Raw genomic sequence first — 115,343 nt, 5'->3', positions numbered from 1 at the left:
TGATTCCCGTACTGACGGTAGTTGGCCTGCAAGTCGGCACCCTGCTGGCCGGTGCGGTCCTGACCGAAACCATCTTCTCCTGGCCGGGCATCGGCAAATGGCTGATCGAAGCCATTGGCGCCCGGGACTACCCCGTTGTGCAAAACGGCATCCTGTTAATCGCCTGCCTGGTGATTGTGGTCAACTTCGTAGTGGACATCCTCTACGGCTTTGCCAACCCACGCATCCGTCATCAGCGCTGAGGTCAATACCCATGAACACTCCAACATCCTCAGTAGCCACCGCCACCTCCGCCGTGGATCAAAGCCTGCTGTACCCGTCGCCATACAAAGAATTCTGGCAAGCGTTTTCCAGGAACAAGGGTGCTGTTGCCGGCCTGATGTTCATGCTGCTGGTGATTTTCTGCGCCATCTTCGCCCCGTGGGTTGCGCCCCATGACCCGAGCGAGCAGTACCGCGACTTCCTGCTCACCCCGCCAGCCTGGCTGGAAGGTGGGCAGATCCAGTTCCTGCTGGGTACCGATGAACTGGGTCGCGACCTGCTGTCGCGCCTGATCAACGGTTCGCGCCTGTCCTTGATGATCGGCTTGTCGTCGGTGGTCATGTCGCTGATCCCGGGGATCCTGTTGGGTCTGTTCGCCGGGTTCTTCCCGCGAATGATCGGCCCGACCATCATGCGTCTGATGGACATCATGCTGGCCCTGCCGTCTCTGCTGCTGGCCGTGGCGATCGTCGCCATCCTCGGCCCTGGCCTGATCAACACCGTGATCGCCATCGCCGTGGTGTCCCTGCCGTCCTACGTTCGCCTGACCCGCGCCGCGGTCATGGGCGAGCTGAACCGCGACTACGTGACCGCCGCGCGCCTGGCCGGTGCCGGTCTGCCACGCCTGATGTTCGTGACCGTGCTGCCTAACTGCATGGCACCACTGATCGTTCAGGCGACCCTGAGCTTCTCCTCGGCGATTCTCGATGCCGCGGCACTGGGCTTCCTCGGCCTTGGCGTACAACCGCCAACCCCTGAGTGGGGCACCATGCTGGCCTCGGCCCGCGACTACATCGAACGCGCCTGGTGGGTCGTCAGCCTGCCTGGTTTGACCATTTTGCTCAGCGTGCTGGCAATCAACTTGATGGGTGACGGCCTGCGCGATGCGCTGGACCCGAAACTCAAGAACGCCGCCTGAGGAGATTCCAATGTCACTGCTAGAAATCAAGAATCTCAACGTTCGCTTCGGCGACAAGAACGCTACGCCCGTGGTCGATGGCCTCGACCTGAAAGTCGACAAGGGCGAAGTGCTGGCCATCGTTGGCGAGTCGGGTTCGGGTAAATCCGTGACCATGATGGCGCTGATGGGCCTGATCGAGCATCCAGGCATCGTTACCGCCGACTCGCTCAGCTTCGACGGCAAGGACATGCTCAAGCTCAGCAACCGTCAGCGTCGACAGATCGTCGGCAAAGACCTGTCGATGGTCTTCCAGGACCCGATGACCGCGCTGAACCCGAGCTACACCGTCGGTTTCCAGATCGAAGAAGTGCTGCGCCTGCACCTGAAAATGACCGGCAAGCAAGCGCGCAAACGCGCCATTGAACTGCTGGAAAAAGTTGAAATCCCGGGCGCGGCCAGCCGTATGGACGCCTACCCGCATCAACTGTCCGGCGGCATGAGCCAGCGTGTCGCGATCGCCATGGCGATTGCCGGCGAACCGAAACTGCTGATCGCCGACGAACCGACCACTGCACTGGACGTGACGATTCAGGCACAGATCATGGATCTGCTGCTGGCGTTGCAGAAAGAGCAGAACATGGGCCTGGTGCTGATCACCCACGACCTCGCGGTCGTGGCCGAAACCGCCCAGCGCGTGTGCGTGATGTACGCCGGTCAAGCCGTCGAAGTCGGCCAGGTGCCACAACTGTTCGACATCCCGGCGCACCCATACAGCGAAGCACTGCTCAAGGCTATTCCGGAACACAGCCTGGGCGCATCGCGCCTGTCGACCCTGCCGGGCATCGTGCCGGGTCGCTACGACCGTCCGCAGGGTTGCCTGCTGTCGCCGCGCTGCCCCTACGTGCAGGACAACTGCCGCGTGCAGCGCCCAAACCTTGACCAGAAAAGCAACAGCCTCGCCCGCTGCTTCTACCCGCTGAACCAGGAGGTGGCGTAATGGCCGTCGTACTTACCGCCCGCGACCTGACCCGTCACTACGAAGTGTCCCGCGGCATGTTCAAGGGACACGCCACCGTCCGCGCCCTCAATGGGGTGTCGTTCGAGCTGGAAGCCGGCAAGACCCTCGCTGTTGTAGGTGAGTCGGGCTGCGGCAAGTCCACCCTGGCCCGTGCCCTGACCCTGATCGAGGAACCGTCCTCCGGCTCCCTGAAAATCGCCGGCCAGGAAGTCACCGGTGCCGACAAGGCCCAACGCAAGCAACTGCGCAAAGACGTGCAGATGGTGTTCCAAAGCCCGTACGCCTCGCTGAACCCACGGCAGAAAGTCGGTGATCAACTGGCAGAGCCCCTGCTGATCAACACCAGCCTGAGCGCCTCGGAACGTCGCGAGAAAGTCCAGGCAATGATGAAGCAGGTAGGTTTGCGCCCTGAGCACTATCAGCGTTATCCGCACATGTTCTCTGGTGGCCAGCGTCAGCGGATCGCCCTGGCCCGCGCGATGATGCTGCAACCGAAAGTGCTGGTCGCGGACGAACCGACCTCGGCGCTGGACGTGTCGATTCAGGCGCAGGTGCTGAACCTGTTCATGGACCTGCAGCAAGAGTTCAACACCGCCTACGTGTTCATCTCCCACAACCTGGCGGTGGTACAACACGTCGCCGATGACGTGATGGTGATGTACCTCGGCCGCCCGGTGGAAATGGGCCCGAAGAACGACATCTACGAGCGCCCCCTGCACCCGTACACCCAGGCATTGCTGTCGGCCACCCCGACCATTCACCCGGACCCCAACAAACCGAAAATCAAGATCGTCGGCGAGTTGCCCAACCCGTTGAACCCGCCGCCTGGCTGCGCTTTCCACAAGCGTTGCCCGTATGCCACCGAGCGCTGCAGCACTGAAGAGCCAGCCTTGCGCCTGCTCGACAACCGCCAGGTGGCTTGCCACTACGCCGAGCAATTCCTCGACGGCGCGGCATAAAAAATGGGAGCGAGCTTGCTCGCGAAGGCGTTCTGTCAGTCACCTTCTCCATCGACTGACACACCGCATTCGCGAGCAAGCCCGCTCCCACAGGATTTCTCCAGTTCAACAACCCCTTCTCCTTCGACTACGCACTAGTCGGGGGAATAGGGGTTTTCTTTTGCCTGCAATTTACGTCTGGCTGTCTCCCTCGTCCGAGTCATCGGAGTCTGGCTCATCGGTGGTCGGGTCATCATCGTTGTCGGCACCACCCTGCCCCTTGTCGCCCGGTTCCGATTCGGACTTGGCGATCATCAGATCACCGTGGGTCCCCTGCCCGCTCGACGCCTGGGTTTCGTGATCCTCACACTCGGCCCAGACCGCCGAACTGCCGAGGGCCAGCATCACCAAAACCTTCAACAGCAACACAACGCGTAGCAACCTGTTCATAGTCGAATCCATCCTTTCGTAGAGTGCCTGTCTGGCGCTGAGTGAAATCTAGTTCCGATCAGCAGGGTTCTCCAAATGGGACGCTAACGACCGGTCGGAAATGCCGTGCAAGGTGAGACTGGTTTTGAATAAAGGCTATAACCAGATCAGCTATGGTGCCGTTTCACTTGGCAAAGAGGAGCTAATGATTCACGTGCTTACAAACGTGTGGCCTGGTAGATCAACGGCATCGATAACAATGCCAATATCGCGCACGCGACCCAGACACTATGCCCTCCAAAGTGGCCGTACAGCTGGCCGTCCAGTGTCGGCGAAATAAGCACACTCGTACTCCAGCACATTGAAAAAGCTCCAAAATAAAGCCCGCTTCTACCCGCTTGTGCACGTTGCATAACCAAGACGTTCAACGTTGGCATAAACAGGATTTCGCCCAGCGTCCAGGTAACGGTCGACAGGCACGCATAAAGGGCACTGTTTCCCCATGGCAACATTCCAAGCCCACAAGCCAGCAATACGGCACCAGTCAACAGTTGCCGGCGCGCGCCCCATGCTTCGCTCAGATGGGATAACGGAATTTGCAGTAAAACCACGAGCATCGCATTGAGCGCAAATAGCCATCCGACGAACTCCGGCCCCAACTGATAGAAGTCGAGTAAATAGTTACTCAACATGCTGTAGACCGGTTCGAATGCAAGGCCGAGTAAAACAGAAGCTGCCAGTAACCAGAGAAAGGGCTTGTCTCGAAAAGGAACGCCTGGGCCCGAAGTGTTATCGGCAAATTCTTCCAACGTCAGCACATTTCGATGAGAAGTCGCCCGGACAAACCAGACCAAAGCCAGCAACGTCATGGCTGCACTTACAAAAAACACCCATCGAAAATCAGTCTGCGCCAAAAATCCCCCTACCACTCCTGCTACCGCCATACCAAGATTGCTGGCAACACGGCTTAAAGACTGAGCACGGGCACGCTGCGCAACATGGCAATACTCCATAATCAAACGCTGATGCAGCGTACGAATCGCACCATCGAGCGCACCGCTAAACAGCAGCAACCCAGCCAACAAAAGCACGTTGGTGACCAGACCCAATAAAACCAAGATCCATGCCGATAAAAAAAACAACAAGGCAGTAAGCCGCGCCGTGGAGAAATAATCACTCAGCAGTCCACCGCCCATAGACCCAATCAGCAACCCTGCTCCGTAACCCGATAACAACCAGCCAACGGTTTCAATCGGCAGCCCCAGCGCCTGACGCAGATACAACGCCATGAACAACTTGACCATGGCGCTCAACCGACTGATGAAAATCAATGCAGCAAGCACCCAGGCCATTGTGGAGAAGTAGCCATCCAGCCGAATCAGGTGGGTGAACAGGCTAGTCATGTCGTGGATGCCATGAGGATGTCTTCATCAGATCAGATCCGTTGTCCCGTACTCCCGCTCGTGGGAAGTCACGGTTTGCGATAGGTCCTCAAAACACTAAACATCGACGTTTTCGCTGTCGCGGACAAAAAGGCCAATATCAGATGAAACAGGATTGGGACCACAGGACCAGGGAAAAAGGTTTACAGAAACATCTTGCCCAACCTTCAGCTCAGCCCTGCCCTCTTTGACAGGATCTGTGAGTGCTCTTGGAGTTCGCAGCTTCCCAGCACCTGCTGCGCTAAGGTAACGCTGAACTTTTTAGACAAAGGCCAGCGCCATGGATCTGTCTCAAATACTTCTACAACTCGAACGGGAACGATCGGGTTCGCCAACAAAAAACCCCGCAGCTTTCGCAACGGGGTTTTTGGTGTTTCAACTCAACGCTTAGTGATGCTCACGCGTCGCACGGAATTTCACGTCCGGCCAGCGCTCTTCCATCAACGCCAGGTTGACCCGGGTCGGCGCGAGGTAGGTCAGGTGACCGCCGCCGTCCAGTGCCAGGTTTTCCACGGCCTTGTTGGAGAATTCCTCAAGCTTCTTCTTGTCGCTGCATTCGATCCAGCGCGCGGAATAGACGGTGATCGGCTCGTAGGAGCACTCGACCTTGTATTCCTCTTTCAGGCGGCTGGCGACCACGTCGAACTGCAGCACACCGACGGCGCCGAGGATGATGTCGTTGCTGCGTTCGGGGAAGAACACCTGGGTCGCGCCTTCTTCGGCCAGTTGTTGCAGGCCCTGGCGCAGTTGCTTGGATTTCAGCGGGTCCTTCAGGCGAACGCGGCGGAACAGTTCCGGGGCGAAGTGCGGGATGCCGGTGAAACCCAGGACTTCGCCTTCGCTGAAGGTGTCGCCGATCTGGATGGTGCCATGGTTGTGCAGGCCGATGATGTCGCCGGCAAACGCTTCTTCCAGTTGCTCACGCTCGGAGGAGAAGAAGGTCAGCGCATCGCCGATCCGCACGTCCTTGCCGGTGCGCACGTGGCGCATCTTCATGCCTTTTTCGTACTTGCCTGAGCAGATACGCATGAAGGCGATACGGTCGCGGTGCTTGGGGTCCATGTTCGCCTGGATCTTGAAGATGAAGCCCGAGAACTTCTCTTCCACCGGCTCCACGGTGCGCTCGTTGGCCACCCGCGCCAGCGGGCGTGGCGCCCAGTCGACCACGGCGTCGAGCACGTGATCGACACCGAAGTTACCCAGTGCGGTACCGAAGAACACCGGCGTCAGCTGGCCGTCGAGGAATTCCTGCTGGTTGAACTCGTGGCAGGCACCCTGCACCAGTTCCAGCTGCTCGATGAAACGCTCGTACTCGTCACCGAGGTGGGCGCGGGCTTCGTCGGAATCGAGCTTCTCGATGATCTTGGTTTCGGTGCGCTCGTGGCCGTGACCGGCGGTGTAGACAATGATGTAGTCGTCGGCGAGGTGGTAAACGCCCTTGAAGTCGCGGTAGCAACCGATCGGCCAGGTGATCGGCGCCGCCTTGATCTTCAGGACCGCTTCGATCTCATCGAGCAGTTCAATCGGGTCGCGAATGTCCCGGTCGAGTTTGTTGATGAAGCTGACGATCGGCGTGTCGCGCAGACGGCAGACGTCCATCAGGGCGATGGTCCGTGGCTCGACGCCCTTACCGCCGTCGAGAACCATCAAGGCCGAGTCCACTGCCGTCAGGGTGCGGTAGGTATCTTCGGAGAAGTCTTCGTGACCCGGGGTGTCGAGCAGGTTGATCATGTGCTCGCGATACGGGAACTGCATGACCGACGTGGTAATGGAAATACCCCGTTGCTTTTCCATTTCCATCCAGTCGGAGGTGGCATGGCGGTCGGATTTACGAGATTTCACCGTACCGGCAACCGCAATCGCCTTGCCCATCAGCAAGAGCTTCTCGGTGATGGTGGTCTTGCCGGCATCGGGGTGGGAAATGATGGCGAAAGTGCGGCGTTTCGCGACTTCGGCGGCCTGTTTGGTCATGGGAAATCGCCTGGCAGGTGATTCAAAAAAGGGCGCAGATTATAGCCCAAGTTGATTCAATAACCGAACCGTTGAGCACATGAGGGGTGGCCAAATGCTCCCTCAGATGGGAACCTTTTGAAGCACGGAGACGTCCACTCCCCCGTAACGACCACTCGTCGGGGGCCTGAAACACCCGCCATTCAGCCTGACGAGGCTGTGCTCATGGCTCGATTGCATGCTGTTTTAACGGCATTTGACGAGCTGCTTCTCGCGAACGTTTTTTCCGGCAGCCAGGCATGGCATGCCACACGGAACTGCGTTCGCCGACTGAAAAAAAGGAGTCCGCCTGTGGCTATTCGCTATGGCAAAGGGCTGATAGGAGGTGCGGTTGTCGTCGCCCTTCTGGCCCTGCTGGTCCACTGGATTGGCATCAACACGATCGAACATTACCGCGACGATTTGTTGTTTTACCTGCAAGCTCATCTGATTCTCGTCCTCGCTTCCATGCTGGCCGCCCTCGTTGTGGGCATCCCGGCCGGCATTTTCCTCAGCCGCCCGACCATGGTCGGACGCGCCGAACGCTTCATGCAGGTCTTCAACATCGGCAACACCGTGCCGCCTCTCGCCGTACTGGCCATCGCCCTGGGCATCCTCGGCATCGGCAGCGGTCCCGCGATCTTCGCCCTGTTCCTCGCCTCGTTGTTGCCGATTGTGCGTAACACCTATGAAGGCTTGAAAAACGTTCAGGGTTCACTCAAGGAAGCGGCCGTCGGCATCGGCATGACGCCGACACAAGTGCTGTGGCGGGTCGAACTGCCGAATGCCGTGCCGATCATTATCGGCGGCGTGCGCGTGGCATTGGCGATCAACGTCGGGACGGCGCCGCTGGCGTTCCTGATCGGCGCCAACAGCCTGGGCAGCCTGATTTTCCCCGGCATCGCCCTGAACAATCAGCCGCAATTGCTGCTGGGCGCGGCCTGCACCGCCCTGCTGGCGTTGCTGCTCGATGGCCTGGTGACACTCGCCAGCCGTCTCTGGCTCGAACGCGGTTTGCGCCCGTCTTAAGCCTCGGCAAAGGAATCATCATGAAGACATCAAGCTTTTTACTAGGCTGCGTCCTGCTGTTCGCAGGATTTGCCCAAGCCGCGGAAAAACCGGTTATCCGCATCGGCGCCCGGGTGTTCACCGAACAGACATTGCTGGCGGAAATCACCTCCCAGTACCTGCGCACCAAGGGTTATGAGGTACAAGTGACCGGCGGTCTGGGCAGCAATCTGGCCCGCAGCGCCCACGAAAGCGGGCAACTGGACATGCTTTGGGAATACACTGGCGTGTCGCTGGTGGCCTACAACCATGTCACTGAAAAACTCGACAGCCAACAGTCCTACGCCCGGGTGAAAGAACTCGACGGAAAAAAAGGCCTGGTCTGGCTGACTCCATCGAAATTCAGCAACACCTATGCCCTGGCCCTGCCCAAAAACGTCGCCGACCAGTACCCGCAGATCAACACCATCAGCGAGCTGAACAGCGTGCTGCGCAAGGAAGCCAGGACCAACAACCTGGTAGCACTCGACACCGAGTTCGCCAATCGCTCGGACGGGCTCGACGGTATGGTTCAGCTGTACGACATGAACCTGACCCGCAAGAACATCCGGCAGATGGACGCAGGCCTGGTCTACACCGCCCTGCGCAACGGCCAGGTGTTTGCCGGCCTGGTCTACACCACCGACGGTCGCTTGAACGCCTTCAAGCTCAAGCTCCTGGAAGACGACAAGCATTACTTCCCCGACTACACCGCCGCGCCCGTGGTTCGCCAGGCCTACCTCGATGCGCATCCGCAACTGGCCGAACAGCTCAAGCCACTGGCTGAACTGTTCGACGACAACACCATGCGCGAGCTCAACGCGCGGGTCGATGTCGATCACCAGAGTCCTTCAGCTGTTGCCGCCGATTTCCTGCGCCAACACCCATTGCTTTCTAATAATTGAGGCAGGAAGAGAAAAAGTCATGGAATTCTTCAACGCCTTTTCCCATCTCGACTGGCAGCAGGTGCTACAGCTGACCGGGCAACACATCACCCTGGTCGGCATTGCCGTGACCCTGGCGATTGTGGTCGGCGTGCCGCTGGGCGTGCTGATGACGCGCTTCCCCAGCCTCGCCGGACCGCTACAGGCCAGCGCCACGGTGCTACTGACCGTGCCATCGATCGCCCTGTTCGGCCTGCTGCTGCCGTTCTACTCGAAATTCGGCCAGGGCCTGGGGCCGATGCCGGCGATCACCGCGGTATTTCTCTACTCACTGTTGCCGATCATGCGTAACACCTACCTGGCCCTGACCAACGTCGAACCGGGCATCCGCGAAGCCGCGCGCGGCATCGGCATGACCTTCGGCCAGCGCCTGCGCATGGTCGAATTGCCCATCGCCGTGCCGGTGATCCTCGCCGGCGTGCGCACCGCCGTGGTCATGAACATTGGTGTCATGACCATTGCCGCGACCATCGGCGCCGGTGGCCTCGGTGTACTCATTCTCGCTTCCATCAGCCGCAGCGACATGTCGATGCTGATCGTCGGCGCCGTGCTGGTCAGCGTGCTGGCTATCTTCGCCGACCTGCTTCTGCAATGGCTGCAACGCTCGCTGACTCCAAAAGGACTGCTCAAATGATCGAACTTCAAAACCTCAGCAAGACCTTCCAAAGCAACGGCAAAGACGTGAAAGCCGTGGACTCGGTAAGCTTGACCGTCAATGAAGGCGAGATTTGCGTGTTCCTCGGGCCTTCGGGCTGCGGCAAAAGCACCACGCTGAAGATGATCAACCGCCTGATCAAACCGACCTCGGGCAAGATCCTGATCAATGGCGAAGACACCACCGGTCTCGACGCAGTGACCCTGCGCCGTAACATCGGTTATGTGATCCAGCAGATCGGTCTGTTCCCGAACATGACCATCGAAGAGAACATCGTGGTGGTGCCCAAACTGCTGGGGTGGGACAAGCAGAAATGCCACGACCGCGCCCGCGAGTTGATGAGCATGATCAAGCTCGAACCCAAGCAATACCTGCATCGCTACCCTCGGGAACTGTCCGGCGGCCAGCAACAGCGGATCGGCGTGATTCGCGCGCTGGCCGCAGATGCACCGCTGTTGCTGATGGACGAACCGTTCGGCGCGGTCGACCCGATCAACCGCGAGATGATCCAGAACGAGTTCTTCGAGATGCAGCGGGCGCTGAACAAGACCGTGATCATGGTCAGCCATGACATCGACGAAGCCATCAAGCTCGGCGACAAGATCGCGATTTTCCGCGCCGGCAAACTGCTGCAGATCGACCACCCGGATACCTTGCTGGCCCACCCGGCGGACGACTTTGTCAGCAACTTCGTCGGCCAGGACAGCACCCTCAAGCGCCTGCTGCTGGTCAAGGCCGAAGACGCGGCGGACAACGCGCCATCGGTCAGCCCGCAAACGCCGGTGGCCGAGGCGCTGGAATTGATGGATGAGCATGACCGTCGCTACGTGGTGGTCACCTGCGCCGAGAACAAGGCCCTGGGTTATGTACGACGTCGCGACCTGCATCGTCAGACTGGCACTTGCGGGCAGTACCTGCGTGAGTTCAACGCCACGGCGGCGTATGACGAGCATTTGCGCATCCTGTTGTCGCGGATGTATGAGTTCAACCGGTCGTGGCTGCCGGTGATGGATGCGGAGCGGGTGTTCCTTGGGGAAGTAACTCAGGAATCGATTGCCGAGTATCTGAGTTCCGGCAAGTCCCGAGGGGGCAAGACCAGTATTGTTTCGCCAGCAGAATCCGTGCTGGCCTGATTTCTGAGGCATGGATGACACCTGTGGCGAGGGGATTTATCCCCGTTGGGTTGCGAAGCAGCCCCAAAACCTGCGGCCACGGTGTGCCTGATACACCGCATGCATTGGTTTTGCGACTGCTGCGCAGCCGAACGGGGATAAATCCCCTCGCCACAACGGCACGCTGTTTCCCACCATCTGGGGAACATCACACCGTCACACAGGTCCGTTATCAGTAGCTGTAAGGGACCGCACGACGGATGCGTGCAAAAACGCGACATTTTTTGTTGATCTCAAGCCCCTCACGCCCTAAAGTTCGCGCCGAACGTCCATGCTGGAAACGATCCATCCGGCTCAAGTACTGACGACGAGACAGCAAGGCCAAGGGAAAGCAGCGCTTCCCATGGCCTTTTTGCTTTCGGCGACATGCCTTGGGAAGTAGGCGAACCAAAGTGGGGATACGGAGGACGTTCATTTGCACCCATTGATTAATTCAGTTTGCCAGTAGGAGTTCCCAGCATGTCGATCCAGGTCGAAGACTATTTCGCGCGCGAAACCTTTCAGAAAATGAAGGCGTTCGCCGACAAGCAAGAAACCCCGTTCGTGGTGATCGACACCGCGATGATCAGCCAGGCCTATGACGACCTGCGCGCCGGTTTCGAATTCGCCAAGGTCTACTACGCGGTCAAGGCCAACCCGGCTGTCGAGATCATCGACCTGCTCAAAGAGAAAGGCTCGAGCTTCGACATCGCCTCGATCTACGAGCTGGACAAAGTGCTGGACCGCGGCGTCAGCGCCGACCGGATCAGCTACGGCAACACCATCAAGAAATCCAAGGACATCCGCTACTTCTACGAGAAGGGCGTGCGCCTGTATGCCACCGACTCCGAAGCCGACCTGCGCAACATCGCCAAGGCCGCACCGGGCTCGAAAGTCTACGTACGCATCCTGACCGAAGGCTCGACCACCGCCGACTGGCCTCTGTCGCGCAAATTCGGCTGCCAGACCGACATGGCCATGGACTTGCTGATCCTCGCCCGTGACCTGGGCCTGGTGCCGTACGGCATCTCCTTCCACGTCGGCTCGCAGCAGCGCGACATCAGCGTCTGGGACGCCGCGATCGCCAAGGTCAAAGTGATCTTCGAACGCCTGAAGGAAGAAGACGGCATCGTGCTGAAACTGATCAACATGGGCGGTGGCTTCCCGGCCAACTACATCACCCGCACCAACAGCCTGGAAACCTACGCCGAAGAAATCATTCGCTTCCTCAAGGAAGACTTCGGTGACGACCTGCCGGAAATCATCCTGGAGCCGGGCCGTTCGCTGATCGCCAACGCCGGCATCCTGGTCAGCGAAGTGGTGCTGGTCGCCCGTAAATCCCGTACCGCCGTCGAGCGTTGGGTGTACACGGACGTGGGCAAGTTCTCCGGCCTGATCGAAACCATGGACGAAGCCATCAAGTTCCCGATCTGGACCGAAAAGAAAGGCGAAATGGAAGAAGTCGTCATCGCCGGCCCAACCTGTGACAGCGCCGACATCATGTACGAAAACTACAAGTACGGCCTGCCACTGAACCTGGCGATCGGTGACCGTTTGTACTGGCTGTCGACCGGTGCGTACACCACCAGCTACAGCGCGGTTGAGTTCAATGGCTTCCCGCCGTTGAAATCTTTCTACGTGTAAGCGCTATACGCTGAAAGTAAAAAGCCCATGACTCGTCATGGGCTTTTTTGTGCCTGGATAAAACGCATTCCCCTGTAGATACTCTGTTCACGGTCAAGCTTTCGCGAGATGTTTTTTGCTAAAAAGCTTGGCCGTATTAAATTCTTCTCCAGAGCGCATGCATGCCCATAACCCGGTTAGGTATTTGCGCATGACCGCGCCGATGGCCTGCATTTTCTTCTTGCCGCGCGCTACCAGTGCCTCGTAGAAGGCCTTCACATTCTCATCACAACGGATTGCCGTCATCGCCGGCATGAACATCGCTGCACGCAAGTAAGCATTACCGCACTTGGACATTCGTCCTGGCCGGTTCACGCTGGTGCCTGACTGGGTCAGTCTGACATCCAGGCCTGCATAGCGGCTTACCTGTGCCGATTTAAGCGTCACTGGAAGGGTCGTCAGCTCAGCCAGTGCGGCGATGGCCGAGGCCTCTCCAACGCCGGGCGCCGCCATCATGCAGCGAAATTGCAGGCTCAGATCAGGGCATTTGGCGATGGCGTCGCGCGCAGCCTGTTTTAATCGATCGATTCGAGCGTCCAACGCGCTTATCGCGTCTTTCTCATCCTCGATCAGCAGTGCGATGCTCGTTTCTGTCGCTTGTAGCGCATGCAGCTCGTTCTTGGCTCGCGTCCGATGGCCAATCAGTCGGTTGATGTGGCGACCAATCGCACGCAGCATCATCTGTTCCGCAGTGGGCGGGACCCACAGCCTAGGCCCCATACGCTCGCCGTATTCGGCCAGCAGTTGGGCATCGATCTGGTCAGTCTTGCTGTTTTGCAACATCAGCTTGGCAAAGTTGTGGAAGCTTTTGGGGTTGATCACCGAGACCGGCAAGCCGGCGGCGTGCAATTCCATCGCAAGATCCAGGTAGTAAATACCGGTAGCCTCCATGACAACGCTCAGCGGCTTGAGACGTAGCAGCTTTTCCACAGCGGCCTTGCGACCTTTGGGCGTGTGCAGAATGTCTCCATTGCCTGCTGCTTTGCCGTTCTGCCGCCATCCCATGGCTGAACTGCGAGCACTGATATCTATGCCGACATGCGCATTCATTGCTTTTCACTTCCTTGGCTTTAGGTAAGATTGCACCTGGTTCCCCCGACCTCGAACTTCATGCCACTGCAACCTTGTAATGCGAAGTCCGACTTGTCGGCTTCTCGATACTCTTCGTGGTGGGCAATGAGGCGGGGGGGCCTCTCTACAGACAAGGTCAGGAGCAAATCCTGCCTTCAGGAGCGATCGGCCTCCCCCAGAAACGTACTTGCTGTTGAATGAATCCTTGAGCGTAACCTCTCTCATGGAATCAAGGTCAACATACAAGGAGCGAGCATGCTCGCGAAAAACGTGAGAACGCCGCGGGGGACCAGATTTCCCGCGTTATCGTTCACGTCCATCGCGAGCATGCTCGCTCCTACAGGGGTTTGAGTTGCTGTTCGAGTTCAGCTTGGCGCTGAGCATAATCGGGTGCCAATGCACAAATCTTTGGATCTGTTGCGCTCAGCAGCGCTTTACTCGCCACCCGCAGGAAATTCAGGTTCCCGCCAGCCAGCGCCTTGCGCAGCCAGACCAACGCCTCATCAATATTTGCTTCACCAGCCAGCACCGCTGCATAACTGAACTGCCCGCGAAAGTCTCCGCCTACCGCCGAACGCCGATACCAGTCCCGGGCCGCTGTGGGATCTGCCGGGCACACGCGCCCCTCTTCCAGATAGCGTCCCAGCAGGTTCATCGATTTCGCATGGCCAAGCTCGGCGGCGCGGCGATACAGGTTCAGCGCCGACGACTGATCTTCGGCCACTCCGCGCCCAGTGGCCAGCAGGTTGGCGTAGTTGTACATCGCCCAATCCAGCCCCGCTCCTGCGGCGATTCGATAATGCCGAGCCGCCGCCGCTGCATCGGCCACACAACCCCAGCCATGTTCATGACAGCGCCCAAGCATGTTGCGCGCCATCAGGTGCCCTTGTCGGGAGGCGATGTCGAACCAGCGCAACGCCAGCGGTTGATCCTGGGCGATTCCACTTCCGTCCAGCAGGATCTGCCCGAGCAGCGCCTGGGCATCGACGAGCCCCTCACGGGACGCCGCGACAATCGCCTGGGCCGCACGGGCCGGGCTTTCGTCGAGCATGGATTTGAGACGGTCTCCATCGAGCACCTCTTGGCGGCGCAATTGAAAACTCATACCTCGACCCAGCGGCGCAACAGGTTGTGATAAGTCCCCGTCAGGCGGATCAGCGACGGGTGATCCGGCACGTCCTGGGTCAGTTGCCGGATCGCGCCGTCCATTTCAAACAACAGGGCCCGCTGGCTGTCTTCGCGCACCAGGCTCTGGGTCCAGAAAAACGAGGCGTAGCGCGTACCACGGGTGACGGCGTTGACCTTGTGCAGGCTGGTGCCGGGGTACAACACCATGTCGCCAGCCGGCAACTTCACGCGCTGAATGCCGTAGGTGTCCTGGATTTCCAGCTCGCCGCCGTCGTAGTCCTCGGGCTCGCTGAAGAACAGCGTGGCCGAGAGGTCGGTGCGAACCCGTTCGATACTGCCCTTGGGCTGACGCACGGCGTTGTCGATGTGGAAGTCGAAACTGCCGCCGGCCGTGTAACAGTTCAGCAACGGAGGAAACACCTTGTGCGGTAACGCCGCCGACATGAACTGCGGATTTTTCCACAGACGTTCCAGCATGGCCGCGCCGATCTCCTTGGCCAGCGGGTGACCTTCCGGCAACTGCAGGTTGTGCTTGGCCTTGGCCGACTGGTAACCGGCCGTGATCTTGCCATCGGCCCAATCGGCCTGTTGCAGAGCCTCGCGAATGCGCTGCACTTCTTCTTTTTCGAACAAGCCGGGAATGTGCAGCAGCATGGGGGCAAGCACCTGAAAGCAAAGGGGTGTCAATGGTATTGATTCTTATTGCCTGTGTAAAACCCGCTAGACGAACGAAACAGTAAAAACCGTAAGGTTAAATTGTAAAGATTGTAAATTCAGCGCGAATAGTAATATTTCGCAATTGATACAAATACGTGTTTACCCTATATTCCGCCGCCTCAAATCCTTGGGGAGGGGAATAAAAATGTCACGTCAACACCCACAACTACCGGTCAGTTCACCGCGTCTGCTCGCTTCCGCAATTGGCGTGGCCATCACTGCCGGCTCTGCGGGCCACATGGTTTTCGCCGCTGAAAAAACCGACGTGAAAGCGCCGAGCAACACGATTTCCCTGGGCGCTACCGCGATCACCGGCGAATCCCAGGACGAGACCTCCTACAACGTCGAAAAAGCCTCCTCGCCCAAGTACACCGCACCCCTGGTGGACACACCGCGCTCGATCACCGTCATCCCGCAACAAGTCCTCAAGGACACCGGTGCCCTGAACATGCAGGACGCGCTGCGTACCGTTCCGGGCATCACTTTCGGTGCCGGTGAAGGCGGCAACCCCCAGGGCGACCGTCCGTTCATTCGCGGTTTCGATGCCCAAGGCGACACCTACCTGGACGGCGTGCGCGATACCGGTTCGCAGAGCCGCGAAATCTTCGCCGTTGAATCGATCGAAGTCAGCAAGGGCCCCAACTCTGCCATTGGCGGTCGCGGCGCTGCCGGCGGCAGCATCAACCTGGTGAGCAAGAAAGCGCACCTGGGCGACTCGTTCGACGGTGGCTTTACCTGGGGTTCGGACCAGACCCAGCGTTACACCATGGACGGCAACTACCAGTTCTCCGACACCGCTGCCGGTCGTCTGAACCTGATGAGCCACGAAAGCAATGTCGCAGGCCGCGAAAGCGTCGATTACGATCGCTGGGGCGTCGCGCCATCGCTCGCCTTCGGCCTGGGCACCGACACCCGTGTCAACCTTGACTACTACCACCTGGAAAGCAACGACACGCCGGATTCGGGTATTCCCTACACCATTCCGGCCGGTGGCTCGACTGCCCGCACCAAGTCCAATCCGGACAAGCCCTACGCCGGCGGCGACAGCAGCAACTTCTACGGCTTGACCGATCGTGACTTCCGCAAGGGCCGTACCGACACCGCGACCATAGCCGTCGAGCACGACCTGAACGACGCGCTGACCGTCAAGAACACCCTGCGCCACGGTAGCAGCATGCAGGATTACATCCTGACCCAGCCGGACGACAGCAAGGGCAACGTCAACAATGGCAGCGTCTGGCGTCGGGCCAACACCCGTGTCAGCAACACCGATACGACGACCAACCAGACCGACCTGTTTGGTGATGTCTACATCGCAGGCTTCAAGAACAGCTTCGCGACCGGTGTCGAGTTGAGCCGCGAGGAAAGCAAAAAGTCCTCGTATACCGTCAACACCGATACCACGCCCCTGACTCCAATTACACCAACGACTCCATCAGGCACCAACTGCACCCAGGCGATGATCGGTGCTCCGAGCGGCTACAACTGCACCTCACTGTCGAACCCGAACCCGAACGATCCATGGAACGGTTCGATCACCCGCAACTACGCCGGCACCGACACCACGGGTAAAACCTACGCGCTTTACGTGTTCGACACCCTGACGTTGTCCGAACAGTGGCTGGTGAACATGGGCCTGCGCTACGACCACTTCGACACCGACTACAAAACCTACAACGCCGCCGGCACCACCACGTCCAAGGGCGATGATGTCAGCGAGTTCGTCACCGGCCAGTTCGGCGTGGTCTACAAGCCGGCGGAAAACGGCAGCATCTATGCGTCCTACGCAACGTCCGCGACACCTCCGGGCTCCACGCTTGGCGAAGGTCAGGACGGCAACCCGCTGGGCGGCACCCCGGATCGCAACGGCAACCTGCTGAGCAGCGACCTGGAGCCGGAAACCACCAAGAACTACGAAATCGGTACCAAGTGGGATCTGCTGGACGATCGTTTGTCCTTGACCGCGGATATCTTCCGCACCGAGAAAGACAACGCTCGTGTGCAGACCAACACCACTACGTACGAAAACGTCGGCAAAACCCGTGTTCAAGGTTTCGAGTTGTCGGCCACCGGTAAACTCACTGACAAATGGCAAGTCTTCGCCGGCTACGCCTACATGGACAGCGAGCAAATCGATGGTGGTGACATGCCGGCAAACAAAGCCAACGACGGCAACGAACTGCCAAACACCCCGAAAAACAGTGCCAGCCTGTGGACGACCTACCAGGTCACACCAAAGCTGACCATCGGCGGCGGTGCGTTCTATGTCGACGACGTGTTCGGCAGCGCGGCCAACACCACCATGGTCAACGACTATGTGCGTTACGACGCCATGGCCGCCTACAAGCTGACCAAGAACATCGACCTGCAGCTGAACGTGCAGAACCTGACCGACGTCACCTACTACGACAAGGCGTTCTCCACCCACTTCGCCAACCAGGCGGCGGGCCGGACTGCCTTGCTGAGCACCAACTTCCACTTCTGATAGGAATGTGAACACAACCTCTGTAGGAGCGAGCCGGCTCCGGGCGGCGTTCCGACGATGGTCTTCAACGATGACGCGGGTAACCTGACGCCCCGCGTCGATAGCGAGTTCATCGCGAGCATGCTCGCTCCTACAGGATGGCAGTGAAGCCAGCCCCGTTCATCCAGGTGAACGGGGCTTTTGTGTGTAAAGGAAATGTTTCTCGACAACCCACGGCATAATGCGCGCCGTGATGACTATTTCTAAACGAACAAGGCGAGCGACGTGTTGAAGAAAACCCTGTTCCAGTTGCACTGGTTTTTTGGCATCAGCGCCGGACTGGTCCTGGCCCTGATGGGCATCACCGGTGCGACGGTCTCGTTTCAGGATGAAATCCTGTACGCGCTGAACCCTTCCGTGTTGCAGGTCGAGAAACAAGTCGCCGGCGTGCTGCCACCCGCCGATCTGGTGGAGAAGATCGAAGCGACGACGCGCATGAAAGTCGCGATGCTCTCGGTCGGCATCGACAGCGACGTTGCCGCAAAAGTGTTCTTCACCCCGCCAGCGGGCGAGCGTCGCGGCCCCATGCGTTACGTCGACCCGTACACCGGCGAACTCCTGGGCGACGCCACCGGCCAAGGCTTCTTCGGCCTGATGCTGCAATTGCACCGCTTCCTCGCCATGGGCGATACCGGCCGGCAGATCACTGGCGCCTGCACCCTGATCCTGGTGTTCTTCTGCCTGTCCGGCCTGTACCTACGCTGGCCTCGCCAGTGGAAAAGCTGGCGCGCCTGGCTGACCCTCGACTGGAAGAAAAAAGGTCGCAGCTTCAATTGGGACCTGCACTCGATTGCCGGCACCTGGTGCCTGGTGTTTTACCTCCTGGCCGCGCTGACCGGCTTGTCCTGGTCCTACGAGTGGTACAACAAGGGCTTGACTCGCCTGCTCTCCGATTCGCCGCAGAACGAACGTGTACGCGGCGGACGAGGCCCTGCGCCAAGTGGCCCTGCTCCGACGGCCGATTACTCGGTGATGTGGAGCAGCATCTACAGCGCTGCCGGCCCCGACCTGAGCTTCTACAACACCCGCATGCCGCCCGTGGCCGGACAACCGGCAACCGTTTTCTACCTGTTGAAAAACTCGCCCCACGACCGCGCGCTGAACCAGATCACCCTCGACCCGGTGACCGGCGCGATCAAGCGGCATGACCGCTACAGCGACAAGAGCCTCAAGGCGCAGCTGCTGACCAGCATCTATGCGCTGCACGTGGGCAGCTACTTCGGCATCGTCGGGCGCATCATCTTGACGCTCACGGCCCTGAGCATGCCGCTGTTCTTCATCACCGGCTGGCTGCTGTACCTTGATCGTCGACGCAAGAAACGCCAGATCAAGGACGCCCGCAAAGGCCTGGCGCAACCCGGCAGCGACACCCCGGCCTGGCTCATCGGTTTCGCCAGCCAGAGTGGCTTTGCCGAGCAACTGGCCTGGCAGACCGCTGGCCAGTTGCAGGCGGCGGGCCTGCCGGTGAAGGTACAGCCGCTGGCGGATGTCAGCGAGCAAGACCTGCATGCTTCGAACAACGCGCTGTTTGTGGTCAGCACCTTCGGTGACGGCGAAGCGCCGGACAGCGCCCGGGGTTTCGAGCGCAAGGTGCTGGGCCGGGCGCTGAGCCTCGATAGCCTGAACTACGCCGTGCTGGGACTCGGCGACCGGCAGTATCAACACTTCTGCGGATTCGCCCAGCGCCTGCACAAGTGGCTGGGCGAGCACGGCGGCAAGACCTTGTTCGCACCGGTGGAAGTCGACAGCGGCGACCCCTATGCCTTGCGTCACTGGCAGCAGCAACTCGGCCTGGTGACCGGACAGGCGCCTGAGGGCACCTGGCAAGCACCGAGCTACGAAAACTGGACCCTGGTCCGTAGGGAATTGCTCAACCCCGACAGCAGCGGTTCACCGGTGTACTTGCTGGGCCTCAAGGCTCCAAGTACCAGCAGCTGGCTGGCCGGTGACCTGGTGGAGGTGTTGCCGCGCAATTGCCCTTGGGCCATCGAGCACTTCCTCGACGGTCTGGGGATCGACGGCCGGGCCACGATTGAACTCGATGGCTTGTCGCAATCGCTGGAGCAGGCCCTGGCCGGTCGCCAGCTGCCCGAGAACCGTACGCATCTGGTCGGCTTGCATGCCCAGGCGCTGGTGGCTGCGCTGGTGCCTTTGGCGATGCGCGAATACTCCATCGCCTCGATTGCCGCCGACGGCATCCTCGAATTGATCGTGCGCCAGGAACTGCATGCCGATGGCAGCCTTGGCGTCGGTTCCGGCTGGCTGACCGAACACGCCCCCGTGGGTGGCAGCATCAGCCTGCGCGTGCGGCGTAACAGCGGCTTCCACCTGCCCAATGAACCGGTGCCGATGATCCTGATCGGCAACGGCACCGGGCTGGCCGGTCTGCGCAGTTTGCTCAAAGCGCGAATTGCCGATGGGCAACAACGTCACTGGCTGTTGTTCGGCGAGCGCAATCGTGAGCATGACTACCTGTGTCGCGATGAGCTGCAAGAGTGGTTGATTGCTGGCGATCTTGAGCGCCTGGACCTCGCGTTTTCGCGGGACCAGGCCGAGAAGATCTACGTGCAGGATCGCCTGCGTGAATCGGCCGAAGAACTGAAAAAATGGCTGGCGGACGGTGCGGTGATTTACATCTGCGGCAGCTTGCAGGGCATGGCGTCCGGGGTCGATCGAGTGCTTATCGATGTGCTCGGTGCTGCCGAAGTGGAGCGCCTGATCGAACAGGGCCGCTACCGCCGCGACGTTTACTGACCCCCCGGCCTGATCGTTCCCACGCTCTGCGTGGGAATGCCTCAACGGACGCTCCGCGTTCGGCTTCGGAAGGGACGCGGAGCGTCCCGGGCTGCATTCCCACGCAGAGCGTGGGAACGATCAATGCGGAGCTAAACCGGCTGCAACGTTTGCTCAAACACAGACACCCCCTCCAGATCCCGCAACACCACACTCAACTCCCCGCTCTGCCCATCAATGTTCACCTCGCCAAAAAACTGAAATCCGGCAAACGGCGACATGTTTTGCGCAGGTGGCGCTTTCTCGAACACCACTTCAGGGCCGAAGGTCTTATCCAGCGTGTCCGGGCGGAAGCTCCCCGCATTCAGCGGCCCCGCGATAAACTCCCAGAACGGTTCAAAGTCCTGAAACGCCGCACGGTCCGGGTGATAGTGATGCGCCGCGCAATAGTGCACATCCGCCGTCAGCCAGACAAAATTGCGCACTTGCTGCGCCCGCAGAAAACCCAGTAACTCGGCAATTTCCAGCTCCCGCCCCTGAGCCGGTCCGGGGTCACCGTTGGCCACCGCTTCCCAGCGCATCACGCCGGGACTGACCTGGCCATCCGGTGCGCCAAGGCCAATCGACATGTCTGCGGCGATGACTTTCCATTGGGCTTTGGAAGCTTTCAACGAAGCCTTCAGCCAGTCCAGTTGTTCGCGTCCAAGAAACGGCTTGGCATCGCCAAGGTTGGCGTCATTGGGCCCGCGATAACTGCGCATGTCGAGCACGAACACATCGAGCAACGGCCCGTAATCGAGTTGACGATAAATCCGTTTGCCACCCTCGGCGGACTGCCAACGCATTGGCGCATATTCAAGCCATGCCTGACGTCCGCGACTCACCAGGCTGTGGATATCTTTATTGGTGTAGCGCCAACCCAGCGCTGTCCCCGGTGACCAGTTGTTCAGCACTTCGTGGTCATCCCATTGCCAGATCTGCGGAACTTCGGCGTTGAAGCGGCGGACGTTTTCGTCCATCAGGTTGTAGCGGTAATTGCCACGGTAATCGTCGAGGGTTTCGGCGACCTTGCTCTTCGCCTCGCTGGTGATGTTGCGCCACACCCGGCCGCCCTCGGTGGTGAGTTGCGCAGGTATGGGGCCGTCGGCGTAGATGGTGTCGCCGCTGTGGATAAAGAAGTCCGGCAGGCGCAGGCGCATGGCTTCGTAGATGCGCATGCCGCCGATGTCCGGGTTGATCCCGAAGCCTTGTCCGGCAGTGTCACCGCTCCAGACGAAACGAATATCGCGGCGGATCTGGGGAACGCTGCGCAGGTGGCCGAACCACGGCTCGCTGGTGACGCCGCTCTGGGCATCTTCAAACTGCACACGATAGAAAATCGCCTGATTGGCGGGTAGCCCGGTGAGTTCGACCCGCGCCGTAAAATCGGTGCGGGCATCGGCCAGGGCCGAGACGAATCGCCGGGGGTTGGGAAACAGGCTGCGGGTGTCCCATTCCACCACCATGCGTGCGGGGCGGTCGCTGCGGCTCCAGATGATCGCCCGGTCGCCCAGCAGGTCGCCGGACTGCACGCCGTCGGTGAGTCGTGGTCGATCCTTGACCGAAGCGATCACCGCCGGTGCCAGCCCAGGCAACAGCAGCCCGGCACCGACCACTTGCATCACACGACGCCGACCGAGATCGAATTCGCTCATGGTGTTCTCGACCTCTGTAGGAGCGAGCATGCTCCGGGCGGCGTTCCGACGAAAGATCCACAGGCGCCGCTGGGCATCTGGTTTAACGCGTTACCGTTCACGACCATCGCGAGCATGCTCGCTCCTACAGGGGCCGGTCAGGCGGTGACGGGGTCTACCGCCAACTCCACCACCTCCGGCCGCTTGACCAGCGCATACACCACCGCCGTCAACAAACTCCCCGCAACAATCGCCAGCAAATACAGCAACGCATGGTTGATCGCATTCGGAATCGCCAACACGAACAACCCACCATGGGGCGCCATCAACTTGCAGCCGAAGTACATCGATAACGCACCGGTCAGCGCACCGCCGGCAATGCTCGCCGGGATCACCCGCAGCGGGTCTTTCGCGGCAAACGGAATCGCGCCTTCGGAGATGAAGCACAGCCCCAGCACCAAAGCCGCTTTACCCGCCTCGCGTTCGGCCTGGGCGAACTTGCGCCGGGCGATGAACGTGGCGATCCCCAGGCCGATCGGCGGCACCATGCCGGCGGCCATGGTCGCCGCCATCGGTGCATAACTCTGCGACGCCAGCAGCCCGACCGAAAACGCATACGCGGCCTTGTTGATCGGTCCGCCAAGGTCAACGCACATCATGCCGCCCAGCAGCACGCCGAGCAGAATCGCGTTGGTGGTGCCCATGCTGTCGAGGAAATGCGTGAGCCCGGCGAGCATGCCCGCCACCGGCTTGCCGACCACGTAGATCATCACCAGGCCGGTGAACAGGCTCGCCAGCAACGGGATGATCAGGATCGGTTTCAGCGCCTCAAGACTCTGCGGCAACCGCGCATAACGATTGATCGCCTGCGCCGCGTAACCGGCGAGAAAACCGGCAATGATCCCGCCGATAAACCCGGCGCCCAGGGTGCTTGCCAGCAGGCCGCCGATCATCCCCGGCGCCAGGCCCGGACGGTCGGCAATCGAATAGGCGATGTAGCCTGCCAGCAGCGGCACCATGAGTTTGAACGCGGTGTCGCCGCCAATCTGCATCAGCGCCGCCGCCAGCGTCCCCTCTTCCTTGAAAGCGGTGATGCCGAACACGAACGACAAGGCGATCATCAAGCCGCCCGCCACCACCATCGGCAACATGTACGACACGCCGGTCAACAGGTGTTTGTAGACCCCGGTCTTTTCTTGTTTGGCCGGCCCCTTGGTACCGGTCGAGGCGGTTTCCTGCCGGCCTTCCGCCAGCGCTTTATTCAGCGTCGCCTCAGCCTGCTTGAGGGCAATGCCGGTGCCGCAACGGTAGATTTTCTTGCCAGCAAAACGCTCGGTGGCGACTTCGATGTCCGCCGCCAGCAGCACCACATCGGCGTCGGCAATCGCGTCGCTGCTCAGCGGATTGCGTGCGCCGACCGAGCCCTGGGTTTCCACCTGCAAGTCATAGCCCAAGCGCTTGGCCGCTTGCTGCAAGGCTTCGGCGGCCATGAAAGTGTGGGCGACACCGGTCGGACAGGCCGTCACGGCAACCAGTCGCGGCGCGTTTTTAACGACGGCAACCGGCTCGACCACGGCTTCGGGTGCGACATACACCCGGGCGTCTTCAGCACCGCGGCGCAACACCGCTTCGACATCTTGCAGCGCCTGGGCAGGGGTGCTCTGGAACAATCGTTTGCCGACGAAACGCGACATATCCACAGGCGCGCTGGTCACCAGCAACACCCACTCGGCGGCCTCAATCGTGGCTGCCGACAGTTGCCGTTCGGGATGCGCCGCATCGCTGATTTCGACGCTGGTGCTCCAGCCCTGACGCTGGGCCGCTGCATCGAGCAAACGGGCACACAGCACACTGGTGACCATGCCGTTCGGGCAGGCAGTAACAATGGCTAATTTCATGACCAACCCTCTTATTGTTCTGTCAGGGGGCGCACGCGCACACCCTGTTCGAGCTGCGCCAATTGCGCGGCATCGCTGATACCGAAACCAATCTGGGTGACCGCCATCGCGGCAATCGCCGTGGCGGTGCGCAAGGTTTGTTCAGGTGTATCGACACTGAGCAAGCCATGGAGCATGCCGGCCAACAACGAATCGCCTGCGCCCACAGTGCTGACGACGCTGACTTTTGGTGGCGTGGCGTGCAGCGCCGAACCGACGCTGAACCAGTTCACACCTTCGGCGCCATGGGATATCACCACATGTTCGATGCCTTGGGCGTGCAGACGGTTTGCGGCTTCCGCCTGGGCCATGACCGACACCACCTCGCCACCGAGCACTTCAGCCAGCTCCTCGGCATTGGGCTTGATCAACCATGGACCGGCCTTGAGCGCGGCACGTAATGCCTGCCCACTGGTGTCGAGGGCCACCTTCAAGCCCAGGCCTTTCAATCGCCCAATCAACGCCTGCAACCACTGCGGGCTGATGCCTTGGGGCAGGCTGCCGGCAACCACTACCGCATCATGCCCCGGCGCAATCCGATCGAGACGCTCGAGCAATGCCTGTTGCGCCGCCGCGCTGACCAGCGGTCCCGGGCCGTTGAGGTCGGTGATGCGCCCATCGCTTTCCGCCAGTTTGATATTGCTGCGTGTCTCGCCGGGAACACGGATAAAGGCATCGACAAAACCGCGTTTGGCGAACAGGGTTTCAAACGCCTGGAGGTTGTCTTCGCCGAGGAACCCGCTGACTGTCAGTTGATGCCCCAGGTCAGCCAGCACTTGCGCTACATTCACCCCTTTACCGGCGGCGTGGGTGTGCATGGCATCGCTGCGGTTGACCTGACCGGGTTCCAGGCGCGCAAGCTGGACGGTGAGGTCCAGCGCCGGGTTGAGGGTCAGGGTTAAAATCCTGGCCATTACAAAGCCTCCACTAATGCGCGCACTTCATTGGCGCTGCCCACGGCAAGTGCCTGTTGGGCAAGGGTTTGAGCCCGGGTCAGGCTGAGTTCGCGAACCCGCGCCTTGACCTCGGCAATGCTGCGCCCGCCGACACTGAGTTCATCCACGCCCAGGCCGACCAGCACCGGCACCGCCAGCGGATCGGCCGCCAGCTCGCCACACACGCCGACCCACTTGCCATGGGCATGGGCCGCGCGCACGGTGATATCGATCAGTTGCAGCACCGCCGGATGCAAGCCATCCGCCTGGGCCGACAGGGTTGGGTGACCACGGTCGATGGCCAGGGTGTATTGCGTCAGGTCATTGGTGCCGACGCTGAAAAAGTCGACTTCCCTGGCCAGCACCGGCGCCAGCAAGGCGGCTGATGGCACTTCGATCATGATCCCCAATTGCAGGTCCGTCACCGGAATTTCCAGGCGCAGGCGTTCGGTCATGTCCCGCGCCTGGCGCCACTCGTCGACGCTGCCGACCATCGGGAACATGATCCGCAGCGGGCGGTTGTCGGCGGCCCGCAGCAAGGCGCGCAACTGTGCTTCCATGATCTGCGGCCGTTGCAGGGTCAAGCGAATGCCGCGCACCCCGAGGAACGGGTTTTCTTCCTTGGCGATCGGCCAATACGGCAGCGGTTTATCGCCCCCGACATCGAGGGTGCGCACCACAAGCGGTCGACCGGCCAGGCCATCGAGAACGCGGCGGTATTCGGCTTCCTGAGTCGCCTCGTCCGGCGCTTGCGGGTGGGCCATGAAAATCAGCTCGGTGCGCAGCAGACCGATACCTTCGGCGCCCTGCTCTACCGCGCTGGTGACGCCGGCGCTTTCACCGATATTGGCGAACACTTCGACCGCGTGGCCGTCGGTGGTCAATGCCGGTTGATGGCGTTGTTCGGCGGCGGCCTTCAGGCGTTGCTCGCGGGTGTCGCGCTCTTGGATGGCTCGCTGCAAAGTCGCTACATCCGCATCCACATGCAAGCGACCGCGCTGGCCATCCAGCAACAACGGCGTGCCCGGTGCCAACAGCAGCACCGCAGGACCGGCGCCAACCAGCGCTGGAATCCCCAAGGCCCGCGCCACAATCGCGCTGTGGGCGGTGGCGCCACCCCGGGCGGTGAGAATGCCGGCGACACGGGTCGGATCAAGACGCGCCACGTCAGACGGACCGACTTCGTCCATCACCAGAATGTACGGCTGTTCAGGTTCACTCAAGGTTTCGACACCACTGAGTTGCGCCAGCACTCGACGGCCGATGTCGCGCAGATCGGCAGCGCGCTCGGCGAGCAAGGCATCCTGCAAGGATTCCTGTTGCCTGGCGGCGGCTTCGATCACGGACATCCACGCCGCTTCCGCGCTTTCGCCCTGCTTGAGACGGGTGTCGACCTCATCGGTCAATTCCGGATCGTCGAGCATTTCCTGGTGGGTGATGAAAATCTCGCGGATCGCCTTGGCCTTGCTGCGCTCGATCAAGCCGCCGATGTCCTGACGCACGTGCGCCAACGCTTGCTTGAGACGCTCACGCTCAATGGCGGCGGACTCTCCGCGCAGCGGGTAATCGATGGTTTGCAGCACCTGGATATGCGCCGGGCCGATGGCGATTCCCGGGGCGGCGGCGATGGCCTGCACCAGACTGCCGGGCGCCGGGGGGAGCAGCACTTGGGCCACCTCGACCATTTCTTCACGCGGCTGGCTCACCGGCGGCAACGGCTCGACTTCTTCACCGAGGCCTTCTTCGATGGCGGCCAACAGGGCGGGCAAGGCATCGGCAGCGATGCTCGGCTCGGCGATGATTTCCAGCACCTGACCGCGACGGGCGCCGAGGCTGAGCAGTTTGCTCAGACTTTTCACCGACACCGCGCTGTCCTGGCCATCGACGATGCGGATGCGAATCTCGCCTTCGAAACTTTTCGCCAGTTGCGCGAGGATCTTCGCCGGACGGGCGTGCAGGCCGTGGGCGTTGGCCAGCGCTATGCGTGCGCTTGGCCAGTCCGCCGGCAGTTCACCGCCGAGCACTTCAAGCACCGCACGGCAACTGGTGGCACGGCCCAACTCATGGCCGCGACCTTCAATCAGCAATGCACACAGGCGTTCGAGCAACGCTTGATGGGCCTCGCCAAGGCTGGCCAGACAAAACAAACCGCTCAGCGGTTGACCGAGGTAGCGCAGCGGTTTGTCCGGAGTGACAAACGCCAGGCCCGGACGCTTGACCGTTTGTTCACTGTGCAGCCACCACAGGCCATCGCCCAGCGGTAAGGCTTCGACTTGCTGCAACACGGCGGAGAAACCGTTGCTGACGCAGTCGGCCTGGCGCAGTAAACGCGCGCCGCGCCAAACCAGTTCTTCGAAATCTTCGGCGGCAACGCCCAGGCCGATCATCTGCGCATCCAGTGCCAGCTCTTGCGGCGCGCCTTGCAGCAGTTTCAGCAAGGCATCGGCGGTACTGGCGCGACGCAAGGCCTGGCCCAGATCGGTCTCGCCGAGGGCCCGGGTCAGCAGTTGCAGCAAGCGCAGGTGTTCGTCGGATTTGGCGGCAATCCCGATCGCCAGGTAGACGATCTGTTCGTCGCCCCAGTCCACACCGTCGGGGAATTGCATCAGGCGCACGCCGGTGGAAAACACCTGATCGCGGGTTTCGGGCGTACCGTGGGGGATGGCAATACCTTGACCGAGAAAGGTCGAGCCCTGGGCCTCACGCGCCTGCAAGCCGGCGAGGTAGCCCTCATCAACCAGGCCATCGGCAACCAGGTGTTGGGCCAGCAATTGCAACGCTGCGGACTTATCCACAGCCGACTGGCCCATGGATATCTGCTCTATGGTGAGCTCGAGCATGCTTTCTCCTGTTGGCACCCAGGGGCGCCAGGTATTGTTTTTGAATGATTCAGCTTAGGCCTTTGTCTTGAAACAATCTTCGGCGGTTTCGCGGCAGAACCGGCCAAAGCAGCCATTAACGTAGAAAATACGCTTGCTGAAACGTTTAATCTAGAGTGATTGGCACGTTACTCGATAATGTTGCATCGTTGAAGCCCAACTTGTCGGATGCGTTGTGACTAAGGTCATCTGCCTGAATCGGGTAGGATTGGTGAAAATGTCGAGGCAAGCTCGAAAAAACAAGGAATAGCGGGTTGAAACTCAGTGATATAGCCCAACTGGCCGGTGTGTCCGTCACCACCGCCAGTTACGTCATCAATGGCAAGGCCGAACAACAACGCATCAGCAGCGCCACCGTCGAGCGCGTGCGCGCGGTCGTCGAAGAACATGGTTTCACGCCTAATCCCCAGGCGGCCGGACTGCGCAGTCGCCACACCCGGACTCTGGGCTTCATTCTGCCGGACCTGGAAAACCCCAGTTATGCGCGGATCGCCAAGCTCCTGGAACAAGGCGCCCGGGCGCGTGGCTACCAGCTGTTGATTGCCAGCTCCGACGATGCACCTGACAGTGAACGGCAACTGCTTCAATTGTTCCGCGCCCGTCGCTGTGATGCCCTGATCGTCGCCAGTTGCCTGCCGCGCGGTGACGACAGCTACCGCCAGCTGCAAGCCAAAGGCATTCCGATCATCGCCATCGACCGGGTGATGGAACCTGAATATTTCTGCTCGGTGATCAGCGACGACCGAGAGGCCAGCCTGCACCTGACCCAAAGCCTGCTTGATCCGTTACCCAAACAGATCGCCTTGATCGGCGCCCGTCCCGAGTTGAGCATCAGCCAGGAACGGGCCGCCGGCTTCAAGGAGGCCCTGATCGGGTACACAGGCGAAATACTGATCGAACACGGTGATTCGTTCAGCCGTGAGTGTGGCAAGCAGTTGATGGAAGAATTGCTCCAGCGTGTAGGACATTTGCCCGAAGCCCTGGTGACGACCTCCTACGTACTGCTCCAGGGTGTGTTCGATGCGTTGCACGACTTCCCGCTGAAAGCCCGCCCGCTGCGCCTCGGCACATTTGGTGACACCCAGTTGCTGGATTTCCTGCCGCTGCCGGTGAACGCCATGGCACAGCAACACCAATTGATTGCCGACAAGGCACTCGAACTCGCTCTGGCGGCCATCGAGCAATCCGATTACCAACCCGGTGTGCAGGCCATCGCGCGGACGTTCAAACAACGTATTCGCCAGGACTGAGCCATGGACCTGATCGACACCCACACCCACCTGGACTTTCCCGACTTCGACGCGGATCGTCAGGCGCTGATGGCCCAAAGCCGTGCTCACGGCGTGCGGCAGATGGTGGTGCTGGGGGTTTATCAAAGTAATTGGCAGCGCGTCTGGGAACTGGTGCAAAGCGATCCCGACCTGCATGCGGCGTTCGGTTTACACCCGGTGTACCTGGAGGATCATCGCCCCGAGCATCTCACCGAACTGGGCGACTGGCTGACGCGATTGGTCGGCCATCGCCAGCTGTGTGCGGTGGGCGAAATCGGCCTGGACTACTTCATCGAAACCCTGGACCGTGAGCGCCAGCAAGCGTTGTTCGACGCGCAACTGCAACTGGCGGTGGATTTCAACTTGCCCGCGCTGATCCATGTGCGCCGCAGTCATGCGGCCGTGATTGCCACGCTTAAGCGTTTCAAGTGGAAACGCGCCGGGATCATCCATGCCTTCGCGGGCAGCCAGGAAGAAGCTCGCGAATACATCAAACTCGGTTTCAAGCTCGGTCTCGGTGGCGCGGCGACCTGGCCCCAGGCACTGCGCATGCACCGCGTGCTCGCCCGGTTGCCGCTGGAATCGGTCGTGCTGGAAACCGACTCGCCGGACATGGCGCCCGCGATGTTCCCAGGCCAGCGCAACAGCCCGGTGCACTTGCCGGCGATCTGCACGGCACTGGCGGCAATCATGTCGCTCGCACCCGAACAACTGGCCGCCGCCAGCAGCGCCAATGCCCGCGAATTGTTCAACTGGTAATCAGTCGACGTGTGCCTTGGCGGCCTCGAGAACACTCCGCTATCGCGAGCAAGCTTGCTTCCACAGGGGGCCGAGGTGCTTTTTTAGACCCGAAACGCGCTGATCAGCTGTTTGAGCTCCACCACCTGCGCCGACAGCGCGCGGCTGGCATCCTCCGTCTGATGCGCACCTTCGGCAGTGCGTTCTCCGGCCCGATTGATCTCGACAATGTTCTGGTCAATATCGTGGGCCACGGCGGTCTGCTGCTCCACAGCCGCGGCGATCTGCTGGTTCTGGTCGACGATCATGCCGACAGCCCCGAGGATATTTTCCAGGGCCTGCTGGACCTTTTCCGACTGCCCCACCGTCCCGCTGGCCATCTCATGGCTGACGCCCATCGCCTTGACCGCGGCCCCGACACCGCCGTGCAGCTTGGCGATCATCTGTTCGATCTCTTCGGTCGATTGCTGGGTGCGCTTGGCCAGCGTGCGGACTTCATCCGCCACCACCGCAAACCCGCGCCCCTGCTCACCTGCCCTGGCTGCCTCGATGGCGGCATTGAGTGCCAGCAAGTTGGTCTGTTCGGCAATGCTCTTGATCACTTCCAGCACACGGCTGATGGACTGGCTGTCGCTGGCCAGTTGGTTGATCACCTTCACCGATTGATCGATTTCGCTGGCCAGTGCAGCGATGCTGCCCTGCTGCGACTGCACCAGCCCACGACCGCTCACCGTTTCGTCATTGACACTGTGGGCGCTGCTGACTGCGGCGGCAGCGCTGCGCGCCACCTCCAGGGAGGTGGCCGACATCTGGTTCATCGCCGTGGCGACCTGCTCGATCTGCGAGCGCTGCCCGGCCACGGCCTGGTTGCTTTGCGCCGAGACACTTTCGACTTGCCCGGCCTGGCGCTCGACCTCGCCGACGGTCTGCCCGACACGCTCGATCAAGTCATGGATCTTTTTCACGGTGCCGTTGAACACCTCGCCCAACTCGCCCAACTCATCACGACTGTGGGCGTTGAAGGTGACCGTCATGTCACCGGCCGCCACTTTGTCCATGACCGCGCCAAGACGCTTGAGGGTGGTGCGGGTCGAGGCGTAGAAGGCGCCGTAAAGATAAAAGATCAGCACAAACACCACCGACAGCGCCACGGCCTGCAGAATCATGTGCGTGCGGTTCTGTTCCAGGCGCTGTTGCAACTGGGTGCCGAGAAAATTCAAGGTGGCTTCATTGAGTTGGTAGGTCTGGCCCATCAGCGCCGAGACCTGATCGTAAAAGGCCTGCCACGGTGCATCGAGCGTGTCGGCCATCACCACCTGCTCTTCGAACAGTTCGCTGGCCTTTTTCAACGAGGCCTTGCTGCTGTCAGCCTGGGCTGCCAGGGTTTCGCGTGCGGCGTTGCTGGAGCCCGTTGCGTCCTGCAGCTTCAGCCCATACTCGGCCTGTAGCTTTTCGATTTGCGCCAGCAATTCATCGAAACGCGTGCTCGACGACGAATTGAGAAACCCCTGGCCCAGGGAAGCGGAGCCCAATGCGCGGCCTTCGCCGAGCATCTGGGTAATGCGCGGAGTGACGTTGGTGACGAGTTCGCTCAGCTGACGCATGTCACTTTGGCTGTCGTGGCTCAGGCCGGCCTGACTGGCGATGATCTGGCCGAAGACCTGCGCGTTGCCGAGCAGCTTGCCAATCAGTGCGCTTTTGCTTTGCAGGGAAGTTTCCGTTTGCTGAGCTTTGAACGCGTTGATCATTTCATCGCGCTTGGCATCGAACAGCACGATCTGCTCCGGATCAGTGGCCATCGCAGTCAACCCCTGCAAGCGTGCCAGAACACCTTGTTCCAGCTTGCCGATCTGCGCCTCGACATTCCCCGCCTTGCCGGATTGGCCCAGGGCGACGTTGATCTGCACAAGATTGTTCAGGGTTTCCAGATCACGCCTTAAAGCGAGACTGCTGCCCAACAGATCCAGGCTCTGCAGTTCGACCCGGGTGCCCTGGAATTCGCGATAGGAATCACGCACCAGGTAGAAGTTGGTTACCAGCATCGGCACCAGGAACAGAACGCTGATCAAGCTGAACTTCATGCCAAAGCTCAGGCGGTTCATCAGCGCGACGGCGGGATAGAGCAAGCTCATCACTGGAAGTCTCCCTTGAATTTCTTATTTTTATTTGGCGAGCGCAGCGAGACAGCAGATAGCCAGTATTCGGCGCTATCTCTGTATAGCGTAAATCAAGGGAGTGCTTTGTAACTTAAGGTTAACGGAACGCACAATCCTGTGGGAGCGAGCCTGCTCGCGAAGGCGGCCTTACAGCCGACCATTCTCTTTCGGGTGTACATATCCATTCCTGCGGTAACGGCCACCTATGGTTTCGCCCTTACGGCGAGTCACTTGGAAAAGCCCCAAGTAACCAAGGGCTCTTGCCCCTGGCGTTCGGTGCCTCGCTAATGCTCGGCATGCCCTCGCTCCGGTCCTGCTCCGTGGGCCCGCCGCGATGGGCCATCCATGGCCCAGCGCGGCTAACCCGGCATCCATGCCGGGTTACCCACTGCGCAGAACCTCCACTCGGCCTCTCGATGGGACAAGAAAATCAAAAGCAAAAGCGAGGCGGCCTACCGGCCGGCCTGATCGGGAGCCGTATTCATTTCCCGTAGGAGCCAGGCTTGCCGGCGAAAGCGCTCGAAAGACCAGCGCTATATCAAGGACGCCTTCGCCGGCAAGCCTGGCTACGGCAGAACGGTCCACAACGCAAAACCCGCATACCAGAGCACTGCCGCCCGCAGCAGCAACTCCCAGATACGGTCGAGATTATGGATTCCTTCGGGCCCGGCCACCGGGGCTGGAATTTCGCCGGCCACCAGTCCGACCTTTTCGATCAATTGGGCGGCGCTGATGTTCCAGTTCAACAGTTCGTGCAACATCACTCGGCTGACCGCGACAAAGTTGCCGACCAGGGCGAGGCTCGCTGCCAACAGACGCACCGGCACCCAGTCGAATGCATGGCGCAGTTGCGCGGCGCGCTCGACTACGACCGGGTTTTGCCCGTGCTCTTCGGCCAGGGCCAGCAATCGATAACTCAGCGCGGCGACCGGTCCCAGCAGGAAGTACCAGAAAATGATCGCGAAAAAGCTCTGGTAGGCCTCCCACAGCAAATGCCCTTCGACCCGCTCCAGCAGTTGCTCGGCATTGTCGGCGCAGATGTCCAGATCACGCTTGGCTACATGAGCCGCCGCTTGCAGGTCTTCGCGGCGCCAGGCATCGCGGAAGGGTCCGAGACCGCCCAGCAGATCACCCCGCCCCAGGCTGTAGATCACCACCAGCAAATGCACCGGCAGCGCCAATAGACCGTAGGCTACAGGGTCGAGCACCACCAGCAGCAAGCCCAGCAGCGCCACCGGAAACAACACCAGCACAGCCAGGACCAGCCAGGGACGGTTCACAAGACGCGGGCTGAGTTCAAGCTTGTGCAGCTCACGAATCCAGCCAGCGTCGCGTTGAACCCGGTGGCGCAGGGCCGAAAATTTTTCGATCCACACCGCCAACAGCAACACCAGAAAACTCATTATCCTTCCTCTTGTGCCAAGGCCGCGCGATAGCGTGCCCAGTCGAACGCGGGCCCCGGATCGGTCTTGCGTCCGGGGGCGATATCGCTGTGCCCGCAGATGCGTTGCGTGGTGATTGCCGGAAACGCCGATTGCAACTGCCGGGTCAGGGTGGTCAACGCTCGATATTGCGCATCGTCGAATGGCAGATCATCCGTGCCTTCGAGCTCGATGCCTACGGAAAAATCGTTACAGGTTTCCCGCCCCTCAAAACTCGAAACACCGGCATGCCAGGCGCGCTCAATGCAAGAGACAAACTGAGTGACGGTGCCGTCACGCTCGATCAGAAAATGCGCAGACACCCGCAGGTCGGCAATCCCCTCAAAGTAGGGATGCTCCGTGACATCCAGGCGGTTCTGGAAAAACTCCTGCACCTTGCCAGTCTTGAACTGCGCTGGCGGCAGGCTGATGTTGTGGATCACCAGCAGGGAAATTTCGCCCTCGGGGCGCGCATTGAAGTTGGGCGAGGGGCATAAATGCACGCCCTTGCACCAACCGCTCGCGGGGTCCAGCTGCATACAGATTCCTTCAACGACGACTGTGTTGGCGCCCAGTATGCCGCGATAGCCCACCGGGAGCGATCACTTGACGCGATTGAGGCACTGCAGTTTGCCGATCATTGCCGCCAGGGCTCGGTCAAACAAGGCGCTATCGTCAGGTACGCGAGCAGTAATGGCCGGACCTTCCTCAGCCGTAGGTAGAATGAATGGCTCCAATACCTCGACCAGCGCCGTCGCACCGGCTGGCGAATGCAGCGGATGCATGAACAGTTGAACGTGCAAGCGCTCCAGCTCGCTGAAAAATGCGCTGATGGAAAACGGATCGAACGCTGAACTTCAACTTGCTGCGACGGCGTTCGTCACGGGTAAACGCAAGCAACTCAGCCAGCAGTTCGGAAAGTGTCGCAGGATCTTCGACAAACCCATGACGTCAAATACAAGGCGAATTATCTTGTAAAGGGAGCCCTCGCGCTATCCCGACGCGCGCTGCGCAGGAAAAGGAGGTGGCCTCTGGATGTCGATGGCGCACTCAATCGACCAAATGCAGGCTTCAGAACGCCGGGAACAGTCCTGACGCCTTGGGTTGCTCAGTACCATGGCCCTATAATCGGAGCACTTTGTTTGTGGAGTGCCTTATGCCGAATCTACGTCTCGCCGACTTGAACGCCGAAATCGAAGCCAACGTGCGCCGCGCGTTGCTCGAAGACATCGGCAGCGGCGATATCACCGCACAGCTGATCCCGGCCGAACGCCTGGCCAAAGCCACCATCATTACTCGAGACGCCGCCGTCATCAGCGGCACCGCCTGGGTGGACACCGTGTTTCGCCAGCTGGACCCACGGGTTGCGGTGCACTGGCAGGTTGCCGATGGTGAGCGGGTCAAACCCAATCAGGTATTGTTCCACCTCGAAGGACCGGCCCGCTCGCTGCTGACGGGTGAACGCAGCGCGCTGAACTTCCTGCAGATGCTCTCCGGCGTCGCCACTCGCGCGCAGCAGTTGGCAGACTTCGTTGCCAATACCCAAGTGAAACTGCTCGACACCCGCAAGACCCTGCCCGGGCTGCGCCTGGCGCAGAAGTACGCCGTGACCTGCGGCGGTTGCCACAATCACCGCATCGGCCTGTATGACGCCTTCCTGATCAAGGAAAACCATATCGCCGCCAGCGGAGGCATCCCGCAGGCCATCGCCGCCGCACACAAGATTGCTCCTGGCAAGCCGGTAGAGATCGAAGTGGAAAGCCTGGATGAACTCAAGGAAGCCCTGGCGGCCAGTGCCGACATCATCATGCTCGACGAACTGAGCCTGGATGACATGCGCGAAGCCGTGCGCTTAAACAACGGCAAGGCTAAGCTGGAGGCCAGCGGCGGGATCAACGAAAGCACGTTGCTGCCGATTGCCGAAACCGGGGTGGATTACATTTCGATTGGTGCGATGACCAAGGATGTGAAGGCGGTCGATCTGTCGATGCGACTCAGTCTCTGATTCGAAACTGTAGGAGCGAGCATGCTCGCGATGAACCCAAGAACGCCGCGGGGTGCCAGGCTTCCCGCGTAATCGTTGGCGTCCATCGCGAGCATGCTCGCTCCTACACGTGTGTCAGACCACCAGGTTGTTCATCTCGCAGTATTCTTCCCACTCGACGCCCAAGACCTCGGCCGCTTCCTTGTGCAGTTTCAGGCGTTCGGTCTCGTATTCTTCCGGGCTTGATGTGTACTTGAGCGTCAGTTCCCACGGCTGCAAGCCCTGGGCCTCGGCTTCATCCTCGAACGCCCACTGAATCTGGTCTTTCTGATCATCGGCTGGCAAGTCCTTGATCTCTTCCAGTAAATGGGGCACGTCCAGCACGTACTTCTTGAGGGCTTCTTCGTGTCTGGCTTCTTGAGTCAATTCTTTAACGGTCATGGCGTTCTCGTTGATCTGGGGAATGGAAGATGGATCTGGATCATCAAGGATCTCTCTGACGCAAAAAAACCAATTGAAGCCCGGCTTTTCTGGCCTTCAGAACCATTCGGGATCGTCTGAAAACAACGTGTCGCTGGTGCCCGAGACAGGAATCGAACCTGCGACCTTCGCGTTACGAGTGCGCTGCTCTACCAACTGAGCTACACGGGCGGTGGGCTAAACCTAGCACTGACCATAGAGTCAGGCAACTTCGAACCCTGTTAAAAATCAAAAGATCGCAGCCTGCGGCAGCTCCTACAGAAGGCTGCGATCTTTTGATCTTTCTGCACATAGCAAAACGCCCCGAACCAGTCGGGGCGTTTTGTTATTCAGCGGTCAGACGCGGGGGTGATTAAACGCCCGAGGCCTTGGCTGCTGCTACGTCCTTGATGGACAGCTTGATACGGCCGCGGTTGTCCACGTCCAGTACCAGTACTTCCACTTCCTGACCTTCTTTCAGGATGTCGGTCACTTTCTCAACGCGAGCGTCGCTCAACATGGAGATGTGAACCAGGCCGTCCTTGCCAGGCAGGATGTTGACGAATGCGCCGAAGTCGACGATGCGCTCAACCTTACCGACGTAGATCTTGCCGATTTCAGCTTCTGCGGTGATGCCCAGAACGCGCTGACGTGCAGCTTCAGCAGCTTCCTTGGTTTCGCCGAAGATCTTGATCGAGCCGTCGTCTTCGATGTCGATCGAAGCCTTGGTCTCTTCACAGATCGCACGAATGGTCGCGCCGCCTTTACCGATAACATCACGGATTTTGTCGGTGTCGATTTTCATCGCGATCATGGTCGGAGCATTTTCCGACAGTTCGGTGCGGGACTGACCAATGATCTGGTTCATCTGACCGAGGATGTTCAGGCGCGCTTCCAGGGCTTGGCCCAGAGCGATTTCCATGATCTCTTCGGTGATGCCTTTGATCTTGATGTCCATCTGCAGCGCGGTAACACCCTTGGCGGTACCGGCTACTTTGAAGTCCATGTCGCCCAGGTGGTCTTCGTCACCCAGGATGTCGGTCAGGATGGCGAATTTCTCGCCTTCTTTAACCAGACCCATGGCGATACCGGCAACCGGTGCCTTCATCGGCACACCAGCGTCCATCAGGGCCAGGGAAGCGCCGCAAACGGAAGCCATCGAGCTCGAACCGTTGGATTCGGTGATTTCCGATACCACACGGATGGTGTACGGGAACACGTCAGCGGCAGGCAGCATGGCTGCAATCGAACGACGGGCCAGACGGCCGTGACCGATTTCGCGACGACCAGCGCCACCCATGCGACCACACTCACCTACCGAGAACGGAGGGAAGTTGTAGTGCAGCATGAACGGGTCTTTTTTCTCGCCTTCCAGGGTATCCAGCAGTTGTGCGTCACGGGCGGTGCCCAGTGTTGCAACAACCAGCGCCTGGGTTTCGCCACGGGTGAACAGTGCCGAACCGTGGGTCTTTGGCAGAACACCGACTTCGATGTTCAGAGGACGTACGGTCTTGGTGTCGCGGCCGTCGATACGTGGCTTGCCGTTTACGATGTTTTCGCGAACGGTGCGGTATTCGATTTCGCCGAAAGCTGCTTTGACTTCGCTGGACGAAGGCTGGCCTTCTTCACCGGACAGCTTGGCAACAACCTGATCTTTCAGCTCACCCAGGCGAGCGTAACGGTCGGCCTTGATGGTGATGGTGTAAGCCTGGGAGATCGCGTCGCCGAATTCGGCACGGATTGCGCCGAGCAGTGCGGTAGCTTCTGGCTGTGGAGCCCAGGTCCAGGTTGGTTTGGCAGCTTCGGCAGCCAGTTCTTTAACGGCGTTGATCACAACCTGGAACTCGTCGTGAGCAAACAGTACGGCGCCCAGCATCTGGTCTTCGGTCAGCTCTTTGGCTTCCGATTCAACCATCAGCACGGCTTCCGAGGTACCAGCAACGACCATGTCCAGGCTCGAAGCTTTCTGTTGCTCGTAAGTCGGGTTCAGCAGGTAGCCGGTGCTTTCATGGAAAGCAACGCGGGCGGCGCCAATCGGGCCATCGAAAGGAATGCCGGAGATGGCCAGAGCAGCCGAGGTACCGATCATCGCAGCGATGTCCGGATCGGTCTTCTTGCTGGTGGAAACGACGGTGCAGACAACCTGCACTTCGTTCATGAAACCTTCTGGGAACAGCGGACGGATCGGACGGTCGATCAGTCGGGAAGTCAGGGTTTCTTTCTCGGAAGGACGGCCTTCGCGCTTGAAGAAACCGCCAGGGATCTTACCGGCAGCGTAAGTCTTTTCCTGGTAGTGAACAGACAGAGGGAAGAAACCCTTGCCTGGATCGGCTTGCTTGGCACCAACGACGGTCACCAATACGCTGACGTCGTCGTCAACGGTGACCAATACTGCGCCGGAGGCCTGACGGGCGATACGGCCAGTCTCGAGGGTAACGGTCGATTGACCGAACTGGAATTTTTTGATTACCGGGTTCACGGTGTCCTACCTTCTTTTGTGGCTCTTGGGGAAACTGGGTTCTTGCGAAATTCTTGGGCAACGCCGGGAATCGGCCCGACTCGATTGTCCAGGGTAAAGCTGATATCCAGATAAAACTTGAGGCTGGGAGCCTGCCATGCGCCGGCGGAAACCCGCTGACGCACGACAGACAACCAACCTCTAGCGCAATCGCTTATTAGCGACGCAGACCCAGGCGACCGATCAGAGCGCTGTAACGGCTCACGTCTTTGCCTTTCAGGTAGTCCAGCAGCTTACGACGCTGGTTAACCATGCGGATCAGACCACGACGGGAGTGGTGGTCTTTACCGTTGGCCTTGAAGTGACCTTGCAGTTTGTTGATGTTGGCGGTCAGCAGTGCAACTTGCACTTCTGGCGAACCAGTGTCACCAACAGCTTGCTGGTAGTCAGCTACGATTTGAGCTTTTTCTTGAACGTCGAGAGCCATGAGGCAATCCTTTTATCAGGAAACTGTTTCAAAAACAGTTTCAACAGGCCAGGGACAAATCCCTGTATCTAAAAATGAGTAGTGACCGTGCCTGCTAACAGCCACACTCGCCAGCCTGCTGTTACACAGACTGGTTCCGGTCATTCTGACCGAATCAGTCGACGCGGCGCGATACGCCCGTCTTCGCTCACTTCACCGATACCGATGAAGCGACCATTGTGATCCTGTACCCGTACCATGCCGAACTTCGGGGCATCCGGGGCGCGTACCGGTTGGCCGTTGAGCCAATAGAACGCGCTCGCTTCCGAGAACTGCAACAGTGGCCAATCCAGCAGGCCGCTGTCCGATGGCATCAGGAAGCGGTCGACCGCCTCGTTGCCGCCTTCGGCATGTACCGCTTCCAGCTCTTCGAGGGTAACGGTCTGCGCCAGGGTGAAAGGCCCGGCCTGGGTACGTCGCAGTTCTGCAACGTAAGCGCCACAACCGAGTTGCTCACCGATATCCTCCACCAGGGTGCGAATATAGGTGCCTTTGGTGCAATCCACCGCAAGCCGCGCAGTATCCCCTTCGAAGGCCAGCAATTCCAAGCGCGTAATAGTAACAGAACGCGGTTCGCGCTCCACTACTTCACCTGCACGGGCCAGCTTGTACAGGGGTTGCCCATCACGCTTGAGGGCCGAGTACATCGGCGGTATCTGACTGATTTGCCCACGAAATTGCGGCAACACAGCTTCGACATCGACGCGACCAACGGTCACCGGGCGCTCCTGCAAAACCTCACCCTCGGCATCCGCCGTGGTGGTGGTCTTGCCCAGCTGCGCCAGGGTTTCGTAACCCTTGTCGGAATCGAGCAGGTACTGCGAGAACTTGGTGGCCTCACCGAAGCACAGCGGCAACACGCCCGTGGCCAGCGGATCGAGACTACCGGTGTGCCCGGCCTTCTCGGCGTTGAGCAACCAGCGGACCTTCTGCAAGGCTGCGTTGGAGGTGAACCCCAGCGGTTTGTCGAGCAGGATGATGCCACTGACGTTACGACGGATACGTTTGACCTGAGCCACCGATTACTCCTTGGCGTCTTCGGGTTCAGCCGATACCGGGCGCTGACTGTCTTCAGCCACAGCGCGTTCGATCAGGGCCGACAGGTGCGCGCCACGCACGACGCTTTCGTCGTAGTGGAAGTGCAACTGCGGAACGCTGCGCAACTTCATCTCGCGAGCCAGCTGCATGCGCAGGAAACCGGCGGCGGAGTTGAGCACCTTGATGCTTTGCGCGATGTCTTCGTGGCTGTCCTGACCCATCACGGTGATGAAAATCTTGGCGTGACCGACGTCACGGCTGACTTCCACAGCGGTAATGGTGACCAGGCCGACACGCGGGTCTTTGACTTCACGACGGATCAGTTGGGCCAGCTCGCGCTGCATCTGATCGCCGATACGTTGGGTACGGCTATATTCTTTTGCCATGTCTTGTTACCTGTTACTGCCCCACGGTGAAACCCGTGAGGTCTGAAAGCGGCAAACGCCCGGCCTGACAAAAGCCAGACCGGGCGTTGCGTTTAGAGTCCGGGCGATGCGCCGCGCAATTGCATGCGGCTGGCCATCACGGCTCTTGAAGTGCGCGAGTTAGAGGCTGCGAGCAACCTGGACCTTCTCGAAGACTTCGATCTTGTCACCGACCTTGACGTCGTTGTAGCTCTTCACGCCGATACCGCATTCCATGCCGGCACGTACTTCGGAAGCGTCATCCTTGAAGCGGCGCAGGGATTCCAGCTCGCCTTCGAAGATAACGATGTCTTCACGCAGTACACGGATTGGACGGTTACGGTGAACAACACCTTCGATCACCATGCAACCGGCGATCGCGCCAAACTTCGGCGAACGGAACACGTCACGCACTTCGGCGATGCCCAGGATGTTCTCGCGAACGTCGCTGCCGAGCATACCGGTCAGGGCTTTCTTGACGTCTTCGATGATGTCGTAGATCACGTTGTAGTAACGCATATCCAGACCTTCCTGCTCGACGATCTTGCGAGCGCCGGCATCGGCACGCACGTTGAAGCCGAACAGTACAGCGTTGGAGGCCAGTGCCAGGTTGGCGTCGGATTCGGTGATACCACCGACACCGCCACCGACCACGCGCACTTGCACTTCGTCGTTGCCCAGGCCGTTCAAGGCACCGTTCAACGCTTCCAACGAACCACGGACGTCGGATTTGAGGACGATGTTGAGCGTCTTCTTCTCTTCCTGACCCATGTTTTCGAAGATGTTTTCCAGCTTGCCGGCGTGAGCGCGAGCCAGTTTGACTTCGCGGAACTTGCCTTGACGGAACAGAGCCACTTCACGGGCTTTCTTCTCGTCGGCAACCACGCTCATCTCGTCGCCAGCGTCCGGGGTACCGTCCAGGCCGAGAATCTCGACAGGGATGGCCGGACCGGCTTCCTTGATTGGCTTGCCGTTCTCGTCGAGCATGGCACGCACGCGGCCATAGTTCGAACCGACCAGGACCATGTCGCCCTGGCGCAGGGTACCGTCTTGAACCAGAACGGTAGCCACCGGGCCACGGCCCTTATCCAGGCGCGATTCAACCACGACACCACGGCCAGGAGCCGAAGGCGTAGCCGTCAGTTCCAGAACCTCGGCTTGCAGCAGAACGGCTTCGAGCAGTTCGTCGACGCCAGTACCCATCTTCGCCGAAACCGGTACGAACGGGGTGTCACCACCCCACTCTTCCGACGTCACGCCGTGTACCGACAATTCGCTACGGATGCGATCGAGATCGGCGCCCGGCTTGTCGATCTTGTTCACTGCCACGACCAGCGGAACACCCGCGGCCTTGGCATGCTGAACAGCTTCGATGGTCTGCGGCATCACGCCGTCGTCCGCTGCAACCACCAGGATCACGATGTCGGTCGCCTTGGCACCACGGGCACGCATTGCGGTAAACGCAGCGTGACCAGGGGTGTCGAGGAACGTCACCATGCCACGGTCGGTTTCAACGTGGTAGGCACCGATGTGCTGGGTGATACCACCGGCTTCGCCAGCAGCTACCTTGGCACGACGGATGTAGTCGAGCAGGGAAGTCTTACCGTGGTCAACGTGGCCCATTACGGTCACAACCGGCGCACGGGAAACAGCCTCGCCTTCAAACTTCAGGGACTCGGCCAGGGAATCTTCCAGGGCGGTGTCGCTGACCAGGGTCACTTTGTGGCCCAGCTCTTCGGCAACCAGCTGGGCAGTTTCCTGGTCCAGTACCTGGTTGATGGTCGCTGGAGTACCCAGTTTGAACATGAACTTGATGATTTCAGCAGCCTTCACCGACATCTGTTGGGCGAGATCGCCAACAGTGATGGTTTCGCCGATCTTCACTTCGCGCACGACAGGGCCGGTTGGGCTCTGGAAACCGTGGGCGTTGCGCTTCTTCAGCTTGGCCTTGCCGCGACCACCACGACGGAAGCCATCGCTTTCTTCGTCGGTAGTACGCGGGGCAACACGTGGCGCCGGCGCCTTTTCCTTGACCGAAGCACGATGCGGAGCGTTTTTGCGCTCGCCATCGCCACCACCACCGCGACGATTGTTGTCGTCGGCACGTGGTTTGTCCGGACGACGCTGCTCGTCGCGCTTGCGGGTATCGGCTGCAGGTGCCGGAGCGGCTGCCACGACCGCCGCGCTTTCGCGCACAGGCTCGGCCACCGCAGCTGGCGCTGCAACAGGTTGGGCGGTCGGCGCAGCAGCAGGCTGGCGACGCGCTTCTTCTTCGGCGCGACGCTTGGCTTCTTCTTCAGCCTTCTGACGTGCAGCATTTTCTACTGCGCGACGTTCATCCAGTTCACGCTTGCGCTCGGCTTCGATTTCTTCCGGGCTGCGCTGTACGAAGACTTTCTTCTTGCGTACTTCAACGCTGATGCTTTTGCTGCCAGCAACACGCAGGGTGCTGGTGGTTTTACGCTGCAGCGTAATCTTGCGTGGTTCTTCCACTTTCGCCTTGTGGCTGCTTTTCAAGTGAGTCAGCAACGATTGCTTCTCACTGTCAGTCACACTTTCTTCGGCGGCGGTGTGCGGCAGACCTGCCTCACGCATCTGCTGCAACAGGCGCTCTACCGGTGTTTTGACCTCATCGGCCAGTTGTTTCACCGTGACTTGCGTCATGCACTTCTCTCCTCAGGCCGCGCCTAATTACTCGAACCAGTGGGCTCGGGCGGCCATGATCAACTTGCCGGCACGATCATCGTCAATGCCGTCGATGTCGAGCAGGTCGTCAATAGACTGCTCGGCCAGGTCTTCGCGGGTAATTACGCCGCGCACCGCCAGTTCCATCGCCAAATCCTTGTCCATACCCTCAAGCGAGAGCAGGTCTTCGGCCGGATGGGCGTCTGCCAGCTTTTCCTCAGTAGCGATGGCTTTGGTCAACAAACGATCCTTGGCACGAGCGCGAAGCTCGTTGACGGTTTCTTCGTCAAAGCCGTCGATGTTGAGCATTTCTTCCAACGGTACGTAGGCAATCTCTTCCAGGCTGGTGAAGCCTTCATCTACCAGCACCTGTGCCAGATCTTCGTCGACTTCCAGCTCGTCGATGAAGTTGCGCAGGATGTCGCCGGTTTCTGCTTGCTGCTTAGCCTGGATGTCCGATTCGGTCATCACGTTCAGGGTCCAGCCAGTCAACTGGCTAGCCAGACGCACGTTCTGACCACCGCGACCGATGGCCTGAGCCAGATTGTCTGCGCCAACGGCGATGTCCATTGCATGGGCATCTTCGTCAACGATAATTGCCGCCACTTCAGCCGGCGACATTGCATTGATTACGAACTGAGCCGGGTTATCGTCCCACAGGACAATGTCCACACGCTCACCGCCCAACTCGCCCGACACTGCCTGGACGCGCGAACCGCGCATTCCGATGCAAGCGCCCTGCGGGTCGATGCGTTTGTCCTTGGAGCGGACGGCGATCTTGGCGCGCGAACCCGGATCACGGGACGCAGCCATCACTTCGATCAGGCCTTCAGCAATTTCCGGCACTTCGATGCGGAACAACTCGATCAGCATTTCCGGCGCGGTACGCGACAGGATCAGCTGCGGGCCGCGGTTCTCGGTGCGGATTTCCTTGAGCAGCGCACGCAAGCGCACGCCGACCCGGAAAGTTTCGCGAGAAATGATGTCTTCACGGGCCAGCAACGCCTCGGCGTTGTTGCCCAGATCGACGATCACGTTGTCGCGGGTGACTTTTTTCACGGTGCCGGAGATGATTTCACCCAAGCGCTCGCGGTAAGCGTCAACAACCTGGGCGCGCTCGGCTTCGCGAACCTTCTGCACGATGACTTGCTTGGCAGTCTGTGCAGCGATACGACCGAATTCGATGGATTCGATCTTCTCTTCGACAACATCGCCAACCTTGGCACCAGGATGCGTTTCGGCAACCTTGCTCGGCCAGGTTTCGATGGCCGGATCGTCCAGGTCCGCTTCTTCGACCACCGTCCAGCGACGGAAAGTCTCGTAAGCACCGGTGTGGCGGTTGATTTCCACACGCAGATCGACTTCGTCCTCGAAACGCTTTTTGGTAGCCGTGGCCAGAGCGAGCTCCAGCGCTTCAAAAATTACGTTAGCCGGTACGCCCTTTTCATTGGATACCGACTCAACAACCAGCAGTACTTCTTTGCTCATCGTACGCCTCGCCTTTCGCAAGCCATTGGATCCGCGGGATCCGCAGTATCTGGCACGCCTCAGTCAAAACTGGGAATAATGTTGGCCTTGTCGATCATATCGATCGGCAACAGGAACTCATGGTCATCTACCTGCACCACGACGTCCTGCTCTTCTACACCGCGCAGAAGGCCCTGAAAGTTGCGTCGTCCTTCAAAAGGCGAGCGCAGCTTGATCTTCACTTGTTCACCGGCAAATTTTGCAAACTGCTCAAGAGTGAACAGCGGGCGTTCCATGCCTGGCGAGGAAACTTCGAGGGTGTATTCAACGGTGATTGGATCTTCAACATCCAGCACACCGCTGATCTGACGGCTGACGATGGCACAATCGTCCACCAGCACACCGCCCTCTTTATCGATATAAACGCGCAACATCGAGTGACGACCTTGAGCCGAAAACTCGATACCCCAGCATTCATAGCCTAGGGCCACGACCACCGGGGCCAGCAAGGCCTGCAACTCTTCTAGCTTGCTCGACACCTGAACCCCCTCGTGCATGTATGTGCATGCTGTGCAAAATAAAAAAATGGGCGAAACGCCCATCCTTGAAACGCCGTCGAACAGCGGCGTTGGAAGTGTCCAGCTAACAAAAAGCCCCTTAAAAGGGGCTCCTTAAACTGGTTGCGGGGGCCGGATTTGAACCGACGACCTTCGGGTTATGAGCCCGACGAGCTACCAGACTGCTCCACCCCGCGACAAAGCTGGGGCGGAAGTATACGACCGATCCCTGACAGGGTCAATGTAACCTTCCACCTGCAAGAAAGCCCGCAACAGCGGGCTTTCCTGACTAATTGGTACCGAGAAGGGGACTCGAACCCCTACACCCTATGGGCACAACCACCTCAAGGTTGCGTGTCTACCAATTCCACCACCTCGGCAATACTACGTTTGAAACCCTTCTTACTTCTGCTCTTGAGCTGGAGGCACGTCAGTCGCTGGAGTAGCCGACTTTTGCTCTTGAAGCACCGGGACATCATCAGAAGCCGGTTGTTGCTTTGGAACTTCCAACACTGCCGGGTTTGGCAAACCTACTTGAGTCAGCTGGTGAGCTTTCTCTTTAGCAAAGTAACCTAACCCTAAGCTGGTTATGAAGAAACCTGCGGCAAGTATAGCAGTAAACTTACTAAGAAAGGTAGAGGAACCTTGGCTTCCGAACACAGTATTTGAAGCACCTGCTCCGAAAGACGCGCCAGCGTCCGCACCTTTACCCTGCTGCAGCAAAACCAGAGCTACTACGCCCAATGCACCCAGCAGATGAAAAACGACTACGACTGTTTCCAGCATTTTTTCAGTTTCCCGCGGCGCGACAAATCGCACCGAACTCATCTGCATTCAGGGAAGCCCCACCAATGAGGCCCCCATCGATATCCGGCATGCCGAACAGTTCGACCGCATTGGCCGCCTTCACGCTGCCGCCGTATAGAAGCCGCACACCTTGCGCGACTTCAGAATTCTCTGCCGCCAACTGTGCGCGAATGGCTGCGTGCACATCCTGCGCCTGTTGCGGTGAAGCAGTCAGCCCGGTGCCAATGGCCCAGACCGGCTCGTAAGCGATTACTGCCTTAGCAAACACACCGACACCCAGCTCTTCGATGATGCTGCCCAGCTGATGCGAGACGACCTCAAGGGTCTTCCCGGCTTCACGCTGTTCAAGGGTCTCCCCTATGCACAACACCGGAACCAGGCCACTTGCCTGTGCCGCTGCAAACTTGCGAATCAGCACTTCGTCCTGCTCGCCCATTAACTGGCGGCGCTCGGAGTGCCCGACAAGCACCAGGGAACAACCTGCATCCACCAACTGACTTGGCGAGACCTCACCGGTCAGTGCACCTTGTCCGGATTCCACCGCAGAATTCTGCGCACCGATCGAAATCGACTTTCCTTTCAAGCCATCAACCACTTGGCTGATATGCAACAAAGGCGGGAATACCGCTACATCAACACCGCTCGGCAAGGCCAAGTCACGTAGGCCGTTGATCAGCTCAGCGACGCTGGCGCGGGTACCGTGCATCTTCCAGTTACCAGCTACCATAGGGCGACGCATGCTGTACCTCGTCGGTCAAAGTGGGCGCAGATGTTACCCAACACAATCAAGGCTGGCAAGCCGAATTCAGGCAGAAACTTCAGTAACCAGTTTTGCCAGCTCTTCGGCGTAGCCGCGAACCAGGGTTTCGTCTTCGCCTTCGACCATTACACGTACCAGCGGCTCTGTCCCGGACTTGCGCAACAGCACGCGCCCGCGACCCGCCATGGCCTGGGTGACACGCTCGCTGGCCTCCTTGACCGACGCATGCTCGAGCGGGTTTGCACCGCCACCGAAACGCACATTGATCAACACTTGAGGGCACTTGCGCAATGCCTGACGAGCCTCTGCCAGACCTTGCGAGCGAGTCTTCAGCGCCATCAGCACCTGCAGCGCGGCGATGATTGCGTCACCGGTCGTGGTGTGATGGAAGCACACGATATGCCCCGAGTTCTCGCCACCTATCAGCCAGTTGCGCTCCAGCAGATCAGCGATCACATAACGGTCACCGACGTTGGCGCGCACAAAGGGAATCGCCAGGTCCGCCAGGGCGAGCTCCAGCCCCAGGTTACTCATCAATGTACCGACCACACCGCCTTGCAGCTTGTCCTGCTCATGTAGATCGCGAGCAATGATGTACAGCAGCTCATCGCCATCGACGATGGCACCGGTGTGATCAACCATCAGTACCCGATCGCCGTCACCGTCGAACGCGATACCCAGGTCGGCATGCTCGGCCAACACGGCAGCCTGCAGCTGGCCCATATGGGTCGAACCGCAGTTATCGTTGATGTTCAGGCCATTGGGGTGCGCGGACAGGACCACGACATCGGCACCCAGCTCGCGGAATACGCTGGGCGCCACCTTGTATGTCGCACCATGGGCGCAGTCGATGACGATTTTCAGACCGGAAAAGCTGGTGCCGGTCGGCACGCTGCTCTTGCAGAATTCTATATAGCGACCAGAGGCGTCGTTGATTCGCGAGACCTTGCCGATCTTGCTCGACTCAACCACGGTCATCGGGGTGTCGAGCAGCTCTTCGATCATGTGCTCGATTTCATCGGGAAGCTTGGTACCCTTCCCGGAGAAAAACTTGATGCCATTGTCGTCATGGGGATTGTGCGAAGCACTGATCACGATGCCGGCTTCAGCATGAAAGGTACGCGTCAGGTAGGCGATGGCCGGCGTCGGCATCGGGCCCAGGAGCATCACGTCGGCACCAGCCGACGTCAGCCCGGCCTCGAGTGCCGATTCGAACATGTACCCGGAAATCCGCGTGTCCTTGCCGACCAACACCTTGCACGCGCCCATCTTGCGAAACGCCATGCCGGCAGCCCAGCCCAGCTTGAGCATGAAGTCAGGAGTGATCGGATACACGCCGACCCGACCGCGAATGCCGTCGGTGCCAAAATATTTTTTAGTCATAAGTACTCCATCATTCTTATTCGGCTGATTCCACTGCGGTGATCATTTTCACCACATCAACTGTTTCAGCTACGTCATGGACACGCAATATACGCGCGCCCTTGTGCGATGCCAGCGCCGCGAGGGCAAGACCCCCATACAGGCGCTCCCCGACGGGGCGATTCAACGCTTGGCCGATCATGCTCTTTCGCGACACCCCAACCAACAACGGGCGCCCCAAGGCATGCAAGGCTTCCATGTGCTTGAACAAGCTTAGATTGTGCTGCAGATTTTTTGCGAAGCCAAAACCCGGATCAAGAATGATCCGTTCAGCCGTAATCCCCACCATTGCGCATTGAGCCATGCGCTCGGCAAGAAACTCGCCCACCTCTTGGGTGACGTCCTGGTAGTGCGGGTTGTCCTGCATGTCACCCGGCTCACCGAGCATGTGCATCAGGCAAACGGGCAAGCCGGTAGCCGCCGCCGCATCCAGCGCACCCTCGCGGCGCAACGAACGCACGTCATTGATCAAGCCGGCGCCCAGTCGCGCGGTTTCGCGCATGACCGCGGGCGTGGAGGTATCAACCGAGATGATTACATCCAGCTCACGGTGAATACACTCGACGATCGGCGCCACGCGCTCGAGCTCTTCGAGTGGTGAAACCGCCCTGGCGCCCGGGCGAGTGGACTCGCCGCCGACATCGATCAATGTGGCGCCAGCCGCGACCATGGCTTCGGCATGTCGCAATGCCGCATCGAGCTGGCTGAATTTGCCACCATCGGAGAAAGAGTCGGGAGTGACATTGAGAATGCCCATGACATGCGTCTGGGCCAAATCAAGAACCCGGTTGCCGCAAGGCAACCGGGTCGAGGACTGAACAAAAGTCATTTCAAACCTTAAACGTCAGCAGCGGGACCGCCGATAGGTGTTTCCGGACGCTCACCCTGCACCGCCGGAGGCGTACCGGAGGTACCGGTACCACCAGACCAGTCGCGAGGTTCGCGAGGTGTACGTCCTGCCATGATGTCGTCGATCTGCTCGGCATCGATGGTTTCATACTTCATCAAGGCATCGGCCATGGCGTCGAGCTTGTCACGGTTGTCCGTGAGAATCTGCTTGGCGGTGCCGTAGCACTGGTCGATGATGCTGCGCACTTCGGAGTCGATCAGCTTGGCTGTCTCACCGGAGAAACTTGCACCCTGGCCACCGCCGCCGCGACCGAGGAACACTTCGCCTTCCTCTTCAGCGTACATCAGCGGACCGAGTTTTTCGGAAAGACCCCACTTGGTCACCATGTTCCGCGCAATCTGGCTGGCACGCATGATGTCGTTGGACGCACCAGTGGTCACGCCATCGAAGCCCAGGGTCATTTCTTCAGCGATACGGCCACCGTAGAGCGAGCAGATCTGGCTGATCAGCGCACGCTTGGACAGGCTGTAGCGATCCTCTTCCGGCAGGAACATGGTCACACCCAGCGCACGACCGCGCGGAATGATCGAGACCTTGTACACCGGATCATGCTCAGGCACGACGCGACCGACAATGGCGTGGCCAGCTTCGTGATAAGCGGTGTTCTGCTTTTCTTTCTCGGACATGACCATGGATTTGCGCTCGGCACCCATCATGATCTTGTCTTTGGCCAGTTCGAACTCTTTCATTTCGACGATGCGCTTGCCGGCACGGGCAGCGAACAACGACGCCTCGTTGACCAGGTTGGCCAGGTCTGCACCCGAGAAACCAGGAGTACCACGAGCGATCACCGCCGGAGCGACGTCGTCACCCATTGGCACTTTGCGCATGTGAACCTTGAGAATCTGTTCGCGACCACGGATATCCGGCAGACCGACCACAACCTGACGGTCGAAACGGCCCGGACGCAGCAGCGCAGGGTCCAGTACGTCAGGACGGTTGGTCGCAGCAATCACGATGATGCCGTCGTTCATTTCGAAGCCGTCCATCTCCACCAGCAACTGGTTGAGAGTCTGCTCGCGCTCATCGTGACCACCGCCCATGCCGGCACCACGGTGGCGACCGACGGCGTCGATTTCATCGATGAAGATGATGCACGGCGCGTGTTTCTTGGCCTGTTCGAACATATCGCGAACACGGCTGGCACCGACACCGACGAACATCTCGACGAAATCGGAACCGGAAATGGTAAAGAAAGGCACCTTGGCTTCGCCGGCAATCGCCTTGGCCAGCAAGGTCTTACCGGTACCCGGAGGACCCACCATCAATACGCCGCGAGGAATGCGGCCGCCCAGACGCTGGAACTTGCCCGGATCACGCAGGAACTCGACCAGCTCGCCGACTTCTTCCTTGGCTTCGTCGCAACCGGCAACGTCGCCCAGGGTGGTTTTCACCTGATCTTCGGAGAGCAGGCGCGCCTTGCTCTTGCCGAAGCTCATCGGCCCGCCCTTCCCACCGGCACCGCCCTGCATCTGCCGCATGAAGAACATGAACACGGCGATGATCACCAGGATCGGGAAGCTCGCGACCAGGAGTTGAGTCCAGATGCTTTGCTGCTCAGGCTGTTTGCCTTCGACCACGACGTGGTTGTCCACCAGGTCGCCGATCAGACCGTTGTCCTGGATTGCCGGACGAATGGTCTTGAAGCTGTCGCCATCGTTGCGCTTACCGGTAATCACATAACCATCCACGGCTACGCGCTCGACCTTGCCATCCTTGACCTGCTGGATGAAGTCGGAATAGTTGAGGGTCTGCGGCTCGTTAGGGCTGGAGAAGTTGTTCATCACTGTCACCAGGACAGCCGCGATGATCAACCACAGGATCAGATTCTTTGCCATATCGTTCAATTAACTACCCTCTGAAGCTAGCGCCGCTGATGGCGCGCGCTTCGCATGATATTCACCGGCCTAACTTACTACATTACCTACAACACTGGCAGGCGCCGTCTGTAACCCTTTGTGAAACACTTCCTACACAATATTCGCAATTTCTCACAGGGCGAAATACGAAATTCCTATTGCCCCGCAAAAAAAACTCGCTTTATTCACTCCGGCCGCGGTAGCCCCAAGCCAGCATGTATTGCTCGCGGGAACTGCCACGGGAAGAGTCCGGCTTGATCATCTGGACCTTGTCGAATTTCTGACGAGCGTCCTTCACGTAAGCATCAAACCCTTCACCCTGAAAAACCTTGATCACGAAATTACCACCCGGCTTGAGTATCCGAGCCGCCAGATCAAGAGCCAGCTCGCAAAGAAACATGGCTTTGGGCATATCTACGGCAGGCGTACCACTCATATTGGGGGCCATATCGGAAATCACAAGGTCCACCTGCGAATTACCCACGGCGTCCAGGATCCGAGCGAGCACTTCGTCCTGGGTGAAGTCACCCTGGATGAAAGTCACGTCCGGAATGCTGTCCATTTCCAGAATGTCCGAGGCGATCAGGCGCCCCTGACCACCGATCAGCCGACTAGTGACCTGCGACCAGCCACCGGGCGCCGCCCCCAGGTCGACAACGGTCATACCCGGACGGATCAGCTTGTATTTCTCCTGGACCTCCAGAAGCTTGTAACTCGCACGCGAGCGGTAGCCATCCTTCTGCGCCTGCTTCACATAGGGATCATTGACATGTCTTTTCAGCCAACCAAGGCTTGTCTTGGAACGCGCCATTGGGCACCTCGATGATAAGGGTCGTGATTAATTGGGCGGATCCACGAACCCTCGGGTAAAATGGCCGCCATTTTACAGAATCCAGACGAAAGGGTCAGATTATGCCGCTCACTCAAGAGCAGAAGAAACAGTACAAATCCATTGGCCACCATCTGAAACCAGTTTTGATTGTGGCTGACAACGGTTTGACTGAAGGTGTGTTAGCCGAACTTGAACGCGCATTGGCGGATCACGAGCTGATCAAGATCAAGCTCAATATCCTCGATCGCGAATCGCGCCTGGCGTCCATTGCAGAACTCTGCAAGGTCGGCAAAGCGGATCTGGTTCAAGTCATCGGCAAGATGGCACTGATTTACCGCAAGAACTTCAGCGTCAACAAGCAGCTGTCGAACGTCCATCGCTTCAAGTGATGACAAGGGTCAGGGGTGTGCTTCGCGCACCCTGCCACTCCACCCCGGCACCGGCTGCATGATCAGTACCAGCCCCGAGAAGCCCATAACCAGATAGCTGAACACCTGCCAGCGCTGCGCATCCGGCCAGCCAACACGCACAGCGACAAACATCGCACACGCGCACAACGCGATCAGCAGCACCTGCCCACGAAAATCCCGCCATAGACTGGCAAGGCCATTGGCCTGTACCAGCACCAAAGCCTGAAAAATCACGCACACGGCGGCAAACCCCACCACCATGGTCTCGAACATGCCGGCGATCTCATCGATCAGCAACGGTGCCAGGCCAATTCGGCCCAACACCGGCTGCAAACCGAGATGCACCAGCCACAGACCGCCGACCCACAACATCTGGGCCAGCTGCCAGAGCATGGCGCCCGCATTCAGCGGGTGCCTTGCTTCAGATGTGACGGACTTCAACAATCTCGTACTCGATAACGCCGCTTGGCGTTTTCACGGCGACCACATCACCCTCTTCCTTGCCGATCAAGGCACGGGCCAGGGGAGAGCCCACCGAAATCTTGCCGAGTTTGAAGTCAGCCTCGTCCTCACCCACGATGTGGTAAGTGACGCGCTCATCCGTCTCGACGTTGGCGATTTCAACGGTAGTACCGAAAATCACTTTACCGGTGTGAGGGATGGTCGTGACGTCGATGATGACCTGATTCTGAATCCGGCCTTCAATGTCCCGAATCCGCGCCTCGACCATACCCTGCTGCTCGCGAGCAGCGTGGTATTCGGCGTTTTCCTTCAAGTCACCCAACTCACGGGCCGTACCGATGTCCTGGCTGAGCTTCGGACGAACGACCTTGGTCAGGTGGGTGTGCTCTTCTTCCAGGGCGCGAGCGCCCTGAACGGTCATCGGGTACTTGGTTATGCTCATGCCTTCAATCCTGCGTGTAGATCCTGCAAGCGGCGTACGGTCTTCTCGGGACCGAACTTCAGCGCTTCGCAGATCGCTTCGCCAGCAGCAATGGTGGTGGTGCAGTAAATCTTGTGCTGCAGGGCGTTGCGACGAATGGAATAGGAGTCAGCGATCGACTGACGGCCTTCGGTGGTGTTGATGATCAGGGTGACTTCGTCATTCTTGATCATGTCGACTACGTGCGGACGCCCTTCGGTTACCTTGTTCACGCGGCGCACTTTCAGGCCTGCGGCTTCGATCAGCTTGGCAGTACCGGCAGTGGCAACCACTTCAAAGCCCAAGTTGATCAGATCACGGGCCACGCCCGCAACCAGTGGCTTGTCGTCATCACGCACACTGATGAACGCAGTACCGCCGGTCGGCAGCACTTCGCTGGCGCCCATCTGGGCCTTGGCAAATGCTTCACCGAAGGTGTCGCCCACGCCCATCACTTCACCGGTGGACTTCATCTCCGGGCCGAGAATCGGGTCAACGCCAGGGAATTTGGCGAACGGGAACACCGCCTCTTTCACGCTGTAGAAGTTCGGGATGATTTCCTTGGTGAAACCCAGTTCTTTCAGGGTTTTACCGGCCATCACGCGCGCAGCGATCATCGCCAGGGAAACACCGATGCACTTGGACACGAACGGTACGGTACGGGAAGCACGCGGGTTGACTTCGATGACGTAGATGTCTTCGCCTTGCAGCGCCAACTGTACGTTCATCAGGCCGACCACGCCCAGCTCCAGGGCCATTTTCTTGACCTGTTCGCGCATCTCGTCCTGGATGTGCGCCGGCAGCGAATACGGCGGCAGCGAGCATGCGGAGTCACCGGAGTGAACGCCGGCCTGCTCGATGTGCTGCATGATTGCGCCGATGACGACGTCTTTGCCGTCGCAGACCGCATCCACGTCCATTTCGATGGCGCAGTTGAGGAAGTGATCCAGCAGCACCGGGCTGTCGTTGGACACTTGAACCGCTTCACGCAGGTAGCGCTTGAGTTCTTCTTCTTCGTAGACGATTTCCATCGCACGACCGCCCAGTACATAGGACGGACGCACCACCAGCGGGTAACCGATCTTCGCGGCGGCACGAATCGCTTCGTCTTCGCTGCGCACGGTGGCGTTTGGCGGCTGACGCAGGTTCAGGCGCTGGACCATTTGCTGGAAACGCTCGCGGTCTTCGGCACGGTCGATGGCGTCAGGGCTGGTGCCGATGATCGGCACGCCAGCGGCTTCCAGGGCACGGGCCAGTTTCAGAGGAGTCTGGCCGCCGTACTGGACGATAACGCCTTTTGGCTTCTCGACGCGGACGATTTCCAGCACGTCTTCCAGGGTCACTGGTTCGAAGTACAGGCGATCGGAGGTGTCGTAGTCGGTCGATACGGTTTCCGGGTTGCAGTTGACCATGATGGTCTCGTAGCCGTCATCGCGCAGGGCCAGTGCCGCGTGTACGCAGCAGTAGTCGAACTCGATGCCCTGGCCGATACGGTTAGGACCGCCACCCAGGATCATGATCTTGTCGCGGCCCGACGGCGCGGCTTCGCACTCTTCCTCGTACGTCGAGTACAGGTACGCGGTGTCGGTGGCGAACTCGGCAGCGCAGGTGTCGACGCGCTTGTAGACCGGGAAGATGTCCAGCTTATGACGGTGGGCACGCAAGCTCTTCTCGGTCACACCCAGCAGCTTGGCCAGACGCATATCGGAGAAGCCTTTACGCTTGAGGCGGAACATCAGGTCGCGGTCGATGCTGGTCAGACCCAGGGTCTTGACCTTCTCTTCGTCCTTGATCAGATCTTCCATCTGCACCAGGAACCAAGGATCGATCATGGTCATGCCGAAGATGTCTTCAACGCTCATGCCGGCGCGCATTGCATCCGCCACGTACCAGATACGCTCGGCGCCCGGCACGGTCAGCTCGCGCTTGAGGACGCTCATGCTTTCCGGGTTGCTCAGGTCAACCTTCTCGTCCAGACCGCAAACGCCCACTTCCAGGCCACGCAGGGCTTTCTGCAGGGATTCCTGGAAGGTACGGCCGATGGCCATGACTTCACCGACCGACTTCATCTGAGTGGTCAGGCGCGCGTCAGCCTTGGCGAACTTTTCGAAGGCAAAGCGTGGCAGCTTGGTCACGACGTAGTCGATGGACGGTTCGAAGGACGCCGGAGTCTTGCCGCCGGTGATGTCGTTCGACAGTTCGTCCAGGGTGTAGCCCACAGCCAGCTTGGCCGCGACCTTGGCGATCGGGAAACCGGTGGCTTTCGAAGCCAGTGCCGAGGAGCGGGATACACGCGGGTTCATCTCGATCACGACCATGCGGCCAGTGTCCGGGCAGATGCCGAACTGAACGTTCGAACCGCCGGTTTCCACACCGATCTCACGCAATACCGCCAGGGAGGCGTTACGCAGGATCTGGTATTCCTTGTCGGTCAGGGTCTGTGCCGGCGCCACGGTGATCGAGTCACCGGTGTGCACGCCCATCGGGTCAAAGTTTTCGATGGAGCAGACGATGATGCAGTTGTCCTTTTTGTCACGGACAACTTCCATTTCATATTCTTTCCAGCCGATCAGCGATTCGTCGATCAGCAGCTCTTTGGTCGGCGACAGGTCCAGACCACGGGCGCAGATTTCTTCGAACTCTTCACGGTTGTACGCGATACCGCCACCGGTGCCACCCATGGTGAAGGACGGACGGATGATGCACGGGAAGCCCAGCTTCTCGAGGACCGCATTGGCCTCTTCCATGCTGTGGGCGATGCCGGAACGCGGGCACGCCAGGCCGATGGATTTCATCGCCTTGTCGAAACGCGAACGGTCTTCAGCCTTGTCGATGGTGTCGGCGTTGGCACCGATCATTTCTACACCGAACTTCTCCAGAACGCCTTCGCGCTCCAGGTCCAGGGCGCAGTTCAGGGCGGTCTGGCCACCCATGGTCGGCAGCAGCGCGTCCGGACGCTCTTTCTCGATGATCTTGGCAACGGTCTGCCACTTGATCGGCTCGATGTAGGTGGCGTCGGCCATGGACGGGTCGGTCATGATGGTGGCCGGGTTGGAGTTCACCAGGATGACGCGGTAGCCCTCTTCGCGCAGGGCTTTGCAGGCCTGGGCGCCGGAGTAGTCGAATTCGCAGGCCTGGCCGATCACGATCGGGCCAGCGCCGAGAATCAGGATGCTTTTAATGTCTGTACGTTTTGGCATGGGTTTGTCACTCAAATCCGCAGGTCAGTCGGCAAGCCGTCTTGTTCAATCTGTGAAGACTTGAGGGGGTCGCCGATATCGGGACCGCCCTCAAGCTTTGCAACATCAGGGCGAGCGATCAGCGTCGCTTGGCCATCTCGTTGATGAAGCGATCGAACAGTGGTGCTACGTCGTTCGGGCCAGGGCTGGCTTCAGGATGACCCTGGAAGCTGAAGGCGCTCTTGTCGGTACGCTCGATGCCCTGCAGGGTGCCGTCGAACAGAGATTTGTGAATCGCGCGGACGTTGGCTGGCAGGGTCGCTTCGTCTACTGCGAAACCGTGGTTCTGGCTGGTGATCATCACAACGCCAGAGTCCAGGTCCTGGACCGGGTGGTTGGCACCGTGGTGGCCGTGACCCATTTTCAGGGTCTTGGCGCCGGAGGCCAGGGCCAGCAGTTGGTGGCCAAGGCAGATACCGAACACCGGGATCTCGGTTTCCAGCACATCCTTGATCGCCTGGATCGCGTAGTCGCAAGGCTCCGGATCACCAGGACCGTTGGACAGGAACACGCCGTCCGGCTTCAGGGCCAGCGCATCGGCGGCAGGGGTTTGCGCAGGTACCACAGTCACACGGCAACCGCGCTCGACCAGCATGCGCAGGATGTTCACCTTGACGCCGTAGTCGTAGGCGACCACGTGGTACGGCAGCTCGGACGCATCGATGGTCGCGTGGCTGTCGGTTTTCAGATCCCAGACAGTCGAACGCCACTCGTACTTCTCTTTGGTGCTGACGACTTTTGCCAGGTCCATGCCTTTCAGGCCAGGGAAGCCCTGGGCAGCGGCGATGGCGGCTTCTTCGGAAATGTTGTCACCGGCCATGATGCAGCCGTTCTGTGCGCCTTTTTCACGCAGGATGCGCGTCAGGCGGCGGGTGTCGATACCGGCGATGGCCACAACGTTGTTGGCCTTCAGGTAGTCGGACAGGGACATCGTGTTACGCCAGTTGCTCGCCACCAGTGGCAGATCACGGATGACCAGGCCGGCAGACCAGACGCGATCGGACTCGGCGTCTTCCGGCGTGGTGCCGGTGTTGCCGATGTGCGGGTAAGTCAGGGTAACGATCTGTTGGGCGTAGGAAGGATCGGTAAGGATTTCCTGATAGCCGGTCATGGCGGTGTTGAACACCACCTCACCAACGGTTTGACCGTCGGCTCCAATGGCTTCGCCGCGAAAAATGCTGCCATCAGCAAGGGCGAGTATGGCTGGCTTAGTCAAGAAGACCTCCCGTAAATAAAGCCTGAAAGGGCGATCGCAGGTGTAAAAAAGCGGAGTGACGTATGGACACGTCACCCCGCTCATTCACTGAATTATTCTGCGCGCTTTTAGTGAACACACTAAAGCTGTAGCTTACAGAAAAAGGCATTTTTGGTCTACCGCCAATGAGCCTTAAAGGCTGGAGAATGCGACAGGACGTCGCTTGGCGGGGCAAACCGGGCTCAAACGCTGCGCGCGAGCCCGATTTCGGGTGCATCTTAACGCAGGTCGAGCACGTCTTGCATGTCATAAAGACCAGGCTCACGCCCGTCGAGCCACAAAGCAGCACGTACCGCGCCCTTGGCGAAGGTCATGCGACTGGATGCCTTGTGGGTGATCTCGACACGCTCACCGTCGGCGGCGAACAGCACGGTGTGATCACCGACGATGTCGCCAGCACGAACAGTGGCAAAACCGATGGTCTCGCGAGCGCGAGCACCGGTCTGGCCTTCACGCCCGTAAACCGCGACTTTTTTCAGGTCGCGACCCAGGGCATCGGCAATCACTTCACCCATGCGCACGGCCGTACCGGACGGCGCATCGACTTTATGCCGATGGTGGGCTTCGGTGATCTCGATATCGACATCGTCACCCAGCACGCGAGCGGCGGTGTCGAGCAGCTTCAGGCACAGGTTGACACCGACGCTGAAGTTGGCCGCAAAGACGATCGGGATATCCTTGCCCGCCTCTGCCAGCAACTGCTTCTCTTCAACGCTGAAGCCGGTGGTGCCGATGATCATCGCCTTGTTGTGCTTACGGCAGAAGGCGAGGTTCTTCAGGGTTACCGTCGGGTGGGTAAAGTCGATCAGCACGTCGAACTCATCGACCACACGATCCAGATCACCCGACAGCGGCACGCCGATGCGACCGATAGCCGCCAGCTCACCAGCGTCCGCGCCGACCAGCGTACTGTCAGGACGATCCACTGCCGCTGTCAGGCCGGCACCCGGTGCTTGCTGCACGGCTTCGATCAGGGTTTTGCCCATGCGCCCGGCGGCGCCCATCACAGCTATACGTCGCATGCCTGTCTCCTTACAAATCGCCGAAGAAGCGCTTCACGCCTTCGAACCAGCCTGTGGTTTTCGGGGAATGACTGTTGTCGTCCGCCAGGGAGTTGCGGAACTCTTCGAGCATTTCACGCTGACGACGGCTCAGATTGACCGGCGTCTCGACCGCCACACGGCACATCAAGTCACCCGCACCGCCGCCACGCACAGGCGCAACGCCCTTGCCACGCACGCGGAACTGCTTGCCGGTCTGAGTCCCTTCAGGGATTTTCAGCTTGACCCGACCATCGAGGGTCGGAATCTCCAGCTCGCCACCCAGCGCCGCATCGACGAAGCTGATTGGCACTTCACAGAACAGATGCTTGCCGTCACGCTGGAAGATCGAGTGCTCGCGCACGTTGATCACCACGTACAGATCGCCGGTCGGCCCGCCCTGGGCGCCCGCCTCACCCTCGCCCGACAGGCGAATGCGGTCACCGGTATCGACACCGGCCGGCACTTTGACCGACAGGGTCTTGTACTCTTCGATACGACCTTCGCCGTGGCAGGAATCACACGGATCGGAAATGATCTTGCCCTGGCCATGGCAACGCGGACAGGTTTGCTGCACCGAGAAGAAGCCTTGCTGCATGCGCACCTGGCCGATACCGCCACAGGTCGGGCAGGTAACCGGCGAAGAGCCTTTCTTGGCACCCGAGCCGTCGCACGGCTTGCAGTTGACCAATGTCGGAACGCGGATATTCACGGTCGTGCCGCGCACCGCTTCTTCCAGGTTCAGCTCCAGGGTGTAACGCAAGTCGCTGCCACGCTGGGCACCGCCACGGGAACCACCGCGACCGCCACCGAAGAAGTCACTGAAGACATCACCAAAGATGTCGGAGAAGTTCTGACCGCCGAAACCGGCACCGCCGCCACCCATGCTCGGGTCGACGCCGGCATGACCGTACTGGTCGTACGCCGCACGCTTGCTGGAATCGGACAGCACTTCGTAGGCCTCGTTGGCCTCCTTGAACATCTCTTCCGACGTTTTGTCATCGGGATTACGGTCCGGGTGGTGCTTCATCGCCAGGCGACGGTAGGCCTTTTTCAGGTCCGCCTCGCTTGAGCCTCGCTCAACACCCAATACTTCGTAATAGTCACGCTTTGCCATAGTCTCTGCACTCTTGAGGACGTTCGACGAACCTCTCCTGAGCCTCGTCAAACTCGTTGAGCCCCAATACAGGCCCGGACCCAACTCACGTCAATTCAACGATCCTGGTCTTTGTTTCGATGAGGCACTTTCGGCGCGAAAAGCAGGAGCATTCCCGGCCATGCCACCAACACGCGACCACTGTCGCATGCTGTAAAAATTCGCTTACTCCAGACACGCCAACGCGGGAGCAAGCTCCCGCGCGGCGACATCCTACCAGTCACCGCCGCAAGGCAGTCAACCGGCCGACCAACAACTTACTTGTGGTCTTTGACTTCTTCGAACTCAGCATCGACAACGTCGTCAGCCTTCTCAGCCGATTCGCCTTGCGGTGCAGCGCCTTCAGCAGGCTGGGCCTGTTCGGCGTACATCTTCTGCGCCACTGGAGCGGAGACCTTGGACAGCTCTTCAACCTTGGCTTCGATAGCGGCCTTGTCGTCGCCTTTGACAGCGGCTTCCAGGGCAACCACAGCAGCTTCGATCGCAGTCTTCTCTTCAGCGCTCACCTTGTCGCCAGCATCAGCGACCATTTTGCGCGTCGAGTGAACCAGTGCATCACCCTGGTTACGGGCAGCGGCCAGCTCTTCGAACTTGCGGTCTTCCTCGGCATTGGTTTCAGCATCGCGAATCATCTGCTGAATTTCTTCCTCGGACAGACCGGAGTTGGCCTTGATCACGATCGACTGAGTCTTGCCAGTCGCCTTGTCTTTAGCGCCCACGTGCAGGATGCCGTTGGCATCGATGTCGAAGGTCACTTCAATTTGCGGCACGCCGCGCGGTGCTGGTGGAATCTCGGCCAGGTCGAACTTGCCCAGGGACTTGTTCTGCGCCGCTTGCTTACGCTCACCTTGCAGCACGTGGATGGTCACGGCGCCCTGGTTGTCGTCGGCAGTCGAGAACACTTGCGATTTCTTGGTAGGAATCGTGGTGTTTTTCTCGATCAGCGCGGTCATCACGCCACCCATGGTTTCGATACCCAGGGTCAGCGGGCTGACGTCGAGCAGCAGAACGTCTTTCACGTCACCGGCCAATACGGCGCCCTGGATGGCAGCACCCATGGCAACGGCTTCGTCCGGGTTCACGTCTTTACGCGCTTCTTTACCGAAGAACTCGGTCACCAGCTTCTGAACCAGTGGCATACGGGTCTGACCGCCGACCAGGATCACGTCATTGATCGAGCCAACGTCGATACCGGAGTCTTTCAGAGCGATGCGGCAAGGTTCGATGGTGCGTTGAACCAGGTCTTCTACCAGCGCTTCGAGCTTGGCGCGGGAGATTTTCACGTTCAAGTGCTTGGGACCGGTGGCGTCTGCAGTGATGTACGGCAGATTCACGTCGGTCGACATGCTCGACGACAACTCGATCTTGGCTTTTTCAGCGGCTTCTTTCAGGCGCTGCATGGCCAGCGGATCACCTTTGAGGTTCATACCGCTTTCTTTCTTGAATTCGTCGACGAGGTAGTCGATCAGACGGATGTCAAAGTCTTCACCGCCCAGGAACGTGTCACCGTTGGTGGCCAACACTTCGAACTGGTGCTCACCGTCAACTTCAGCGATTTCGATCACGGAAACGTCGAAAGTACCGCCACCCAGGTCGTAAACGATCACGGTGTGATCGCCCTTGGCCTTGTCCATACCGTAAGCCAGTGCGGCTGCGGTTGGTTCGTTGATGATACGTTTTACGTCCAGGCCCGCGATGCGGCCGGCATCTTTGGTGGCTTGACGCTGGCTGTCGTTGAAGTAGGCCGGAACGGTGATTACCGCTTCGGTCACAGGCTCGCCGAGGTAGTCTTCGGCGGTCTTCTTCATTTTCTTCAGAATTTCAGCCGAGATTTGTGGCGGCGACATTTTCTGGCCGTTCACTTCAACCCAGGCGTCGTTGTTGTCAGCCTTGACGATCTTGTAAGGGACCATCTGGATGTCTTTCTGTACCACTTCTTCTTCGAAACGACGACCGATCAAACGCTTCACCGCATACAGGGTGTTGTGCGGATTGGTCACTGCCTGACGCTTGGCGGACTGGCCGACCAGAATCTCGCCATCGTTGGCGTAAGCGATGATCGACGGCGTGGTACGCGCGCCTTCGGCGTTTTCAATAACTTTTGCCTTGCCGTTTTCCAGCACGGAGACGCAGGAGTTGGTAGTCCCCAGGTCGATACCGATAATTTTGCCCATGTTCACTCTCCCGAAACTTTGGATTTGGTTGCCGCAGCAGTGGTGGCTAACTGCGGTAGCACTTAAACGCTTGACTTCTAAATGGGGGCCTTGCGGCTAATTTCAAGCCTGCTCATCAATAGAGGGCGAAACTGGCGCAGGAGCCTTGCTGACCACGACCATCGCCGGACGCAGCAGGCGGCCATTGAGCTGGTAGCCCTTCTGGAACACCTTGAGCACGCTGTTGGGCTCGACGTCGGCGCTTTCCTGCATGGCCATTGCCTGGTGAAGTACGGCATTGAACGGCTCGCCATGCGGGTCGATCGCTTCCAGCTGATAACGCTTCAGGGTGTCCTGGAACATTTTCAGGGTCAGCTCGATGCCTTCGCGCATCGGACGGATGCTTTCGTCGTCCGGATTGGAAAGCTCCAGGCCGCGCTCCAGGCTGTCGATGATTGGCAGCAGGTCGCTGGCGAATTTTTCCAGCGCGAATTTGTGAGCCTTTTCTACATCCTGCTCGGCGCGACGGCGGACGTTCTGCAGATCGGCGGCTACACGCAAAGCCTGATCCTGCGCGCCTGCCAGTTGCTCTTCGAGCACTTGTACACGAGCCGCCAGGTCATCACCCGAAGCCTGGGCAGCCTGGTCAGCGTCTAGATTTTGCGTATCCACTGTCTGTTCGTCAGCCATAGAATTCTCCTTTCAATATCGTCCGCGAGCCTGACTCGCGCTTCTGCCCAGCTATATGGGGCCGCAAAATCCAGCTTCAAGGGGGTGACCCAACATTAACCCTACAAAAAACAGCTGCATTGTCATTCCCCTCTCAACCAACCCCTCGGAACTATGGATTTCGTCGGATCAAGCAAATCGAGCTAACGAGGGGCATTGTCAGCCGCAAATAAAACACTGTATAAATAACCAGACATAAAGCCTGGGAGCGGCCTCTATGCTGGTGCACCTGTCCGTACATAACTACGCCATCGTTGAACATCTCGATCTTGAACTCGATCGAGGAATGAGCGTGATCACAGGGGAAACCGGCGCCGGCAAGTCGATCATGCTCGACGCCCTGGGCCTGACCCTCGGCGATCGAGCCGACAGCGGCGTGGTCCGCCCCGGCGCAGACAAGGCCGACATCCTGGCAACCTTTGACCTGGCCGACATTCCGGAAGCCAGTGCCTGGCTGGCCGAACGCGACCTCGAGAACGACGGCCCGTGCATCCTGCGCCGGGTCATCACCGCCGAAGGGCGCTCGCGCGGCTACATCAACGGCACGCCCTGCCCGCTGGGCGACCTCAAGGCGCTGGGTGAACTGTTGATCGACATCCACAGCCAGCACGAACACCAGTCCCTGCTCAAGACCGACACCCATCGCCGCCTGCTCGACGAATACGCCGGCGCCACGGACCTTGCCCGCCAGGTACAGCTTGCTGCCCAGCGCTGGCGCCAGACCCGCCAGGAACTGGAGCGCCTTTCCAACTCCGGCGACGAGCAACGCGCTCGCCATCAACTGCTCAGCTATCAACTCGAAGAGCTGGAAAACCTCGGCCTCGGCGACAACGAGCTGGAACAGCTGGAACAGGAACACAAGAACCTCACCAACGCCGAAACCCTGCTGGGCATCTGCCGACAAGTCGTCGAACAATGCAGCGAAAGCGATTCCGGCAACGTGCTCAACGCCCTGACCACCAGCCTCAATCGCCTGTCGAGCGTGAACAGCTCCATCGGCGCACTGGGCGAAGCCAGCAACCTGCTGACCAGCGCACAGATCCAGGTTGAAGAAGCCGTGGGCGAACTGAACCGCTTCCTCGACAACTTCGACGCTGACCCGGCGCGCCTCCAATACCTGGAAGAACGCCTTGATGCGATCTATACCCTGGCGCGCAAACACCGTATCCAGCCCACCGAAGTGGCCGAGATGCAACAGAAGCTGCTGGACGAAATCGAAACACTCAATGCCAACGACGAGTCCATCGAGCGCCTGGGCGACGAGCTGTCAGCCTATGCCCGCCATTATCGGGAGAAGGCCCGGGAACTGAGCGACTTGCGCCATCAGGCGGCAAGCAGTCTGGCCAGCGCCGTGGAACAGGAAATCCAGCGTTTGGGCATGCCGGGCGGTCGCTTCACCATCGAGCTGCGCCCCAACAGTGGCGACGAACTACTGCCCAACGGGCTCGAACAAGTAGAACTGCTAGTCAGTGCCAACCCCGGGCAGCCGTTAAAGGCACTGGCGAAAGTTGCATCGGGCGGCGAACTGTCGCGTATCAGCCTGGCGATCCAGGTGATCACCGCGCAAACTTCCCGCATCCCGACCCTGGTGTTCGACGAAGTGGACGTAGGGATCGGCGGACCGACCGCGGAAATCGTCGGTCAATTGCTGCGCAGGCTCGGTGAACGCGGGCAGGTCCTGACGGTAACGCACCTGCCACAGGTGGCCGCACAAGGGCATCAGCACCTGTTCGTGCACAAGGTACGCGGCGAAGATGCCACTCGCACTGCCGTCTCCAAATTGAGCAAGAACGATCGTGTAGAAGAAGTGGCGCGGATGCTGGGCGGGATAGATCTCACCAAGGAATCCCTGGCCCACGCGAAAAAAATGGTCGTTACCGCAAAAATCTAGCAACGATAGAAAGCACGAAGGCGACCCTAGGGTCGCCTTCGTTCGTTTCGCGAACCTGGGTTCGCGCGACATGCTTACTTTTTCTTGCGCACGTACAACACAAGATTGTGATCAACCATCTCGAAACCATACTTGTCGACGATGGCTTTCTGCAGGCGCTCGATTTCTTCGTCGAAGAATTCGATCACTTCGCTGGTTTCGACGTTGACCATATGGTCGTGATGCTTGCCGTCGTCCAGCTCGAAGACCGCATGGCCTCCGTCGAAGTTGTGCCGCACCACAAGTCCAGCTGCCTCGAACTGGGTCAGTACACGGTAAACCGTGGCCAGACCGACATCCTCGCCAGCCTCCATCAATGCCTTATAGACATCCTCGGCACTCATGTGGCGCTGCTCGGCGGAGTCGAGCATTTGCAGAATCTTGACCCGTGGCAGGGTCACTTTGAGGCCGGCTTTGCGTAGTTCGCTATTTTCAACCATGGTCAGCTTTCTCGCGATGCTGCTTCGCAGCTTCTCTTAATGCGGGTATGATCGGCGTTTACGTTGTCCCAGCCAAGATAGTGGAAGTCGCCCACCGATGCAAAACACCAAGCTCTTGCTAACCAGTTTCACCTTTGTGGGACTGCTCGCACTCGCCGGTTGTTCATTCCCCGGGGTTTACAAAATCGACATCCAGCAGGGCAATGTCGTCACGCAGGACATGATAGACCAGTTACGCCCGGGAATGACCCGAAAGCAAGTACGGTTTATCATGGGCAACCCTCTGTTGACTGACACGTTCCATGCCGATCGCTGGGATTATCTGTACAGCCTGCAACCGGGTGGCGGCGAACGCCAACAGGAACGCATTAGCGTTATCTTCAACCCAAATGACCAGCTTGTCAGCCTCTCTGGCGATTTCATGCCTGGCGTGAGCCGCGACGAAGCCATTCTGGGCAAAGACACTGGCACCACCGTCACTGCGCCGGCAGAAAACGTCGAGCAGCCGAAACCGGAAAAGCCGGTCAAGCCTGGCTCGTTGCTCGATCAGATCCAGAAGGAAGTGGACGGTGTCGAAACCGTGCCAGTCCCGACTCCAGAGCCTCTGGAAACCTCGCCGCAATAATTTGTGGCGAGGGGATTTATCCCCGTTGGGCCGCGAAGCGGCCCTCAGCGCCCCCTCAAGCAGATCGAGTGGTTCGGATTTACGACTGCTTCGCAGCCGAACGGGGCGGTGCGACGCTTCGCTAAATCCCCTCGCCACAGATTTCTTGCTTGCCTGAAAATTGTCTTAATGCCTGGCAGTTACCCGGCTCACTGATTTCGCGCTTTGGCCTCGGCAGCCTTTGCCGCACGCAGTCGACGCACTTCCTTCGGATCCGCCAGCAATGGCCGGTAAATCTCGATGCGATCCCCTGATTGAACTGGACGACTTTCGGGATCGACGATCACCTTGCCGAAAATCCCCACCGGACACTGCGACAGGTCCAGTTCCGGGAAAGCCTGACCCACACCGGACTTCTGCAACGCGGCGCGAACGGCGGTTCCCGCCGGCACCCTCACCGGCAGGAGCACCTGACGATCAACGGCGGCATAGACCACCTCGACCTCAATCAACGCCTCAACCATGTATTTGCTTGACGCGCTGGCAGAACGCGTCCATCAGCGTATTGGCCGCCTGATTGAACAACGGCCCCAGGGTCGCGCGAATGATCGGGCCGGCGTAATCGAACGACAGGTCCAGGCTGATCTTGCAGGCCTTCTCGCCCAACGGTTTGAACACCCACACGCCATGCAGCTGAGTGAACGGCCCCTCTTCGAGGTTCATCTCGATCGACTGGCCGGGCACCAGGGTGTTGCGCGTCACGAAATGCTGGCTGAGGCCAGCCTTGGCGACGCCAACGCTCGCGCGCATATGATCGGCAGAGCTTTCCAGGACTTCGGCCGATGAGCACCAAGGCAGGAATTCCGGATAACGCGCCACGTCGTTGACCAGGTCATACAGCGCTTGCGCGGGGTACGGCAGCAAGGCCGAACGTGAAATGTGTGTCGTCATGTCAGCGTCACTTCCAGAGCTGGGCGGCAAACACTACGAGAATGCCGATTGGCGCCACATAGCGCATCAAGAACAAGGACAGGGTGAACAACGCCGGGCTACGGATCGACAACTCGTCGCGCACCGCATCCCGACCCATCACCCAGCCTGCAAACACCACGAAACACAAACCACCGAGTGGCAACATGATTCGCGAGGTGAAGAAATCGATTACACCAAAGAAATCCAGACCGCCTGCGGCTCCCCACTGATAAAGGTGGAATAAACCGCCTTCGCTCACGAAAAACTTGGCCTCCTTCCAGATATTGAAGGAAAACACCGTACCGAGACCGACAAACCAGCATATGAATGCCAGCCAGAAAGTTACCCAGGCGCGGCTGACTTTTGTCCGCTCAACCAGGTACGCCACCATCGGTTCGAGCAGCGAAATGGCCGAACTCCAGGCTGCAATCGCGACCAACACGAAGAACACTACGCCCATCAACTGACCAAACGCTACGTTGCCAAAGGCAAATGGCAGGCTGACAAACATCAGGCCAGGGCCTTCGCTCGGGTTCAGCCCCCCGGCGAACACAATCGGAAACAATGCCAGACCAGCCACCAGGGACACAAAGGTATCCAGCAGCGCCACGCCGACGATGGTCCCGGAAATCGACGAATGCTTGGGCATGTAGGCGCCGTAGATCATGATCGAACCGACCCCGACGCTCAGGGAAAAGAACGCATGCCCCATGGCCGGCAACAAGCCGTCGAGGACTTTTTCCGGGTGGAAGTCGAACATGAAATGCACGCCCTCCAAGAAATGCCCGGTAGTCATGCTATAGCCCAGCAGCACAAGGATCATCACGAACAGCAACGGCATCATGATTCGCAGGCTGCGCTCAAGCCCCGCGACCACGCCCTTGGCGATCACCACGGCAGACAGCAGCATGAAAATCGTGTGCCAAAGTGTCAGGCGCCATGGATCGGCAATCACATTGCCAAAGTACGCACCCACCTGATCGGGCGTCGCCCCCTGGAAGTCGCCACGCCCCATGTCGATGATGTAGTCCAGCGACCAGCCGCCGACCACACTATAGAAAGACAGGATCAGCAGCGCCGTGATCATCCCGGCAAAGGCCCCCCAGGACCATTTGCCCGAATGCCCTGCTTCCAGCGCCAGCACCTTCAAGGCGTTGGCCGGACTCTGCCGCGCACGCCGGCCGATCAGGGTTTCCGCGAGCATGACCGGCACACCGATCAACGCGATACAGGCCAGGAACATCAGCACGAAGGCGCCGCCGCCGTAGACGCCAACCATGTAGGGGAATTTCCAGATACTACCCAGGCCCACGGCCGAACCGGTCGCGGCGAGTATGAAGACCCAGCGGCTAGCCCAACTGCCGTGGACAGAAACCTTGTCTGTCGACATCGTTATTACGACCAAGTGTTCAAAAAAGAGGCCGCATTGTCCGGGATTCAATCAACCTGCTCAAGCATGCAGCAACACCGTAGCCGACTTGCGTGCAACTCCCTATAATGCCGCCCCTATGGCTAAACAGAAGAAACACCCAACAGGGACCATCGCGCAAAATAAAAAGGCGCGACACGATTACTTCATCGAACATCGGTTCGAGGCTGGTCTGGTCCTGGCCGGCTGGGAAGTAAAAAGTCTGCGGGCGAGCAAGTTGCAACTGGTTGACAGTTACGTACTGCTCAAGGATGGCGAAGCCTGGCTGCTCGGCAGTCACATCACGCCCCTGATGACCGCCAGTACCCACGTCATCGCCGATCCGGTGCGCACGCGAAAATTGCTGCTCAACCGGCGGGAGCTGGAAAAGCTCGCCGCTGCCGTGCAGCAAAAAGGCTACGCCTGCGTGTGCCTGTCCTGGTACTGGAGCAAGCACATGGTCAAGTGCGAAATTGCTCTGGGCAAGGGCAAGAAGGAATACGACAAGCGTGATACCGAGCGCGAACGCGACGCCGGGCGCGAATTGCAGCGCGCGGTGCGCAACAAGGGCAAGGAAGATTAATTTCCTTTTCGCCTGAGATGATCGTTCCCACGCTCTGCGTGGGAACGATCATTTACTGACTATATCCCCTTGCGCCGCTCCGCCCGTGCCACGCGCTGCACTTCCTGACGCACCTCCTCCAGCACCTCCTGCACATACAGAATGTGTCGACTGGAGACTTCCCGCGCCTGTTCCGCCCGGCCTTCGATAATCGCCTGATACAACTCCCGGTGCTGCGTAATCAGCATGTCGCGGGTTTCGGTGCGCTGCTTGTACATGCCGCCGATGTTCGTGACCACGTTGCGCTTGAGCAGATCGAACAACCCACGAATGGTGTGCAGCAGCACCGCGTTATGACTGGCTTCGGCGATCGCCAGGTGAAAATTTGCATCCGCCGCGCCCTCTTCCGCCCGACTGACTTCATCGTGACGCGAATAGCAGTCCAGCAATTGATTGAACGCCGCGGTCAATCGCTCACGGTCAACGTCGGTGGCGCGTAACGCCGCGTAATAGGCGCAGGACGCTTCCAGCGTGTGGCGAAACTCCAGCAGATCGCGCTGGGCTTCGGGGTTGCTTTCCAGCAGATGCAACAGTGGGTCACTGAACGTCGTGCCCAGGGACTCCACCACGTAATTGCCGCCACCCTGACGACTGACCAGCAGGCCCTTGGCGGTCAACTTCTGAATAGCTTCGCGCAACGAAGGACGAGAAACGCCAAATTGCTCGGCCAACGCGCGTTCCGCCGGCAAGCGCTCACCGGCCTTCAGCGTGCCCTCAAGGATCATGCCCTCGAGCTGCTCGACAATATCGTCAGACAAACGGCGCTGCCGAATCTGATCAAACCCCATAACTCAATTTCTCCACCATCCCGACGGCGCGCCGGGGCTCTATTCTGGCCTATCCATGCGACGCAGGCACCTGCCACGCGACCATTACCCAAACTGGCCAGGTCCTCTGCAAAACCCTGCCTACGACAAAAGTTTTAGGGCGGCAAATTGACACACCGCCTACAACGCTTTTACCCTAGCCAACAGCGATTGTAAATTGGTATTACCAATTAACCAAGAACGCTGAACAGTGCATGACCAACAACAATTAGGGGCCACCCCATATGCAAACCTGGCAACAGCTCTACAGCCCGCTCGGCAGCCTCGGCCTGTCCGCACTCGCAGCCGTTATTCCCATCGTGTTTTTCTTCCTGGCCCTGGCCGTGTTCCGTCTCAAGGGACACGTGGCCGGCAGCATCACCCTGGCCTTGTCGATCCTGGTGGCAATCATTGCCTTCAAGATGCCGGTCGACATGGCGTTCGCCGCCGCTGGGTATGGCTTTGCCTATGGCCTGTGGCCGATCGCCTGGATAATCGTGGCGGCGGTATTCCTCTACAAACTCACGGTCAAGAGTGGCCAGTTCGAAGTGATCCGCAGCTCGGTGCTGTCAATCACCGACGACCAGCGCCTGCAAGTGCTGCTGATCGGTTTCTGCTTCGGCGCGTTCCTCGAAGGTGCGGCCGGTTTCGGCGCACCGGTGGCGATCACCGCCGCGCTGCTCGTAGGCCTGGGCTTCAACCCGCTGTACGCCGCGGGCCTGTGCCTGATCGCAAATACCGCGCCGGTAGCCTTCGGCGCCCTGGGTATTCCGATCATCGTCGCCGGGCAAGTGACCGGCATCGACGCCTTCAAGATCGGCGCCATGACCGGTCGCCAGTTGCCGCTGCTGTCGCTGTTCGTGCCATTCTGGCTGGTGTTCATGATGGATGGCCTGCGCGGCGTGCGGGAAACCTGGCCGGCAGCGCTGGTCGCGGGCCTGAGCTTCGCCGTGACCCAATACTTCACCTCCAACTTCATCGGCCCGGAACTGCCAGACATCACGTCGGCCCTGGCCAGTCTGATTTCCCTGACCATGTTCCTGAAGGTCTGGCAGCCAAAACGCGCCGCCGGCCAGCACATCGTCGGCGCCGTGTCGGCTTCCGTGGTCAGCGCCAGCGTCGGTGGTTTCGGCCAGAAGCGCACCACCTTCGCTTCGCCTTACAGCCTGGGTGAAATTTTCAAAGCCTGGTCGCCGTTCCTGATCCTGACAGTGCTGGTGACCATCTGGACGCTCAAACCGTTCAAGGCGATGTTTGCCGCTGGCGGCTCGATGTACAGCTTCGTGTTCAACTTCGCCATCCCGCACCTGGACCAGATGGTGATCAAGGTGGCACCGATCGTGGCCGCGCCGACTGCCCTCCCGGCCGTGTTCAAGCTTGACCCGATTTCCGCCACAGGCACCGCGATTTTCTTCTCGGCGCTGATCTCGATGCTGGTTCTGAAGATCAACCTCAAAACTGGCCTTACCACTTTGAAAGAGACCTTCTATGAACTGCGCTGGCCGATTCTGTCCATCGGCATGGTGTTGGCCTTCGCGTTCGTCACCAACTACTCGGGCATGTCGTCGACCATGGCCCTGGTCCTGGCCGGCACGGGTGCAGCCTTCCCGTTCTTCTCGCCGTTCCTCGGTTGGCTGGGCGTGTTCCTGACCGGCTCCGATACCTCGTCTAACGCGCTGTTCAGTTCGTTGCAGGCGACCACCGCCCACCAGATCGGCGTCAACGACACCTTGCTGGTGGCGGCGAACACCAGCGGCGGCGTGACCGGCAAGATGATCTCGCCACAATCGATCGCCGTGGCCTGCGCGGCGACTGGCCTGGTGGGCAAGGAATCGGATCTGTTCCGCTTCACCCTCAAGCACAGCCTGTTCTTCGCAACGATTGTCGGCCTGATCACTCTGGCCCAGGCTTACTGGTTCACAGGGATGCTTGTGCACTAAGCGCTACAAGCAGCTACATGAGTAAGTCCGAAAAAACCGACGCTGGGCCACGCCCCCGGCGTCAGCTATTCACTACCCGGTCTGTAAGGCTGCTGAAAGAATCTCTCTTTATATTCAGCGGCCTCAGCGGACGGATAACCCGCCGAGAGACACGCCTGATGAGCGAGCTTTTTTACAACGCTGTGCCGAATGCGACCCGTGTCGCCCCGCCACTGCCCGAGCCTCGGCAATACCCCAGCGAGAAACCGCAACGGGTATACCTGTTCGGGACCTGCGTAGTGGATCTGTTCTACCCGCAAGCCGGAATGGACGCGATCCACTTGCTGGAACGCGAAGGCATCCGTGTCGAGTACCCGCAAGGGCAAAGTTGCTGCGGTCAACCGGCCTACACCTCGGGCTACACCGAGCAGGCCAGGACCGTCGCGCGCTCGCAACTGGCGCTGTTCGCCGGGGATTATCCGGTGGTGGTGCCTTCGGGTTCCTGCGCGGGCATGTTGCGCGAACACTATGCCGACTTGTTCAAGGATGAGCCGGACACTTTGCAACAAGTCCAGGCACTGGCTGCCAGGACCTATGAGCTGGCCGAGTTTCTGTTGTTTGTCTGCAAAGTGCAGTTCAAGGACAGCGGCACGCCGGTGAAGGTAGCGTTGCACACGTCGTGTTCGGCACGCCGTGAAATGAACACCCACCTCCACGGCCGCGAATTGTTGTCGCAACTGAGCAACGTGGAACGGGTCGAGCACAGTCACGAAAGCGAATGCTGTGGCTTCGGGGGGACTTTCAGCGTCCGTATGCCGGACATTTCCGGCGCGATGGTGGCAGACAAGACCCGTTCGCTGAAGGAATCCGGCGCGCACCAGGTACTCAGTGCCGACTGCGGTTGCCTGATGAACATCAACGGCTCGCTGGAGAAACAGAAGGAAGCGTTGCGCGGTCAACACCTGGCCAGTTTCCTCTGGCAGCGTACCGGAGGTGCCCAATGAGTGCCGCCGAGATTATTCCTACGGTCGCCGTAGAAGAAGACTTCCGCACCCGGGCGCACGAGGCGCTGGGTGATGCGCAATTGCGAGGCAACTTCCGCAAGGCGATGGATTCACTGATGACCAAACGGGCCGCGGCTTTCAGCGATGCCCACGAAAGGGAACATCTACGAGCGCTGGGCAATGCTGTCCGCGCCCGTGCTTTATCGAAGTTGCCAGAGCTGCTCGAGCAACTTGAAAAGAACCTGACCCGCAACGGTGTGACAGTGCACTGGGCGGAAACGGTGGACGAAGCCAATGGCATCGTCCTCTCGATCATCCGCGCTCACGAGGGGCGGCAAGTGATCAAGGGCAAATCGATGGTCAGCGAAGAAATGGAGATGAACCACGTCCTCGCTGAACAGGGCATTGAATGCCTGGAATCGGACATGGGCGAGTACATCGTCCAGCTCGACCACGAGAAGCCTTCACACATAATCATGCCGGCAATCCACAAGAACGCCGGTCAGGTCGCGTCCTTGTTCCACGACAAACTTGGCGTGGAATACACCAAGGACGTTGACCAACTCATTCAGATCGGTCGCAGGGTCCTGCGGCAGAAATTCTTCGAAGCGGACATCGGCGTCTCCGGCGTCAACTTCGCCGTGGCCGAAACCGGCACCCTGCTGCTGGTGGAAAACGAAGGCAACGGCCGCATGACCACCACGGTGCCACCGGTGCACATCGCCGTCACCGGCATCGAAAAAGTCGTGGAGAACCTGCGCGACGTGGTGCCGCTACTGTCGTTGCTGACCCGTTCGGCCCTGGGCATCCCGATCACCACCTACGTCAACATGATCTCCGGCCCGCGCAAGGAGCATGAGCTCGACGGCCCCCGGGAAGTGCACCTGGTACTGCTCGACAATGGTCGCAGCCAGGCCTTTGCCGACAGCGAACTGCGCCAGACCCTGAACTGCATTCGCTGCGGCGCCTGCATGAACCATTGCCCGGTCTACACTCGAATCGGCGGTCATGCCTACGGCGAGGTCTACCCTGGCCCTATCGGAAAAATCATCACCCCGCACATGGTTGGCCTGGCGAAAGTCCCGGACCACCCGAGCGCCTCTTCGTTGTGCGGTGCCTGCGGTGAAGTGTGCCCGGTAAAAATCCCGATCCCTGCTTTGCTGCGCCGTTTGCGCGAAGAGAACGTCAAGGCGCCGGACAGCCCGGATCAAGTGATGCGCGGCCAGGGCAGCAAGTACTCGCGTAAGGAACGATTCATCTGGAACGCCTGGGCCAGACTCAACAGCTCACCGACGCTGTATCGCCTGTTCGGTTTGGCCGCTACTCGCCTGCGCGCCCTTACGCCGAGCAATGTCGGCCCATGGACACAAAACCGCAGCGCCCCGAAACCCGCCGCCCGTTCACTGCATGACATGGCTCGCGAGCATCTGGCCAAACAGGGAGATCGTTGATGAGTGCCAAGCAGAACATCCTCGCCAAGTTGCGCAAAAGTCTGACAGGTACCACCCCAGTGGCTGACAACTTCGACGTCGAGCTGGTGACAAAGCCCTACACCTACACGCCAGATCAACGCATCCCGCAACTGCGCAAGCTAATGGAAGCGGTGCATACGGAAATCCATCTGACATCGGGTGAACACTGGCCGGCCTTGCTGGCAACACTGCTGCACGATCGTCAACTGCCAAGCCTGTTGATCGCCCCTACTACGCCGCACGGGCGACGTGTCACCCAGCACTGGGCGAAAAATCCCGGCCTGCCGGCGCTCAAGGCCTACGACCGTCCGGTTGAACAATGGAAAGCGGAACTGTTCAACGACACCCCGGCGAGCCTGACCACCACCCTTGGCGCAATCGCCGCCACGGGCAGCCTGATTATCTGGCCGACGCGGGAAGAACCGCGCCTCATGAGCCTGGCGCCGCCGGTGCATTTCGCCTTGCTCAAGGCCAGTGAAATCCGCGATAACTTCTATCAGGTGCAACAGGAATTCGAATGGGCCCAGGGCATGCCGACCAATGCCTTGCTGGTTTCCGGTCCGTCGAAAACCGCTGACATCGAACAAGTCCTGGCCTACGGCGCCCACGGCCCGAAAGACCTGGTGGTGTTGATCCTGGAGGACCAATGAGTCTACCGGCCGCTTTCCTGCGCGATGCGCAGCAACTGATTCCCCGGAAACGGCGTTTCGACGATCCGCTGTCGACGCTGGCCTTCGGCACCGATGCCAGCTTCTATCGACTGATTCCGCAACTGGTGATTCGAGTCGAGTCCGAAGACGAAGTGGTGGCGCTGCTGAAACTGGCGCAGCGCGAGCAGGTTCCCGTGACCTTCCGCGCCGCTGGCACCAGCCTGTCCGGGCAAGCCATCAGCGATTCGGTGTTGATCGTGCTTGGGGATAACTGGAACGGTCGCGAGATCCGGGGCCAAGGCACACAAATCCGCCTGCAACCGGGGGTGATCGGGGCTCAAGCCAACGCCTGGCTGGCACCGTTCGGGCGCAAGATCGGCCCGGACCCTGCATCGATCAACGCCTGCAAAATCGGCGGCATCGTTGCCAACAATGCCAGCGGCATGTGCTGCGGCACAGCGCAAAACACCTATCACACCCTGGCGGGCATCCGTCTGGTACTGGCCGACGGCAGCCGTCTCGATACCGAAGATACTGCCAGTGTCGCGGCGTTTCGGGCCAGTCATGGCGACCTGCTGGAGCGTCTCGCGACCTTGGGCCGCGAGACCCGCGCCAATGCCGAACTGGCTGCGAAAATTCGCCACAAATATCGTCTGAAAAACACCACAGGCCTCTCACTCAACGCCCTGGTGGATTACGACGAGCCTGTGGATATCTTGAGCCACTTGCTGGTGGGTTCCGAAGGCACTCTCGGCTTCATCAGCGCGGTGACCTACGACACGGTGATCGATCACCCGAAAAAGGCCTCGGCGCTGATCGTATTCCCGGACGTGGAAACCTGCTGCAACGCCGTCACCGTGCTGAAAAGCCAACCGGTGTCGGCGGTAGAACTGCTGGACCGCCGCAGCCTGCGCTCGGTGCAGAACAAACCCGGCATGCCCGCTTTCGTACAACACCTGTCGAACAATGCCTGCGCCCTGCTGATCGAATCCCGCGCGGCATCTACCTCGTTGTTGCGAGAACAACTGGCGCAGATCATGGCGTCACTGTCCTCGTTCCCGGTAGAGAAACAAGTCGATTTCACCGAAGACCCGCTGGAAAACGCCCGACTCTGGGCGATCCGCAAGGATACCTTCCCCGCCGTCGGCGCGGTGCGTAAGACCGGGACCACGGTGATCATCGAGGACGTGACCTTCCCGGTGGAACAACTGGCCATCGGTGTGAACCGGCTGATCGAGCTGTTCGACAAACATCACTACGATGAAGCGATCCTTTTCGGACATGCACTGGAAGGCAATCTGCACTTCGTCTTCACCCAAGGCTTCAACAATCCGCAAGAAGTCGCACGCTACCAGGCATTCATGGACGACGTGGCGCAACTGGTGGCTGTCGAGTTCGGTGGTTCGCTCAAGGCCGAGCACGGCACCGGGCGCAACATGGCACCGTTCGTCGAACTGGAATGGGGCAGCGACGCCTACCAGTTGATGTGGCAGCTCAAGCGCCTGCTCGATCCCAACGGCATTCTCAATCCGGACGTAGTGCTCAGCGAAGACCCGCAGATCCACCTCAAGCATCTGAAACCGCTGCCGGCCGCCGACGAGATCGTCGACAAGTGCATCGAATGCGGCTTCTGCGAACCGGTCTGCCCTTCCAAAGGCCTGACCTTGAGCCCGCGTCAGCGCATCGTGATCTGGCGTGACATCCAGGCGAAGAAACGTGCCGGGGTCGATACCCGCGAACTTGAAGCGGCCTATGAATACCAGGGCATCGACACCTGTGCTGCCACCGGTCTTTGTGCGCAACGTTGCCCAGTGGGAATCAACACCGGCGAGCTGGTGAAAAAGCTTCGCGGCCTACACGCAACTCATACGAAAACGGCCAACTGGCTGGAAGGAAACTTCGCCACAGCGCTGCAAGGTGCACGTTTCACCCTGCACGTGGCCAATGGCGCGCGGATGCTCCTGGGCGCGCCACGCCTGGCAAAGTTGTCGGCGACGTTGACGCGCTTGTCCAAAGGTCAGGTCCCGCAATGGACCAACGCCATGCCCCAGCCGGAAAAAGCCATTCGCTTCAGCCCGTCGGTGACCGACGAACGCCCGCGTGTGGTGTATCTGGCAGCCTGCGTTTCACGGGCCATGGGGCCGGCGGCGGGGGACAAGGAGCAAATGTCACTGTACGACAAGACCCGCGGCCTGCTGGAAAAGGCCGGTTACCAAGTGGTGTTCCCGGACAACCTGGACAACCTATGCTGCGGCCAGCCGTTCGCCTCCAAGGGTTATGCCGAACAGGCCGAACACAAACGCCAGGAACTGATAGGCGCCCTGCTCCACGCCAGCCGTGGTGGGCTCGATCCCATTTACTGTGACACCAGCCCCTGCACACTGCGCCTGACCCAGGATCTGGGCGATGTGCGCCTGGACCTGTACGACCCGGTGCGTTTCATCCGTACGCACTTGATGGATCGACTGGAGTTCACGCCGCAGGAAGCGCCGATCGCGGTGCATGTCACCTGCAGCACCCAGCATCTGGGCGAAAGCCAGGCACTGATCGATCTGGCGCGCAAATGCAGCAAAAATGTGGTTATCCCCGAAGGCATTCACTGCTGCGGATTTGCTGGCGACAAGGGCTTCACCACCCCCGAGCTGAACGCACATTCGCTGCGCACCTTGAAGGATGCGGTGCAGTATTGCAGCGAAGGCATTTCCACCAGCCGCACCTGCGAAATCGGTCTCACCCAGCATGGCGGGATCGATTATCACGGACTGGTCTACCTGGTAGACCGCGTAACCCAAGCGCGCCCCGCCCTGTAGGAGCAAGCTTGCTCGCGATGGACGTCAACGATAACGCGTGCTTCCTGAATAAACGCGTTGCCCTCAGACCCATCGCGAGCAAGCTCGCTCCCACAAACATTTCTTTTTTGTCCCACGCAATTCACCCGCAAAAAAAACCGAATTCCTGCGCCCGGCTATAGTCATTTAGCTAGGCCCTGTGAAAGGGCTTATAACCACCTCGGCCAGCGGCCCCCTTTCACCGGCAGCACCGAGCCCTCATGCGCAAGGAGATACCCATGAAGCACTCTGCAATTGCTGGATTGTTCATTTCTGCTGCACTGTTGGCCTCGCCGGTGTTCGCGGCGGATAAAGATCTGTGTGATGGGAACATTCAAAAAATAAGCGACTTCGTGGATAGCGCGCCCTCCATACCCGAAGGTTCTCTGGACACCGTCAAAGATGGTCTTGCGAAAGCCAAAGCGGCCAAGGCAGCGGGCAACGACAAGGATTGCATCGAAATCTCCAACGGCATCATTACTAAAATGCAGATTCGAGACCCCGCCCGGAACTGATGCGAGACAGGGCCAACCTTCGGGTTGGCCTTCTGCGCCACGTTGGCGTACACTGTGCAGGCTTGTTGCTCAACGAGATTTTCGGGCAATGAGTTCGGGGCCGTTTAGGATTCGACGCCGGTTGCGAAACTTTAGGTGCATGCCGAGTTGGTAACAGAACTCGTAAATCCACTGTTGCAACTACTTATAGTTGCCAATGACGAAAACTACGGCCAGGAATTCGCTCTCGCTGCGTAAGCAGCCTTAGCCCTGAGCTTCTGGTACCTTCGGGTCCAGCAATCACCAGGGGATGTCTGTAAACCCGAAGTGATTGTCATATAGAACAGAATCGCCGTGCAGTACGTTGTGGACGAAGCGGCTAAAACTTACACAACTCGCCCAAAGCACCCTGCCCGTCGGGTCGCTGAGGGTTAACTTAATAGACACGGCTACGCATGTAGTACCGACAGCGGAGTACTGGCGGACGGGGGTTCAAATCCCCCCGGCTCCACCAAACACGAAGCAAAACAAAACCCGCCAAGTGCGGGTTTTGTTGCATCTGGGGCTTGGTGATCCAGGGCCCGCACGTACCCTGTGGGAGCGGGCTTGCCCGGGTAGAAACCGGGGGACATGCTTTTTCGCCCCCTTTCGCCCTTCAGTAGAACTCGTCCAGCAAACAGTAAAACGCTATACGTTGCTGATCTGGCTCCACACCATAGGCGCGAAAAAATGGGGCTACCCATGCCGATCCAAAATTGCGTTCGATGCTTCGGGCAGCCAGCGCAAGATCTTGATAGATGTCACTGATGCCTAGTCGGCCGCAGTCGATATAGCCGGTAAAGCTGCTTCCTTCGACCATGAAATTCGGCAGGCAGGCATCGCCGTGGGTGACCGCAAGATCATATGTTTGAGGGAGGGTCGACAGCATCTGTGTGAAAACATCCTCAGCGGTCCAACCCAGCCGCTCATCGTCAAAGTCTGCCTCGTCAACGAGCCCGGCACTCACTCGACTCCTGGCGGCTGCTATGCGCTGCTCCAAGGGGTGGTCAAAGGGACATGTCTCAATTGGCACCTGGTGCAGAGTACGTAGTGCCACCGCCAGGATGCTGATGATTTGGGGTGCAGACAAGTCGTTGGCACTGGCCAGATCCTGTCCGGGGACGGCACTCATGAGTAACCAATGGCGATTGTTTTCTGTCGTAGCATCAAGAACTGTTGGCCCAGGCAGGTCGAGCCGGTTCATCCAACGAAGACGCTCAATCTCTTCTGGCAACTCACTGTGTGCACCAATGGGCTCGGACTTCACAAACAGGTGTTCCCCGTTGATGCAGGGGATGCAACAAACCTCCGCCCCTGACTCTCCGATAGTTTTTCGTTCAATAGGCGCCCCACTGAATGTTTGGGACCATTGGGTCGGAATATACATATTGTCATTTACTCAAGTGTTGGCGGATTTACTGCCAGTCTGCGCGTAGGCCGCCTGGTCCAGGCTTAATCAGTCGATAGTGGCGTGCTGAGGATATGGCACAATTCTTCCTTCCTGACTCAATCGTTGAGGCCTCATGATCCGCGACTTTCGAAAGGTTGACCTGGAGCCCGTATTGGACATTTGGCTACGAGTGTCAATCCAGGCGCATCACTTCACAGCCCCCACATTCTGGGACGAGCACACTGGCCACCTTGAGAAGGTGATGCGTTGGGTCGCCTGATCTGACTACTCAAAAAAGCCGTAAAGCCCACTCTTCACGGCTTTTTTTGTCGCCCGCGTTTTGCCCCTCAACTCAAACGAAACTCGCTCAAGTCAATCGACACCATCACCCTCTCGCGCAAGGGCTGCCGATCCTCACCCCGCAGGTAGGCTCTGCGCCGGGAGGGAAAACGAAAGCCCTGGGCTTCAGCGTACTCGCCGACGTATTGGGCGGCTGCAAAGCCGCCGGCCACGTCGACATGATAGTCATGTCGCCGCAACAGTCCGTCGTCACCGAAGTAAAAGTCCTGGAACCGGCTGTGGCTGGCGATGTGTTCCGGGAACTCGACGCGCAGACCGCGCCAGGCCTCGGGGCCTTCCTGCCAAGGCGCGATTTCAGTGACGTTGAAACCCGCCATCGCCATGAAAAACGGTGTCGTCAGGTAGGTCCACATGGCGTACCCGCTGAAGTACGCACGGTGCAGCGGGTCCCAGGGTGTGTCCATGCCATGCCCGGCGAATGACGCTCGCGGGTTCGATCGCTCGCGCACGATTTCGCCATCGGTGGTTTCGATGGCGATGTAATCGGTCCGGAATGCCGTGCGCCAGTGTGGGTTGCCGAACGGCGTCACGCTGGCGCTTTGCTGGTGCAGGCTGACGGTCATCTCGCGGGGTATCGTGTCTTGCACCACGCCCTTCATTGCCCATAACTCCCCGCCCGTGACGATGGTGGCGTTGAGCGTGGCGAACGTGTTCCAGCGCTCCAGGCCGCCATGGGCGTCGAGTACTTTTTTCAGCAAATCGTTCATGGGTCTTGCCTCTTTCGATGCTGGCCAGAATCAAAAGAATAGGTCACTGGCAGATCGTGAGCAGTGCGAGCTGGCGAGCCGGATCTATGCTGTTGATTTCGCTTGAGGCTCAACCCTCCACTGAACAGATGCATTCAGGAAACAGAACATGAATATCCGGATTCTAGCCCTGCTGGTGGCGATGGTTTGCCTGCCGGCACACGCCGCCAGCGAAGTCGCCCCTCGGCGCAACGAGGTGGCGAACTACAGCCTCTCGTTGAACCTCGGCGCCTTCGATGCCGGCAATGGCAGCCGTTCTTTCGACCAGACGCTGGAACTGCAGGGCATTGTCTTTCATGTGACGGATGAGTCGGTCGATGGCAGCCGGGCAATGCGCATCGCTCCCCAAGGGCTGGAAATAGATAATTCAGCCATGACTCACCCGCTGGCTGGCGACATCGCCCGGGCGGAGGTCGGAGACCTTGATCGGGATGGCTCACCGGAGATTTACGTCTTCGTCAGGTCACCCGGGCGCGGATTGCCCGGCGAACTCGTCGCCTACGCCGCCAACCAAAAAAAATCCCTCAGTGCGATCTATCTGCCACCGGTCAGCGAAGACCCGAAGCTAGCCGAGGGGTATCGCGGCGAGGACGAGTTTGCCGTGGTGGAAAACACATTGGTGCAGCGGTTTGCGCTGTATGACAGTGCGGACGCCTCGGCGGGCCGGACCGGGAAAATGCGCGAGATTCAGTACCGGTTGATGCCTGGGGAAGCTGGGTGGATTTTGCGCAGACAGAAGGTGACGGAGTATTGAGCCATTTTCCGGTTTCGTCCCCCGGGCAACACATGAACGTTTCTTCACCCCGCGTTCAGGCAACAAGCTGTACATTTGCCTCGCTCATTCAAGAAACTACAGTTTGCCCGCCCTCCCGCGGGCTTTTTTTTGTCTTGCGAAATGTCCTACCCCAGAGCAAATCGCAGGGAAAAATCCCACAGGTCTTTCAGGTTGTCGGTCGGAAGGGGGCTTATTAATCTTTTGTTGTCACTGACCACTCAGTGATCGGGTGTGAGAACCCGGTAAATAATAGCCATGCACTGCCAGTATCCGCATAATTGCCGACAGCTTATCCGCTGCCTGTAAATGCGTAATGGCGGCTGTGTGCGGGCAGACTTTTGTCTGACCGGGTGGCTATGACCGGATTCTCACCTCGCACATAGCTGCCACCTCTTTGCTGTGTGAGAACGGCAAGTAATGGCACCCACGCAAGAGGTCAATCATCTTGGGTAAGTTAACCCCCGATCCCCCCTTCGAAACCACCAAACCCTATCGCCCCAGCCCCTTTTTCACGATCCTCCCCGACATCAAATCCGAAAGCCTCCTCGCCCACGCTTGCGAATCATTGGCTTCAGCCAGCGTCATGCTCAATGATTTCACGACTTACCTCACCGGCCCCCAGCGCAACACCGCGCTGGGGATTGCGCAGGTCGTCATGCTGGCGGAGCTGGCTGTGAACCGGGCGCTGGATATTGTCGATCCGCAGGAGTGAGTCGGGCGGGTTGAGCCACCAATGCCGGTTCCTCAGCCTTACGCAGGACCGGCATCTCCAACCGCGCTCGCCCGTAAAACGCCAGCGCCGTCAGCAAACACGCCAGCCACACGAAGATCCCGGCCCAGAAGGTGTGGGACATGTAGTGCCAGCCCTGCACCACCCGCGTCGTGCCATAGACGAACCCCAAGGCCAGCGAGCCATACATGAGCGCCTTGGCATGGCGCCAGCGGTAACGGCGTGCAACAAAGTACAACGCGAGCATGGTGAAACCACCGGAGGCATGCCCGCCCGGCCAGCAGCGACCGTCCCCCGCAACCTTGAGCAGATCGAAATTCTGGTACCACTCCTTGTGCTCGATTTTCCCGCCGTACTGGGTCGTCTCGATCGGGCAATACACACTGGTATGGCCCTTTAGGTAGTGAATGACGCCGGTGCTGATGGAGAACGCAAACACCACGTAGAGGAAATCCCGACGATGTTTGCTGGCAAAGCGCAGTACCGGCGCGACTTTGATCTTTTCCAGAAAGCCGATGATTTTCGCGTGTTTTTCCGCCTTCAAACGCGGCCAGAGAAACGACAGCAAGGCACCGATGATGGCGATCTCGCCGGTCCAGTTCGGGATGATCCGCGCCCATTTATGGGTGATTTTTTCGAACAGGTGCACATGGTCCAACGGGAACGTCTTCGTCACCGGGTCATAAAAAAGATCGTTGAAGGCGATGTCGATCCGGGTCAGGTCGAACATCAGGAACACCACGACCGCGCAGGCCAGTGGAATACCGAAGTTCAGCCAATAAAAACGCGAGCGAAAAGCCGTCAGCATCGTGCGTCCTGATTCAGAGAGTGAATTCATTGGGTGGTCACCGAGTGCCAGTCCGAGGCTTCGATGAAACCGAGTATGCGTGGCGCTTGCAGCGCTTGGGCGGTGACAAAAAGCGCGGCGCCGTAGCCAAGGGTCGAGGTTGGCAATTTGAGATCCTTTTGCAGTTGCGCCATGCATTCGCTGTGGGTCACCAGAATCAGGTTGCGCCCGGCAACCTTGTGCGCCAGGGCGTCGCGCAACATCGTGCCTTTACAGTTGATCAGCCAGTCGTCGCCGACGCCGACCTTGTTGAACATGTACCCGCTCGTCTGTGCCGTACGCAGCATCGGGCTGTTGTAGATGTCGGCCCGCCCCAGCCCCAGTTGCTCAAACTGCGCACCGACGGCCGCCGCAATGCTGCGCGAGCGATCAGTAATGCCATCGTTGCCACTCAGGCAGGGCGCAGTGGAGTGATCGCAACGCTCGACATGGCGCACCAGCACGATCATGTCGCCCTTGGCCCAACCCGCCAATAGCGCCCGCGCGCCCTCCACGTTGCCATGGGCCAGGTCCGGCACGGCGGCGGGCTTTAACAGCAATACCGTCAAGGGCAGTGCCAGCAGCGCCGAGCCCAGCACCACGAGCGCATTGCGATAACGGGCAAAACGGCTCAGGTCGATCGAGCGGTTTATTCCGAACAGACTCAGTCTCAGTTCCACATCAAGCCGCCTCGCCGGCATGCCGCCCTTCATTTGATGCCGCGAGGGTAATGTGGAGGGCGTCGGCAGCCAGTGAAACCGATGTGAAAAAAAGCTTAAGCCGGCGGCAAAAAGCTTGTTACAGAATCCGCCCGACAAAATCCTTTCAGCTCTCGCAATTGCTGCCGATACAGACCTGCTACCCACCTTGCTGGCGCCTAAGAACAACAATCTTCCAGCCAACCGACGATCAAGAAACACACGTTCCTGGAGGAATTTTGATGAATAGCTGGTTCGGCAACATCAGCGTGAACCTGAAACTGGGCCTGGGCTTCGGCCTGGTCCTGGCCCTGACCTGCGTCCTCGCCCTGACCGGCTGGACCAGCCTGGGCAGTTTGATTGACCGCAGCAACTGGATGAACGACATCACCCAGCTCAACGCCGGCCTGACCAAGCTGCGCGTGATGCGCCTGCAGTACATGCTGACCAACGGCGACGAAGCCACCGCGCAGAATGTACAGACCACGCTGCAGGCCTTTTCCGATCAGCAACAAGCATTGCTGGCGAAGTTCAAGAACCCGGAAAACCTCAAGCTGCTCAAAGAGCAAGGCACCGTCATCGACGCCTACAAGACGTCCCTGGCCAAGATGCGTGGCGCCTACCGCACCGGCAACAGCGCACGCGACGTCATGGGCGCCAACGCCGAAACGGCCAACACGCTGATCAACGATCTGAACAGCCGCGTGCAACAACTGCCACCGAGTGATCAGCGTTTCGAACAGTTCCAGGCCATCACCGCCGCCAAGCAAGCGTTCTTGCTGGCCCGCTACGAAGTGCGCGGCTACACCGCGACCACCAATGCCGAGACCGAGCAAAAAGCCGTCGCCCAACTGGACGCCGCCATTGCCAGCCTGAAACAGCTCGATGTGCATCTCACCGACATCCAGCCCGAGGCCCTGCGTCAACTGGAGACCGCGCTGAGCAACTACCGCAGCGCCTTGCAGGCTTACAAAGCCGCGAACAGCGATGCCGTGCAGGTGCGCAAGGAAATGACCGACCAGGGCGCGGCCATCGTGAGCCTGAGCGAGCAGCTGTATCAGATCCAGCTCGACCGTCGTGACGCTGAAATCGCCCAGGCGCGCACCCTGCAACTGATCAGCACCCTGCTGGCTTTGTTGGTGGGCATTATTGCCGCCGTCATCATTACCCGGCAGATCACAGGTCCCTTGCGCGAGACCCTGGCCGTGGTCGATCGCATCGCCAGCGGCGACCTGTCCCAGGACGTCAAGGTGACACGCCGCGATGAGCTGGGTGTGTTGCAACAAGGCATTGCGCGCATGGGCGTGACCCTGCGCGACCTAATCAGCGGTATCCGCGACGGCGTCACCCAGATCGCCAGCGCGGCCGAAGAACTATCGGCCGTGACCGAGCAGACCAGCGCCGGGGTCAACAGTCAGAAAGTCGAGACCGACCAGGTCGCCACCGCCATGCACGAGATGACCGCCACCGTGCAGGAAGTCGCGCGCAATGCCGAGCAGGCCTCCCAGGCCGCCGCCGCAGCGGATGGTGAAGCACGCGAAGGGGACAAAGTGGTCGGTGAAGCCATCACCCAGATCGAACGCCTGGCCAGCGAGGTGGCGCGCTCCACCGAAGCCATGGGCCTGCTGCAACAGGAAAGCGACAAGATCGGCAGCGTCATGGACGTGATCAAGGCCGTGGCCGAACAGACCAACCTGCTGGCGCTCAACGCCGCTATTGAAGCGGCACGCGCCGGTGAAGCCGGACGCGGTTTTGCCGTGGTGGCCGACGAAGTGCGGGGCCTGGCCCAACGCACGCAGAAATCCACCGAGGAAATCGAAGGCCTGGTGGCCGCCCTGCAGAACGGCACCCAGCAAGTGGCGTCCGTGATGAACAACAGCCGCACCCTGACCGACAGCAGCGTGGCCCTGACCCGCAAGGCCGGTGCCTCACTGGAAAACATCACCCGCACGGTGTCCAACATCCAGTCGATGAACCAGCAGATCGCGGCCGCTGCCGAGCAGCAAAGCGCGGTGGCCGAAGAGATCAGCCGCAGCATCATCAACGTACGCGACGTGTCGGAACAGACCGCTGCGGCCAGCGATGAGACGGCTGCGTCCAGCGTTGAACTGGCGCGGCTGGGGAATCAGTTGCAGATGATGGTGAGTCATTTCAGGGTGTAGATGGCACGCTGAAGCCCTTTTAAATGAAAGGCTTCAGCGATTTTTACACGACTAATTGCTGGCCTCCTCCAGTTTAACGACCACAAAATGTCCACACTCTTCAGCGATAAGGCTCAGCTTAACGACGGGGCAGGGGATGGAAAAACCTTGAAGAAATATTAGGGTAAAATGCCCACCTGTCTGGAGGATGCCGGGCATTTATGGACGCTTTGAATGCCGCCGATAAGAGAAAAGAAAAATCAACCTACGTGGGTTGAGCATGGATTGCCGGATCTACGTAGCCTTGAGCGTGAGTTGCGTTCGGCCGCGATTGAAGAAATTGATGCAGCAACTGATCATGAGTCCGCGATTGAGCTGGTGGCACAACACGTGGGATTCATCGATCCTGCCGTCATTTCAATTGATGTCGTTACCCCTCTGGGACTGGTGACAATCCATAGGGGCAGCATCTATCACATCGTAGAAAAACGTCCTGATGCACGTGAGCGCTACGTCAAGATTGCACTGGATACGCTGAGTGGACCGCTGGAAGTCTGGAAGGTCGCCTATGACGATGACTCATACCGCCTGGCCTACATCGGAGCGTATGAGGCCAAAAGACAGATGTTGGTGGTGGTTTCAATAAAGGACGGTCTGATGCTTTGGAACTTCATGCAAACCGATGCCAAGTCGCTGAACAAGCATCGTCACGGGGAGCTGCTGCATAAACGTTATGAGGCTTTCTGACAGCCAAAGAAAAAGGGCAGTTCTTTCGAACTGCCCTTAAAAGTATTGCTTGATATTCATATACACACCCTCAAGCAGGGGTGTGGAGGTCTCACCCTACGCTGATGTCCAGCCATCGACGGGGTTCCTACGCCAGTTTTTGCCGCTGGAGGCAACTGGTTTCGCGCTCACAGCCATTATTATCGACCTAACAAAAAAGAGCAACCGCCTAGCATTCATTAAGACAATGGGCCGGTTGCATCCATCGACCGCGCCCCCCATCTGAGCCCCAGCGCTCCCCCCACCCAGAAACTTCGCTGTGAATGAAAAATCCGTTCGCGAGCAGGCTCGCGATGGCGATCTAACTGGCAATGAAGGCACTCAGGTTTGCCACGGATTGATCACCTCCAGCCCGGAAAATTCGAAATCACGAACATTGCGGGTGACAATTGGTGCTCCGTGGATTCTGCAGACGGCGGCAATCTGCGCATCAGCCATCGACACAGCCCGCCCATTGGCTTCACATCCCGCCACCAGCGTCGCGTACTCAACTGCGGCATGCACATCAAAAGGCAATATCCTGGCGGCGAAGTCCTCTTCAAACATCGCCATCGCATGGGCTTCCAGCTTTTGTTTGCGCTTGCCGGATGGGAGACGGGCGATGCCATGGAGAATTTCCGCCACGGTAATGGCAGCAATTGCCAGCTCCATGGCAGGTTGTGCATCCACCCAAGCCAGAACCTGAGCGTCAGGTTCAACCCGCATAAACTCCGAAAGAACATTGGTATCGAGCACTATCATTCGGAGAAATCCACCGCGGATGCTTTCTCCTGCCGTGCAGGCAGATCAAGGTCAACTCCACCGCACGCACCAAACCTGTTGCGGATTCTACTGCCGAGCCCTCCCGCACGATCGACGGTAGCCAATGCTCTACCCAGGATAAGGCGAGCTTCCTCTTCCATGGAATGCCCGTTGTGAGCAGCCGCAATTCGTAACTGCTCCTTAATCTGATCGTCGAGATTTCTAATTGTGATACTGGCCATGACGCTACCTGCAATCAATGAAATCATTGATTGCAGGCTAGCACATCATCTCCAGTTAAAACTCACCTAGTTGCCGAACGGCCTCACACATTTGTAAACACCAACGTCACAGGAACCCTGTACGCAAATCCCCTTCCCGCGCCAGAAACCGCCCTTCTCTGCGCCCGCTCGCCTGGCCATCGATGCAATCAGGTAGGCGGATTTTCATCACGCCTGCGCAGGTGATCTCAGTCGTGATGCACCCGGGCACGCTTGAGCAGTTTCTTGCAGCGCTCGGACAGGCCCAGCACCCGCAAGTGCTTGCCGGCCTTGGTGTAGCGCTCGCGCAGGGTGTCCAGCGCGGCAATGGCCGAGTAGTCGACGAAGCTCAGGTGGTGACAATCGAGGGTCACTTGCGCAGGGTCGTTGGCCGGGTCGAACTGGTTGAGAAACGGTGTGGTCGAGGCAAAAAACAAGGTGCCATGCACGCGGTAGAGCTTGCTGCCGTCGTTTTCCAGGTGACTGTCGGCATACAACTGCCGAGCCTGCTGCCAAGCGAAGTTCAGCGCCGCAATGATGATGCCGCACAACACCGCAGTGGCCAGGTCGGTAAACACCGTAATCACCGTCACCGCGATTATCACCAGCACATCGTTCAGCGGAACTTTGTTGATCACCCGCAGCGAAGCCCAGGCGAAGGTCTGCTGCGAGACCACAAACATCACACCCACCAACGCCGCCAACGGAATACGTTCGATCAGCGGCGACAGGAACAGGATGAACAGCAGAATTGATACCCCAGCCACCACACCGGACAGCCGGCCGCGGCCCCCGGAGCTCAAGTTGATCACGGTCTGGCCGATCATCGCGCAACCGCCCATGCCGCCGAACAGACCGGATACCACATTGGCCGCGCCCAACGCCACGCACTCGCGATCGGGGTAGCCGCGGCTCTCGGTGAATTCGTCGGTGAGGTTCAGGGTCAGCAACGTCTCCAGCAGGCCGACCATCGCCATCAAGATCGCGTAAGGCGCAATGATGCGCAGGGTTTCCAGGCTCCAGGGAATGTCCGGCAAGGCAAACGTCGGCAAGCCGCCAGCGATATGCGCCATGTCGCCCAGGGTGCGGGTTGGCAGGCCAAGCAGAAAAACTGCCAGCCCCACCCCCAGAATCGCCACCAACGCTGGCGGCACCGCGCGGGTCAGACGCGGCAGCACATAGACAATGGCCATCGTCACCGCCACCAACCCGATCATGAAGTACAACGGCGTACCGCTCAGCCAGGTCTCACCACTCTTGAAATGCTCCAGTTGAGCCAGGGCAATGATGATCGCCAGGCCGTTGACGAACCCGAGCATCACCGGGTGTGGAACCATGCGCACCAGCTTGCCCAGCCGCAGCAGTCCGAACGCCGACATGATCAACCCGCCCAGCAGCACCGTCGCCAGCAAGTACTGCACACCGTGCTGCACCACCAGCGCGACGATCACCACCGCCATCGACCCGGCAGCACCGGACACCATGCCCGGCCGACCACCGAACAGCGCGGTCAGGGTGCAAATGATGAAAGCACCATACAACCCCATCAGCGGATTGAGATGAGCCACCAGCGCGAAGGCGATGCATTCGGGCAATAGGGCGAAAGACGTCGTGAGGCCAGCGAGGGCGTCGGCGCGCAGATGTTTTGGTTTCATGGGGGACCGCATGCAGGGAGTAGCAAGAAAGAGTGTGAGGATGTTACGTAATTGCGGGTGACCCGGCCAGCGAGTGGGTCATTGAAGCCATCGCTGCGCTATACTCGACGCTTGCTCTGCGAATGGGCCACGTCAATGACAACTGCACGCCGCAATGACAAAAAATTGAACGCCGAGACGGTGATTCGCACCATTGCCAGCTCTACCGCCATCGAAACGGGACAGAGTGTCGAAGTGATAGAACGCAAACTCAAAAGCAAAAACAGCAAGTTCCTGCATCTCAATCTTGCTCAATAGCGCCGCTAGACGAACCGATGTAGCTGATTGCTTATTCCGGCAGGGCTAACCGAACCCAATGCTTCATCGGCTCATAATTGCAATTGAGCCCTTGATTGATTGCCGCAAAGTAAGCGTCCTTGTTCTCCTCCCAAATGCTGTAATCCAGAGACATACGACCCGCCTGCACTGCCATCACATCTGCGAGCAATCGTGACAGACGCCCGTTACCTTCACGAAATGGGTGGATCAGGATGAACTCCACATGCGTCACCGCAATTGCCTCGATCAACGTTTCGTCAGTACTGCTGGTGCTGCAAGGCGTGAATTTGGCAAGACAGTCATTATCGAAGTCGCTGAGCAGCCGGGGAATTTGCGGCGCTGCCGCGAAGAAGAAACCGCCCTTGCCCATATTGACCGAGCGTCCCACCCACGGAGCTACTGCGGCTTCAGAAACGCCTTCGCGAGCAGGCTCGCTCCCACAGTTGACCGCACTGTCCAGACGTGCGCGGTCTAATGTGGGAGCGAGCCTGCTCGCGAAGGCAGCAACTCGGTGTACAGCGAACTCAAACCATCTCGTGACGAATCCACTCCAACACCGACGTACGCTTCGGCGCCCAGCCCAGCAATTCCCGCGCATGCTTGCCGCGAACCCGGCTGTTGGACCCCAGGCCATAGTTGGCCATTTCATAACCCCACTCGGCTTCGGCATCCTTCAGCGGCCAGTCTTGCGGCTTGCCCAGATTCAACGCCTCGGCGATCGCCGTGGTCATGTCGATGAACGACGCCTCACCGCTTTCGACGAAGTAGAACGTGCCCGGGATGTTCCTGGTCAGCGCCAGCAGATACAGCGACACCACGTCTTCGATGTGCACGTTGGACCAGATGTTCTGCCCGGTCCCGACATGACGGACCACGCCGCTTTTACGCGCCTGTTTCAGCAAGCGCGGTAACTGCACGCTGTCGCGATTGACGCCCAGGCTGTGGCCGTAGATCAGCGTGTTGCAGATCACTGCCGAGTTCACGCCATCCTTGGCAGCGGCGAGGATCAGGTTATCGATGGCCACGCGTGCGGCCTTGTCCACGGTGGGCTCCGGCAAATTATCCTCGACGTAGATAACGTCGCTGGACTGACCGCCCGATGCATCGCCGACGATGCTCGAACCGCTGGTGTGGAGGAATACTTTGTTGGAGCCGCGCAGGGCATCAAGCAGGGCTTGCACCGCACCGCGATGGTCACTGCTGGCGGCGTTGATCACGGCGTTGGCAGCCCGAGCCTGTTCGGCCAACAGCGCGCTGTCATCCAGCGTGCCGGTCACTGGAGTGATGCCCAGCGCTTTGAGCTCATCCGCTTGTTCGGCGTTGCGCACCAGACCGGTAACCTTGTGACCGGCCTTGATCAGACCGGTGGCGATGGAGCCGCCGATAAAACCGGCAGCACCGGTAACGAATACGTTCATGGAGAAACTCCCTGCGTTGATAAGTGATGCAACGAGTATCAAGCAGCGATCCCTGGCGAAAAATCCCCGCGGACCCAATTCACTCTTGCGCAGGAATCACGAATCAGCCGCTGAAATCCGTGGAAGCGTAAACCGCCAATTTGCCCTGGATGAAGTCGAGGAAGCACTGAATGCGCAAGGCCAGTTGCGAGTTGCGGTAGTACACCGCGTTGATCGGCTGGCGATAGCCGCTGTTAAACTCGGCCAGCAACACCTTCAACCGTCCGGCACGAATGTCCTCGATGGTCATGTAATGCGACAGGCTGGCGATGCCCTGGCCTTCCAGCGCCAGATGGCGGATGGTTTCACCGCTGGAAGCGCTGAGTGACGCCTGGATCGGCCAGCGATCGCCATGCACGTAGCGCAGCGGCCATTGGTTGAGGCCTTCGTTCTGGGTGAATCCCAGCAGGGTGTGTTCGGCCAGGTCGGCGACGGCTGTCGGCGTGCCGTGTTTTTCCAGGTACGCCGGGCTGGCGACGATGTGCAACGGACTGCAACCCAGGGAGCGGGCGTGCAGGGTCGAGTCGGCGAGTGTGCCGATGCGGATGGCAATGTCGGTGCTTTGCTCAAGCAGGTCGATGATCAGGTCGTTGCTGTTGAGTTCGAGTTGGATATCCGGATAAAGCCGGCGGAACTCATCGATGTAGGGCACGATGGCGTGCAGCATGAACGGCGACGCGGCGTTGATACGCAAACGCCCGGACGGCGTTTGCTGACGCGAAGACAAGCGCTCTTCGAGTTGATCCATCTGATCGAGAATCAGCTTGGCGTGCTCGAAGAAATACTTGCCCTCCTCGGTCAGGTCCATGCGCCGTGTGGTGCGGTTGATCAACGTGGTATCGAGCTTGGCCTCCAGCCGCGACAGCGTGCGGCTGACCGCCGACGGCGTCTGCCCGACCTGCTCGGCGGCCGCGGAAATCGACCCGCACTCGATCACGCAGACGAAAATCTGCAGTTCATCGGATCTGGCTTTCACGTGTGTTCCTTTATCGATAGCCCTGCGCAATTCAACCCTGATGAAGAGGACCAATGTGGCGAGGGGATTTAGCGAAACGTCGCACCGCCCCGTTGGCGCGCGAAGCGGACCCAAATCCGTTAAACGCGGTATTTCATATGAATTGCGGTTACCGAATTTACGACGGCTTCGCCGCCGAACGGGGATAAATCCCCTCGCCACAAAAGCTCCCGCCACATGTGCTGCTTTCGATAGTAGCCGAGCGTCAAGCTTTAAGGCCAAACACCTTATTCAGATGCTGCTCATAACGCGCCACATCGGCCTCGATGTTCGGGCGTTTCATCACGTCCACGCAGAGGAAGGTCGGCAAACCGGTCATGCCGAGGAATTCGTTGGCCTTGTGGAACGGGAAGTACACCGCGTCCACGCCTTTGGCTTCGAAGAAGTCGGTCGGGTCGTCGAAGGCTTGCTGCGGCGCGTTCCAGGTCAGCGACAGCATGTATTGCTTGCCCTGAATCAGGCCGCCACTGCCGTACTTCTGCGAGGCGTCGGAACGGGTGCGACCGTCGCTGGCGTAGAGGCTGCCGTGACCTTCGGTGAAGACTTCGTCAATGTACTTCTTCACGGTCCATGGCGCGCCCATCCACCAGCCGGGCATCTGATAGATGATCACGTCGGCCCAGAGGAATTTGGCGACCTCTTCAGCGACGTCGTAACCCTCGTCGATGAAGGTGGCTTTGACATCCACACCGCCGCGATCCAGCACGCTCAGCGCAGCTTCATGCAGGGTGGTGTTGTAGCGGCCATCGGAGTGGGCGAATTTTTTTCCGCCATTGAGCAACAGGACTTTTTTCATGAGAGGTCTCGGGAAGGGTCAGCAATTGGATGGCGGCAGACTAACGATCTGCCTCGCGCGGAGTAAGCGTCCGTTTCGCAAAATTCATTTGACCCACACGCACGAATCAACAGGCAATTGTTGCCTTAGACTGGCGCCGATTCTGACTTGAGGAGAGTTTTCTGATGAGTGAAATGCAAGGCTTCATTCTGCACGCAAAGACCCGCCCGGAAAAATCCGACGCCTTCGAAGCGTTTTTCAGCGGCTATGTAGAAGCGAGTCGCGCCGAACCCGGCTGCATCGAGTACCACATGCTGCGCGACAAGCAGGACCCGACCCTGTTTATCTTCTACGAGATCTGGCAGTCCCAGGAACACCTCGACGTGCACTCGAACCTGCCGCACATGAAGCAGTTCCTCGAACTGCGCGACGAGTACCTGGAGCGGGATTTCGAGATTCGCGCCATCGAAATGCTCAGCCTGTCGTCCGCTAGCCGCTGATCAACAAATGGCCGCCGAGCACCCCGAGGCCAATGAAGAATACGCGCTTGAACAACACGGCGCTGATCCGCTGGCGCAGCCACTGCCCCAGCCACATGCCGAGCACCGCCGGGATCAGCGCCAACAGCGACGCACTCAACTCGCCACCGCCGAGGGCGCCGCGCCATAGCAGTCCGCCAGCGAGGGCCAGGGTCGAGACGGTGAACGACAGGCCCAACGCCTGCACCAGTTCGTCCTTGCTCAAGCCCAGCGCCTGCATGTACGGCACTGCCGGAATCACGAATACGCCCGTGGCCGACGTAATGACGCCCGTCAGCACGCCGCACAGCGGACCTAGCCAGCGCTCATTGCGAGCGCCTACACGAGTCAAGGCGATTGGCCTCTTCGCGAGCAGGCTCGCTCCCACAGTCGATCGCATTTTTCCGATGACAACTCGGTCACCTGTGGGAGCGAGCTTGCTCGCGATAGCGTCCTTCCAGACACCAGATATCAAAAGGCTGACGATGCACTTCGACCTGACCGACCTGCACCTCTACCTGAACATCCTCGACACCGGCAACATCACCGCCGGCGCCGCGCGCAGCCATCTGTCCCTGGCCGCCGCGAGCGCACGAATTCGCGCGATGGAATCTTCACTCGGCACTGATTTCCTGGAGCGCGGCCGTCGCGGCGTAACCCCCACGCCTGCCGGCAAAGCCCTCGCACAACACGCCCGCGTCCTGCTGCAACAGTCCGAACGCATGCAACAGGACCTGGCCGAATATGCCAAAGGCGTCAAAGGCCAGGTGCGGTTGTTGTGCAACACCACGGCCATCACCGAATACCTGCCGGAGTTGCTCGCCGATTTCCTGCGCGAGCACCCCAACCTCGACATCGACCTGCAGGAATTGCCCAGCACGCGCATCACCCACGCCTTGCGCCAGGGTGCCGCCGACCTGGGCATCGTCTCCCACGCGGTGGACACCCACACCCTCGAAACCCTGCCCTTTCGCGACGACCCGCTGGTGCTGATCATGCCGCCCGGGCATCCCTTGGCCGGCGGCGAACCTCCGAGTTTCAGCGATACCTTGCATCACGACTACGTGGGCCTGTCCGCCAATAGCGCACTCGCGGTGTATCTTGAAGAACAGGCGTTGCACGCGGGTATCCGCATGCAGATCCGCATCCGCGCGGAAGGCTTCGACGGCGTGATTCGCATGGTTGCTCGCGGCGCCGGGCTAGCGGTTGTGCCCTTGGCGGCGATCCAGCGACGCGAACTGGATCAACCGCTCAAAAGCTTCGCCTTGAAGGAAGACTGGGCACAGCGAAAACTACTGCTGTGCGCACGATCATTCACTGGCCTGCCTGGTTATGCCAGAGCGTTGCTCGAGGCGTTGCGCCCTGCAAATCGGACCTGCAGTCCTTGAAACCACCGCTCAACCCAACGTGCCCCCTGTATTACGAAAAGTTCACTGAGAGTAATATCTGACCCTTCAAATCATGCCTGACAACAATGACTAGAAGGGAATGCGATGGCGGATGAAATCTTGCAACAGGGCACACTCAAGCGGGGGTTGAAAAATCGTCATATTCAACTGATCGCATTGGGTGGCGCCATTGGCACCGGGCTGTTCCTGGGCTCTGCCGGGGTGCTCAAATCCGCCGGGCCGTCGATGATCCTCGGCTATGCGATTGCCGGGTTTATCGCCTTCCTGATCATGCGCCAGCTGGGCGAGATGATTGTCGAAGAACCGGTGGCCGGCTCCTTCAGTCATTTTGCCCACAACTACTGGGGTAGCTTTGCCGGCTTCCTGTCCGGCTGGAACTACTGGGTGCTCTATGTGCTGGTGGGCATGGCCGAGCTGACGGCCGTCGGTAAATACATCCAGTTCTGGTGGCCCGAGGTGCCGACCTGGGTCAGCGCGGCGGTGTTCTTTGTGCTGGTCAACCTGATCAACACGCTGAACGTCAAAATCTTCGGCGAGATGGAGTTCTGGTTCGCGATCATCAAGGTCGTGGCCATCATCGGCATGATTGCCCTGGGCTGTTACATGCTGTTCAGCGGCACCGGCGGCCCTCAGGCATCGGTGAGCAACCTGTGGAGCCACGGCGGTTTCTTCCCCAACGGCTACAGCGGTTTGCTGATGGCGATGGCGTTCATCATGTTTTCCTTCGGCGGCCTGGAGCTGGTCGGCATCACCGCCGCTGAAGCCAGCGAACCGAGAAAGGTCATCCCCAAGGCGATCAATCAAGTGGTTTACCGCGTGTTGATCTTCTACGTCGGCGCTCTCACCGTGCTGCTGTCGTTGTATCCGTGGGATCAACTGCTGCAAACACTGGGTGCATCGGGCGACGCCTACAGTGGCAGTCCGTTTGTGCAGATCTTCGCGTTGATCGGCAGCGACACCGCCGCGCAAATCCTCAATTTCGTGGTGCTCACCGCCGCGCTGTCGGTCTACAACAGCGGCGTGTATTGCAACAGCCGCATGCTCTACGGCCTGGCCGAACAGGGTGATGCACCGAAGGCGCTGATGAAGCTGAACAAACAGGGCGTGCCGTTACGGGCGCTGGGCGTATCGGCGCTGATCACGATGTTATCCGTGCTGGTCAACTATGTCGCCCCGCATGAAGCGCTTGAGTTGCTGTTCGCCCTGGTGGTCGCTTCGCTGATGATCAACTGGGCACTGATCAGCCTGACGCACCTGAAGTTTCGCAAGGCCATGGGGCAACGCGGCATCGTGCCGAGCTTCAAGTCGTTCTGGTTTCCTTTCAGCAACTACCTGTGCCTGGCGTTCATGGCCGTGATCATCTACGTGATGTGGATGATTCCGGGGATCCGCGCATCGGTCTTCGCCATTCCGGTCTGGGTGCTGATCATCTACCTGTTCTATCGGATGCGTATGGCCAGGCATCGGGACTTGCCCGTGGCTCAATAACCACCAAAAAACGCCCCGGTATTCGATCCGGGGCGTGTTTTATTGGCTGGGCCAGGTGACCGAGCGTTTATGGACACCTCAATGTCGAGCTCAGACAACTGATCCCCGGGCAGGCCCTATAGGGTGCGACTTCAGCTCTCCCCCAACGCCGGAGTCATCATGACCGCACCGATTACCGTTCTTCGCGACACCCATCCGCTGCCCGTACTCGATGCCTGCAAATGGGAAAAACTCGAAGGCGACCCGCACACCGTCAACCTCAACGCCTACACCAGCGAAGATGGCAGCAAGATCATGGGCACCTGGATCTGCACGCCGGGCAAGTGGTACGTCGAATACGTGAAGTGGGAGTACTGCGATTTCCGCGAGGGCTACTGCATCATCACCCCTGAGGGAAAAGAGCCGATCCACCTGCGTGCCGGTGACATTTTTGTCATTGAGCCGGGGATGAAAGGCACCTGGGAAGTGGTGGAAACCGTGCGCAAGTATTTCGTGTTTGCCTGATGCAAAAAAACCGGGAGATCACCCGACGTGATCTCCCGGTCACATGCATTCCATGTGGGAGCGAGCCTGCTCGCGATAGCGGTGGATCAGTCACCATCAGTGTTGAATGTGCCGGCCCCATCGCGAGCAGGCTCGCTCCCACAGGTTTTTTGCCACAGTCTTGCTATTGCGGTTTGCGATAGCTGTTGATGATCGCCGAGAAGTCACTGCCGCCTTCCCCACGCAGGCTCATCGCCTGATACAACTGTTGCGCCACCGCGCCAAGCACCACCGGCTGGTGCGCCTGACGTGCCGCTTCCGTGGCCAGCCCCAGATCCTTGAGCATCAGTTCGGCGCCGAAACCACCGGTATAGCCGCGCGAGGCCGGTGCCGTTTCGACGATGCCTGGCCACGGGTTGTACATCTCCGAACTCCAGCAACGTCCGGTGGAGCTGTTGATGATGCCGGCCAATACGCCCGTGTCAATGCCCAACGCATCACCCAGCGCCATGGCTTCGCTGACGCCGACCATGGAAATACCCAGCAGCAGGTTGTTGCAGATCTTGGCGATCTGCCCTGTGCCGACTTCGCCGCAATGGACGATGTTGCGGCCCATTTGCGCCAGCACCGGTTGCAGGGTCGCGAACAGTTCCGGGGTCGCACCGACCATGAACGTCAGCGTCCCTGCCGCGGCGCCACCGGTGCCACCGGAGACCGGCGCATCGGCCATGACCACGCCCTGTTTGGCAGCGGCGGCGGCCACGTCACGGGCGGTCTGCGGATCGATGGTGCTGCAATCCACCGCTGGCACACCCTTGCCGATGCCGGCGAGCACACCGTCTTCGCCCAGCCATACGCTGCGTACATGCACGGCAGCGGGCAGCATGGTAATCACCAGTTCGGCGCCTTCTGCCGCCTCACGGGCAGAAGCGCTGATGCTGCCGCCCAGTTGCTCAAGCTCCGCCAGCACGGCTTTGTTCAGGTCGACCAGGCGCAGTGAATGACCAGCCTTGATCAGGTTGCGCGCCATCGGCGCGCCCATGTTGCCGAGACCGATAAAAGCGATGTTCATGTCCGGCTCCTTATCGCAAGTTGATGGTGGTGTTCACACCGTCGTTGACGCTGTCGTCATCGAACCAGCGACTGGTGACGGTCTTGGTCTGAGTGTAGAACTGCACCACTTGCTTGCCATATGGACCGAGGTCGCCGAGCTTGGAACCACGGGAGCCGGTGAAGCTGAAGAACGGGACCGGCACCGGAATCGGGATGTTGATACCGACCTGGCCGACGTCGATTTCGTTCTGGAACTTGCGCGCCGCCGCACCGCTCTGGGTGAACAGACCCGTGCCGTTGCCGAACGGGTTGGCGTTGACCAGGGCAATGGCCTCGTCGAGTGTATTCACTTCCAGCACGACCAGCACCGGACCGAAGATTTCCTGGGTGTAGATCTGCATGTCGGTGGTCACACCGGAGAACAGGGTCGGGCCGACAAAGTTGCCCTTCTCGTAACCCGGAACCGTGATTTCGCGACCGTCCAGCTCGAGTTTCGCGCCTTCCTTGATGCCGCTTTCGATCAGATCGAGAATTCGTGCCTTGGCCTTTTTCGAGATCACCGGCCCCACGTCGGTGCCCGCCTCGCTGCCGGCATTCACCTTGAGTTTCTGCGCCAGTGCCTTGAGGTCTGGCAGCCATTGCTTGGCCGCGCCGACCAGCACCACCACCGAAGTCGCCATGCAACGCTGGCCGGCCGCGCCGAAACCGGCGCCCACCAGCGCGTTCAGCGCTTGTTCGCGATTGGCATCCGGCAGGACCACGGCGTGGTTCTTCGCGCCCATCATCGATTGCACGCGTTTGCCGTGCTTGCCGGCCAGGTCATAGACGTGGGTGCCAACCGCGGTCGAACCGACGAAGGAAACGGCCTTGATGTCTTTGTGGGTGCAGAGCGCATCCACCACATCCTTGCCACCGTGCACGACGTTGAGCACGCCGGCCGGAACACCGGCCTCGATGGCCAGTTCCACCAGCAGCATGGTCGACATCGGGTCCTGTTCGGACGGCTTGAGCACGAAGGTGTTACCGCAGGCGATGGCCATCGGGAACATCCACAGCGGAATCATCGCCGGGAAGTTGAACGGCGTGATGCCAGCGCAAACGCCGATTGGCTGGCGCAGGGTGTAGGTATCGACACCGCCTGCGACGTTTTCAGCGAACTCGCCCATTTGCAGACTGCCGATGGAGCAAGCGTGCTCGACCACTTCCAGGCCACGGAAAATGTCGCCCTCAGCGTCGGCAATGGTTTTGCCTTGCTCTGCACTCAAGACAGCGGCGATGCGCTTGGAGTGTTCGCGAATCAACGCCTGGAGCTTGAGCATGATGCGCATCCGCGCGCCGATCGGCGTCAGCTTCCAGGTCTGGAAGGCGCGATGGGCAGCGCTGATGGCGGCGTCGACTTCTTCAGCGGTGGCAAACGGCACCTTGGCCAGCACCTGTTGGGTGGCCGGGTTGATGATGTCGTGCCATTCGGTGGTCTGGGATTCGACCCACTGGCCGTCGATCAACAGCTTGACCTTTTGCACGGTGGTTTCATTGGGCGTGAGCGATGCGTTCATGTCGGTCTCCTGGACGTTGTTGTTATCAGGGGAGCCAAGGCGAGAAAGTCGCCTTGAAATGAGGCGTGTGCCGCGAATTGGTGATCGGACTGTTTTTGGAGTATAGATGTGCAAACTTCTAATAAGAACGCACATAAAAGCCGGTCCAACATGCAAAAAAACATCACGTCTTTAGGTTCGCTGAACTGGGATGACCTCAAGTTTTTCCTTGAAGTGGCCCGCACCCGCAAGGCCAGCACCGCGGCCAAGCGCCTGGCGGTCGACTACACCACCGTGTCGCGGCGCATCAGTTCGCTGGAGGCTTCGCTGGGAACCTTGCTGTTCGAGAAATCCCGGACCAGCGGCTTTGTCCTGACTGCCGAAGGCCAGCGTTTGCTGGGCTACGCCGAGTCGATCGAAAGCACGCTGCACATGGCCTGCGAACAGGTATCGGGTTCCGGGGTGGCGTTGTCCGGCCACGTGCGCATGGGCTGCACCGAAGGTTTCGGGAGCTTTTTCATTACCCCGCAACTGAGCCATTTCGTCGTCGCCTACCCGGCGATCTCGGTGGACATCCTGCCGCTGCCGCACTTCATCAGCCTGTCCAAGCGCGAGGCCGACATAGTCATCGCCCTGGAACGCCCGGAACACGGGCCCTATGTATGCTGCAAACTGACCGACTACCGCCTGCAGCTGTATGCGACGCAGGAATACCTCGACAAACACCCGGCAATCCGCCGCCCCGCGGACTTGGGCAAGCATTCGTTCATCAGTTATGTCGATGACCTGGCGTTTAGCTCGGAACTGCTGTACCTGGCCAATGTGCTCCCCGGCGCCAGCGCCAATCTACGCAGTACCAGCGTAATCGCGCAGTTCGTGGCGGCGCAGCAAGGGCGATCACTGGCCATCCTGCCGTGCTTCCTCGCGGCCCAGGACCCACGGTTGCTGGCGGTGTTGCCGCAGGAAATCAACATCACTCGGCAATTCTGGATGTACTGCCGCGAAGACCTGCGCAAGCTCAAGCGGATTACCCTGTTGTGGGATTACATCCGCGCGGTGACCGAGCAGAACCAGGCGCTGTTGATGGGTGACAGTCGGCAGATGCTGTTTGCCGACTGAGGATCTTCAAGGAATCAGGTAGTCGCATCGTAACGAGGTGAGCAGGCCTTTCAAGCAGGCGCACACATCTGATAGTTCCGATAAAGCTGAATTTCGCTGCACCTGCTACTCTCATGAGGGAATCAAGTGCCAAGAAGATATATAGTTTGAATTGCTTTAAATTGAGCGGTTGGGTCAGGAACTAATCATTTTGAAAGGGGCGGCACCATGCATGGCGTAAAAAGATTCTATGCGCTAGATAGCTTTAGAGGGATTTGTGCGCTCTTCGTGGTTGTTTTTCATGCTCATATTTCAGGCACATTTACTGAGCTGGTTTTCTTTCGGCGGGCCGATATATTCGTTGAGTTTTTCTTTGTGCTGAGTGGATTCGTATTAGTTCACGCATATGGCAGAGAAAAAGACGTGAGCCTCAGGGATTTTTTTGTATCAAGAACATTTAGACTTGTTCCGCTTCACTGGTTTATGTTGCTTGCTTTTGTCGTGCTAGAGTTTGCAAAGATGCTTGCTCAACGAAATGGATTTGATTTTAGGTTTGAGCCATTTAGTAATGATTTTGACCCTTCAGGCATAATTCCGAATTTATTGTTGGTTCAGTCATGGACAAATTTCACGAATCCCGCCTCTTTTAATTATCCTTCGTGGAGCATCAGTATTGAATATTATATGTATTTGATGTTTATGGTTATTTTGATGTTGGGAGGCGGCGCGAGGGTTTTGGTTTGGGGGTTGATCTCATTTGTAGCATTTGTTTTTCTGTTCTTTGGTTTTAGCGTATTAACTGAAGCTTCGCTTCGAGGGCTATCTTGCTTTTTTGCAGGGGCGTTGTCGTATGCTCTATATTCTAAGGTAGTCAGCAGGATAATACTTGGCTTTAAAGCTTTTACGCTTTTGGAGATTTTGTTGCTGAGTCTTGTGTTTGCGATAGTTGTAGTTGATATTAAATATCGAAGAATTCTGTCGAGCATTTTATTTTGTTGTGTTGTGATTGTGTTTGCCTTTGAGCGTGGCGCAGTGTCGAAAGTTTTGCGGAATAGCTATTTTGTGTTAATTGGAAAGCTTTCTTACTCGATTTATCTGACGCATGCCATGGTGTTAATTTGTATGATTTATGTGTTTCTCGCAGCGCAAAAAACATTAGGGATAAGCCTTGTCCCCTTGGTTTATGGCAAGCCCTATATTGATACTGGCAACTACGCGCTAAATAATCTTGTGGCTGTTTGTATGTTGCTTGTAGTAGTTGCTGTTTCGGCTTTCACATACAAGCATGTAGAAGTTAAGGGGCAGTCGCTTGGAAGGCGTATCTTTACTGGGTATAAGGTGAAAAGCGTGGCGCCATCTTCCTAGTGGATCGTGTCTCAGGAAGTGGTGTAAGTCTAAAAATCGACACGCTGATGGGTGACAGTCGGCAGATGCTGTTTGCCGACTAAGGATCTTCAAGAACGTTTAGGTTGTAACAGGTTGGCTAGCCACTTTCTTGGACAATGTCTTACCAAAAGCAATCCACCATTTTTCATAATAGAAGGTCGATATATGGGCGGTTATGAAAATGGCGGCGAACAACAATGGACGCTTCAAATATTTTATGACGGTATCTCCACTACCCAGCCAGGTATGCGCTAACAGCGGATGAACAACGTAGAGTGCATAGGAGATGGTGGCGATATAAAACAAAATGCGATTGTTCAGAACCTGGGCAATGAGTGTCCGGCCATTGAGTAACGTGCTCCCCACCATTGCGGCAGCAATATAGGGGCGCAAGTAGTTCATGAAGCCACCGTCGGGATGACTGGACACGACAAACAGGGCGAATAAAGCTATTTGCACGACCAGCATTTGTGCCGGAGCTTTCACAAGAGTGCTACCCAGTCTTTTGTGATAGATCAGCGCAAGTATGCAGCCAGAAAGTATTTCATCAATTCGGTAATAGGTATTGATGACGACATGGGCATCATTCATGACTCGGTAGGTCGTGACGGCGATGGCGAGAAAAGGGATCAGCACTACCCACTTGTTCCTCATCAGCACTACCAGCAAAGCGATGGCAACATAAAACTGGACCTCCATGCACAAACTCCATAGATGGCCGTTTACATTGCCAAGCCACATGGGCGGCCAGTTGGCGACGAATAGAAAGTTTGCGATGTAGAAATCCGGAGTGCTGCTCATGACAGGTAAAGCAATTGCCATGTACAACCAGGCGAGAGGCACAATCCGAAAGAATCTGCGAATTAAAAAATCAATGACGCTGTCGTTTTTGAGCAGAAAACTTGTTATCAGGAAACCCGATAGCGTAAAAAATATAGCCATACCCATAACGCCGGCGGCGGAATTCAATTGCAAAAACTTTGGGCCAAGTGGTAGCAGATGACACGCCAGGACCAGCAAGATACTTATACCACGCCATCCATCAAGTACATTTAATCGAGAGCCTGCTACGGAACTATCACTCATATTGGCATTCGCTCTTTGGATATAAAAACCCAATAGTCGTAGCGGTGAAAATCTCATGAAGCCAGACCATTTAAGCCTGAAGTCTAGGCCACCTTTTGAACTTTACACTTCACGCCATGATAAAATTTTGTCGCGAGCAATTGGTTAAATAACTGTTTTTTTGACGTTGCTTTCATGGCGTCAAGTGAATCGCCCACTTTTTGGCGGATGCGCTGCGAGCGCTGTCAGTCGCCCCCCTCCTTGAGCTCCAGCATCAGCCCGCTCAAGCGCTTGACCCGACGCCGCACCGCCTCTTCGAAGACGCCTGCCCGAGGTTCGATCAAGGTGAACCAGTCCTTGGCCCGGGTGATGCCGGTGTAGATCAGCTCCTTGGTGAGCACCGGGTTCAGGGCATCGGGCAGGATCAAGGCGGTGTGGGCGAATTCCGAGCCTTGGGATTTGTGCACGGTCATGGCGTACACGGTTTCGACATCATTGAGGCGGCTGGGCAACACAAAACGCACACCGCCCTGTCCGTCGTTCCTTGGGAATGCTACGCGCAGCACCGGTTTCCCGGCCTCGGGCCCCTCGCGCTCGGGAAGTTTGAGGGCAATGCCGATGTCGCCATTCATCAAGCCCAGACCGTAATCGTTGCGGGTCATCAGCACCGGCCGTCCTTCGTACCATTGCTGGTCGCTGTCGATCAGTCGCGCCTTCAGCAAGGCGTCGGTCACCCGCTTGTTCAACCCTTCCACGCCCCACGGCCCTTTGCGCACGGCACACAACAACTGGAAGGCGTCGAACGCTTGCAGGACCTGCCGGGCCCAATCAGTCCAGCGCGCATCTTCCAGGGGGCAATCGAGCGGTGGACGCTGGTTGCGCAGCAGGCTCAAGTAATAGCGGTAACCTTGCGGCCCTTCACCATGACCTTCAAGCAACAGGCGCTCCAGCGCCCGATCCTGTTCATTTCTGAGGGACAGGGAAAACACATCGTCGTGGCTTCGCGCTGCCAACAACTTTCGGGCTTCTGCGGGCTGTTGCTGGTTCACCCAACGGGCCAATTGGCCAATGCCGCTGCCTTCGCCGAATCGCCGCGAGTGGCGCAACATTACCACTTGCTGGGCCAGCGGATGAGTACCTTGGGTATCTTCCTGCAACCCACGCTCCTGCAAACCAGGGACCTCCAGGCTTTCGCCACTGACGGTCATCAGCCACTGGCGAGTCTGCGGGCTATACCAACCCGCTTCGGCGTCGCGACACAGATCGCCCAGCACGGCACCGGCCTCCACCGACGCCAGCTGGTCCTTGTCACCCAGCAGCACCAGGCGGGCATGGGCCGGCAGCGCATCGAGCAGGTTGGCCATCATTTCCAGGTCGATCATCGACGCTTCGTCCACCACCAACACATCCAGCGGCAAGTGATTGCCAGCGTGGTGACGGAAATGTCGCGTGCCCGGGCGGCTGCCAAGCAGGCGGTGCACGGTGGTGACATCAGAGGGGATTTTCTCGCGAATGGCTTCAGTGACTTTCAGCGTTCGCACTTGCGCACTGATGGACTCGGTCAGCCGCGCCGCTGCTTTGCCGGTGGGCGCGGCAAGACGAATGCGCAGCGGCTTGCCCGCCTCTACCGCCGGGGCCTGGAGTAATGCGAGCAAGCGCACGACCGTGGTGGTCTTGCCGGTTCCCGGGCCGCCGGTGACGATACTGAAAGCGCTGCGAGTCGCCAGGGCGCAGGCCAGTTTCTGCCAGTCGATGACCTCACCGGGCCTGGCCGGACCAAACAGCCCCGTAAGGCGCTGCAACAAATCATCCGGTGCGCCTTCATGCGCCGCCAGGCGCTCACGCAACGCATTGTCGATACGTCGCTCGTAGGCCCAGTAGCGCCGCAGGTACAGGCGTTTGCCGGCCAACACCAAGGGCCGCTGCTGCACGCTGTCGCGCTCATCCGCGGCCAATGCAACCAGGCTGCTGGAGGCCAGCACCTTGCACCAATGGGCGCCATCCAGCGCTTCCAGCAGCTGCGAAGGCAGCAACATCGCGCCACTTTGCAGGTCGCCTTCCGGTGGCAGCGACAGGGCGAAGTCCGGCTCCTTGAGTGTCTCGAACAGATCCAGGCATACATGCCCGTGCCCCAACTGGTGACTGGTCAATGCCGCCGCCAGCAACACCAGCGGATCATCGTCCGGGGCCAGCTCGTGAAGAAAACCGACGAAGGCCTTGTCCAGTGCTCGCAACCAGCCGCGCTCGACCCAGCGCGAGAGCAGCAGCAACAAGTCGTCGGCACGATTCAAAGGGCTGAGTTGCGCCAGGCTGTCGGCGCTCAGTGGCGTCGACAGCACATCGGCGAAGGTACGGTTCATAGCAGTACTCCCTGTTCCCAGGCGGGTTCGACCCTGGGTTCCGGCTTGCCCTGGAACAGGCGGTCCAGTCGCTCGATCAGCGCCCGGGGTGGGCGGGCGAAATACACGCCCTGGCTTGGCGCACGCGTACCCCGCAGGAACAGGTACAGCGCACCTCCGACATGCCGGTCGTAATCGTAATCGGCAAGCCGGGCCTTGAGCTGGCGATGCAGGGCCAGCAGGTACAACACGTATTGCAGGTCGTACCGGTTGTCGAGGATCGACTGCTCCATGGCCTGCTCGGTATAGGCCGCGTCGTCGACCCCGAGCCAGTTGGATTTGTAGTCGGCGACGTAGTAACGGCCGTCATGCTCGAACGTCAGGTCGATGAAGCCCTTGAACATGCCATTGAGCAACACCGATTCGGCGGCCACCCGAGGCACACCGTTGTGGGTGTATTGGCACACCAGGGCATCGAGCTTGAGCACATCGACCTTGTGGCTGGCGAACCAGAACTCCATCTCGACCCGGTACTGGGTCAACTGCCCGAATATCACCGGCGCCTGGCCGCTGCCCAGCGGCACCGGCGACTTGAGCAGATGCTGCAGCCATTCACTCAGCGTGGTGATCCAGCCCTCCCAGCCACGGCGATTGCAGCGACGGGCAATCGCATCTTCCACGGCTTGCGCGGTGGCGGCAAAGCCTTCGTTGCCGGCCCATTCGAGCAAACCATGGAGAAAGGTGCCCGGGTTCGGGCCACGGGGGAATCGATGGATATCGGCACCGCCGGCCACCATCTCTCGGGGGGCATGCGGGTCGAGACGTTCGTCGTCGAAGAGTTTCTGCGCCTGCGGGCTTTCGGGCGCCTGATCACTGCCGATGCTCAGGCTGTCGCCAATGCGCAAGGCGCTATAGGAGGCAATCCACCAGTTTTCACTGGCCTTGCGTTGTACCGTCAACGGCGCCAGCAACGCGGCGGTGTTCTGCGGTGGATGGTAATGCTCCGAGGTGGCTTCAGGCATTTCGCCATAGCCCATCGCCGGACAGCCATGTTGCAGGTCTCGCAACCAGGCCTGCAAACCCGCAGATTCGTTCAAGCAAGCACCGCCGCCCAACAGATACCCCAGCGCCGACAGGTGCAGCACCGAGCTGTTGTTATTGCCGCGTTTGAGATCCGTCACGCCCAGCCAGCAGGCGTGTTGCGCCCGGGTCAAGGCCACATACAGCAGGCGCAGGTCTTCGGCCAGGCGCTCATCATCGGCCAGGGCAATCAGTTCGGCCGTGGGGTTCAAGCTCACCTGAGCCGTGCCCGCGGTGTCGTGGTAATGCAACGGTAGACGGCTGCCATCCACCGGTTTCGCCGAGCAAATGAACGGCAGGAAAACCAGCGGGTACTCAAGCCCCTTGGACTTGTGGATGGTCACGACCTTGACCAGTTGCTCATCGCTTTCCAGGCGCAGGATCTGCTCTTCACCCGCCTGGCCCGACAATGCCAGGTGCTCGGACAAATGCCGGATCAAGGCCTGCTCGCCGTCAAGTTCGGCGGCCGCCTGTTGCAGCAACTCGGACAGGTGCAACAGGTTGGTCAACACCCGCTCGCCATCGCTGCGCGCCATCAATGCCTGGGGCAGCTTGAAGTCATGCAGCAAGCGTCGCAGCATCGGCAACACACCCTGCTTGCGCCAAAGCTCGCGATAACGGCGGAACTGCATGACCCGCGCTTCCCAGGCCAGTTCGTCCTGGTTCAACTGCTCCAGCTCGGCCAATGACAGATTCAGCGTGATGCTGGCCAATGCAGCGCGCAGTGGCCGCTCGACGTCCGGCTCGGCGCAGGCCTTGAGCCAGGTCAGCACGTCGTGAGCTTCCTGCGCGGCGAATACCGAGTCCTTGTCTGACAGATAAACGCTGCGCACACCTCGGGCAGAAAGTTCGGTACGCACCGCCTGAGCTTCCTTGCCGTCCCGCACAAGGATGGCAATGTCCGCGGGCATCAGGCCTTTTAGCGCCTGGTCGTCACGCACGAACCCCGTAAGGCCTTGTTGTCCGCCGTTGAGCAAGGCGGTGATTTCACTGGCACAGGCGGCCGCCAGTTGCTGGCGATAGACCGCGCCGGACAACGGCTGCTCGGCCGACAGGTGCCAGATGTTCAACGCCGGTACAGCTTGACCATTGATGCGCAGGACTTCTTTGCGTCCCTGGGACTCGACAGGCAGGAACGGCACCGGGTTGTCGCCATTGTGTTCCCGGAACAGAAACGCCCCGCGCCCCGACTCGCGCGACTCGGCACAGTCAAATACATGGTTCACGGCACTGACCATGCCATGGCTCGAACGGAAGTTGGTGCCCAGGGTATGCAGGCGGCCAGTGGTCGCCTGACGGGCGCGCAGGTAGGTATAGATGTCGGCGCCGCGGAAGGCGTAGATCGCCTGCTTCGGGTCGCCGATCAGGAACAGCCCGCTGTCGGGGCTGTTGTCTTCAATGCGGTAGATACTCTCGAAGATCCGGTACTGCACCGGGTCGGTGTCCTGGAATTCGTCGATCAACGCCACTGGGAACTGTTCGCGGATCAAGGTCGCCAGGCGCTCGCCGCCATCGCTTTGCAGCGCCGCATCCAGGCGCAGCAACATGTCGTCGAAGCCCATTTCCGCGCGACGGCGCTTTTCCTCTTCAAAACGCGCACCCACCCAATGGGCAGCGTGTTGCAGCACGGCGGCATCGGGCGTCGGCAAGCCATCGAGACAGGCTTTGAGCCCGGGCATCGCGTCCAGGCCCGGATGATCCGGCACTGCGCCCTTTTTCCAGGCTTCCGCCATGCCGTCGGGGGTCAGGCGCGTGAAGCCGGTACCGATGTCCAGTTGTTCAAGGGACTCGTCTTCGGCCCAGGCTTTGATTTTCTCGAACCAGGGCTCGAAATACCGCGCCTGCATCTTGCGCCCGTCGACACTCTTGCTGGCGACACCTTCGTGACACAGGGCCAGCAACTCGTCGGCCCACTGGCGCCACGGCATTTTTAGCTCAAGCAAGGCCGCTCGCCGCGCCTGCAGACATTCTGTGATCAATTGCGCCGGCTCTTTACCGGCGAGGGTGTCGCGCTCGCTGGCGAACAGCCCGCGGATTCGCGGCAACAAGGCGGCCGGCCCGCCCCAATTGCCGCGCACCCAGTTCAACGCATCGCCCTGCATCGGATAACAGAACAACCGCCAATAATCGCGCAGGACTTCACCCAGCAGATCGCTGTGGTCGGTTTCCAGGGTCTGGGTAAACAGGCTGCCGCTGTCAAAGGCGTGCTCGCGCAACATGCGCTGACACCAACTGTGGATGGTCGACACAGCCGCCTCATCCATCCATTGCGCGGCGATGTCCAGGCGATTGGCGCACCCGGGCCACTGCTCGGGTGCGTACTGTTCCCGCAGCTGATTGATCAGCCCGTCGGGGGCCGGCGTTTCGTCGCGGAAAAACCGCGCGGCTTCTGCCAGGCGCGTACGAATGCGTTCGCGCAGCTCTTTGGTGGCGGCATCGGTAAAGGTCACCACGAGGATCTGTGGCGGCAGCAGTTCACGGCCGAAACCACTGGGCTCTCCACCTCTGAGCTCTCCGCCGTGGCCAAGGACCAGGCGCAGGTACAGTGCGGAAATGGTGAAGGTCTTGCCGGTTCCGGCACTGGCCTCGATCAGTTGACTGCCACGCAGCGGGAACGCCAGGGCCAAGGGTATCTGGGTGGTCATGGGCGGGCCTCCTCGCTGGACACTGAACGCCAAGGGGCCTCAAGCAGCGGTCGATACAGGGCGTTGCACCAATCGGCGAACGTCTCGTCAGCGACCAGGGCGTCGTAATCGGCGAACTGACGGGCGAGCGCCACGCTTTCGCGTCGCTCGCCGTCTGTGGTCAAACCGTCCCCCTCATAGGCCTTGCGGGCAGCGGCCTGGGCTTTGACCGGATCGGTTTGTCCAAGCCATGCAAAGGCGGTCTTGACCGCAATCGGCAACGGTTGGCGCATGCCGGATTGCCAGGCCAGCAACAGATCGCCCAGCGTTCGCAAGGCACTCTCCTGTGTAATCGTGTCGAGTAACAGGCTGTCGTCACTGGCGACCAAGGCCGTGGTCATCGCCATGCCGCTGGCGCACGCCACCAGATGGTTGACCCACGGCCGTGTCAGCCGATGCCATTTGCGCGACTTGATCGAACCGATGCTGTTGGGGATCGTCGTGACCGATAGCAAGCCACCGTCAGCACGTTGATGCAGGCCGCTGAGCCAGCCCTCGATACGTAGGCCATCCACTTGCAGATTGACTGGCAGGGCACTGGTCAGGGGTGTTGGCCATAAGGCCAGGAGCTGTTGATAACGCGCAAGCAGACCCGGCAAGGGTTCGATCAACTCGCGTTGCAGGCATTCGCCAAATCCCGCCATGGGCAGCAGCCCACTGTTTTGCAGGCGACTGGCGTGCACCTCCAGCACCCGGTCGGTGTTATCCAGGTCTGCCAGTGCCGCACCGAGCAAACTGTCGCTCAGGCTATAGCGTTGCAAGGCATCGAGGACAAACGGTTCTTCATCGGCCAAAGGCACTTCGGCAGCTTCAAAGAACACCTTCAATCGCTGACTGAAGAAATGTCGGACCGGGTTGCGCAGGAAATCCTGCAGCTGCCCGAGACTCAGCGGCTCCTCCTGGACGTGGGCATCCAGCATCTCGTGCCCAGGCGCTTGCCCGCTGGCTTGATGGAGCACCTGCCACTCTCTGGCATAGCTGAACAGGGCATCGCCCTGGTGGAAGTAACGGGCACTGAAGGGTTGCAGCGGATGCTCCTGGGTCATGGCCTCAAGCAAGTCCTCCTCGGCATCGGCCAATCGCCAACCGCTGGCCAGGTGGTCACGGAGCTGGCCGATCAGCACCGATGCCGGGCGCTCGCTGTTATCGCGAATGCTGCGACCGACCCAGCTGACGTAGAGTTGATCGCGCGCCGACAACAGCGCCTCCAGCAGCAAATAGCGGTCATCCTCACGCCGCGAGCGATCGCCGGGACGGTAGTCGCTGCCCATGAGATCAAAGTCCAGTGGCGGCTGTGCCCGCGGGTAGTCGCCATCGTTCATCCCCAGCAGGCACACCAGCTTGAACGGGATCGCACGCATGGGCATCAAGGTACAGAAGTTGACCGCTCCGGCCAGAAAACGCTGGGACAACCGCCCCTGATCGAGACCGGCCAGCCAGGCTTCACGGACGACGGTCAGCGGCAGCTCGTCGTGCAAGCCGACTGACTCACAGTTTTCCAGCCAGGTTTCGCGCAATGCTTCCAGTTGCGTCAGCAAATACTCGTCGTGCTCGTTACTGGCCTGGAAGAACAGTGACACCAATGCCTGCAAGCGCAGGCTCCATTGCTGGGGCGATGCCGGTTGAGAGAGCTCGTGGTGGGCAATTTCCAGTGCATCCAGCAGTGCAACCAGCGGGCCTATGAGCGCGGCATCCAGACCACCAATCTCGTCGTAGGGTTCGATGCCGCCACAGGCACCGGAACTGCCAACGGCATACCCGAGCAACATCCGCCGCAGACCAAAGCGCCAACTGTTTTGCTCCAGTGCCTCAGGCAGGCCCAGGCCTGCACGCTGCTCGGCGTTCATCCCCCAGCGGATGCCCGCCCCTTCGATCCAGCGGTGCAGAGTTGGCAGGTCACGCTCCTCTACGCCGAAGCGCTCCCGGAGCGCGGGGACGTCCAGCAGGTCGAGAATCTCGCTGACCGGGAAACGGCTGTCTGGCAGCTTGAGCAGATGCTCGACCGCGATCAGCAACGGATCACGGCCGCGCTGGCCCTGGTCTGCGAGGGTGAAGGGTATGAAGCGCGAATCGTGGCGCTCAAGCTGGCCGAACACCGCGCGAATGTGCGGGGCATAGGCATCGATGTCCGGGACCATGACAATCACATCCCGGGGACGCAATAGCGGATCGGCGCTGAAGCGCGCGAGCAACTGATCGTGCAGGATCTCTACTTCGCGCTGAGCGCTGTGGGCAATGTGGAAGCGGATCGACGAGTCTTTCTGCAGATCCACGGCCGGCCAGCATTCACGGGTTTCGCCCAGTGGACGCAACTCAAGGATGTCGTCTTGTAACTGGTTGAGCATGTGCAGCGGCTGGCTGTCACTGAACAGGTCGATGCGCCCGTCACGAAAGGCCGAGCGATAGCTATTGGGGTCGTCGTAGCTGTCGAGCAGGTTGATGTAGTCCCGTCCCTGCTTGCCCCATGCGGCCAGTAACGGATGGGCGTGTTGATGCAGGGTTTGCGGGTCGAGTACGCCCGGCATGCCGCTCTTGCGCGCCTGCCGTTTGTATTGATGCCGCAGCAGGTCTTTGTCGGCGACGATGTCCGCCCAATGGTGACGACAGGGGTTGTGCACGCACAGCAGAACCTGGCTGAATCGAGCCAGCCCGGCCAGGGCCTCCAGGGCTTGAGCGGGCAGGGAGGAAATGCCGAACACGATGACCCGTGACGGTAATCCCCTCGGAGCGACGTCGAGGCTGTTGATGCGTTCGACAAACCGCTGATGCACGCCGGCTCGGCTTTGCGCCATGCCTTCTTCACCGACATCCAGCAACAGTGCACGCCATAACTCCGCCTGCCAGGCATTGGCCGCGGTCAGCGGCTTGGCTTCTCCCCTGCCGTTACGTAACTGGTGACGACCTTGCGCCCAGTCTTCGAGCCAATCGGCGCGGTACACCTGGTACTGGTCGAACAGATCCGCCAGTCGCTCAGCCAATTGATAGCGCTTGCGCAAATCGGTGTCATGGGTGAGAAAACGATGTAGCGGCTCGAAGTGTGGCTGATTGATCAACTGCGGCAGCAGACGCATCAGGCGCCAAGTCAAGGGGGCTTTATCCAGCAGCGACTTGGCCGGGATTTCGTCGCGGCCCAGGACCATCCGGTAGAGCTGCCACATGAAACTGCCGGGCAACTGCACGTCGATGGCGGCGGCGATTCCGCAGCCGCCCATGTCGTCATCTTCAGCGTCTTCAGCCAGTGCCAGCTTCAGCCATTGGGCTATGCCGTTGCTCTGCACCAGGGCGATTTCATTTTCCAGGGGAGCCAGCGGGTAGCGCCGCATCCAGCTCACCACCAGGCTGCGTAACTCGTCCAGGCGATTGCCATGAACCACCATAAAACCAGCACTGAGGGACGTTGCGTCCGGCATAAAGGCTTCCTTGGAAAGCGCAAATCGAGGGACGACTTTAGCATTGAAGGCGATTGGCTTCATTTGTAGGAGCGAGCATGCTCCGGGCGGCGTTCCGACGATGAACCTGAGAACGCTGCGGGGTATCAGGTTTCCCGCGTCATCGTTGACGACCATCGCGAGCATGCTCGCTCCTACACAGGAAAAACGGGCCACAAAAACAAAACCCCTACCTGCATGCGCAGATAGGGGTTTTGGAATTTAATCTTGACGATGACCTACTCTCACATGGGGAAACCCCACACTACCATCGGCGATGCATCGTTTCACTGCTGAGTTCGGGATGGGATCAGGTGGTTCCAATGCTCTATGGTCGTCAAGAAATTCGGGTACTGAGCCGTCTTTCGACGATTCAGCAAATTGGGTATGTGATAGCTTCGGTGTTTTGTGAGCATCTCGAACTTTCGGTTCGTTTCGTCTTCACACACCGCAATCTGGTCTCTTTCGTCTTTTCAACGAGGAGCATCAAATTGCTTGGGTGTTATATGGTCAAGCCTCACGGGCAATTAGTATTGGTTAGCTCAACGCCTCACAGCGCTTACACACCCAACCTATCAACGTCGTAGTCTTCGACGGCCCTTCAGGGGACTCAAGGTCCCAGTGAGATCTCATCTTGAGGCTAGTTTCCCGCTTAGATGCTTTCAGCGGTTATCTATTCCGAACATAGCTACCCGGCAATGCCACTGGCGTGACAACCGGAACACCAGAGGTTCGTCCACTCCGGTCCTCTCGTACTAGGAGCAGCCCCTCTCAAATCTCAAACGTCCACGGCAGATAGGGACCGAACTGTCTCACGACGTTCTAAACCCAGCTCGCGTACCACTTTAAATGGCGAACAGCCATACCCTTGGGACCGGCTTCAGCCCCAGGATGTGATGAGCCGACATCGAGGTGCCAAACACCGCCGTCGATATGAACTCTTGGGCGGTATCAGCCTGTTATCCCCGGAGTACCTTTTATCCGTTGAGCGATGGCCCTTCCATACAGAACCACCGGATCACTAAGACCTACTTTCGTACCTGCTCGACGTGTCTGTCTCGCAGTCAAGCGCGCTTTTGCCTTTATACTCTACGACCGATTTCCGACCGGTCTGAGCGCACCTTCGTACTCCTCCGTTACTCTTTAGGAGGAGACCGCCCCAGTCAAACTACCCACCATACACTGTCCTCGATCCGGATAACGGACCTGAGTTAGAACCTCAAAGTTGCCAGGGTGGTATTTCAAGGTTGGCTCCACGCGAACTGGCGTCCACGCTTCAAAGCCTCCCACCTATCCTACACAAGCAAATTCAAAGTCCAGTGCAAAGCTATAGTAAAGGTTCACGGGGTCTTTCCGTCTAGCCGCGGATACACTGCATCTTCACAGCGATTTCAATTTCACTGAGTCTCGGGTGGAGACAGCGCCGCCATCGTTACGCCATTCGTGCAGGTCGGAACTTACCCGACAAGGAATTTCGCTACCTTAGGACCGTTATAGTTACGGCCGCCGTTTACCGGGGCTTCGATCAAGAGCTTCGCGTTAGCTAACCCCATCAATTAACCTTCCGGCACCGGGCAGGCGTCACACCCTATACGTCCACTTTCGTGTTTGCAGAGTGCTGTGTTTTTAATAAACAGTCGCAGCGGCCTGGTATCTTCGACCGGCGTGGGCTTACGCAGTAAATGCTTCACCCTCACCGGCGCACCTTCTCCCGAAGTTACGGTGCCATTTTGCCTAGTTCCTTCACCCGAGTTCTCTCAAGCGCCTTGGTATTCTCTACCCAACCACCTGTGTCGGTTTGGGGTACGGTTCCTGGTTACCTGAAGCTTAGAAGCTTTTCTTGGAAGCATGGCATCAACCACTTCGTGTTCCAAAGGAACACTCGTCATCAGCTCTCGGCCTTAGAATCCCGGATTTACCTAAGATTCCAGCCTACCACCTTAAACTTGGACAACCAACGCCAAGCTGGCCTAGCCTTCTCCGTCCCTCCATCGCAATAACCAGAAGTACAGGAATATTAACCTGTTTTCCATCGACTACGCTTTTCAGCCTCGCCTTAGGGACCGACTAACCCTGCGTCGATTAACGTTGCGCAGGAAACCTTGGTCTTTCGGCGTGGGTGTTTTTCACACCCATTGTCGTTACTCATGTCAGCATTCGCACTTCTGATACCTCCAGCAAGCTTCTCAACTCACCTTCACAGGCTTACAGAACGCTCCTCTACCGCATCACCTAAGTGATACCCGTAGCTTCGGTGTATGGTTTGAGCCCCGTTACATCTTCCGCGCAGGCCGACTCGACTAGTGAGCTATTACGCTTTCTTTAAAGGGTGGCTGCTTCTAAGCCAACCTCCTAGCTGTCTAAGCCTTCCCACATCGTTTCCCACTTAACCATAACTTTGGGACCTTAGCTGACGGTCTGGGTTGTTTCCCTTTTCACGACGGACGTTAGCACCCGCCGTGTGTCTCCCATGCTCGGCACTTGTAGGTATTCGGAGTTTGCATCGGTTTGGTAAGTCGGGATGACCCCCTAGCCGAAACAGTGCTCTACCCCCTACAGTGATACATGAGGCGCTACCTAAATAGCTTTCGAGGAGAACCAGCTATCTCCGAGCTTGATTAGCCTTTCACTCCGATCCACAGGTCATCCGCTAACTTTTCAACGGTAGTCGGTTCGGTCCTCCAGTTAGTGTTACCCAACCTTCAACCTGCCCATGGATAGATCGCCCGGTTTCGGGTCTATTCCCAGCGACTAGACGCCCTATTAAGACTCGCTTTCGCTACGCCTCCCCTATTCGGTTAAGCTCGCCACTGAAAATAAGTCGCTGACCCATTATACAAAAGGTACGCAGTCACCCAACAAAGTGGGCTCCCACTGCTTGTACGCATACGGTTTCAGGATCTATTTCACTCCCCTCTCCGGGGTTCTTTTCGCCTTTCCCTCACGGTACTAGTTCACTATCGGTCAGTCAGTAGTATTTAGCCTTGGAGGATGGTCCCCCCATATTCAGACAAAGTTTCTCGTGCTCCGTCCTACTCGATTTCATGACCAAGAGATTTTCGCGTACAGGGCTATCACCCACTATGGCCGCACTTTCCAGAGCGTTCCGCTAATCTCAAAGCCACTTAAGGGCTAGTCCCCGTTCGCTCGCCACTACTAAGGGAATCTCGGTTGATTTCTTTTCCTCAGGGTACTTAGATGTT

93 protein-coding genes, 3 tRNA genes, 2 rRNA genes, 1 other RNA gene and 2 pseudogenes (2 of these 101 cut by a window edge) are annotated in these 115,343 nt (G+C 59.1%); 37 read left to right on the top strand and 64 right to left on the bottom strand.

Annotated elements, in window-relative coordinates; genetic code table 11:
* The 4 genes in view from ACA058_RS03755 to ACA058_RS03740 are tightly spaced (at most 11 nt apart) and all read left to right on the top strand, a layout consistent with a single transcriptional unit that may run on beyond the window.
* Nucleotides 1-242, top strand: the final stretch of a protein-coding gene (locus ACA058_RS03755) for an ABC transporter permease subunit (protein ID WP_497637915.1). 769 nt of this gene lie to the left of the window's left edge; only the last 242 of its 1,011 coding nucleotides appear in the window; the start codon falls outside the window, past its left edge; it ends in the stop codon at nucleotides 240-242.
* 11 nt (nucleotides 243-253) lie between these two features.
* Entirely contained in the window at nucleotides 254-1,180 is a 927-nt protein-coding gene (locus ACA058_RS03750) for an ABC transporter permease subunit (protein WP_497637914.1), read from the top strand.
* 10 nt (nucleotides 1,181-1,190) lie between these two features.
* Nucleotides 1,191-2,159: an ABC transporter ATP-binding protein gene (locus tag ACA058_RS03745; protein WP_497637913.1), complete on the top strand. Its 969-nt coding sequence runs from the start codon at nucleotides 1,191-1,193 to the stop codon at nucleotides 2,157-2,159.
* Nucleotides 2,159-3,139: a peptide ABC transporter ATP-binding protein gene (locus ACA058_RS03740; RefSeq protein ID WP_497637912.1), complete on the top strand. Its 981-nt coding sequence runs from the start codon at nucleotides 2,159-2,161 to the stop codon at nucleotides 3,137-3,139. Before ACA058_RS03745 ends, ACA058_RS03740 begins: the two co-directional genes overlap by 1 nt.
* A gap of 171 nt (nucleotides 3,140-3,310) precedes the next feature.
* Here ACA058_RS03740 and ACA058_RS03735 read toward each other — a convergent pair whose 3' ends face one another.
* The 3 genes from ACA058_RS03735 to ACA058_RS03725 form a co-directional block, all read right to left on the bottom strand.
* Nucleotides 3,311-3,568, bottom strand: coding sequence for a hypothetical protein (locus ACA058_RS03735; RefSeq protein ID WP_497637911.1), 258 nt, complete (start codon nucleotides 3,566-3,568; stop codon nucleotides 3,311-3,313).
* Nucleotides 3,569-3,765: 197 nt separating this feature from the next.
* The gene (locus tag ACA058_RS03730; RefSeq protein WP_497637910.1) at nucleotides 3,766-4,950 is read right to left on the bottom strand and encodes an MFS transporter; all 1,185 of its coding nucleotides are present in this window, start codon (nucleotides 4,948-4,950) and stop codon (nucleotides 3,766-3,768) included.
* Between the two features lie 426 nt (nucleotides 4,951-5,376).
* Nucleotides 5,377-6,960: a peptide chain release factor 3 gene (locus ACA058_RS03725; RefSeq protein WP_060541686.1), complete on the bottom strand. Its 1,584-nt coding sequence runs from the start codon at nucleotides 6,958-6,960 to the stop codon at nucleotides 5,377-5,379.
* A 330-nt stretch (nucleotides 6,961-7,290) separates the two neighbouring features.
* Here ACA058_RS03725 and ACA058_RS03720 point away from each other — a divergent pair, with 330 nt between their 5' ends.
* The 5 genes from ACA058_RS03720 to ACA058_RS03700 all read left to right on the top strand — a co-directional run bounded on the left by ACA058_RS03720 (nucleotide 7,291) and on the right by ACA058_RS03700 (nucleotide 12,419).
* Nucleotides 7,291-8,007, top strand: coding sequence for an ABC transporter permease (locus tag ACA058_RS03720; protein WP_497637909.1), 717 nt, complete (start codon nucleotides 7,291-7,293; stop codon nucleotides 8,005-8,007).
* A gap of 20 nt (nucleotides 8,008-8,027) precedes the next feature.
* Nucleotides 8,028-8,930, top strand: coding sequence for a glycine betaine ABC transporter substrate-binding protein (locus ACA058_RS03715; protein ID WP_497637908.1), 903 nt, complete (start codon nucleotides 8,028-8,030; stop codon nucleotides 8,928-8,930).
* 19 nt (nucleotides 8,931-8,949) lie between these two features.
* On the top strand, nucleotides 8,950-9,603 hold the full coding sequence (locus ACA058_RS03710) for an ABC transporter permease (RefSeq protein ID WP_497637907.1): 654 nt from the start codon (nucleotides 8,950-8,952) through the stop codon (nucleotides 9,601-9,603).
* Entirely contained in the window at nucleotides 9,600-10,757 is a 1,158-nt protein-coding gene (locus ACA058_RS03705; protein ID WP_497637906.1) for an osmoprotectant ABC transporter ATP-binding protein OsmV, read from the top strand. Before ACA058_RS03710 ends, ACA058_RS03705 begins: the two co-directional genes overlap by 4 nt.
* Nucleotides 10,758-11,255: 498 nt before the next feature.
* A complete protein-coding gene (locus ACA058_RS03700; protein ID WP_497637905.1) occupies nucleotides 11,256-12,419 on the top strand; it encodes a type III PLP-dependent enzyme in 1,164 nt (387 codons plus the stop codon).
* A gap of 93 nt (nucleotides 12,420-12,512) precedes the next feature.
* Here the strand turns inward: ACA058_RS03700 and ACA058_RS03695 are convergent, their stop codons facing one another.
* The 3 genes from ACA058_RS03695 to ACA058_RS03685 all read right to left on the bottom strand — a co-directional run bounded on the left by ACA058_RS03695 (nucleotide 12,513) and on the right by ACA058_RS03685 (nucleotide 15,311).
* Nucleotides 12,513-13,508: an IS110 family RNA-guided transposase gene (locus ACA058_RS03695; RefSeq protein ID WP_497634894.1), complete on the bottom strand. Its 996-nt coding sequence runs from the start codon at nucleotides 13,506-13,508 to the stop codon at nucleotides 12,513-12,515.
* 358 nt (nucleotides 13,509-13,866) lie between these two features.
* Complete coding sequence (locus ACA058_RS03690) at nucleotides 13,867-14,634, bottom strand: tetratricopeptide repeat protein (RefSeq protein WP_497637904.1); 768 nt, start codon at nucleotides 14,632-14,634, stop codon at nucleotides 13,867-13,869.
* The gene (locus ACA058_RS03685; RefSeq protein ID WP_497637903.1) at nucleotides 14,631-15,311 is read right to left on the bottom strand and encodes a Fe2+-dependent dioxygenase; all 681 of its coding nucleotides are present in this window, start codon (nucleotides 15,309-15,311) and stop codon (nucleotides 14,631-14,633) included. Before ACA058_RS03685 ends, ACA058_RS03690 begins: the two co-directional genes overlap by 4 nt.
* Nucleotides 15,312-15,519: 208 nt before the next feature.
* Here ACA058_RS03685 and ACA058_RS03680 point away from each other — a divergent pair, with 208 nt between their 5' ends.
* Together ACA058_RS03680 and ACA058_RS03675 are read left to right on the top strand one after the other, a co-directional pair.
* Nucleotides 15,520-17,859: a TonB-dependent receptor gene (locus ACA058_RS03680; RefSeq protein WP_497637902.1), complete on the top strand. Its 2,340-nt coding sequence runs from the start codon at nucleotides 15,520-15,522 to the stop codon at nucleotides 17,857-17,859.
* A gap of 264 nt (nucleotides 17,860-18,123) precedes the next feature.
* Entirely contained in the window at nucleotides 18,124-20,652 is a 2,529-nt protein-coding gene (locus tag ACA058_RS03675) for a PepSY domain-containing protein (RefSeq protein ID WP_497637901.1), read from the top strand.
* 131 nt (nucleotides 20,653-20,783) lie between these two features.
* On the opposite strand, the gene ACA058_RS03670 is transcribed toward ACA058_RS03675, so the two are convergent.
* The 4 genes from ACA058_RS03670 to ptsP form a co-directional block, all read right to left on the bottom strand.
* Nucleotides 20,784-22,325: an alkaline phosphatase D family protein gene (locus ACA058_RS03670; protein WP_497637900.1), complete on the bottom strand. Its 1,542-nt coding sequence runs from the start codon at nucleotides 22,323-22,325 to the stop codon at nucleotides 20,784-20,786.
* Nucleotides 22,326-22,462: 137 nt separating this feature from the next.
* Nucleotides 22,463-24,202, bottom strand: coding sequence for a PTS fructose-like transporter subunit IIB (locus ACA058_RS03665; RefSeq protein ID WP_497637899.1), 1,740 nt, complete (start codon nucleotides 24,200-24,202; stop codon nucleotides 22,463-22,465).
* 11 nt (nucleotides 24,203-24,213) lie between these two features.
* Entirely contained in the window at nucleotides 24,214-25,155 is a 942-nt protein-coding gene (gene pfkB, locus ACA058_RS03660) for a 1-phosphofructokinase (RefSeq protein ID WP_497637898.1), read from the bottom strand.
* Nucleotides 25,155-28,016, bottom strand: a complete 2,862-nt coding sequence (ptsP, locus tag ACA058_RS03655) for a phosphoenolpyruvate--protein phosphotransferase (protein WP_497637897.1) — start codon at nucleotides 28,014-28,016, stop codon at nucleotides 25,155-25,157. Before ptsP ends, pfkB begins: the two co-directional genes overlap by 1 nt.
* 293 nt (nucleotides 28,017-28,309) lie before the next feature.
* Between ptsP and cra the strand changes: the two genes are divergently transcribed.
* The gene (gene cra, locus ACA058_RS03650) at nucleotides 28,310-29,305 is read left to right on the top strand and encodes a catabolite repressor/activator (protein ID WP_497637895.1); all 996 of its coding nucleotides are present in this window, start codon (nucleotides 28,310-28,312) and stop codon (nucleotides 29,303-29,305) included.
* Between the two features lie 3 nt (nucleotides 29,306-29,308).
* The gene (locus ACA058_RS03645; protein ID WP_497637894.1) at nucleotides 29,309-30,085 is read left to right on the top strand and encodes a TatD family hydrolase; all 777 of its coding nucleotides are present in this window, start codon (nucleotides 29,309-29,311) and stop codon (nucleotides 30,083-30,085) included.
* Between the two features lie 83 nt (nucleotides 30,086-30,168).
* Here ACA058_RS03645 and ACA058_RS03640 read toward each other — a convergent pair whose 3' ends face one another.
* From ACA058_RS03640 to ACA058_RS03625, 4 genes are all read right to left on the bottom strand, one after another.
* Nucleotides 30,169-30,873: a methyl-accepting chemotaxis protein gene (locus ACA058_RS03640; protein WP_497639856.1), complete on the bottom strand. Its 705-nt coding sequence runs from the start codon at nucleotides 30,871-30,873 to the stop codon at nucleotides 30,169-30,171.
* Between the two features lie 1,913 nt (nucleotides 30,874-32,786).
* Entirely contained in the window at nucleotides 32,787-33,623 is an 837-nt protein-coding gene (gene ampE / locus ACA058_RS03635; protein WP_497637892.1) for a regulatory signaling modulator protein AmpE, read from the bottom strand.
* Nucleotides 33,623-34,180: a 1,6-anhydro-N-acetylmuramyl-L-alanine amidase AmpD gene (ampD, locus tag ACA058_RS03630; RefSeq protein ID WP_497637891.1), complete on the bottom strand. Its 558-nt coding sequence runs from the start codon at nucleotides 34,178-34,180 to the stop codon at nucleotides 33,623-33,625. Before ampD ends, ampE begins: the two co-directional genes overlap by 1 nt.
* Before the next feature lie 63 nt (nucleotides 34,181-34,243).
* Nucleotides 34,244-34,444, bottom strand: coding sequence for a hypothetical protein (locus ACA058_RS03625; RefSeq protein WP_497637889.1), 201 nt, complete (start codon nucleotides 34,442-34,444; stop codon nucleotides 34,244-34,246).
* Between the two features lie 353 nt (nucleotides 34,445-34,797).
* Between ACA058_RS03625 and nadC the strand changes: the two genes are divergently transcribed.
* Nucleotides 34,798-35,646 carry a carboxylating nicotinate-nucleotide diphosphorylase gene (gene nadC / locus ACA058_RS03620; RefSeq protein WP_497637888.1) on the top strand — a complete coding sequence of 283 codons (849 nt, stop codon included), beginning with the start codon at nucleotides 34,798-34,800 and terminating at the stop codon, nucleotides 35,644-35,646.
* Nucleotides 35,647-35,760: 114 nt separating this feature from the next.
* Here the strand turns inward: nadC and ACA058_RS03615 are convergent, their stop codons facing one another.
* The 17 genes from ACA058_RS03615 to rlmE all read right to left on the bottom strand — a co-directional run bounded on the left by ACA058_RS03615 (nucleotide 35,761) and on the right by rlmE (nucleotide 51,788).
* Nucleotides 35,761-36,066, bottom strand: coding sequence for a DUF6388 family protein (locus tag ACA058_RS03615; RefSeq protein ID WP_497637886.1), 306 nt, complete (start codon nucleotides 36,064-36,066; stop codon nucleotides 35,761-35,763).
* 134 nt (nucleotides 36,067-36,200) lie between these two features.
* A tRNA-Thr gene (locus tag ACA058_RS03610) sits at nucleotides 36,201-36,276 on the bottom strand.
* Between the two features lie 181 nt (nucleotides 36,277-36,457).
* Nucleotides 36,458-38,563 carry a polyribonucleotide nucleotidyltransferase gene (gene pnp / locus ACA058_RS03605; protein ID WP_007942868.1) on the bottom strand — a complete coding sequence of 702 codons (2,106 nt, stop codon included), beginning with the start codon at nucleotides 38,561-38,563 and terminating at the stop codon, nucleotides 36,458-36,460.
* A gap of 196 nt (nucleotides 38,564-38,759) precedes the next feature.
* The gene (gene rpsO, locus ACA058_RS03600; protein ID WP_046820615.1) at nucleotides 38,760-39,029 is read right to left on the bottom strand and encodes a 30S ribosomal protein S15; all 270 of its coding nucleotides are present in this window, start codon (nucleotides 39,027-39,029) and stop codon (nucleotides 38,760-38,762) included.
* A gap of 140 nt (nucleotides 39,030-39,169) precedes the next feature.
* Complete coding sequence (gene truB, locus ACA058_RS03595; RefSeq protein WP_497637884.1) at nucleotides 39,170-40,087, bottom strand: tRNA pseudouridine(55) synthase TruB; 918 nt, start codon at nucleotides 40,085-40,087, stop codon at nucleotides 39,170-39,172.
* A gap of 3 nt (nucleotides 40,088-40,090) precedes the next feature.
* Nucleotides 40,091-40,492, bottom strand: coding sequence for a 30S ribosome-binding factor RbfA (gene rbfA / locus ACA058_RS03590; RefSeq protein WP_497637882.1), 402 nt, complete (start codon nucleotides 40,490-40,492; stop codon nucleotides 40,091-40,093).
* A gap of 159 nt (nucleotides 40,493-40,651) precedes the next feature.
* Nucleotides 40,652-43,174 carry a translation initiation factor IF-2 gene (gene infB, locus ACA058_RS03585; RefSeq protein WP_497637881.1) on the bottom strand — a complete coding sequence of 841 codons (2,523 nt, stop codon included), beginning with the start codon at nucleotides 43,172-43,174 and terminating at the stop codon, nucleotides 40,652-40,654.
* A gap of 27 nt (nucleotides 43,175-43,201) precedes the next feature.
* Nucleotides 43,202-44,683, bottom strand: coding sequence for a transcription termination factor NusA (nusA, locus tag ACA058_RS03580; RefSeq protein ID WP_007900474.1), 1,482 nt, complete (start codon nucleotides 44,681-44,683; stop codon nucleotides 43,202-43,204).
* 59 nt (nucleotides 44,684-44,742) lie between these two features.
* Nucleotides 44,743-45,201: a ribosome maturation factor RimP gene (gene rimP / locus ACA058_RS03575; protein WP_064119463.1), complete on the bottom strand. Its 459-nt coding sequence runs from the start codon at nucleotides 45,199-45,201 to the stop codon at nucleotides 44,743-44,745.
* 138 nt (nucleotides 45,202-45,339) lie between these two features.
* Nucleotides 45,340-45,416: transfer RNA gene (locus ACA058_RS03570), tRNA-Met, on the bottom strand.
* Nucleotides 45,417-45,513: 97 nt separating this feature from the next.
* Nucleotides 45,514-45,599, bottom strand: a tRNA-Leu gene (locus ACA058_RS03565).
* A 22-nt stretch (nucleotides 45,600-45,621) separates the two neighbouring features.
* The gene (gene secG, locus ACA058_RS03560; protein WP_017336473.1) at nucleotides 45,622-46,005 is read right to left on the bottom strand and encodes a preprotein translocase subunit SecG; all 384 of its coding nucleotides are present in this window, start codon (nucleotides 46,003-46,005) and stop codon (nucleotides 45,622-45,624) included.
* 4 nt (nucleotides 46,006-46,009) lie between these two features.
* A complete protein-coding gene (gene tpiA / locus ACA058_RS03555; RefSeq protein ID WP_497637879.1) occupies nucleotides 46,010-46,765 on the bottom strand; it encodes a triose-phosphate isomerase in 756 nt (251 codons plus the stop codon).
* 66 nt (nucleotides 46,766-46,831) lie between these two features.
* Nucleotides 46,832-48,169, bottom strand: a complete 1,338-nt coding sequence (gene glmM / locus ACA058_RS03550; protein WP_497637878.1) for a phosphoglucosamine mutase — start codon at nucleotides 48,167-48,169, stop codon at nucleotides 46,832-46,834.
* Between the two features lie 16 nt (nucleotides 48,170-48,185).
* Complete coding sequence (folP, locus tag ACA058_RS03545; RefSeq protein WP_497637877.1) at nucleotides 48,186-49,037, bottom strand: dihydropteroate synthase; 852 nt, start codon at nucleotides 49,035-49,037, stop codon at nucleotides 48,186-48,188.
* 8 nt (nucleotides 49,038-49,045) lie between these two features.
* Complete coding sequence (gene ftsH / locus ACA058_RS03540) at nucleotides 49,046-50,956, bottom strand: ATP-dependent zinc metalloprotease FtsH (RefSeq protein WP_497637875.1); 1,911 nt, start codon at nucleotides 50,954-50,956, stop codon at nucleotides 49,046-49,048.
* Between the two features lie 202 nt (nucleotides 50,957-51,158).
* The gene (rlmE, locus tag ACA058_RS03535; RefSeq protein ID WP_095194001.1) at nucleotides 51,159-51,788 is read right to left on the bottom strand and encodes a 23S rRNA (uridine(2552)-2'-O)-methyltransferase RlmE; all 630 of its coding nucleotides are present in this window, start codon (nucleotides 51,786-51,788) and stop codon (nucleotides 51,159-51,161) included.
* A 101-nt stretch (nucleotides 51,789-51,889) separates the two neighbouring features.
* Between rlmE and ACA058_RS03530 the strand changes: the two genes are divergently transcribed.
* Nucleotides 51,890-52,198, top strand: coding sequence for a YhbY family RNA-binding protein (locus tag ACA058_RS03530; RefSeq protein WP_007942889.1), 309 nt, complete (start codon nucleotides 51,890-51,892; stop codon nucleotides 52,196-52,198).
* A gap of 9 nt (nucleotides 52,199-52,207) precedes the next feature.
* On the opposite strand, the gene ACA058_RS03525 is transcribed toward ACA058_RS03530, so the two are convergent.
* The 8 genes from ACA058_RS03525 to grpE all read right to left on the bottom strand — a co-directional run bounded on the left by ACA058_RS03525 (nucleotide 52,208) and on the right by grpE (nucleotide 62,674).
* Complete coding sequence (locus ACA058_RS03525; RefSeq protein WP_497637873.1) at nucleotides 52,208-52,612, bottom strand: MFS transporter; 405 nt, start codon at nucleotides 52,610-52,612, stop codon at nucleotides 52,208-52,210.
* Nucleotides 52,613-52,640: 28 nt separating this feature from the next.
* Entirely contained in the window at nucleotides 52,641-53,117 is a 477-nt protein-coding gene (gene greA / locus ACA058_RS03520) for a transcription elongation factor GreA (RefSeq protein ID WP_497639855.1), read from the bottom strand.
* 2 nt (nucleotides 53,118-53,119) lie between these two features.
* Nucleotides 53,120-56,341, bottom strand: coding sequence for a carbamoyl-phosphate synthase large subunit (gene carB / locus ACA058_RS03515; protein ID WP_497637871.1), 3,222 nt, complete (start codon nucleotides 56,339-56,341; stop codon nucleotides 53,120-53,122).
* A 118-nt stretch (nucleotides 56,342-56,459) separates the two neighbouring features.
* Nucleotides 56,460-57,596 (bottom strand): glutamine-hydrolyzing carbamoyl-phosphate synthase small subunit, encoded by a 1,137-nt coding sequence (gene carA, locus ACA058_RS03510; RefSeq protein WP_497637870.1) that lies wholly within the window; start codon nucleotides 57,594-57,596, stop codon nucleotides 56,460-56,462.
* Nucleotides 57,597-57,853: 257 nt separating this feature from the next.
* Nucleotides 57,854-58,657 (bottom strand): 4-hydroxy-tetrahydrodipicolinate reductase, encoded by an 804-nt coding sequence (gene dapB, locus ACA058_RS03505; RefSeq protein WP_497637869.1) that lies wholly within the window; start codon nucleotides 58,655-58,657, stop codon nucleotides 57,854-57,856.
* 10 nt (nucleotides 58,658-58,667) lie between these two features.
* Nucleotides 58,668-59,792 (bottom strand): molecular chaperone DnaJ, encoded by a 1,125-nt coding sequence (gene dnaJ, locus ACA058_RS03500; protein WP_497637867.1) that lies wholly within the window; start codon nucleotides 59,790-59,792, stop codon nucleotides 58,668-58,670.
* Between the two features lie 296 nt (nucleotides 59,793-60,088).
* A complete protein-coding gene (dnaK, locus tag ACA058_RS03495; protein ID WP_497637866.1) occupies nucleotides 60,089-62,005 on the bottom strand; it encodes a molecular chaperone DnaK in 1,917 nt (638 codons plus the stop codon).
* 102 nt (nucleotides 62,006-62,107) lie between these two features.
* Nucleotides 62,108-62,674, bottom strand: a complete 567-nt coding sequence (grpE, locus tag ACA058_RS03490; RefSeq protein ID WP_497637865.1) for a nucleotide exchange factor GrpE — start codon at nucleotides 62,672-62,674, stop codon at nucleotides 62,108-62,110.
* A gap of 256 nt (nucleotides 62,675-62,930) precedes the next feature.
* Between grpE and recN the strand changes: the two genes are divergently transcribed.
* Nucleotides 62,931-64,604 carry a DNA repair protein RecN gene (gene recN / locus ACA058_RS03485; RefSeq protein ID WP_497637864.1) on the top strand — a complete coding sequence of 558 codons (1,674 nt, stop codon included), beginning with the start codon at nucleotides 62,931-62,933 and terminating at the stop codon, nucleotides 64,602-64,604.
* Nucleotides 64,605-64,678: 74 nt separating this feature from the next.
* On the opposite strand, the gene fur is transcribed toward recN, so the two are convergent.
* Nucleotides 64,679-65,083 (bottom strand): ferric iron uptake transcriptional regulator, encoded by a 405-nt coding sequence (gene fur, locus ACA058_RS03480; protein WP_003197684.1) that lies wholly within the window; start codon nucleotides 65,081-65,083, stop codon nucleotides 64,679-64,681.
* A 97-nt stretch (nucleotides 65,084-65,180) separates the two neighbouring features.
* Between fur and ACA058_RS03475 the strand changes: the two genes are divergently transcribed.
* The gene (locus ACA058_RS03475; protein WP_497637863.1) at nucleotides 65,181-65,708 is read left to right on the top strand and encodes an outer membrane protein assembly factor BamE; all 528 of its coding nucleotides are present in this window, start codon (nucleotides 65,181-65,183) and stop codon (nucleotides 65,706-65,708) included.
* 188 nt (nucleotides 65,709-65,896) lie between these two features.
* Here ACA058_RS03475 and ACA058_RS03470 read toward each other — a convergent pair whose 3' ends face one another.
* From ACA058_RS03470 to ACA058_RS03460, 3 genes are read right to left on the bottom strand one after another with little or no spacing between them, the layout of a single operon-like run.
* On the bottom strand, nucleotides 65,897-66,211 hold the full coding sequence (locus ACA058_RS03470; RefSeq protein ID WP_497637862.1) for an RnfH family protein: 315 nt from the start codon (nucleotides 66,209-66,211) through the stop codon (nucleotides 65,897-65,899).
* Nucleotides 66,204-66,638: a type II toxin-antitoxin system RatA family toxin gene (locus tag ACA058_RS03465; RefSeq protein ID WP_497637860.1), complete on the bottom strand. Its 435-nt coding sequence runs from the start codon at nucleotides 66,636-66,638 to the stop codon at nucleotides 66,204-66,206. The genes ACA058_RS03470 and ACA058_RS03465 overlap by 8 nt, the downstream gene beginning before the upstream one ends.
* Nucleotides 66,639-66,645: 7 nt before the next feature.
* Nucleotides 66,646-68,049: a sodium-dependent transporter gene (locus ACA058_RS03460; protein ID WP_497637859.1), complete on the bottom strand. Its 1,404-nt coding sequence runs from the start codon at nucleotides 68,047-68,049 to the stop codon at nucleotides 66,646-66,648.
* Between the two features lie 118 nt (nucleotides 68,050-68,167).
* Here ACA058_RS03460 and smpB point away from each other — a divergent pair, with 118 nt between their 5' ends.
* The gene (gene smpB / locus ACA058_RS03455; protein ID WP_095169483.1) at nucleotides 68,168-68,650 is read left to right on the top strand and encodes an SsrA-binding protein SmpB; all 483 of its coding nucleotides are present in this window, start codon (nucleotides 68,168-68,170) and stop codon (nucleotides 68,648-68,650) included.
* Between the two features lie 59 nt (nucleotides 68,651-68,709).
* Here the strand turns inward: smpB and ACA058_RS03450 are convergent, their stop codons facing one another.
* Nucleotides 68,710-69,477: a GntR family transcriptional regulator gene (locus ACA058_RS03450; protein WP_497637858.1), complete on the bottom strand. Its 768-nt coding sequence runs from the start codon at nucleotides 69,475-69,477 to the stop codon at nucleotides 68,710-68,712.
* A 263-nt stretch (nucleotides 69,478-69,740) separates the two neighbouring features.
* On the opposite strand from ACA058_RS03450, the gene ACA058_RS03445 reads away from it, so the two are divergent.
* From ACA058_RS03445 to ssrA, 7 genes are all read left to right on the top strand, one after another.
* Complete coding sequence (locus tag ACA058_RS03445; protein ID WP_497637857.1) at nucleotides 69,741-71,435, top strand: lactate permease LctP family transporter; 1,695 nt, start codon at nucleotides 69,741-69,743, stop codon at nucleotides 71,433-71,435.
* Between the two features lie 158 nt (nucleotides 71,436-71,593).
* The gene (locus ACA058_RS03440) at nucleotides 71,594-72,418 is read left to right on the top strand and encodes a (Fe-S)-binding protein (RefSeq protein WP_497637856.1); all 825 of its coding nucleotides are present in this window, start codon (nucleotides 71,594-71,596) and stop codon (nucleotides 72,416-72,418) included.
* A complete protein-coding gene (locus ACA058_RS03435; RefSeq protein WP_497637855.1) occupies nucleotides 72,415-73,869 on the top strand; it encodes a LutB/LldF family L-lactate oxidation iron-sulfur protein in 1,455 nt (484 codons plus the stop codon). Before ACA058_RS03440 ends, ACA058_RS03435 begins: the two co-directional genes overlap by 4 nt.
* A complete protein-coding gene (locus tag ACA058_RS03430; RefSeq protein ID WP_497637854.1) occupies nucleotides 73,869-74,540 on the top strand; it encodes a LutC/YkgG family protein in 672 nt (223 codons plus the stop codon). Before ACA058_RS03435 ends, ACA058_RS03430 begins: the two co-directional genes overlap by 1 nt.
* Nucleotides 74,537-77,350 (top strand): FAD-binding and (Fe-S)-binding domain-containing protein, encoded by a 2,814-nt coding sequence (locus tag ACA058_RS03425; RefSeq protein ID WP_497637853.1) that lies wholly within the window; start codon nucleotides 74,537-74,539, stop codon nucleotides 77,348-77,350. Before ACA058_RS03430 ends, ACA058_RS03425 begins: the two co-directional genes overlap by 4 nt.
* Nucleotides 77,351-77,607: 257 nt before the next feature.
* A complete protein-coding gene (locus tag ACA058_RS03420; protein WP_497637852.1) occupies nucleotides 77,608-77,883 on the top strand; it encodes a PA2433 domain-containing protein in 276 nt (91 codons plus the stop codon).
* 96 nt (nucleotides 77,884-77,979) lie between these two features.
* Nucleotides 77,980-78,376, top strand: a transfer-messenger RNA (tmRNA) gene (ssrA, locus tag ACA058_RS03415).
* Nucleotides 78,377-78,517: 141 nt separating this feature from the next.
* Here the strand turns inward: ssrA and ACA058_RS03410 are convergent.
* Nucleotides 78,518-79,288, bottom strand: a complete 771-nt coding sequence (locus ACA058_RS03410; protein ID WP_497637850.1) for an APH(3') family aminoglycoside O-phosphotransferase — start codon at nucleotides 79,286-79,288, stop codon at nucleotides 78,518-78,520.
* A gap of 350 nt (nucleotides 79,289-79,638) precedes the next feature.
* Complete coding sequence (locus tag ACA058_RS03405) at nucleotides 79,639-80,358, bottom strand: hypothetical protein (protein ID WP_497637849.1); 720 nt, start codon at nucleotides 80,356-80,358, stop codon at nucleotides 79,639-79,641.
* Nucleotides 80,359-80,506: 148 nt separating this feature from the next.
* On the opposite strand from ACA058_RS03405, the gene ACA058_RS03400 reads away from it, so the two are divergent.
* Nucleotides 80,507-81,151 carry a hypothetical protein gene (locus ACA058_RS03400; RefSeq protein ID WP_497637847.1) on the top strand — a complete coding sequence of 215 codons (645 nt, stop codon included), beginning with the start codon at nucleotides 80,507-80,509 and terminating at the stop codon, nucleotides 81,149-81,151.
* A 466-nt stretch (nucleotides 81,152-81,617) separates the two neighbouring features.
* A complete protein-coding gene (locus tag ACA058_RS03395; RefSeq protein WP_497637846.1) occupies nucleotides 81,618-81,884 on the top strand; it encodes a DUF6124 family protein in 267 nt (88 codons plus the stop codon).
* Here the strand turns inward: ACA058_RS03395 and ACA058_RS03390 are convergent.
* Together ACA058_RS03390 and pmrG are read right to left on the bottom strand one after the other, a co-directional pair.
* Nucleotides 81,826-82,710 carry a phosphatase PAP2 family protein gene (locus ACA058_RS03390; RefSeq protein ID WP_497637845.1) on the bottom strand — a complete coding sequence of 295 codons (885 nt, stop codon included), beginning with the start codon at nucleotides 82,708-82,710 and terminating at the stop codon, nucleotides 81,826-81,828. The two genes, ACA058_RS03395 and ACA058_RS03390, sit on opposite strands and share 59 nt — an antisense overlap.
* A 26-nt stretch (nucleotides 82,711-82,736) precedes the next feature.
* Nucleotides 82,737-83,408 (bottom strand): lipopolysaccharide core heptose(II)-phosphate phosphatase PmrG, encoded by a 672-nt coding sequence (gene pmrG, locus ACA058_RS03385; RefSeq protein ID WP_497637844.1) that lies wholly within the window; start codon nucleotides 83,406-83,408, stop codon nucleotides 82,737-82,739.
* A 50-nt stretch (nucleotides 83,409-83,458) separates the two neighbouring features.
* On the opposite strand from pmrG, the pseudogene ACA058_RS03380 reads away from it, so the two are divergent.
* The 3 genes and pseudogenes from ACA058_RS03380 to ACA058_RS03370 form a co-directional block, all read left to right on the top strand.
* A pseudogene (locus ACA058_RS03380) lies at nucleotides 83,459-84,730 on the top strand (methyl-accepting chemotaxis protein); the annotation flags it as partial.
* Nucleotides 84,725-85,588 (top strand): methyl-accepting chemotaxis protein, encoded by an 864-nt coding sequence (locus ACA058_RS03375; protein WP_497639854.1) that lies wholly within the window; start codon nucleotides 84,725-84,727, stop codon nucleotides 85,586-85,588. The pseudogene ACA058_RS03380 and the gene ACA058_RS03375, both read left to right, overlap by 6 nt.
* Nucleotides 85,589-85,801: 213 nt before the next feature.
* Entirely contained in the window at nucleotides 85,802-86,314 is a 513-nt protein-coding gene (locus ACA058_RS03370; RefSeq protein ID WP_497637842.1) for a PBECR2 nuclease fold domain-containing protein, read from the top strand.
* A gap of 360 nt (nucleotides 86,315-86,674) precedes the next feature.
* Here ACA058_RS03370 and ACA058_RS03365 read toward each other — a convergent pair whose 3' ends face one another.
* The 3 genes from ACA058_RS03365 to ACA058_RS03355 all read right to left on the bottom strand — a co-directional run bounded on the left by ACA058_RS03365 (nucleotide 86,675) and on the right by ACA058_RS03355 (nucleotide 89,009).
* Complete coding sequence (locus ACA058_RS03365) at nucleotides 86,675-87,094, bottom strand: type II toxin-antitoxin system VapC family toxin (RefSeq protein WP_497637841.1); 420 nt, start codon at nucleotides 87,092-87,094, stop codon at nucleotides 86,675-86,677.
* Complete coding sequence (locus tag ACA058_RS03360) at nucleotides 87,091-87,336, bottom strand: FitA-like ribbon-helix-helix domain-containing protein (RefSeq protein ID WP_497637840.1); 246 nt, start codon at nucleotides 87,334-87,336, stop codon at nucleotides 87,091-87,093. Before ACA058_RS03360 ends, ACA058_RS03365 begins: the two co-directional genes overlap by 4 nt.
* Nucleotides 87,337-87,563: 227 nt before the next feature.
* Nucleotides 87,564-89,009 carry a SulP family inorganic anion transporter gene (locus ACA058_RS03355; RefSeq protein WP_497637839.1) on the bottom strand — a complete coding sequence of 482 codons (1,446 nt, stop codon included), beginning with the start codon at nucleotides 89,007-89,009 and terminating at the stop codon, nucleotides 87,564-87,566.
* Between the two features lie 135 nt (nucleotides 89,010-89,144).
* Between ACA058_RS03355 and ACA058_RS03350 the strand changes: the two genes are divergently transcribed.
* A complete protein-coding gene (locus ACA058_RS03350; RefSeq protein ID WP_497637837.1) occupies nucleotides 89,145-89,306 on the top strand; it encodes a hypothetical protein in 162 nt (53 codons plus the stop codon).
* A gap of 31 nt (nucleotides 89,307-89,337) precedes the next feature.
* Here the strand turns inward: ACA058_RS03350 and ACA058_RS03345 are convergent, their stop codons facing one another.
* From ACA058_RS03345 to mdaB, 4 genes are all read right to left on the bottom strand, one after another.
* Nucleotides 89,338-89,715: a Fic/DOC family protein gene (locus ACA058_RS03345; RefSeq protein WP_497637836.1), complete on the bottom strand. Its 378-nt coding sequence runs from the start codon at nucleotides 89,713-89,715 to the stop codon at nucleotides 89,338-89,340.
* A 136-nt stretch (nucleotides 89,716-89,851) separates the two neighbouring features.
* Entirely contained in the window at nucleotides 89,852-90,745 is an 894-nt protein-coding gene (locus ACA058_RS03340) for an NAD-dependent epimerase/dehydratase family protein (protein WP_497637835.1), read from the bottom strand.
* Nucleotides 90,746-90,848: 103 nt separating this feature from the next.
* Nucleotides 90,849-91,760, bottom strand: a complete 912-nt coding sequence (locus ACA058_RS03335; protein WP_497637834.1) for a LysR family transcriptional regulator — start codon at nucleotides 91,758-91,760, stop codon at nucleotides 90,849-90,851.
* Between the two features lie 244 nt (nucleotides 91,761-92,004).
* Entirely contained in the window at nucleotides 92,005-92,595 is a 591-nt protein-coding gene (gene mdaB, locus ACA058_RS03330) for an NADPH:quinone oxidoreductase MdaB (RefSeq protein WP_497637833.1), read from the bottom strand.
* A gap of 164 nt (nucleotides 92,596-92,759) precedes the next feature.
* On the opposite strand from mdaB, the gene ACA058_RS03325 reads away from it, so the two are divergent.
* Complete coding sequence (locus tag ACA058_RS03325) at nucleotides 92,760-93,074, top strand: putative quinol monooxygenase (RefSeq protein WP_497637831.1); 315 nt, start codon at nucleotides 92,760-92,762, stop codon at nucleotides 93,072-93,074.
* Here the strand turns inward: ACA058_RS03325 and ACA058_RS03320 are convergent.
* A pseudogene (locus ACA058_RS03320) lies at nucleotides 93,064-93,567 on the bottom strand (sulfite exporter TauE/SafE family protein); the annotation flags it as partial. The gene ACA058_RS03325 and the pseudogene ACA058_RS03320 overlap by 11 nt on opposite strands.
* A 10-nt stretch (nucleotides 93,568-93,577) precedes the next feature.
* Between ACA058_RS03320 and ACA058_RS03315 the strand changes: the two are divergent.
* The 3 genes from ACA058_RS03315 (at nucleotide 93,578) to ACA058_RS03305 (ending at nucleotide 96,493) form a co-directional block, all read left to right on the top strand.
* Nucleotides 93,578-94,480, top strand: coding sequence for a LysR substrate-binding domain-containing protein (locus ACA058_RS03315; protein WP_497637829.1), 903 nt, complete (start codon nucleotides 93,578-93,580; stop codon nucleotides 94,478-94,480).
* Between the two features lie 105 nt (nucleotides 94,481-94,585).
* The gene (locus ACA058_RS03310; protein ID WP_497637828.1) at nucleotides 94,586-95,989 is read left to right on the top strand and encodes an amino acid permease; all 1,404 of its coding nucleotides are present in this window, start codon (nucleotides 94,586-94,588) and stop codon (nucleotides 95,987-95,989) included.
* A gap of 159 nt (nucleotides 95,990-96,148) precedes the next feature.
* Nucleotides 96,149-96,493, top strand: coding sequence for a cupin domain-containing protein (locus ACA058_RS03305; protein ID WP_007946320.1), 345 nt, complete (start codon nucleotides 96,149-96,151; stop codon nucleotides 96,491-96,493).
* A gap of 163 nt (nucleotides 96,494-96,656) precedes the next feature.
* Here ACA058_RS03305 and mmsB read toward each other — a convergent pair whose 3' ends face one another.
* The gene (gene mmsB, locus ACA058_RS03300) at nucleotides 96,657-97,544 is read right to left on the bottom strand and encodes a 3-hydroxyisobutyrate dehydrogenase (RefSeq protein ID WP_497637827.1); all 888 of its coding nucleotides are present in this window, start codon (nucleotides 97,542-97,544) and stop codon (nucleotides 96,657-96,659) included.
* 10 nt (nucleotides 97,545-97,554) lie between these two features.
* On the bottom strand, nucleotides 97,555-99,081 hold the full coding sequence (locus ACA058_RS03295; RefSeq protein WP_497637826.1) for a CoA-acylating methylmalonate-semialdehyde dehydrogenase: 1,527 nt from the start codon (nucleotides 99,079-99,081) through the stop codon (nucleotides 97,555-97,557).
* Nucleotides 99,082-99,231: 150 nt separating this feature from the next.
* Here ACA058_RS03295 and ACA058_RS03290 point away from each other — a divergent pair, with 150 nt between their 5' ends.
* Together ACA058_RS03290 and ACA058_RS03285 are read left to right on the top strand one after the other, a co-directional pair.
* Nucleotides 99,232-100,179, top strand: a complete 948-nt coding sequence (locus ACA058_RS03290) for a LysR family transcriptional regulator (protein WP_497637824.1) — start codon at nucleotides 99,232-99,234, stop codon at nucleotides 100,177-100,179.
* 207 nt (nucleotides 100,180-100,386) lie between these two features.
* Entirely contained in the window at nucleotides 100,387-101,523 is a 1,137-nt protein-coding gene (locus ACA058_RS03285; RefSeq protein WP_497637823.1) for an acyltransferase family protein, read from the top strand.
* Between the two features lie 99 nt (nucleotides 101,524-101,622).
* Here ACA058_RS03285 and ACA058_RS03280 read toward each other — a convergent pair whose 3' ends face one another.
* The 6 genes from ACA058_RS03280 to ACA058_RS03255 all read right to left on the bottom strand — a co-directional run.
* Complete coding sequence (locus ACA058_RS03280) at nucleotides 101,623-102,630, bottom strand: acyltransferase family protein (RefSeq protein ID WP_497637822.1); 1,008 nt, start codon at nucleotides 102,628-102,630, stop codon at nucleotides 101,623-101,625.
* A gap of 224 nt (nucleotides 102,631-102,854) precedes the next feature.
* Nucleotides 102,855-104,969: an exodeoxyribonuclease V subunit alpha gene (gene recD / locus ACA058_RS03275; RefSeq protein WP_497637821.1), complete on the bottom strand. Its 2,115-nt coding sequence runs from the start codon at nucleotides 104,967-104,969 to the stop codon at nucleotides 102,855-102,857.
* Nucleotides 104,966-108,673 (bottom strand): exodeoxyribonuclease V subunit beta, encoded by a 3,708-nt coding sequence (gene recB, locus ACA058_RS03270; RefSeq protein ID WP_497637820.1) that lies wholly within the window; start codon nucleotides 108,671-108,673, stop codon nucleotides 104,966-104,968. The genes recD and recB overlap by 4 nt, the downstream gene beginning before the upstream one ends.
* On the bottom strand, nucleotides 108,670-112,122 hold the full coding sequence (recC, locus tag ACA058_RS03265) for an exodeoxyribonuclease V subunit gamma (RefSeq protein WP_497637819.1): 3,453 nt from the start codon (nucleotides 112,120-112,122) through the stop codon (nucleotides 108,670-108,672). Before recC ends, recB begins: the two co-directional genes overlap by 4 nt.
* Nucleotides 112,123-112,366: 244 nt before the next feature.
* Nucleotides 112,367-112,482, bottom strand: a 5S ribosomal RNA gene (gene rrf / locus ACA058_RS03260).
* 164 nt (nucleotides 112,483-112,646) lie between these two features.
* Nucleotides 112,647-115,343, bottom strand: a 23S ribosomal RNA gene (locus tag ACA058_RS03255); it runs 195 nt beyond the window's last position.

The organism is Pseudomonas sp. LBUM1649, assembly GCF_059716155.1.
The sequence above is the reverse complement of the archived record's forward strand: the minus strand, read 5'-3'. Positions and strand labels throughout refer to the sequence as shown.

Bases quoted from the DNA above. Each gene is read 5' to 3' on its own strand.
- mdaB (WP_497637833.1), bottom strand. From the start codon at position 92,595: ATGAAAAAAGTCCTGTTGCTCAATGGCGGAAAAAAATTCGCCCACTCC.
- dapB (WP_497637869.1), bottom strand. From the start codon at position 58,657: ATGCGACGTATAGCTGTGATGGGCGCCGCCGGGCGCATGGGCAAAACC.
- ACA058_RS03440 (WP_497637856.1), top strand. From the start codon at position 71,594: ATGAGCGAGCTTTTTTACAACGCTGTGCCGAATGCGACCCGTGTCGCC.
- ACA058_RS03425 (WP_497637853.1), top strand. From the start codon at position 74,537: ATGAGTCTACCGGCCGCTTTCCTGCGCGATGCGCAGCAACTGATTCCC.
- ACA058_RS03465 (WP_497637860.1), bottom strand. From the start codon at position 66,638: ATGACGACACACATTTCACGTTCGGCCTTGCTGCCGTACCCCGCGCAA.
- pfkB (WP_497637898.1), bottom strand. From the start codon at position 25,155: ATGGCCAGGATTTTAACCCTGACCCTCAACCCGGCGCTGGACCTCACC.
- ACA058_RS03695 (WP_497634894.1), bottom strand. From the start codon at position 13,508: ATGAATGCGCATGTCGGCATAGATATCAGTGCTCGCAGTTCAGCCATG.
- ACA058_RS03450 (WP_497637858.1), bottom strand. From the start codon at position 69,477: ATGGGGTTTGATCAGATTCGGCAGCGCCGTTTGTCTGACGATATTGTC.
- ACA058_RS03435 (WP_497637855.1), top strand. From the start codon at position 72,415: ATGAGTGCCGCCGAGATTATTCCTACGGTCGCCGTAGAAGAAGACTTC.
- ACA058_RS03420 (WP_497637852.1), top strand. From the start codon at position 77,608: ATGAAGCACTCTGCAATTGCTGGATTGTTCATTTCTGCTGCACTGTTG.
- ftsH (WP_497637875.1), bottom strand. From the start codon at position 50,956: ATGGCAAAGAATCTGATCCTGTGGTTGATCATCGCGGCTGTCCTGGTG.
- ACA058_RS03525 (WP_497637873.1), bottom strand. From the start codon at position 52,612: ATGCTCTGGCAGCTGGCCCAGATGTTGTGGGTCGGCGGTCTGTGGCTG.
- ACA058_RS03305 (WP_007946320.1), top strand. From the start codon at position 96,149: ATGACCGCACCGATTACCGTTCTTCGCGACACCCATCCGCTGCCCGTA.
- ACA058_RS03310 (WP_497637828.1), top strand. From the start codon at position 94,586: ATGGCGGATGAAATCTTGCAACAGGGCACACTCAAGCGGGGGTTGAAA.
- ACA058_RS03295 (WP_497637826.1), bottom strand. From the start codon at position 99,081: ATGAACGCATCGCTCACGCCCAATGAAACCACCGTGCAAAAGGTCAAG.
- ACA058_RS03715 (WP_497637908.1), top strand. From the start codon at position 8,028: ATGAAGACATCAAGCTTTTTACTAGGCTGCGTCCTGCTGTTCGCAGGA.
- ACA058_RS03670 (WP_497637900.1), bottom strand. From the start codon at position 22,325: ATGAGCGAATTCGATCTCGGTCGGCGTCGTGTGATGCAAGTGGTCGGT.
- smpB (WP_095169483.1), top strand. From the start codon at position 68,168: ATGGCTAAACAGAAGAAACACCCAACAGGGACCATCGCGCAAAATAAA.
- ACA058_RS03325 (WP_497637831.1), top strand. From the start codon at position 92,760: ATGAGTGAAATGCAAGGCTTCATTCTGCACGCAAAGACCCGCCCGGAA.
- nusA (WP_007900474.1), bottom strand. From the start codon at position 44,683: ATGAGCAAAGAAGTACTGCTGGTTGTTGAGTCGGTATCCAATGAAAAG.
- glmM (WP_497637878.1), bottom strand. From the start codon at position 48,169: ATGACTAAAAAATATTTTGGCACCGACGGCATTCGCGGTCGGGTCGGC.
- ampD (WP_497637891.1), bottom strand. From the start codon at position 34,180: ATGCAGCTGGACCCCGCGAGCGGTTGGTGCAAGGGCGTGCATTTATGC.
- ACA058_RS03690 (WP_497637904.1), bottom strand. From the start codon at position 14,634: ATGAGTTTTCAATTGCGCCGCCAAGAGGTGCTCGATGGAGACCGTCTC.
- rbfA (WP_497637882.1), bottom strand. From the start codon at position 40,492: ATGGCAAAAGAATATAGCCGTACCCAACGTATCGGCGATCAGATGCAG.
- ACA058_RS03410 (WP_497637850.1), bottom strand. From the start codon at position 79,288: ATGTATATTCCGACCCAATGGTCCCAAACATTCAGTGGGGCGCCTATT.
- ACA058_RS03285 (WP_497637823.1), top strand. From the start codon at position 100,387: ATGCATGGCGTAAAAAGATTCTATGCGCTAGATAGCTTTAGAGGGATT.
- ACA058_RS03615 (WP_497637886.1), bottom strand. From the start codon at position 36,066: ATGACCGTTAAAGAATTGACTCAAGAAGCCAGACACGAAGAAGCCCTC.
- ACA058_RS03445 (WP_497637857.1), top strand. From the start codon at position 69,741: ATGCAAACCTGGCAACAGCTCTACAGCCCGCTCGGCAGCCTCGGCCTG.
- ACA058_RS03730 (WP_497637910.1), bottom strand. From the start codon at position 4,950: ATGACTAGCCTGTTCACCCACCTGATTCGGCTGGATGGCTACTTCTCC.
- ACA058_RS03340 (WP_497637835.1), bottom strand. From the start codon at position 90,745: ATGAACGTATTCGTTACCGGTGCTGCCGGTTTTATCGGCGGCTCCATC.
- ACA058_RS03460 (WP_497637859.1), bottom strand. From the start codon at position 68,049: ATGTCGACAGACAAGGTTTCTGTCCACGGCAGTTGGGCTAGCCGCTGG.
- fur (WP_003197684.1), bottom strand. From the start codon at position 65,083: ATGGTTGAAAATAGCGAACTACGCAAAGCCGGCCTCAAAGTGACCCTG.
- ACA058_RS03280 (WP_497637822.1), bottom strand. From the start codon at position 102,630: ATGAGTGATAGTTCCGTAGCAGGCTCTCGATTAAATGTACTTGATGGA.
- ptsP (WP_497637897.1), bottom strand. From the start codon at position 28,016: ATGCTCGAGCTCACCATAGAGCAGATATCCATGGGCCAGTCGGCTGTG.
- rlmE (WP_095194001.1), bottom strand. From the start codon at position 51,788: ATGGCGCGTTCCAAGACAAGCCTTGGTTGGCTGAAAAGACATGTCAAT.
- ampE (WP_497637892.1), bottom strand. From the start codon at position 33,623: ATGAGTTTTCTGGTGTTGCTGTTGGCGGTGTGGATCGAAAAATTTTCG.
- grpE (WP_497637865.1), bottom strand. From the start codon at position 62,674: ATGGCTGACGAACAGACAGTGGATACGCAAAATCTAGACGCTGACCAG.
- dnaJ (WP_497637867.1), bottom strand. From the start codon at position 59,792: ATGGCAAAGCGTGACTATTACGAAGTATTGGGTGTTGAGCGAGGCTCA.
- ACA058_RS03750 (WP_497637914.1), top strand. From the start codon at position 254: ATGAACACTCCAACATCCTCAGTAGCCACCGCCACCTCCGCCGTGGAT.
- nadC (WP_497637888.1), top strand. From the start codon at position 34,798: ATGCCGAATCTACGTCTCGCCGACTTGAACGCCGAAATCGAAGCCAAC.
- ACA058_RS03350 (WP_497637837.1), top strand. From the start codon at position 89,145: ATGACAACTGCACGCCGCAATGACAAAAAATTGAACGCCGAGACGGTG.
- recB (WP_497637820.1), bottom strand. From the start codon at position 108,673: ATGACCACCCAGATACCCTTGGCCCTGGCGTTCCCGCTGCGTGGCAGT.
- ACA058_RS03645 (WP_497637894.1), top strand. From the start codon at position 29,309: ATGGACCTGATCGACACCCACACCCACCTGGACTTTCCCGACTTCGAC.
- ACA058_RS03530 (WP_007942889.1), top strand. From the start codon at position 51,890: ATGCCGCTCACTCAAGAGCAGAAGAAACAGTACAAATCCATTGGCCAC.
- ACA058_RS03315 (WP_497637829.1), top strand. From the start codon at position 93,578: ATGCACTTCGACCTGACCGACCTGCACCTCTACCTGAACATCCTCGAC.
- secG (WP_017336473.1), bottom strand. From the start codon at position 46,005: ATGCTGGAAACAGTCGTAGTCGTTTTTCATCTGCTGGGTGCATTGGGC.
- ACA058_RS03725 (WP_060541686.1), bottom strand. From the start codon at position 6,960: ATGACCAAACAGGCCGCCGAAGTCGCGAAACGCCGCACTTTCGCCATC.
- ACA058_RS03640 (WP_497639856.1), bottom strand. From the start codon at position 30,873: ATGTCGGCCACCTCCCTGGAGGTGGCGCGCAGCGCTGCCGCCGCAGTC.
- ACA058_RS03400 (WP_497637847.1), top strand. From the start codon at position 80,507: ATGAATATCCGGATTCTAGCCCTGCTGGTGGCGATGGTTTGCCTGCCG.
- folP (WP_497637877.1), bottom strand. From the start codon at position 49,037: ATGACTTTTGTTCAGTCCTCGACCCGGTTGCCTTGCGGCAACCGGGTT.
- carB (WP_497637871.1), bottom strand. From the start codon at position 56,341: ATGCCAAAACGTACAGACATTAAAAGCATCCTGATTCTCGGCGCTGGC.
- ACA058_RS03360 (WP_497637840.1), bottom strand. From the start codon at position 87,336: ATGGCCAGTATCACAATTAGAAATCTCGACGATCAGATTAAGGAGCAG.
- recD (WP_497637821.1), bottom strand. From the start codon at position 104,969: ATGAACCGTACCTTCGCCGATGTGCTGTCGACGCCACTGAGCGCCGAC.
- mmsB (WP_497637827.1), bottom strand. From the start codon at position 97,544: ATGAACATCGCTTTTATCGGTCTCGGCAACATGGGCGCGCCGATGGCG.
- ACA058_RS03390 (WP_497637845.1), bottom strand. From the start codon at position 82,710: ATGCTGACGGCTTTTCGCTCGCGTTTTTATTGGCTGAACTTCGGTATT.
- ACA058_RS03430 (WP_497637854.1), top strand. From the start codon at position 73,869: ATGAGTGCCAAGCAGAACATCCTCGCCAAGTTGCGCAAAAGTCTGACA.
- ACA058_RS03355 (WP_497637839.1), bottom strand. From the start codon at position 89,009: ATGAAACCAAAACATCTGCGCGCCGACGCCCTCGCTGGCCTCACGACG.
- rpsO (WP_046820615.1), bottom strand. From the start codon at position 39,029: ATGGCTCTCGACGTTCAAGAAAAAGCTCAAATCGTAGCTGACTACCAG.
- ACA058_RS03740 (WP_497637912.1), top strand. From the start codon at position 2,159: ATGGCCGTCGTACTTACCGCCCGCGACCTGACCCGTCACTACGAAGTG.
- ACA058_RS03700 (WP_497637905.1), top strand. From the start codon at position 11,256: ATGTCGATCCAGGTCGAAGACTATTTCGCGCGCGAAACCTTTCAGAAA.
- ACA058_RS03365 (WP_497637841.1), bottom strand. From the start codon at position 87,094: ATGATAGTGCTCGATACCAATGTTCTTTCGGAGTTTATGCGGGTTGAA.
- tpiA (WP_497637879.1), bottom strand. From the start codon at position 46,765: ATGCGTCGCCCTATGGTAGCTGGTAACTGGAAGATGCACGGTACCCGC.
- recN (WP_497637864.1), top strand. From the start codon at position 62,931: ATGCTGGTGCACCTGTCCGTACATAACTACGCCATCGTTGAACATCTC.
- ACA058_RS03405 (WP_497637849.1), bottom strand. From the start codon at position 80,358: ATGAACGATTTGCTGAAAAAAGTACTCGACGCCCATGGCGGCCTGGAG.
- infB (WP_497637881.1), bottom strand. From the start codon at position 43,174: ATGACGCAAGTCACGGTGAAACAACTGGCCGATGAGGTCAAAACACCG.
- ACA058_RS03680 (WP_497637902.1), top strand. From the start codon at position 15,520: ATGTCACGTCAACACCCACAACTACCGGTCAGTTCACCGCGTCTGCTC.
- ACA058_RS03735 (WP_497637911.1), bottom strand. From the start codon at position 3,568: ATGAACAGGTTGCTACGCGTTGTGTTGCTGTTGAAGGTTTTGGTGATG.
- ACA058_RS03745 (WP_497637913.1), top strand. From the start codon at position 1,191: ATGTCACTGCTAGAAATCAAGAATCTCAACGTTCGCTTCGGCGACAAG.
- ACA058_RS03685 (WP_497637903.1), bottom strand. From the start codon at position 15,311: ATGCTGCTGCACATTCCCGGCTTGTTCGAAAAAGAAGAAGTGCAGCGC.
- ACA058_RS03470 (WP_497637862.1), bottom strand. From the start codon at position 66,211: ATGGTTGAGGCGTTGATTGAGGTCGAGGTGGTCTATGCCGCCGTTGAT.
- ACA058_RS03290 (WP_497637824.1), top strand. From the start codon at position 99,232: ATGCAAAAAAACATCACGTCTTTAGGTTCGCTGAACTGGGATGACCTC.
- dnaK (WP_497637866.1), bottom strand. From the start codon at position 62,005: ATGGGCAAAATTATCGGTATCGACCTGGGGACTACCAACTCCTGCGTC.
- ACA058_RS03375 (WP_497639854.1), top strand. From the start codon at position 84,725: ATGGGCGTGACCCTGCGCGACCTAATCAGCGGTATCCGCGACGGCGTC.
- ACA058_RS03370 (WP_497637842.1), top strand. From the start codon at position 85,802: ATGCCGCCGATAAGAGAAAAGAAAAATCAACCTACGTGGGTTGAGCAT.
- ACA058_RS03475 (WP_497637863.1), top strand. From the start codon at position 65,181: ATGCAAAACACCAAGCTCTTGCTAACCAGTTTCACCTTTGTGGGACTG.
- ACA058_RS03705 (WP_497637906.1), top strand. From the start codon at position 9,600: ATGATCGAACTTCAAAACCTCAGCAAGACCTTCCAAAGCAACGGCAAA.
- ACA058_RS03665 (WP_497637899.1), bottom strand. From the start codon at position 24,202: ATGAAATTAGCCATTGTTACTGCCTGCCCGAACGGCATGGTCACCAGT.
- recC (WP_497637819.1), bottom strand. From the start codon at position 112,122: ATGCCGGACGCAACGTCCCTCAGTGCTGGTTTTATGGTGGTTCATGGC.
- ACA058_RS03710 (WP_497637907.1), top strand. From the start codon at position 8,950: ATGGAATTCTTCAACGCCTTTTCCCATCTCGACTGGCAGCAGGTGCTA.